Source organism: Lysinibacillus sp. NPDC094403 (assembly GCF_050278745.1).
Lineage (GTDB): Bacteria > Bacillota > Bacilli > Bacillales_A > Planococcaceae > Lysinibacillus.
In genome coordinates, this window is sequence record NZ_JBNNTL010000003.1 from 1 (window position 1) to 115343 (window position 115343).

Annotated in this window: 119 protein-coding genes, 1 tRNA gene, 6 pseudogenes and 1 riboswitch (1 of these 127 running past the window's edge); of the genes and pseudogenes, 44 read left to right on the top strand and 82 right to left on the bottom strand. The window is 36.4% G+C overall.

The window, feature by feature from the left end; translation table 11 throughout:
• Positions 1-320 precede the first annotated feature (320 nt).
• Positions 321-1219 (bottom strand): annotated as a pseudogene (locus ACQKMV_RS07030) (DMT family transporter).
• Between the two features lie 232 nt (positions 1220-1451).
• Here ACQKMV_RS07030 and ACQKMV_RS07035 point away from each other — a divergent pair.
• A complete protein-coding gene (locus tag ACQKMV_RS07035) occupies positions 1452-2168 on the top strand; it encodes an MgtC/SapB family protein (protein ID WP_427426518.1) in 717 nt (238 codons plus the stop codon).
• Positions 2169-2183: 15 nt separating this feature from the next.
• Complete coding sequence (locus ACQKMV_RS07040) at positions 2184-3179, top strand: cation diffusion facilitator family transporter (protein ID WP_427503115.1); 996 nt, start codon at positions 2184-2186, stop codon at positions 3177-3179.
• A 131-nt stretch (positions 3180-3310) separates the two neighbouring features.
• On the opposite strand, the gene ACQKMV_RS07045 is transcribed toward ACQKMV_RS07040, so the two are convergent.
• The 5 genes from ACQKMV_RS07045 to pruA all read right to left on the bottom strand — a co-directional run bounded on the left by ACQKMV_RS07045 (position 3311) and on the right by pruA (position 10194).
• Positions 3311-3973, bottom strand: a complete 663-nt coding sequence (locus ACQKMV_RS07045) for a hypothetical protein (RefSeq protein WP_427503116.1) — start codon at positions 3971-3973, stop codon at positions 3311-3313.
• 320 nt (positions 3974-4293) lie between these two features.
• Positions 4294-5457, bottom strand: coding sequence for an iron-containing alcohol dehydrogenase (locus ACQKMV_RS07050; RefSeq protein WP_427503118.1), 1164 nt, complete (start codon positions 5455-5457; stop codon positions 4294-4296).
• Positions 5458-5867: 410 nt separating this feature from the next.
• On the bottom strand, positions 5868-7112 hold the full coding sequence (locus tag ACQKMV_RS07055) for a Glu/Leu/Phe/Val family dehydrogenase (protein ID WP_427503120.1): 1245 nt from the start codon (positions 7110-7112) through the stop codon (positions 5868-5870).
• Positions 7113-7195: 83 nt separating this feature from the next.
• On the bottom strand, positions 7196-8389 hold the full coding sequence (locus ACQKMV_RS07060) for an ornithine--oxo-acid transaminase (protein WP_427426512.1): 1194 nt from the start codon (positions 8387-8389) through the stop codon (positions 7196-7198).
• 260 nt (positions 8390-8649) lie between these two features.
• Entirely contained in the window at positions 8650-10194 is a 1545-nt protein-coding gene (gene pruA, locus ACQKMV_RS07065; protein ID WP_427426511.1) for an L-glutamate gamma-semialdehyde dehydrogenase, read from the bottom strand.
• Positions 10195-10340: 146 nt separating this feature from the next.
• Here pruA and ACQKMV_RS07070 point away from each other — a divergent pair, with 146 nt between their 5' ends.
• Positions 10341-11648 (top strand): sigma 54-interacting transcriptional regulator, encoded by a 1308-nt coding sequence (locus ACQKMV_RS07070; protein WP_427503121.1) that lies wholly within the window; start codon positions 10341-10343, stop codon positions 11646-11648.
• Between the two features lie 405 nt (positions 11649-12053).
• On the opposite strand, the gene yugI is transcribed toward ACQKMV_RS07070, so the two are convergent.
• The 3 genes from yugI to ACQKMV_RS07085 form a co-directional block, all read right to left on the bottom strand.
• Positions 12054-12431 (bottom strand): S1 domain-containing post-transcriptional regulator GSP13, encoded by a 378-nt coding sequence (gene yugI / locus ACQKMV_RS07075; protein WP_427426509.1) that lies wholly within the window; start codon positions 12429-12431, stop codon positions 12054-12056.
• An 85-nt stretch (positions 12432-12516) separates the two neighbouring features.
• On the bottom strand, positions 12517-14169 hold the full coding sequence (locus ACQKMV_RS07080; RefSeq protein ID WP_427503122.1) for a hypothetical protein: 1653 nt from the start codon (positions 14167-14169) through the stop codon (positions 12517-12519).
• Entirely contained in the window at positions 14162-14710 is a 549-nt protein-coding gene (locus ACQKMV_RS07085) for an RNA polymerase sigma factor (protein ID WP_427503123.1), read from the bottom strand. The genes ACQKMV_RS07080 and ACQKMV_RS07085 overlap by 8 nt, the downstream gene beginning before the upstream one ends.
• Before the next feature lie 257 nt (positions 14711-14967).
• Here ACQKMV_RS07085 and ACQKMV_RS07090 point away from each other — a divergent pair, with 257 nt between their 5' ends.
• Positions 14968-16302 carry a sodium-dependent transporter gene (locus ACQKMV_RS07090; RefSeq protein ID WP_427503124.1) on the top strand — a complete coding sequence of 445 codons (1335 nt, stop codon included), beginning with the start codon at positions 14968-14970 and terminating at the stop codon, positions 16300-16302.
• A 200-nt stretch (positions 16303-16502) separates the two neighbouring features.
• On the opposite strand, the gene ACQKMV_RS07095 is transcribed toward ACQKMV_RS07090, so the two are convergent.
• Complete coding sequence (locus ACQKMV_RS07095) at positions 16503-16763, bottom strand: DUF1871 family protein (RefSeq protein ID WP_082172888.1); 261 nt, start codon at positions 16761-16763, stop codon at positions 16503-16505.
• A 72-nt stretch (positions 16764-16835) separates the two neighbouring features.
• On the opposite strand from ACQKMV_RS07095, the gene ACQKMV_RS07100 reads away from it, so the two are divergent.
• Positions 16836-18008 carry a MalY/PatB family protein gene (locus ACQKMV_RS07100; protein WP_427503125.1) on the top strand — a complete coding sequence of 391 codons (1173 nt, stop codon included), beginning with the start codon at positions 16836-16838 and terminating at the stop codon, positions 18006-18008.
• Positions 18009-18215: 207 nt separating this feature from the next.
• Here the strand turns inward: ACQKMV_RS07100 and ACQKMV_RS07105 are convergent, their stop codons facing one another.
• The 3 genes from ACQKMV_RS07105 to ACQKMV_RS07115 all read right to left on the bottom strand — a co-directional run bounded on the left by ACQKMV_RS07105 (position 18216) and on the right by ACQKMV_RS07115 (position 19273).
• On the bottom strand, positions 18216-18422 hold the full coding sequence (locus ACQKMV_RS07105) for a hypothetical protein (RefSeq protein WP_427426504.1): 207 nt from the start codon (positions 18420-18422) through the stop codon (positions 18216-18218).
• Between the two features lie 22 nt (positions 18423-18444).
• Positions 18445-19032, bottom strand: coding sequence for a peptidylprolyl isomerase (locus ACQKMV_RS07110; protein WP_427426503.1), 588 nt, complete (start codon positions 19030-19032; stop codon positions 18445-18447).
• Positions 19033-19120: 88 nt separating this feature from the next.
• On the bottom strand, positions 19121-19273 hold the full coding sequence (locus ACQKMV_RS07115; protein ID WP_427503126.1) for a hypothetical protein: 153 nt from the start codon (positions 19271-19273) through the stop codon (positions 19121-19123).
• A 137-nt stretch (positions 19274-19410) separates the two neighbouring features.
• Here ACQKMV_RS07115 and ACQKMV_RS07120 point away from each other — a divergent pair, with 137 nt between their 5' ends.
• Positions 19411-20118: a hypothetical protein gene (locus ACQKMV_RS07120; RefSeq protein WP_427503127.1), complete on the top strand. Its 708-nt coding sequence runs from the start codon at positions 19411-19413 to the stop codon at positions 20116-20118.
• Positions 20119-20328: 210 nt separating this feature from the next.
• A complete protein-coding gene (locus ACQKMV_RS07125; protein WP_427503128.1) occupies positions 20329-22179 on the top strand; it encodes a transglycosylase domain-containing protein in 1851 nt (616 codons plus the stop codon).
• Positions 22180-22278: 99 nt separating this feature from the next.
• Here the strand turns inward: ACQKMV_RS07125 and ACQKMV_RS07130 are convergent, their stop codons facing one another.
• On the bottom strand, positions 22279-22842 hold the full coding sequence (locus ACQKMV_RS07130; protein WP_427503129.1) for a DUF5366 family protein: 564 nt from the start codon (positions 22840-22842) through the stop codon (positions 22279-22281).
• A 154-nt stretch (positions 22843-22996) separates the two neighbouring features.
• On the opposite strand from ACQKMV_RS07130, the gene ACQKMV_RS07135 reads away from it, so the two are divergent.
• From ACQKMV_RS07135 to mnhG, 7 genes are read left to right on the top strand one after another with little or no spacing between them, the layout of a single operon-like run.
• On the top strand, positions 22997-25411 hold the full coding sequence (locus tag ACQKMV_RS07135; protein WP_427503130.1) for a Na+/H+ antiporter subunit A: 2415 nt from the start codon (positions 22997-22999) through the stop codon (positions 25409-25411).
• Complete coding sequence (locus ACQKMV_RS07140; protein ID WP_249075124.1) at positions 25398-25820, top strand: Na(+)/H(+) antiporter subunit B; 423 nt, start codon at positions 25398-25400, stop codon at positions 25818-25820. Before ACQKMV_RS07135 ends, ACQKMV_RS07140 begins: the two co-directional genes overlap by 14 nt.
• The gene (locus tag ACQKMV_RS07145) at positions 25820-26161 is read left to right on the top strand and encodes a Na(+)/H(+) antiporter subunit C (protein ID WP_402781018.1); all 342 of its coding nucleotides are present in this window, start codon (positions 25820-25822) and stop codon (positions 26159-26161) included. Before ACQKMV_RS07140 ends, ACQKMV_RS07145 begins: the two co-directional genes overlap by 1 nt.
• Positions 26154-27641 carry a Na+/H+ antiporter subunit D gene (locus tag ACQKMV_RS07150; protein WP_427503132.1) on the top strand — a complete coding sequence of 496 codons (1488 nt, stop codon included), beginning with the start codon at positions 26154-26156 and terminating at the stop codon, positions 27639-27641. The genes ACQKMV_RS07145 and ACQKMV_RS07150 overlap by 8 nt, the downstream gene beginning before the upstream one ends.
• A gap of 4 nt (positions 27642-27645) precedes the next feature.
• Entirely contained in the window at positions 27646-28125 is a 480-nt protein-coding gene (locus tag ACQKMV_RS07155) for a Na+/H+ antiporter subunit E (protein ID WP_427426497.1), read from the top strand.
• Positions 28122-28403 (top strand): Na(+)/H(+) antiporter subunit F1, encoded by a 282-nt coding sequence (locus ACQKMV_RS07160; RefSeq protein WP_427426496.1) that lies wholly within the window; start codon positions 28122-28124, stop codon positions 28401-28403. Before ACQKMV_RS07155 ends, ACQKMV_RS07160 begins: the two co-directional genes overlap by 4 nt.
• A complete protein-coding gene (gene mnhG / locus ACQKMV_RS07165) occupies positions 28387-28755 on the top strand; it encodes a monovalent cation/H(+) antiporter subunit G (RefSeq protein ID WP_427426495.1) in 369 nt (122 codons plus the stop codon). The genes ACQKMV_RS07160 and mnhG overlap by 17 nt, the downstream gene beginning before the upstream one ends.
• A gap of 45 nt (positions 28756-28800) precedes the next feature.
• Here mnhG and ACQKMV_RS07170 read toward each other — a convergent pair whose 3' ends face one another.
• The 6 genes and pseudogenes from ACQKMV_RS07170 to ACQKMV_RS07195 form a co-directional block, all read right to left on the bottom strand.
• Entirely contained in the window at positions 28801-29271 is a 471-nt protein-coding gene (locus ACQKMV_RS07170) for a GNAT family N-acetyltransferase (RefSeq protein ID WP_427503134.1), read from the bottom strand.
• Positions 29272-29446: 175 nt separating this feature from the next.
• A pseudogene (cysC, locus tag ACQKMV_RS07175) lies at positions 29447-30040 on the bottom strand (adenylyl-sulfate kinase).
• Positions 30037-30549 (bottom strand): annotated as a pseudogene (gene sat / locus ACQKMV_RS07180) (sulfate adenylyltransferase); the annotation flags it as partial. The pseudogenes sat and cysC, both read right to left, overlap by 4 nt.
• A gap of 4 nt (positions 30550-30553) precedes the next feature.
• Positions 30554-30637, bottom strand: a pseudogene (locus tag ACQKMV_RS07185) (SAM-dependent methyltransferase); the annotation flags it as partial.
• 288 nt (positions 30638-30925) lie between these two features.
• On the bottom strand, positions 30926-31114 hold the full coding sequence (locus tag ACQKMV_RS07190; RefSeq protein WP_427503135.1) for a uroporphyrin-III methyltransferase: 189 nt from the start codon (positions 31112-31114) through the stop codon (positions 30926-30928).
• 67 nt (positions 31115-31181) lie between these two features.
• A complete protein-coding gene (locus ACQKMV_RS07195) occupies positions 31182-32690 on the bottom strand; it encodes a leucyl aminopeptidase (RefSeq protein WP_427503137.1) in 1509 nt (502 codons plus the stop codon).
• A gap of 112 nt (positions 32691-32802) precedes the next feature.
• Here ACQKMV_RS07195 and ACQKMV_RS07200 point away from each other — a divergent pair, with 112 nt between their 5' ends.
• A complete protein-coding gene (locus tag ACQKMV_RS07200) occupies positions 32803-33285 on the top strand; it encodes a divergent PAP2 family protein (RefSeq protein ID WP_427503138.1) in 483 nt (160 codons plus the stop codon).
• Between the two features lie 314 nt (positions 33286-33599).
• Here ACQKMV_RS07200 and ACQKMV_RS07205 read toward each other — a convergent pair whose 3' ends face one another.
• Positions 33600-33929 (bottom strand): YuiB family protein, encoded by a 330-nt coding sequence (locus ACQKMV_RS07205; RefSeq protein ID WP_427426482.1) that lies wholly within the window; start codon positions 33927-33929, stop codon positions 33600-33602.
• A 448-nt stretch (positions 33930-34377) separates the two neighbouring features.
• Positions 34378-34875 (bottom strand): NUDIX hydrolase, encoded by a 498-nt coding sequence (locus ACQKMV_RS07210; protein WP_427503139.1) that lies wholly within the window; start codon positions 34873-34875, stop codon positions 34378-34380.
• 179 nt (positions 34876-35054) lie between these two features.
• Between ACQKMV_RS07210 and ACQKMV_RS07215 the strand changes: the two genes are divergently transcribed.
• Positions 35055-35606 carry a hypothetical protein gene (locus ACQKMV_RS07215; protein WP_427503140.1) on the top strand — a complete coding sequence of 184 codons (552 nt, stop codon included), beginning with the start codon at positions 35055-35057 and terminating at the stop codon, positions 35604-35606.
• Between the two features lie 365 nt (positions 35607-35971).
• Here the strand turns inward: ACQKMV_RS07215 and ACQKMV_RS07220 are convergent, their stop codons facing one another.
• Positions 35972-36415 (bottom strand): MarR family winged helix-turn-helix transcriptional regulator, encoded by a 444-nt coding sequence (locus ACQKMV_RS07220; RefSeq protein WP_427478713.1) that lies wholly within the window; start codon positions 36413-36415, stop codon positions 35972-35974.
• Positions 36416-36559: 144 nt separating this feature from the next.
• On the opposite strand from ACQKMV_RS07220, the gene ACQKMV_RS07225 reads away from it, so the two are divergent.
• A complete protein-coding gene (locus ACQKMV_RS07225; RefSeq protein WP_427503141.1) occupies positions 36560-37051 on the top strand; it encodes a CarD family transcriptional regulator in 492 nt (163 codons plus the stop codon).
• 354 nt (positions 37052-37405) lie between these two features.
• Here the strand turns inward: ACQKMV_RS07225 and ACQKMV_RS07230 are convergent, their stop codons facing one another.
• Entirely contained in the window at positions 37406-37777 is a 372-nt protein-coding gene (locus ACQKMV_RS07230; protein WP_427426477.1) for a HesB/IscA family protein, read from the bottom strand.
• A gap of 358 nt (positions 37778-38135) precedes the next feature.
• Here ACQKMV_RS07230 and ACQKMV_RS07235 point away from each other — a divergent pair, with 358 nt between their 5' ends.
• Positions 38136-38828: a DUF2225 domain-containing protein gene (locus ACQKMV_RS07235; RefSeq protein WP_427503142.1), complete on the top strand. Its 693-nt coding sequence runs from the start codon at positions 38136-38138 to the stop codon at positions 38826-38828.
• Positions 38829-38877: 49 nt separating this feature from the next.
• Here ACQKMV_RS07235 and ACQKMV_RS07240 read toward each other — a convergent pair whose 3' ends face one another.
• Positions 38878-39114, bottom strand: a complete 237-nt coding sequence (locus ACQKMV_RS07240) for a NifU family protein (RefSeq protein WP_100546189.1) — start codon at positions 39112-39114, stop codon at positions 38878-38880.
• A gap of 83 nt (positions 39115-39197) precedes the next feature.
• Between ACQKMV_RS07240 and ACQKMV_RS07245 the strand changes: the two genes are divergently transcribed.
• Complete coding sequence (locus ACQKMV_RS07245) at positions 39198-39533, top strand: YuzD family protein (protein WP_427426475.1); 336 nt, start codon at positions 39198-39200, stop codon at positions 39531-39533.
• A gap of 55 nt (positions 39534-39588) precedes the next feature.
• Here the strand turns inward: ACQKMV_RS07245 and ACQKMV_RS07250 are convergent, their stop codons facing one another.
• Positions 39589-40653: an NAD(P)/FAD-dependent oxidoreductase gene (locus ACQKMV_RS07250; protein ID WP_427503143.1), complete on the bottom strand. Its 1065-nt coding sequence runs from the start codon at positions 40651-40653 to the stop codon at positions 39589-39591.
• A gap of 372 nt (positions 40654-41025) precedes the next feature.
• Between ACQKMV_RS07250 and ACQKMV_RS07255 the strand changes: the two genes are divergently transcribed.
• Positions 41026-41262, top strand: coding sequence for a YuzB family protein (locus tag ACQKMV_RS07255; RefSeq protein ID WP_427426473.1), 237 nt, complete (start codon positions 41026-41028; stop codon positions 41260-41262).
• 116 nt (positions 41263-41378) lie between these two features.
• On the opposite strand, the gene ACQKMV_RS07260 is transcribed toward ACQKMV_RS07255, so the two are convergent.
• Complete coding sequence (locus ACQKMV_RS07260) at positions 41379-42134, bottom strand: TIGR01457 family HAD-type hydrolase (RefSeq protein ID WP_427503144.1); 756 nt, start codon at positions 42132-42134, stop codon at positions 41379-41381.
• A complete protein-coding gene (locus tag ACQKMV_RS07265) occupies positions 42131-42583 on the bottom strand; it encodes a DUF86 domain-containing protein (protein WP_427426471.1) in 453 nt (150 codons plus the stop codon). Before ACQKMV_RS07265 ends, ACQKMV_RS07260 begins: the two co-directional genes overlap by 4 nt.
• Before the next feature lie 88 nt (positions 42584-42671).
• On the opposite strand from ACQKMV_RS07265, the gene ACQKMV_RS07270 reads away from it, so the two are divergent.
• Positions 42672-42938 carry a DUF3055 domain-containing protein gene (locus ACQKMV_RS07270; RefSeq protein ID WP_427426470.1) on the top strand — a complete coding sequence of 89 codons (267 nt, stop codon included), beginning with the start codon at positions 42672-42674 and terminating at the stop codon, positions 42936-42938.
• Positions 42939-43104: 166 nt separating this feature from the next.
• On the opposite strand, the gene ACQKMV_RS07275 is transcribed toward ACQKMV_RS07270, so the two are convergent.
• The 9 genes from ACQKMV_RS07275 to ACQKMV_RS07315 all read right to left on the bottom strand — a co-directional run bounded on the left by ACQKMV_RS07275 (position 43105) and on the right by ACQKMV_RS07315 (position 50895).
• Positions 43105-43299: a hypothetical protein gene (locus ACQKMV_RS07275; protein ID WP_427426469.1), complete on the bottom strand. Its 195-nt coding sequence runs from the start codon at positions 43297-43299 to the stop codon at positions 43105-43107.
• A 64-nt stretch (positions 43300-43363) separates the two neighbouring features.
• Complete coding sequence (locus ACQKMV_RS07280; RefSeq protein ID WP_427503145.1) at positions 43364-43891, bottom strand: D-glycero-alpha-D-manno-heptose-1,7-bisphosphate 7-phosphatase; 528 nt, start codon at positions 43889-43891, stop codon at positions 43364-43366.
• Between the two features lie 286 nt (positions 43892-44177).
• The gene (locus ACQKMV_RS07285) at positions 44178-44531 is read right to left on the bottom strand and encodes a YutD family protein (protein WP_427503146.1); all 354 of its coding nucleotides are present in this window, start codon (positions 44529-44531) and stop codon (positions 44178-44180) included.
• A gap of 32 nt (positions 44532-44563) precedes the next feature.
• Positions 44564-45487 carry a lipoyl synthase gene (lipA, locus tag ACQKMV_RS07290; RefSeq protein ID WP_427503147.1) on the bottom strand — a complete coding sequence of 308 codons (924 nt, stop codon included), beginning with the start codon at positions 45485-45487 and terminating at the stop codon, positions 44564-44566.
• A 320-nt stretch (positions 45488-45807) separates the two neighbouring features.
• Positions 45808-46596 (bottom strand): sporulation protein YunB, encoded by a 789-nt coding sequence (gene yunB, locus ACQKMV_RS07295; RefSeq protein ID WP_427503148.1) that lies wholly within the window; start codon positions 46594-46596, stop codon positions 45808-45810.
• Between the two features lie 52 nt (positions 46597-46648).
• Positions 46649-47749 (bottom strand): HD-GYP domain-containing protein, encoded by a 1101-nt coding sequence (locus ACQKMV_RS07300; RefSeq protein WP_427503149.1) that lies wholly within the window; start codon positions 47747-47749, stop codon positions 46649-46651.
• Positions 47750-47787: 38 nt separating this feature from the next.
• A complete protein-coding gene (locus ACQKMV_RS07305; RefSeq protein WP_427503151.1) occupies positions 47788-49155 on the bottom strand; it encodes a bifunctional metallophosphatase/5'-nucleotidase in 1368 nt (455 codons plus the stop codon).
• 61 nt (positions 49156-49216) lie between these two features.
• Positions 49217-50038, bottom strand: coding sequence for a sulfite exporter TauE/SafE family protein (locus ACQKMV_RS07310; RefSeq protein WP_427503153.1), 822 nt, complete (start codon positions 50036-50038; stop codon positions 49217-49219).
• Positions 50038-50895: a DUF72 domain-containing protein gene (locus ACQKMV_RS07315; protein ID WP_427503154.1), complete on the bottom strand. Its 858-nt coding sequence runs from the start codon at positions 50893-50895 to the stop codon at positions 50038-50040. The genes ACQKMV_RS07310 and ACQKMV_RS07315 overlap by 1 nt, the downstream gene beginning before the upstream one ends.
• Before the next feature lie 420 nt (positions 50896-51315).
• On the opposite strand from ACQKMV_RS07315, the gene ACQKMV_RS07320 reads away from it, so the two are divergent.
• Positions 51316-52140, top strand: coding sequence for a GNAT family N-acetyltransferase (locus ACQKMV_RS07320; protein WP_427503155.1), 825 nt, complete (start codon positions 51316-51318; stop codon positions 52138-52140).
• Between the two features lie 65 nt (positions 52141-52205).
• On the opposite strand, the pseudogene ACQKMV_RS07325 reads toward ACQKMV_RS07320, so the two are convergent.
• A pseudogene (locus tag ACQKMV_RS07325) lies at positions 52206-52571 on the bottom strand (nitroreductase family protein); the annotation flags it as partial.
• A gap of 190 nt (positions 52572-52761) precedes the next feature.
• Between ACQKMV_RS07325 and ACQKMV_RS07330 the strand changes: the two are divergent.
• A complete protein-coding gene (locus tag ACQKMV_RS07330; protein WP_427503156.1) occupies positions 52762-53229 on the top strand; it encodes a ferritin-like domain-containing protein in 468 nt (155 codons plus the stop codon).
• 525 nt (positions 53230-53754) lie between these two features.
• On the opposite strand, the gene sufB is transcribed toward ACQKMV_RS07330, so the two are convergent.
• The 5 genes from sufB to sufC form a co-directional block, all read right to left on the bottom strand.
• Positions 53755-55152 (bottom strand): Fe-S cluster assembly protein SufB, encoded by a 1398-nt coding sequence (gene sufB / locus ACQKMV_RS07335; RefSeq protein ID WP_031417705.1) that lies wholly within the window; start codon positions 55150-55152, stop codon positions 53755-53757.
• A 103-nt stretch (positions 55153-55255) separates the two neighbouring features.
• Positions 55256-55684: a Fe-S cluster assembly sulfur transfer protein SufU gene (sufU, locus tag ACQKMV_RS07340; protein ID WP_427503157.1), complete on the bottom strand. Its 429-nt coding sequence runs from the start codon at positions 55682-55684 to the stop codon at positions 55256-55258.
• Positions 55674-56903: a cysteine desulfurase gene (locus ACQKMV_RS07345; protein WP_427503158.1), complete on the bottom strand. Its 1230-nt coding sequence runs from the start codon at positions 56901-56903 to the stop codon at positions 55674-55676. The genes sufU and ACQKMV_RS07345 overlap by 11 nt, the downstream gene beginning before the upstream one ends.
• Positions 56903-58210: a Fe-S cluster assembly protein SufD gene (gene sufD / locus ACQKMV_RS07350; RefSeq protein ID WP_427503159.1), complete on the bottom strand. Its 1308-nt coding sequence runs from the start codon at positions 58208-58210 to the stop codon at positions 56903-56905. The genes ACQKMV_RS07345 and sufD overlap by 1 nt, the downstream gene beginning before the upstream one ends.
• 18 nt (positions 58211-58228) lie before the next feature.
• Positions 58229-59008 (bottom strand): Fe-S cluster assembly ATPase SufC, encoded by a 780-nt coding sequence (gene sufC, locus ACQKMV_RS07355; protein WP_024362714.1) that lies wholly within the window; start codon positions 59006-59008, stop codon positions 58229-58231.
• Between the two features lie 832 nt (positions 59009-59840).
• Here sufC and ACQKMV_RS07360 point away from each other — a divergent pair.
• On the top strand, positions 59841-60743 hold the full coding sequence (locus ACQKMV_RS07360; RefSeq protein WP_427503161.1) for a LysR family transcriptional regulator: 903 nt from the start codon (positions 59841-59843) through the stop codon (positions 60741-60743).
• A gap of 208 nt (positions 60744-60951) precedes the next feature.
• A complete protein-coding gene (locus ACQKMV_RS07365; protein WP_427503162.1) occupies positions 60952-61662 on the top strand; it encodes a LytR/AlgR family response regulator transcription factor in 711 nt (236 codons plus the stop codon).
• 195 nt (positions 61663-61857) lie between these two features.
• On the opposite strand, the gene ACQKMV_RS07370 is transcribed toward ACQKMV_RS07365, so the two are convergent.
• Complete coding sequence (locus ACQKMV_RS07370; RefSeq protein ID WP_427503163.1) at positions 61858-62037, bottom strand: ATP-binding cassette domain-containing protein; 180 nt, start codon at positions 62035-62037, stop codon at positions 61858-61860.
• A 730-nt stretch (positions 62038-62767) separates the two neighbouring features.
• Here ACQKMV_RS07370 and ACQKMV_RS07375 point away from each other — a divergent pair.
• On the top strand, positions 62768-62869 hold the full coding sequence (locus ACQKMV_RS07375) for a DUF4368 domain-containing protein (RefSeq protein WP_427503381.1): 102 nt from the start codon (positions 62768-62770) through the stop codon (positions 62867-62869).
• 617 nt (positions 62870-63486) lie between these two features.
• On the opposite strand, the gene ACQKMV_RS07380 is transcribed toward ACQKMV_RS07375, so the two are convergent.
• From ACQKMV_RS07380 to ACQKMV_RS07440, 13 genes are all read right to left on the bottom strand, one after another.
• Positions 63487-64650: a dicarboxylate/amino acid:cation symporter gene (locus ACQKMV_RS07380; RefSeq protein ID WP_427503164.1), complete on the bottom strand. Its 1164-nt coding sequence runs from the start codon at positions 64648-64650 to the stop codon at positions 63487-63489.
• 502 nt (positions 64651-65152) lie between these two features.
• Positions 65153-68329, bottom strand: a complete 3177-nt coding sequence (locus ACQKMV_RS07385) for a hypothetical protein (protein WP_427503165.1) — start codon at positions 68327-68329, stop codon at positions 65153-65155.
• Positions 68326-69750, bottom strand: a complete 1425-nt coding sequence (locus ACQKMV_RS07390) for a glycosyltransferase family 2 protein (RefSeq protein ID WP_427503166.1) — start codon at positions 69748-69750, stop codon at positions 68326-68328. Before ACQKMV_RS07390 ends, ACQKMV_RS07385 begins: the two co-directional genes overlap by 4 nt.
• Complete coding sequence (locus ACQKMV_RS07395; protein WP_427503167.1) at positions 69747-70793, bottom strand: HEAT repeat domain-containing protein; 1047 nt, start codon at positions 70791-70793, stop codon at positions 69747-69749. The genes ACQKMV_RS07390 and ACQKMV_RS07395 overlap by 4 nt, the downstream gene beginning before the upstream one ends.
• Positions 70790-71674 (bottom strand): response regulator, encoded by an 885-nt coding sequence (locus tag ACQKMV_RS07400; RefSeq protein WP_427503169.1) that lies wholly within the window; start codon positions 71672-71674, stop codon positions 70790-70792. Before ACQKMV_RS07400 ends, ACQKMV_RS07395 begins: the two co-directional genes overlap by 4 nt.
• A gap of 287 nt (positions 71675-71961) precedes the next feature.
• Complete coding sequence (locus tag ACQKMV_RS07405; protein WP_427503170.1) at positions 71962-72810, bottom strand: MetQ/NlpA family ABC transporter substrate-binding protein; 849 nt, start codon at positions 72808-72810, stop codon at positions 71962-71964.
• Positions 72811-72924: 114 nt separating this feature from the next.
• Positions 72925-73593 carry a methionine ABC transporter permease gene (locus ACQKMV_RS07410; RefSeq protein ID WP_427503171.1) on the bottom strand — a complete coding sequence of 223 codons (669 nt, stop codon included), beginning with the start codon at positions 73591-73593 and terminating at the stop codon, positions 72925-72927.
• Entirely contained in the window at positions 73583-74611 is a 1029-nt protein-coding gene (locus ACQKMV_RS07415) for a methionine ABC transporter ATP-binding protein (protein ID WP_427503172.1), read from the bottom strand. Before ACQKMV_RS07415 ends, ACQKMV_RS07410 begins: the two co-directional genes overlap by 11 nt.
• A 151-nt stretch (positions 74612-74762) precedes the next feature.
• Positions 74763-74866: riboswitch (SAM riboswitch) on the bottom strand.
• A 63-nt stretch (positions 74867-74929) separates the two neighbouring features.
• Positions 74930-75232 carry a thioredoxin family protein gene (locus ACQKMV_RS07420; RefSeq protein ID WP_427503383.1) on the bottom strand — a complete coding sequence of 101 codons (303 nt, stop codon included), beginning with the start codon at positions 75230-75232 and terminating at the stop codon, positions 74930-74932.
• Positions 75233-75248: 16 nt separating this feature from the next.
• Positions 75249-75590, bottom strand: a complete 342-nt coding sequence (locus tag ACQKMV_RS07425) for a toprim domain-containing protein (protein WP_053484239.1) — start codon at positions 75588-75590, stop codon at positions 75249-75251.
• Between the two features lie 185 nt (positions 75591-75775).
• Positions 75776-76156 (bottom strand): glycine cleavage system protein GcvH, encoded by a 381-nt coding sequence (gene gcvH / locus ACQKMV_RS07430; RefSeq protein ID WP_427503174.1) that lies wholly within the window; start codon positions 76154-76156, stop codon positions 75776-75778.
• An 82-nt stretch (positions 76157-76238) separates the two neighbouring features.
• Positions 76239-76595 (bottom strand): arsenate reductase family protein, encoded by a 357-nt coding sequence (locus ACQKMV_RS07435; RefSeq protein WP_427503176.1) that lies wholly within the window; start codon positions 76593-76595, stop codon positions 76239-76241.
• An 81-nt stretch (positions 76596-76676) separates the two neighbouring features.
• Complete coding sequence (locus tag ACQKMV_RS07440; RefSeq protein ID WP_427503177.1) at positions 76677-76868, bottom strand: hypothetical protein; 192 nt, start codon at positions 76866-76868, stop codon at positions 76677-76679.
• A 236-nt stretch (positions 76869-77104) separates the two neighbouring features.
• On the opposite strand from ACQKMV_RS07440, the gene ACQKMV_RS07445 reads away from it, so the two are divergent.
• Positions 77105-77335 (top strand): hypothetical protein, encoded by a 231-nt coding sequence (locus ACQKMV_RS07445; protein WP_427503178.1) that lies wholly within the window; start codon positions 77105-77107, stop codon positions 77333-77335.
• Between the two features lie 510 nt (positions 77336-77845).
• Here ACQKMV_RS07445 and ACQKMV_RS07450 read toward each other — a convergent pair.
• From ACQKMV_RS07450 to ACQKMV_RS07460, 3 genes are all read right to left on the bottom strand, one after another.
• Positions 77846-79630: an acyl-CoA dehydrogenase family protein gene (locus tag ACQKMV_RS07450; protein ID WP_427503179.1), complete on the bottom strand. Its 1785-nt coding sequence runs from the start codon at positions 79628-79630 to the stop codon at positions 77846-77848.
• A 120-nt stretch (positions 79631-79750) separates the two neighbouring features.
• Complete coding sequence (locus ACQKMV_RS07455) at positions 79751-80923, bottom strand: acetyl-CoA C-acetyltransferase (RefSeq protein ID WP_427503180.1); 1173 nt, start codon at positions 80921-80923, stop codon at positions 79751-79753.
• Positions 80924-80976: 53 nt separating this feature from the next.
• The gene (locus ACQKMV_RS07460) at positions 80977-83361 is read right to left on the bottom strand and encodes a 3-hydroxyacyl-CoA dehydrogenase/enoyl-CoA hydratase family protein (protein WP_427503181.1); all 2385 of its coding nucleotides are present in this window, start codon (positions 83359-83361) and stop codon (positions 80977-80979) included.
• A 364-nt stretch (positions 83362-83725) separates the two neighbouring features.
• Here ACQKMV_RS07460 and ACQKMV_RS07465 point away from each other — a divergent pair, with 364 nt between their 5' ends.
• Positions 83726-84070, top strand: a complete 345-nt coding sequence (locus ACQKMV_RS07465) for a thioredoxin family protein (protein WP_328008647.1) — start codon at positions 83726-83728, stop codon at positions 84068-84070.
• A 302-nt stretch (positions 84071-84372) separates the two neighbouring features.
• Positions 84373-84876, top strand: a complete 504-nt coding sequence (locus ACQKMV_RS07470) for a C39 family peptidase (protein WP_427503182.1) — start codon at positions 84373-84375, stop codon at positions 84874-84876.
• 56 nt (positions 84877-84932) lie between these two features.
• Here the strand turns inward: ACQKMV_RS07470 and spoIIP are convergent, their stop codons facing one another.
• From spoIIP to ACQKMV_RS07490, 4 genes are all read right to left on the bottom strand, one after another.
• The gene (spoIIP, locus tag ACQKMV_RS07475; protein WP_427503183.1) at positions 84933-85844 is read right to left on the bottom strand and encodes a stage II sporulation protein P; all 912 of its coding nucleotides are present in this window, start codon (positions 85842-85844) and stop codon (positions 84933-84935) included.
• Complete coding sequence (locus tag ACQKMV_RS07480) at positions 85834-86373, bottom strand: RNA polymerase sigma factor (protein ID WP_427503184.1); 540 nt, start codon at positions 86371-86373, stop codon at positions 85834-85836. Before ACQKMV_RS07480 ends, spoIIP begins: the two co-directional genes overlap by 11 nt.
• Before the next feature lie 123 nt (positions 86374-86496).
• Positions 86497-87384, bottom strand: a complete 888-nt coding sequence (locus tag ACQKMV_RS07485; protein WP_427503185.1) for a 5'-3' exonuclease — start codon at positions 87382-87384, stop codon at positions 86497-86499.
• Positions 87385-87517: 133 nt separating this feature from the next.
• Positions 87518-88507 (bottom strand): agmatinase family protein, encoded by a 990-nt coding sequence (locus ACQKMV_RS07490; protein WP_427503187.1) that lies wholly within the window; start codon positions 88505-88507, stop codon positions 87518-87520.
• Between the two features lie 554 nt (positions 88508-89061).
• Between ACQKMV_RS07490 and ACQKMV_RS07495 the strand changes: the two genes are divergently transcribed.
• Positions 89062-89469, top strand: a complete 408-nt coding sequence (locus ACQKMV_RS07495; protein ID WP_427503188.1) for a DUF6157 family protein — start codon at positions 89062-89064, stop codon at positions 89467-89469.
• Between the two features lie 212 nt (positions 89470-89681).
• Here the strand turns inward: ACQKMV_RS07495 and ACQKMV_RS07500 are convergent, their stop codons facing one another.
• The 4 genes from ACQKMV_RS07500 to ACQKMV_RS07515 all read right to left on the bottom strand — a co-directional run bounded on the left by ACQKMV_RS07500 (position 89682) and on the right by ACQKMV_RS07515 (position 93783).
• On the bottom strand, positions 89682-90707 hold the full coding sequence (locus ACQKMV_RS07500) for a polysaccharide deacetylase family protein (RefSeq protein WP_427503189.1): 1026 nt from the start codon (positions 90705-90707) through the stop codon (positions 89682-89684).
• Entirely contained in the window at positions 90695-91441 is a 747-nt protein-coding gene (locus ACQKMV_RS07505) for a hypothetical protein (RefSeq protein ID WP_427503190.1), read from the bottom strand. The genes ACQKMV_RS07500 and ACQKMV_RS07505 overlap by 13 nt, the downstream gene beginning before the upstream one ends.
• Entirely contained in the window at positions 91422-93095 is a 1674-nt protein-coding gene (locus ACQKMV_RS07510) for a GNAT family N-acetyltransferase (RefSeq protein ID WP_427503191.1), read from the bottom strand. Before ACQKMV_RS07510 ends, ACQKMV_RS07505 begins: the two co-directional genes overlap by 20 nt.
• A gap of 112 nt (positions 93096-93207) precedes the next feature.
• The gene (locus ACQKMV_RS07515) at positions 93208-93783 is read right to left on the bottom strand and encodes a glycosyltransferase (RefSeq protein ID WP_427503192.1); all 576 of its coding nucleotides are present in this window, start codon (positions 93781-93783) and stop codon (positions 93208-93210) included.
• Between ACQKMV_RS07515 and ACQKMV_RS07520 the strand changes: the two genes are divergently transcribed.
• A complete protein-coding gene (locus ACQKMV_RS07520) occupies positions 93721-94032 on the top strand; it encodes a hypothetical protein (protein WP_427503389.1) in 312 nt (103 codons plus the stop codon). The genes ACQKMV_RS07515 and ACQKMV_RS07520 overlap by 63 nt on opposite strands.
• Positions 94033-94276: 244 nt before the next feature.
• Here ACQKMV_RS07520 and ACQKMV_RS07525 read toward each other — a convergent pair whose 3' ends face one another.
• On the bottom strand, positions 94277-94912 hold the full coding sequence (locus tag ACQKMV_RS07525; protein ID WP_427503193.1) for a sugar transferase: 636 nt from the start codon (positions 94910-94912) through the stop codon (positions 94277-94279).
• Positions 94913-95086: 174 nt separating this feature from the next.
• Positions 95087-95530 carry an SACOL1771 family peroxiredoxin gene (locus tag ACQKMV_RS07530; RefSeq protein WP_427503195.1) on the bottom strand — a complete coding sequence of 148 codons (444 nt, stop codon included), beginning with the start codon at positions 95528-95530 and terminating at the stop codon, positions 95087-95089.
• A gap of 432 nt (positions 95531-95962) precedes the next feature.
• Here ACQKMV_RS07530 and ACQKMV_RS07535 point away from each other — a divergent pair, with 432 nt between their 5' ends.
• Positions 95963-96634: an NUMOD4 domain-containing protein gene (locus ACQKMV_RS07535; RefSeq protein ID WP_427503197.1), complete on the top strand. Its 672-nt coding sequence runs from the start codon at positions 95963-95965 to the stop codon at positions 96632-96634.
• Between the two features lie 150 nt (positions 96635-96784).
• On the opposite strand, the gene ACQKMV_RS07540 is transcribed toward ACQKMV_RS07535, so the two are convergent.
• Positions 96785-98563, bottom strand: a complete 1779-nt coding sequence (locus ACQKMV_RS07540) for an FAD-binding protein (protein WP_427503198.1) — start codon at positions 98561-98563, stop codon at positions 96785-96787.
• 259 nt (positions 98564-98822) lie between these two features.
• Between ACQKMV_RS07540 and ACQKMV_RS07545 the strand changes: the two genes are divergently transcribed.
• Positions 98823-99509 (top strand): ZIP family metal transporter, encoded by a 687-nt coding sequence (locus ACQKMV_RS07545; RefSeq protein ID WP_427503385.1) that lies wholly within the window; start codon positions 98823-98825, stop codon positions 99507-99509.
• Between the two features lie 40 nt (positions 99510-99549).
• Here the strand turns inward: ACQKMV_RS07545 and ACQKMV_RS07550 are convergent, their stop codons facing one another.
• The 3 genes from ACQKMV_RS07550 to ACQKMV_RS07560 form a co-directional block, all read right to left on the bottom strand.
• On the bottom strand, positions 99550-100578 hold the full coding sequence (locus ACQKMV_RS07550; protein WP_427503199.1) for an S-layer homology domain-containing protein: 1029 nt from the start codon (positions 100576-100578) through the stop codon (positions 99550-99552).
• Positions 100579-101149: 571 nt separating this feature from the next.
• Positions 101150-101350 carry a hypothetical protein gene (locus ACQKMV_RS07555; protein ID WP_427503200.1) on the bottom strand — a complete coding sequence of 67 codons (201 nt, stop codon included), beginning with the start codon at positions 101348-101350 and terminating at the stop codon, positions 101150-101152.
• A gap of 3 nt (positions 101351-101353) precedes the next feature.
• Positions 101354-101944 carry a sigma-70 family RNA polymerase sigma factor gene (locus ACQKMV_RS07560; protein ID WP_427503201.1) on the bottom strand — a complete coding sequence of 197 codons (591 nt, stop codon included), beginning with the start codon at positions 101942-101944 and terminating at the stop codon, positions 101354-101356.
• 187 nt (positions 101945-102131) lie between these two features.
• Between ACQKMV_RS07560 and ACQKMV_RS07565 the strand changes: the two genes are divergently transcribed.
• From ACQKMV_RS07565 to ACQKMV_RS07575, 3 genes are all read left to right on the top strand, one after another.
• Positions 102132-102201: transfer RNA gene (locus ACQKMV_RS07565), tRNA-Cys, on the top strand.
• A gap of 19 nt (positions 102202-102220) precedes the next feature.
• On the top strand, positions 102221-102394 hold the full coding sequence (locus ACQKMV_RS07570; protein ID WP_427426731.1) for a YvrJ family protein: 174 nt from the start codon (positions 102221-102223) through the stop codon (positions 102392-102394).
• Positions 102395-102711: 317 nt separating this feature from the next.
• Complete coding sequence (locus ACQKMV_RS07575; protein WP_427503202.1) at positions 102712-102996, top strand: hypothetical protein; 285 nt, start codon at positions 102712-102714, stop codon at positions 102994-102996.
• A gap of 90 nt (positions 102997-103086) precedes the next feature.
• Here the strand turns inward: ACQKMV_RS07575 and ACQKMV_RS07580 are convergent, their stop codons facing one another.
• Positions 103087-103584 (bottom strand): N-acetyltransferase family protein, encoded by a 498-nt coding sequence (locus ACQKMV_RS07580; protein WP_427503204.1) that lies wholly within the window; start codon positions 103582-103584, stop codon positions 103087-103089.
• Positions 103585-103700: 116 nt separating this feature from the next.
• On the opposite strand from ACQKMV_RS07580, the gene ACQKMV_RS07585 reads away from it, so the two are divergent.
• A complete protein-coding gene (locus tag ACQKMV_RS07585; RefSeq protein WP_427503205.1) occupies positions 103701-104273 on the top strand; it encodes a DinB family protein in 573 nt (190 codons plus the stop codon).
• Between the two features lie 639 nt (positions 104274-104912).
• Entirely contained in the window at positions 104913-105248 is a 336-nt protein-coding gene (locus tag ACQKMV_RS07590; protein ID WP_427503206.1) for a CHY zinc finger protein, read from the top strand.
• Positions 105249-105306: 58 nt separating this feature from the next.
• On the opposite strand, the gene ACQKMV_RS07595 is transcribed toward ACQKMV_RS07590, so the two are convergent.
• The gene (locus ACQKMV_RS07595) at positions 105307-106506 is read right to left on the bottom strand and encodes an alpha/beta hydrolase fold domain-containing protein (protein ID WP_427503207.1); all 1200 of its coding nucleotides are present in this window, start codon (positions 106504-106506) and stop codon (positions 105307-105309) included.
• 570 nt (positions 106507-107076) lie between these two features.
• Here ACQKMV_RS07595 and ACQKMV_RS07600 point away from each other — a divergent pair.
• The 3 genes from ACQKMV_RS07600 (at position 107077) to ACQKMV_RS07610 (ending at position 109076) form a co-directional block, all read left to right on the top strand.
• Complete coding sequence (locus tag ACQKMV_RS07600; protein ID WP_427503208.1) at positions 107077-107592, top strand: hypothetical protein; 516 nt, start codon at positions 107077-107079, stop codon at positions 107590-107592.
• Positions 107593-107679: 87 nt separating this feature from the next.
• Complete coding sequence (locus tag ACQKMV_RS07605) at positions 107680-108738, top strand: hypothetical protein (RefSeq protein ID WP_427503209.1); 1059 nt, start codon at positions 107680-107682, stop codon at positions 108736-108738.
• An 80-nt stretch (positions 108739-108818) separates the two neighbouring features.
• On the top strand, positions 108819-109076 hold the full coding sequence (locus ACQKMV_RS07610; RefSeq protein WP_427503210.1) for a hypothetical protein: 258 nt from the start codon (positions 108819-108821) through the stop codon (positions 109074-109076).
• A 35-nt stretch (positions 109077-109111) separates the two neighbouring features.
• On the opposite strand, the pseudogene ACQKMV_RS07615 reads toward ACQKMV_RS07610, so the two are convergent.
• The 4 genes and pseudogenes from ACQKMV_RS07615 to ACQKMV_RS07630 all read right to left on the bottom strand — a co-directional run.
• Positions 109112-109360, bottom strand: a pseudogene (locus ACQKMV_RS07615) (IS3 family transposase); the annotation flags it as partial.
• A 172-nt stretch (positions 109361-109532) separates the two neighbouring features.
• Complete coding sequence (locus ACQKMV_RS07620) at positions 109533-109943, bottom strand: UPF0158 family protein (RefSeq protein ID WP_427503211.1); 411 nt, start codon at positions 109941-109943, stop codon at positions 109533-109535.
• Between the two features lie 196 nt (positions 109944-110139).
• Complete coding sequence (locus tag ACQKMV_RS07625; RefSeq protein ID WP_427503212.1) at positions 110140-110433, bottom strand: hypothetical protein; 294 nt, start codon at positions 110431-110433, stop codon at positions 110140-110142.
• Positions 110434-110576: 143 nt separating this feature from the next.
• Positions 110577-111425: a pyridoxamine kinase gene (locus tag ACQKMV_RS07630; RefSeq protein ID WP_427503213.1), complete on the bottom strand. Its 849-nt coding sequence runs from the start codon at positions 111423-111425 to the stop codon at positions 110577-110579.
• A gap of 190 nt (positions 111426-111615) precedes the next feature.
• On the opposite strand from ACQKMV_RS07630, the gene ACQKMV_RS07635 reads away from it, so the two are divergent.
• The 3 genes from ACQKMV_RS07635 to ACQKMV_RS07645 all read left to right on the top strand — a co-directional run bounded on the left by ACQKMV_RS07635 (position 111616) and on the right by ACQKMV_RS07645 (position 113425).
• Positions 111616-112167, top strand: coding sequence for an ECF transporter S component (locus tag ACQKMV_RS07635; RefSeq protein ID WP_427503214.1), 552 nt, complete (start codon positions 111616-111618; stop codon positions 112165-112167).
• Positions 112168-112443: 276 nt separating this feature from the next.
• The gene (locus ACQKMV_RS07640; protein WP_427503215.1) at positions 112444-112770 is read left to right on the top strand and encodes a hypothetical protein; all 327 of its coding nucleotides are present in this window, start codon (positions 112444-112446) and stop codon (positions 112768-112770) included.
• Positions 112771-112987: 217 nt separating this feature from the next.
• Complete coding sequence (locus ACQKMV_RS07645; protein ID WP_427503217.1) at positions 112988-113425, top strand: cell wall hydrolase; 438 nt, start codon at positions 112988-112990, stop codon at positions 113423-113425.
• A 318-nt stretch (positions 113426-113743) separates the two neighbouring features.
• On the opposite strand, the gene ACQKMV_RS07650 is transcribed toward ACQKMV_RS07645, so the two are convergent.
• Positions 113744-114658, bottom strand: coding sequence for a hypothetical protein (locus ACQKMV_RS07650; protein WP_427503219.1), 915 nt, complete (start codon positions 114656-114658; stop codon positions 113744-113746).
• 552 nt (positions 114659-115210) lie between these two features.
• On the bottom strand, positions 115211-115343 hold the 3' portion of the coding sequence (locus ACQKMV_RS07655; RefSeq protein ID WP_427503220.1) for a DUF7309 domain-containing protein. The gene runs 1334 nt beyond the window's last position; only the last 133 of its 1467 coding nucleotides appear in the window; its start codon lies off the right edge, out of view — the gene reads right to left on this strand; the stop codon is at positions 115211-115213.

Consider the following 115343-nt stretch of genomic DNA (forward strand, 5'->3'; position numbering starts at 1 on the left):
CAGCGTTCGTCCTGAGCCAGGATCAAACTCTCCATAAAAAGAAATTTGATTAGCTCAAATTGTTTTGCTGGCATCATGTTTGATGTCCAAAATTTTGTTTCGTTCACTAACTTGAGGTCAGCTACTAAAAACTTTATTGATTACGTTTTGCTTGTTCAGTTTTCAAGGTTCATTTCGTCGTTGTTTTCAGCGACTTTATTATCATAACTTGTATTCAACAAGAAGTCAACAACTTTTTTAAAATCTTTTTTAAAATCTTTTTTTCAAGTCGTCCTTCTTGTTAAGGACAAGTAATAATATATAATATATCATTTTTAAAATCAAGCTTTTTTCGAAAAAAAATTAAAAATCTTTTTCTCATCGACTACAAACAATAGAATTCCTACTAGAACAATTACTCCACCAATAATTTGTGTGGCTATTAAATACTCTTTAAAAATTAGAAGAGCTAAAATGGCCGCGCCAATTGGTTCAAATAATATCGCAATGGAGACTACATTTGTACTGACGTATTTGATAGACCAATTAAATAAAGTATGACCTAATAAGTTAGGAACTATCGCTAATAAAATAAACCATATCCAGTCCATATTAGAATAAGGGCCGAACGATTCACCATTAATAAGAACGTAGACGAATAACGTAATTGTACTAACAGCATAAACAATCATCGTATAAGTCACAAGAGATAACCTCTTACGTACATCTTGTCCAAATAAAAAGTAAGATGTAACAAGTACGCATGCAACAAGAGCAAGCATGTCTCCATAAAATGCAGTACCGCTAAGTTTAAAATCTCCCCAACTAATTAAAATACTACCAGCAATAGCAATCGCTCCTGCTAATATGGTTTTCAGAGTAATTTTCTCTTTAAAGAAAAAATATGTACCTAAAAATGCAAACAATGGCTGTAGTGCAACCAAAACTGTAGAACTTGCTACCGAAGTGAAATTGAGTGATTCAAACCACAAGATAAAATGGAAGGCTAAAAAACACCTGCAACTGAAGAAAATAGCCAATCACGTATTCTTAATTTCTTTATCTCATTAGTGTACTTCAAAAAAAATAGAGGAGCCATTATTAGTACTGAAAACAACATACGGTAAAATGCAATAACCCCTGCTTCTGCATTTGCTAATTTTACAAATACGGCAGATAAAGATACAGAAATAACTCCAATAAAAATAGGGATGTATGGATGAATTTTCGGTTTCTCCATAAAATCATCCTCCAACCACTTATATATGAGCATAATTACCTCCGGATTGCTTTCGCTTCCAAAACCATTTGTAGCTGACGCTTCACTTTCTCTACAAAAATATCTGCTCAAGAAATTAAAAATACTTATACTTCATTACTATCGTGATGTACAATACAAAAAAGTAATGTACATATAATAATGACACCTTGCATATCTCTTAGCAATACGAAATATCTGAGGAGGGTTGCGTATGGAGACCTTTGAAAATTTGATTACATATGAAGTTGGCATAAAATTAGTAATCGCAGCCACATTAAGTTTAGTAATCGGCATTGAAAGAGAATTAAAAAAGAAGCCTGTAGGATTAAAAACCAGCTTAGTTATCGCTACATTTAGCTGTTTATTAACAATCATTTCGATTGAAACCGCCTACTCAACACCCCCAAGATCAGGCGTTAATATTACAATGGACCCTCTACGCTTGGCTGCCCAAATTGTTAGTGGAATTGGATTTCTGGGAGCAGGTGTTATTTTAAGACGTGGGAATGATAGCATTTCAGGTTTAACAACTGCAGCAATGATTTGGGGAGCAGCCGGGATAGGAATTGCAGTTGGTGCAGGCTTCTATATGGATGCTACATTAGCTGTTATTATCATTGTTTTCGGAATTGAGGTTTTATCGCCGTTTCTAATGAAAATAGGACCAAAAAGGATTCGCATGCGAGAAATATCATTGAAAGTTCAAATTAACAACGATGACAATAGTGAATCCTTTCTACAATTTCTCAAGGAAAACAATATTGTCATCGAGAACATGCGCATTCTAGATATTCCAAATCATGATAACGTTTTTCACGAATTAGATTTACGCCTATCTTTAATTATCTCTGATAACTTATTGTCATTTTATCGTTCATTACGAGCACTACCTTATATAGAAAAAATCGAAATGGAAATTTTAAATTAGTTGGAGGATTCTTTCGTGGCAGAAATATTGAAACTATTAAAAAACGGTAATAAACCTTCTCTGCTGGCAGCGGTTGTCAATGCCTTTTTAGGAATTATTAAAGGTGCTGCCTTCTTCTTTACAGGTAATGTTGCCATGTTTGCAGAAATGATGCACTCTCTAGGAGATGCAGCAAACCAATTATTCGTTTATATCGGCTCGGCGCTTTCAAAAAAAGCACCGACAAAACAATTTCCTGGAGGCTTTGGCCGAATTGTAAATTTAGTTTGTCTTTTTGCAGTTATTATCGTGGCAATTCTTTCTTATGAGACTATAAAAGAAGGCTTGCATCATTTTATGCATCCTGCTGGAGAATCTAAAGGAATGCTCATTGCACTTGGCGTATTATTAATCGGTATTGTTTTAGAAGGGTCAGTTCTTGCGAAGGCTGCCGTTGAAATACTACATGAGGCTGGGCAGGAAAAAACGGGGATAATAACAGCTATTCCTAAAGCCATCCCCTATTTAAATCGTGCAAAACCAGCTACAAAATTAGTATTTATGGAAGACTTAGTTGCTACAGGAGGTAATGTCTTGGCCTTCGCTGCTATTTTAATCGCACATTTTACAGGCTGGACAAGAATAGAAGGACTTGTTTCAATGATTATTGGCTGTATGATGTTCTATGTAGTAGCAAAAGTTTTCCTTGATAATGCACGTGGAGTTATTGGTGAAACTGACGAAGAAATGCTCAATCATATTGCTCACCTTGTTATGGACGATCCAAATATTAAAGATATTGTTCGCTTAGAAGTCGTTAAAGAAGGTGAATTTTTACATGTTGAATTAGTTGCCGAAGCTGATCCCAACCTATCACTCGCTTTTCTAGATGATGTACGCGACCATTTAACAGAGGTCCTTTTAAGTCAGAAGGGCGTATCAAAAGTGGCCATTTTATTTGATGAGGATAATGGGAAACTTGATTGGGTGCATATTGGCGAAAGACCGGTAAACTCAACATTCAAACAATAACATCATTATCCAAAACATTTTTTCTAAATAAGATAAATAGCCAATTGCCATATTTCAGGCAGTTGGCTATTTTTTATACTTGTACTAGATGACTCTGACTTTGTTCTCGTTTAATTGTATCTCTTCATTACTTACAAAATTTGATTTGTAATCTTAAAAGTTAATACCATTTTTAATGCGATAATCTTTTTTACACCGTGCTGTTCAATAACGATTTTTGAAAATTTTAATGTTGCTAATCGATTAGCCAATGCATATTCTTCTGCATTTGTAATCCTTCTTCCGTCTGCATAGCAACCTAAAATGAAATTACCAGCATAAGAATCTTTCAATACATTAGGATGCATAGATTGATAATGGACCTCTGCAATCGAATCATCATTATTCATCATTTGATAAGACATCAAATAATGTTTTAAAGCACCTTTTAAATCAATCGCGATAGCTGTATCTGCTAATATTGTTCGATAATAAACTTGCACTATTTCAGCATCCCCTAAATAAGGTTTCACTTCTACAACGATTTCCCCAGAAGGACGTACAAACACTTGTACACTTGCTTTATTTACACCATCTGTAAAGGTAATATTCGTTTGACCAAATTGTAAGCTTTTCAAAAAAATATTTTGATCAAGTATATATCCCGAGACAATTTGATTATTCTCAACTTGCAGTGATTTCGCTTCAATTCCCAATACTTTTACACCATTTTGTATTTTATAAACATGCTGCTGAAATGACGTCTCTATGCATCGCAATGTGACACCGCGATCTTCAAGCAATTGTTTCAACATTTACTCTCTCTCCATCCTAGTTTATTATTGTCTTTATTTTAATAAACATAGTTGAACAGAATCTGAACAATTCTATAATTAGTTATTTACTTAGATTTTTGTAGATTTGAGAATTCGCACAACAAGTTCCAATAAGAAACATCACCAAAACTAATTAGAAGACGCAAATTTTCACTACGAACCACTCTCTTTCTCGCAAGAAGCTTTGCTTTGAGACGAAGGTAAAATATCCACAACAAAATCTGAACCTACATTTTCCTAATCAACATGCCTAAAAAAATACGAGACTACATCGTGTAGTCTCATATCCATTTTCAATATTAAAGTGAGTTTTGCAAAATTGTACGAACATCTTCTTCCAGTAATTTGTTGAAGTTTCCAAAAGGTCCATTTTGCATAGCATGCTCTACAATTTGGTTAAATTTCGAATCATCGATTTCATAATCTGCAAGGCGATTCGGGGCTCCTATCGAAGTCCAGAACGCCGATAAACGATCAATTCCTTCGTATGCAACCTCTTCTTGTGACTTACCTGTAGCGTCGACACCGAAAACGCGTGTTGCAATGCCTGCAAAACGCTCTGGATTCACAGGTACACTTAGACGCATCCAATGTGGTTGTAATATCGCTAAACCACCTGCGTGCGGAATATCGTAAACTGCAGATACAGCGTGCTCAATATTATGTGACGCCCAATCACCGCGAGAGCCAATTGATAAGAATCCATTTAACCCAATTGTTCCGGCTAATAAAATCGTTTCGCGTAACTTGATATTCTCTAAATCTTCTATTAATTTAGGCGCTGTTGTAATGACTGTCCGTAATACTCCCTCACACATTTCATCTGTAATCGGTGTATTCGTCGTATTATGGAAATATTGTTCAAGTACATGCGACATCATATCAACAATACCGTAAACTGTATGATTTTTTGGTACTGTCACTGTATTTGCTGGATTTAAAATCGAAAATTTCGGGAATACAGCAGGGCTTCCCCAGCTTAATTTTTCTTCTGTCGCAGCGTTTGTAATAACAGAGCCCGAGTTCATTTCAGAACCTGTTGCAGCTAGCGTTAATACCGTCCCAAGCGGTAAAGCGTCCTGCACAAATACTTTACGCTTTACAATATCCCAAGCATCGCCATCATATTTTGCACCAGCGACTATTAACTTAGAACAATCAATGACAGAACCGCCACCAACAGCTAGAACTAGATCAATTCCTTCTTTTTTACAAAGATCAATACCCAGTCTTGCTGTTTCCACACGTGGATTTGGCTCTACACCGCTTAATTCAAATATCGTTTTATCCGCTTCTTGTAATTTCTCGATGACTGCATTGTATACACCATTTTTCTTAATGCTGCCTCCACCATATACAACTAACACCTTTTTACCATACTGCGCTAACTCATTAGATAGCTTTTCTAGTGCTTCTTCACCAAAATGTAACTTCACTGGGTTATAAAATGTAAATGAATCCATTCAATTCGCCCCTTTCTAGTTGGATTTTCTCATATTTCTGTTGATGAAAGCAAAGATTAAACTTTGGACATATGCTCTTCATAAACTATCCATCAGTTCGTCCACCCTATCCATCGCCTCAACAGTTCTATCCGTCTGTTCAGATTTTGTTCAGTTAGCCCATGTATAGTAAAAGCTTATTACATGAAACAAAAGGAATTTTATTTATGCTTATTATTGTGATTATTAGCTGTGTCGTTATTATTGTTGGAAGTTTCATACTTATGTGCATACTGCAAATAAGGAAAGAGCGAAAAGAAAAAAGATGGTGTTAGAGCAACGTCTTGAACATCTTATTCAGACGAATAAAAAAAGAAAAAACGAGTCATCCCATTATTGAAGGAATGACTCGTTTCATATTTAAGTTTTGATTAAACCCATCCACGGAAGCGAGAAGCTTCTGCAGTGCGGCGAACACCTACCATATAAGCTGCTAAACGCATGTTAATGTTACGTGTTGTTGCTGTTGTATAAACGTTTTCAAATGCATCAACCATTTTTTTGTATAGACGTTCTTCAACTTCTTCTTCTGTCCAGTAATAACCTTGGTTATTTTGTACCCATTCGAAGTAAGAAACTGTTACACCACCAGCCGATGCTAATACGTCTGGTACAAGTAAAATGCCACGATCAGTTAAAATTCTAGTTGCTTCAGCAGTTGTCGGACCGTTCGCTGCTTCTACGACGATGTTTGCTTTAACGTTGTTTGCGTTGTCAGCAGTAATTTGGTTCTCGATAGCAGCTGGCACTAGAATATCACAATCAAGTTCTAATAATTCTTTGTTTGAAATTGTATTTTCAAATAATGTTGTTACAGTACCGAAGCTATCACGACGATCTAATAAATAGTCGATATCTAAACCTTCAGGATCATGTAGTGCACCATAAGCATCTGAAATACCGATTACTTTCGCGCCTAAATCATGCATAAATTTCGCAAGGAAGCTACCTGCGTTACCGAAGCCTTGGATAACAACGCGTGCACCTTTAATTTCAATGCCACGTTTTTTCGCTGCTTCTTGAATAACGATTGTTACACCTTGTGCAGTTGCACGGTCACGACCTTGAGAACCACCAAGCACTAGTGGCTTACCTGTGATGAAACCTGGTGAGTTGAATTCGTCCATACGGCTGTATTCATCCATCATCCAAGCCATAATTTGTGCATTCGTAAATACGTCTGGCGCAGGAATATCTTTTGTTGGTCCTACGATTTGACTAACTGCACGTACATATCCACGGCTCAATTTTTCGATTTCATCCATAGACATTTGACGAGGGTCACAGATGACACCGCCTTTACCACCACCGTAAGGTAGATCCACGATACCACATTTCAATGTCATCCACATTGAAAGCGCTTTAACTTCCTCCTCAGATACTGCTGGATGGAAACGTACCCCACCTTTAGTTGGTCCTACTGCATCATTATGTTGTGCACGATAACCAGTAAATACTTTTGTTGTACCATCATCCATTTTCACTGGAATGCGTACTTGTAGCATACGAAGCGGTTCCTTTAATAATTCATACATTGCTTCGTCATAGCCAAGTCTATTTAGAGCCTCTTGAATAACTACTTGAGTTGATGTGAACAGATTTAAGTTTTCAGACATATTAAATCGCCTCTTTGTTTTTTTTAATGATAGTATATCGGCATCATTGTAACATACTTCCGAATTAAAATGTGAACATTTTGTTAAATATTAAATACTTTTTCAATTTGTTCGATTGACCAATCCAAATCTTCTTGTGAAATAACAAGTGGTGGTGCAAATCGAATGACTGTATCATGTGTTTCTTTACATAATAAACCTAATTCTTTAAGCTTTTCACAGTATGGACGTGCTGCCTCTGTTAATTCCATTCCGATAAATAAACCACGCCCACGAACTTCTTTAATTACTGGGTTATTGATTTCTTTTAATTTGCCTTTAAAGTATTCACCAAGTTGGTGTGAACGCTCTGCTAATTTTTCATCTAGTAATACTTTAATTGAAGCAATAGATACAGCACATGCTAAAGGATTACCACCGAACGTTGAACCGTGTGATCCTGGATTGAATACACCTAAGATTTCACGATTTGCAGCTACACAAGAAATCGGGAATACACCACCACCTAAAGCTTTACCTAGGATGTACATATCTGGCTCTACTTCTTCCCAATCACATGCAAACATTTTACCTGTACGCGCTAAACCAGCTTGGATTTCATCTGCAATGAATAAAACATTGTTTTCACGGCATAGCTCGCGAGCTGCTTTTAAGAAGCCTTCAGATGGAATAACGATACCAGCTTCACCTTGGATTGGTTCAATTAAAAACGCTGCTGTGTTTGGAGTAATTGCAGCTTTTAATGCTTCTAGGTTACCGTAATCTACTAACTTAACATTCGGTAACATTGGACCGAAGCCACGACGATATTCTTCGTCAGATGATAAAGATACAGCAAGCATTGTACGACCATGGAAGTTACCATTACATGCAATGATTTCAGCCTTGCCATCCTCTACACCTTTTACATCATATGCCCAACGACGAGCTGCTTTAAATGCAGTTTCTACCGCTTCTGCACCTGTATTCATCGGTAATACCATCTGTTTATTCGTTAATTTACCAACAAGCTCATACCATTCACCAAGGTTTTCGCTATAAAATGCACGAGAAGTTAAAGTTACTTTATCAGCTTGTTCTTTTAACGCAGCGATAATTTTTGGATGACGATGTCCCTGATTCACAGCAGAGTAAGCTGATAGCATATCTAAGTATTTGTTACCTTCTGGATCTTTTACCCAAGCACCTTCAGCCTCTGAAATGACGATTGGTAGCGGGTGATAGTTTGCAGCACCAAAATTTTGAGTTTGTTCAATAACTTGTTCTGTTTTTGTCATGTAATATTCTCTCCTTACTTTCATGATGAAAAATCTATGGAAGACTGTTCTTCTATAAACTAAATAGGAATAATTTTATTCATCAGCATTTTCTGAATATAGAAAAAACAAGAATCTGCTCGCTACTCCTCGGTAAGCCGCCTCGACATTAGCGTCTGCGGTTCTTGCCGGGTTTGCTTTCCCAGGAGGAGTGTCGCAGATTCTCTCTTTTAAAATGATCTACTTATAGCCTTATCATCTAACTAATTATTTTTTAAACATTAAAGCATTTCAGAAGTTGTTTTTGCTTGCATGTGAAGTTGTAGATAGTCAGGGCCACCTGCTTTTGAGTCTGTACCTGACATATTGAAGCCTCCGAATGGTTGGTAACCAACGATTGCACCAGTACAGCCACGGTTAAAGTATAAGTTACCTACATGGAAATCTTCACGTGCTTTTTCTAAGTTCATACGATTATTTGTAATAACCGCACCAGTTAAGCCGTATTCAGTATCATTTGCAATATCAATTGCTTGATCGAAATCTTTAGCTTTTGTAATGGCTACAACTGGTCCAAAGATTTCTTCTTTCATAACTCGTGCAGAAGGAGCTACGTCTGCAAATACTGTTGGTTGGATGAAGTAACCAACTGAATCATCAGCTGTACCACCTGCAACAAGGCGACCTTCACCTTTACCAATTTCAATGTACTCTGTCACTTTATTGAAAGCTGCTTGGTCAATAACTGTTGCCATGAAATTGTTGAAGTCTGATGGGTCACCAACTGTTAACGTGTTTGTTAATTCAACTACACGTTCAACGACTTGGTCATAGACATCTTCAACGATAACAACACGAGAACATGCTGAACATTTTTGACCAGAGAAGCCAAATGCTGATTTTACGATAGATTGTGCTGCAAGCTCAAGATCTGCTTCTTTATCAACTACGATTGTATCTTTACCGCCCATTTCAGCGATAACACGTTTAATCCAAATTTGACCGTCATTTAATACAGATGCACGTTGGTTAATACGTAAGCCTACATCACGAGATCCTGTGAAGCTGATGAAGCGTGTTTTCGGATGATCAACTAAGTAGTCACCTACTTCTGCACCAGAACCTGGTACAAAGTTCACTGCACCTGCTGGAAGACCAGCTTGCTCTAATACTTCGATAAATTTATAAGCAACTACAGGTGTTGTTGAAGCTGGTTTTAATAATACCGTGTTACCTGTTACTAAAGCTGCAACTGTTGTCCCTGCCATAATTGCGAATGGGAAGTTCCATGGTGAAATAACAATCCCAATACCTAATGGAATATAGTCATAACGGTTGTATTCACCTGGACGGCTTTCTACAGGTTGACCTTCTTTAATACGTAACATTTGACGACCATAGTATTCTAAGAAATCGATTGCTTCTGCAGTATCTGCATCAGCTTCAGCCCATGGTTTACCTGCTTCTTTTGTTAAAAGTGCAGAGAATTCATGTTTACGACGACGGATAATTGCCGCTGCTTTGAATAGTACATCAGCACGAATGGCTGGATCTACTTTTTTCCAAGTTTTAAATGTTTCGTCTGCAGCTTGCATCGCTTTTTCAGCTAGTTCTTTGTTCGCTTTTGATACGCGACCAATTACTTCTGTTTTCTTTGCAGGATTATATGAAACGATTTTATCTTCTGTAGTAATACGTTCGCCACCGATAATAAGTGGATAGTCTTGACCTAAATAACTCTCTACTTTATTTAATGCCTCTAAATATGCTTTGTTATTTGCCTCTTGAGTAAAATCTGTGAATGGTTCGTGTTTGTATGAAATCATACTAAATCCTCCCTCGTGAGATGTGTTTTAAGTGTGCAAAAAACGTTGACGCAAAATATTTTTGCGTTTAGAATATTCTTACACTTATTATAATGCAAAATTTTGTTGCATATTTCAAGTAAAAAATTTTTTGAGGTGCACATTTTATGAAAAATTCTGAACCCATACTCCCTTTTTATGAGTTTATTGCAACAAATGTATCTGTTGGTATTCATGCTGTAGACCTTTCCGGCAAAACAATTATTTATAATACAAAGATGAAAGAAATTGAAGGATTTCATATTGATGAATTAGCAGATCGTTCTGTTATTGAAATGTTTTCCTTCCGCCAGCATGAAAGTACTTTAATGCGTGTATTACAAACAGGAAAAAAAGAAATTAATGTAAAACAAACTTATTGGAATAAAAATGGTCATGAAATTACAACTATTAATGATACTTTCCCACTTTATGTCAAAAATAAACTAATTGGAGCTATCGAATTTGCTCGTGACATTACATCACTCGAAAAATTAGTTTATCAGCCCCTTCGTCGATATGGTGAACCTTTAACATTCGATATGATTACAGCTGTTTCCGAATCGATGCAACAAGTTATCGCAAATGCAAAAAAAGCAGCAGCTGTGAAATTACCGGTATTACTAATTGGGGAATCGGGGACAGGAAAGGATTTAGTAGCAGAAGGCATGCACCATGCAGCATCGACTGACCCTGAAGCATTTGTAACTTTAGTGAGTCGTCGTTCTGCTCAATCTGTTTTAGATAAATTACAAGAGCTCTTACAGGATGACAAGTCATATACTTTTTTCTTTGAACGCATTGATTTTTTAAGTCTAGACATTCAAGAGCAACTATTAGAGATATTACAATCTCTTCCACAGTCTAAATACATGCTCATTGGGAGTGTAGGAAGCGATCCCATTACATTAATCGCAGAGAAGAAACTTTCAAAATCGCTGTATTATTTCTTTGCAACAATGGCCATCACCATCCCAAATTTAACAGATCGAAAAGAGGATATTCTTCCGTTTGTAGATGATTACTTTAGCCGCCATCGAGAACGCTTTGCTTCAAATATCGCGGAACTAGCACCTGATGTACGGGATTTATTTTTGCAATATGATTGGCCAGGAAATTTAAAGGAGCTCGAGCTATTACTAGATGAAATTGTGTCGTTTATGACCACTGAATCAACAGTTATCTCAGATTTACTTCCCATGCATTTTCGCTTTAAGGTACAGCAGCAAGACACATCCAATCACGAGCCAGAATTCTTTATGTTCCAGCAACAAAATGATGTTATGCCACTCGATGCTTATTTACGTGAAGCCGAATCATATTATGTGCAAAACGTCTTAAATTTATATGAAGGCAATATTACAAAGGCCGCTAGTGCGCTTGGCATGAGTCGTCAAAACCTACAATATCGAATTCGAAAAATAAAGAATCAATAATTTTCAGCTATAATTGAATACAAAAAAACGAGGATGCCTTCATACTTGAAAGCCTCCTCGTTTTTTCCCCTCATTAACAGGCAGTAATTATCTGTACCGAAATTGAAGCGTCAGGTCGCCTCAAATTTCAGCAAAAGCAAAGAAGTTAGGTAAAATAACTGCCTGTAAATGCCCGATTGGTGAATACTAATAATCAGTGGGGATAAAGAACTCCCCACTGATTAAAGTTTCACTTTACCCCGCATTAACAGGCAGTAATTTATCTGTACCGAAATTAAAGCGTCAGGTCGCCTCAAATTTCAGCAAAAGCAAAGAAGTTAGGTACAATAACTGCCTGCAAAAGCCCGATTGGTGAATACTAATAATCAGTGGGGATAAAGAACCCCCACTGATTAAAGTTTCACTTTATTGTCCTGACTGCTCGATCCAGTCTTGTAATTTATCTTTTAGGGAATTAAAACCATTTGCATCCGATTCATCTACACGGTCCTGCAATGATTTACGTGGTAGTACATCTTTTTTACGCAATGTTGCTGGGCGCTCCTGCAAAGCACGAATCGATAAACTAATTTTTTCGGCATCTTCATCGATTTCAAGTATCTTCACTTCTACCTCTTGCCCAACTGACAAAAATTCACTAACGTCCTTTACAAAGCCGTACGTAATTTCGGAAATATGCACAAGACCTTGTGTATCTTCGTCAAGCGCAACAAATGCACCGTACGGCTGAATACCTGTAACTTTTCCGTTCAACACGTCTCCTAATTCATATTTTTTTACCATAAACTTTGCCCACTTTCTTTTTGTTTGCTACGTATATATCACCATAAATTATAACATACGTGTATTAGCGGGGCAAAAAATCTCTTTATTCGTTAATAGCACTAATTAGGTAATGTTGCTCACCATTTTTATTTACTACAGAGGTTAATTTAAAGGATAATCGCTGTCCAATTTCTCCATGCGCCGCATTTTTTACAGCGGCATTAATAGTAAGTGACGCCCCCTCTATTTCATGAAGAGCTTTAAATTTTTCCATCCCATCAAACTGTACAACTGTATTTATATCTAAATCATCAGTTAATAGTCTTTGAGCTACTTCTCGATCCCCGATTCCATGTGCATATAAAAATAAACTAACGATATTAATTGGATTTAATGTGTCAATAATTGTATCATCCCCCGTCTCTACATACGAATTGTAAAGAGTTTTAGTTTGCTCAATCCAACCATCATTAATTGCTATACTTGTTGTCCCATCCTCCGTCTGCATAAATAAGTCTTCTCGTGCATATAAAATTCCCATCCATATATCGTATGTTGTTAACTGTTCTAGAGTTTTAGATTGTCCAGTTAACTTTATTTCATCTAGTATTAATTGAGCTGTTTTGCTCATTGCCTCACCATATTCGCCATTCGCAATAATCGTTAATAGATTCATGTATTCAGGCTTATATTGCCCAGTTTTTGTACGAATTGGATTAGTGTCAGTCCCTTTAAAAATGGTAAGCCATGCATTTTCAAACTCTCCCTTCAATACGTTAAAATTATCCATGTCTGTAGAATTATCTGCTACAAGTGTTTTTTCATAAAGACGCAGAATAGTTGCCGAATCCTCTATAGAATAGAGTAAATCCCCACCAACAAGTAATGTGCCAGTAGCCAAGTATTTAAAATATCCTAATACACTTGGGTGAAGGCGATCAATGTATTCGGGCGCGTCTTTCCCGAATACAGGATTTGGTCGAAAACTATAACTTTGTCCATTATATTGCAATTCAAAATCTTGCTTTTTAGCCGTAGCAATTAATTTATTTAGGTCTTCTGGGAGACTTTTTGGTTTTTGAGATAATACTTTTTCATACTGAGCAAGCTTATTAGAATAATAGTGTGCGATTTCTTCTACTGAGTAAGAATATTTACTATAAAAGTAATAAGATTCTTTATATGACATTGGATCTGCGTAAGTTTCTATACTCTGTATTCGCTCACGTGGTGTTTGTAGATTATCCAATATATCTGTTTCTACTCCTTTTCTAAAGTCATCATTTGCGTTCTGTAGTCTTAAAATCATCTCTTTTCTTTTAGATAAATCGTACAATTCATTATCTGCAATTTGAACTATTTCACTAAACTCTTTCTCTGGTATGTCGAGCTCTTTACGCATATGCTCACGCTTTTCTTGATATTTTTTTGTAAGGTTTGAAAGCCATTCGTTATATTCTTGTTCTTGTTTCTGTTTTTGGTTTTGTCCAGCAGTTTGATCAAACGTAGACGGATTCATAACATACGACGAAACAAAAACACTTAATAAAAGTACACTTGCAATGCTTGCTATCCAGACAGTTGGCTTTTGCCATCTTGAAGGGGGCTTTTTTGTTGTTACTGTTTCTGGTGATTGTTGTGTTGCATTTTCTGCCTCGATTTGTGCGAAAACGGCTTCTGGATCTAACTGTGGTTCCATACGATCATAGGATTTTTTTAGAAGTTCCATTCGTTTTTCAAATTGTTTATCATCCATTTTCAACACTCCCCTCTTGCAATAACCCCGCTTTGAGCTTTTCCTTTGCACGTAAAAGACGAACTTTGACAGTTGATAACGAAATATTTAATACCTCCGCTATTTCCTCATACTTTAATTCATGAAAGTAAAATAATATGATAGGATAACGATATTTTTCATCAAGTGCTTTAATAGCATTATGTAATAGCCTATCCTCCTCAAAATTAAGGACATGCTTTTCTGCGGAAGATGAGGGCATTTGTTGCTGAGCATTTAGCCTTTCTTCCTTTACCTGCTCTCGTTGTTCTTTGCGATAATAATCACGCGTGGCATTCAATGTGATTTTATAGAGCCATGTCGTAAAACGATCCTGCTTAAATTGATCTAAAAAACGATAGAGCTTCACAAATACCTCCTGTGAAACATCTGCTAAATCATTACTATGAACGCCGCATTGAAAGGCAAATTTTTCAACTGTTCGTTGATGTATTCGGATTAGCTCTATATAGGCGTCTTTGTCTCCTTGCTGAGCTCTTTCGATTAATTCAATTTCTGTCACAGCCATCCCTCCTTTGTGTATGAAACGAAACATCACTCCCAATTGTTACATATTTTACTTATTATTAAAAATCTATGTATTTTTCCGGTAAGATTTGTAACTCCGCCGCTAAGACCCCAAATTTCGCCGGTTGAACCAAATATTTAGTTACTAGAACTACCTCTGCTGTATGTATGAACTAATTTACTGAAATTTGCTTGTGTTATGAGAAAATATTGCGGTAAAATAAAACTTTAGTATAAGGAGGATTTATTTTCGTGTCTTCGAGAGATCAATTTACAACTAAAATTGGGTTTATTTTAGCTGCTGCTGGAAGTGCTATAGGATTAGGAGCTATTTGGAAGTTCCCTTACATGGCGGGTACTAACGGCGGAAGTGTCTTTATTTTACTATTTATCCTATGTACATTTGTCATCGGCTTGCCGGTGTTAATTGCAGAATTTATGATTGGACGCCGTGGGCAAAAGGATGCCGTCACGTCGTTTAAGGAACAAGCACCAGGAAAACCATGGTACTTAATTGGATGGGGTGGCATGATTATTGCCGGTCTAATACTTTCATTCTATAGTGTTGTTGGCGGCTGGATTTTAAGCTATTTGGGTCGCGCTATAACATTCCATCTCAATAGTTCAAATGGTAATTATGCAGATTTGTTTGGTAACATCATTTCAAGCCCATTTGAAGCAGTGCTTGTACAAGGATTATTTATGTTATTAACTGTTGTGATTGTATCAGCAGGTATTCAAGGCGGTATTGAAAAAGCAAGTACTTGGATGATGCCTCTATTATTCATCTTCTTCATCATATTAGTTATACGCTCTTTAACATTGGACGGTGCAATGGAAGGTATCAAATTTATGTTCGTCCCTGATTGGTCCTATTTAAATGCAGAAACATTTTTAAAGGCGCTTGGACAAGCATTCTTCTCGTTAAGTGTTGGGATCGCGGTAATGATCACATATGCTTCCTATCTACCGAAATCAGAAAAGATCGGAAATTCAGCCATCAATGTTGCATCGATGAATATCATTATTTCTTTACTTGCAGGTCTTGTAATTTTCCCAGCAGTGTTTGCACTTGGCTATAAACCTGATCAAGGTCCTGGCCTAGTATTTATTATTTTACCTGCTGTTTTTGAGCAATTACCTCTTGGTGGACTGTTCCTAACGATTTTCTTTGTACTCTTACTCTTTGCAACTGTTACTTCTTCCATTTCCATGTTAGAAATTGTCGTGGCTATCGCAATTGGAGATAAGCCTGAAAAGCGGAAAAAAATCGCTTGGATTGGCGGTATTATTATTTTTATCGTTGGTATTCCGAGTGCACTATCATTCGGCATCCTATCTGATGTAAAAATTTTAGATCGCTCTATTTTCGATTTTGTAGACTTTTTGACAAATAGTATTGGTATGCCAATCGGAGCCTTCCTGATTTCTATCTTTGCAGGTTATTATTATACAAAAGATATTTCTCGTAAGGAGCTTGCCACTTCTAGTCTGATGTTCAATATTTGGTATATTTCAATTCGTTATGTTTCCCCGATCGCTATATTTATCATTTTCATTCAGGGGATTTTACCGTTGTTTAAATAAAAAAAACGAGGTTGTCTAAAATTGAAAGACAACCTCGTTTTCTATAGAAAAGCAAAAGCATCATTGCGACCGGATTCGCTTTCACAGATTGTGAAGTTATTAGCCTGAGTTCCTCTATTTCAGCGGATGTTTTTTGTGCGAAAGCGTAGTGCTAACATAGCGACAGCAACAACAGATGTTTGGATACTCGCTGAAATAAGTTAAATAATACATTTTGCTTCAAATTTTATCGCAATAAGTTTGTATGAAATAGCTACACAATCTTCAAATGGAATCCATTCTTCAAACGAATGCTCATATGTTTCTTGTATAACCTTTGCAAGAGTAGATGGATCATCAATACCTTGCAATGCTGCTACAACATCTGCTGTTTCAGTATCATAATGGTCTGGACCTAAGTGGAATGGATCCCACTCCTCTAGCAGATGTACGGCTGCTTGATTCATTTTTATATTTTCCAAAATACTCACCTATTATCCTTTTATCATACTCGTATGATACCATAGTAAATAAAAAAGAAAAGAGTGATTTGCTTGTCTATTTTCGATCAAACTATTAAACGTCGTTGTACAAACTCTGCAAAATGGGACGCAATGGAAAACGTATATGGGCTACAAGATGCTTCAGACATCCTACCAATGTGGGTAGCTGATATGGATTTTACTGCTCCAATAGCCGTATCAAAAGCGCTACAAGAGCATGCTGAAAAAACTGTTTTCGGCTATAGCTTTGTTAGCGATGAAGCTATACAAGCGATCGTAGACTGGCAGAATGCTCATCATGATTGGCACATTGACAAAGAATCAATTGTTTTCTGTAATGGTGTTGTCGCTGCTTTAGCGGATAGTATCAAGGCACTGACAAATCCAGGAGATAAAGTACTTATTTCCTCACCCGTCTACCCACCATTCTATAACATCCCGAAAAGTAATGCTCGAGAGATTGTTAATTGTCCTTTAGTAGAAAAAGATGGGACATTTGTTTATGACTTTGAAGCCTTTGAGAAAGCACTTGCTCAAAATGTGAAAGCCTACATATTGTGTAATCCACATAATCCAGGGGGCTATGTATGGGATGAAACTACATTAAAGGAAATCGTACGACTATGTGCAAAATATGATGTAGTGATTATTTCCGATGAGATTCATTCTGATTTAATGTTGGATGGCTCAAAACATACACCATTAGCAAAAATCGCTGGTGATGAAGTTAATCGTATTATTACGTGCATGGCACCGACAAAAACATTTAATCTAGCGGGTATTCAAGTTGCTTATATGATTGTGCCGGATAAGGAAAAGCGTATGCTACTAGAAGCCGTTCATATGGCTAGTGGGCAAGGCTCATTAAATACCTTTGCTTCTGTTGCACTTCATGCTGCTTATAATGAGGGTTCTCCATGGTTGGATGAAATGCTTACTTACATTTCAAACAATATGGACTATGTGATTGCTGAATTAGAACAATTAGATGGTATCCATATTACAAAACCTCAGGGCACTTATTTGCTTTGGATTGATTATCGAGAATTAGGACTTGATGAAGAAGAAATCATGAAACGCTTGCTGGAAAATGGCAAGCTAGCATTAGAGCCTGGGACAAAATACGGCGAAGAAGGTAGCGGCTTCCTACGTATGAACGTTGCTTGCTCATTTGATACAGTGAAAGACGGTGTTCAACGCTTTAAGCAAGCACTTCAGCGATAGTAAGTAAATAGTGAAGGATATCTCAAGTTTTTACGAGATATCCTTTTTTGTTTAGAAATATATCTCATAAGAAGATTAAGCATCTAGAGTATGGTGCGAAGACAAATAATACATGAGTTGATTTAGCATAAGATTAATGAGAAATTATGATGCCTCGCAGTCATTAACGGCTGCGAGGCATCTGGCTTCCCATGAAAAGCGGGTTTTTTATAGCTGATTGTTTGTATTATTTTTCTCTGAAAGAATACGTGCTTCGAGTTCCTTTGATTTCATTTCTTGTTTCTTAGAAATCTTACGGAAAACGGTAAATACAACAATACATAAAATAAGCATGATTAAAAATTCAAAAGCTGCTGGAATATAGCCTGATTTATCTTCAGGGAAATATAAAAATTGATACATTAAATGTTCCATGTTTTACACGTCCTTACAATTATTATTCAAAAACTGTAATTGACTCGATTTTCACATCTTCTAATGGTTTATCACGGAAGTCTTTTTCTACTTCTGCAATTTTGTCGATAATGTCCATTCCTTCAACAACATGACCAAATACTGTGTGTTTATGGTCTAACCAAGGAGTACCACCATTTTGAGCATATGCTTCAATAATTTCTTCTGGGAAGCCAGCACCTTGTAATTGGCGAAGCATATCACTTGGAAGGTGCTTCATTTGTACGATAAAGAATTGTGAACCATTAGTGTTTGGACCCGCATTTGCCATTGAAAGGGCACCGCGCAGGTTAAATACATTATCAGAGAACTCATCCTCGAAAGAGTTACCCCAAATTGATTCACCGCCCATACCTGTACCAGTTGGGTCACCACCTTGAATCATAAAGTCTTGGATAACACGGTGGAAAATGATCCCGTCATAGTATCCTGATTTCGCATGGCCTAAGAAGTTTTCAACAGTTTTTGGTGCATGCTCTGGGAATAATTTAATTTTGATGGCACCTAATGTTGTTTTCATTTCTACAAGTACTTCGCCTTCTAGTACTTCTGTTGTTAATTGTGGAAACATTGAAGTCTCTCCTTTAAATGTAAAATTTCAGTTTCAATGAAAATGATAGTACTATCATTTCTGACCTCATTTTAGTCTAACATACTTCTTAACGGTTTTCTTCACCAAAGTATTGACGATTTTTTGCACTTTTAATTTTTTTGCTTATACCGTGGGGTTGATTTCCGTTCTGGCTGGATGCTTTGTTGGTCACGAAGGAGTTATCACAGTACTGTTCTTCGGTTAAGAAATATTCTTTCATAGTAACCCCCTTAGTATATTTTTTATGATTGCTCATATATTACTTTGATTGATCATAAATTGGAAAATATCGGAATAAAAAGATGGAGTGCAAAAGAGGATTATATGAATATTAATAAAAAAAATGGAGGGATTAAAATGAAATTTATACAAAAAATAAGTGTAATCGGACTGTCGGTATGTATGTTGAGTATCGTTTTTTCATCTACCAGCATGGCAACAAAAATCGTTACAGAAGAGCACCTGAATTCAGTCAATAATAAAAATAAACAAGAAGTTCCTGATTACAAAAACGACTCCGCCAAAATATTAGCCCAAGAAACAAAAACGGTACTCATTAAAACAGTAAAAGAAGACAAATCATTATTAGAGCAAAAAACAAAAGACTTTGAAGAAAAAATGAAGATGGAACAAATAGCCTTTATTGAAGAGGGATTGAAAAAAGCAACAACGCTTCAAGATGTAGAAAAAGTAAAAAGTGAAGCAGCCAACTTATTAAAAAAAGAAAAAGAATTGTTTAAAGCGGAAAGTGAAAAATATGTAAAAACAAAGATTGATATGGAAAAAGTGAACTTAGCGATGATTTCAAGTTCATATAAGACGGTTAAAGATGACTTTTTCACCTTTAACAAACACAGATTCTATTACTATGATGTAGATAAAAATGAATTTGTTCCAAACGATAAAGTAAATAAAACAGAAGAAGTAAAAGAATTTGAAAAAAAACATAAAGAAGATACAAAAGTAAAAGATAATCCAATCAACACCTTAATCCTGTTTATTCTCCTTGGATTGTTATGTATAATTCCTCTTTTCATAAGTAAAAGTCAAAAAAACAAAGCGTAAGCTATTTTGATGCTATTAGCCTTCGTTCCTCTATCGCTAATCCTCAACGAGTTTCACATCAACCTATATATGGCATACGATTTAACAAACGTCATCTCCAACTTCATAGCAAAATTATTTGATAAATACAAATAGGTCGGAACGCGTATTTGGAAACTATCCAAATTATGTTATTCTGTTGAGTGACTCATATTTAGAGTGGAGGCACACATGAAAAAGGCTTTTGGTTTTTTTATCATTTTACTATCCTTACCTGTCCTTTGGTGGATTACTACAAACATTAGGACAGAAATAAATGCGGCACAAGTGCATGAGGAGCAAATTGCTAGCGCTATTCATTTACCGGAAGTACAGCCACAGCTTCCAATAACACTTATAGATCGAAACGGCAGTACATTTAGCGAGGAATATGTCGAATGGCGGCAACCTCTAACATTACAGGAAATCCCAAAAATTGCCCAGGAAATTTTCATCTCAAGTGAGGACGCTCATTTTTATGACCATATCGGCTTTGACTTTAGTGCTATCGTCCGTGCAGTTGTTGCTAACTCAAACTCAAATTCAGCTTCTCAAGGTGCTAGCACTATTACACAGCAGCTAGTTCGTATGCGTTATTTATCAGACGAAAAAACATATGAACGAAAATTAACAGAGATTTTTTACTCCTATGAGCTTGAGAAAGAATTTGATAAAGACGAGATTTTAACGATGTATCTAAATGAAGCCTATTTTAGCAATCAAGTTTATGGAATTGGTGGAGCAGCTACATATTATTTTCAAAAACCTCTCAAAGAATTATCTATAGCTGAAATTGCATTTATTGCTGCCATTCCAAATAACCCATCACTGTATAATCCTTTAAAAAACTTTGACAAAACAAAGGCGAGACAGGAACGGTTATTAGATACACTCACAGCGAGTGGCGCTATAACAAAAGAAGAAGCTATTACATATAAAGCCGAAACTATAACATTAAATGTAAAGAATAAAGCTCAAAGCTACCCTATGTACAGCACTTACGTCCTGCAAGAGCTTAGATGGTTAGTTGCAGAAAAAGAAGGCTATTCAGATCGTCTTGCAAACACACAAAGTGAGGAAGAAAAGAAAAAAATCAAAGCGCAGTTAGACAATCGACTCAATACGTTATTCCAAAATGGATTAACGATTTATACCGCGCTTAATCCAGACAAACAAGCACATGATGAGGGAAAAATGACTGCAATTCTAGGCTCAGGTAAATTACAAGCAGCTGGAGCAGTTATTGACAATAAAAACCGTGAAGTGGTTAGTCTTTATGCTGGGAAAAACTATGAAAAGTTTGGTTATCATCGTGCCTTTCAAGGTACTCGTCAGCCAGGCTCTGCTTTTAAGCCACTAGCGGTATATGCTCCTTTCTTTGAAACTACAGCACACACACCTGATTCTATAGTTAGTGGTGGCAGTTATTGTGTCGGTTCATTTTGTCCGCAAAACTATGGAGGCTTTAAATACGGTGATGTACCAATTCGAGTAGCATTTCAATATAGCTACAATACATCGGCTCTCCGTCTCTTTAACACAGTCGGAATTGAAACGGCCTTTAGTTACTTAGATCGCTTTCACTTCCGCTCTATCGTAGCAAAAGACCATAATTATGCTGCCTCTTTGGGAGGATTAACATATGGTGTTACAGCACTTGAGCTAGCAGACGCCTATACAAGCTTTATAGACGGCTCATATGTACTCGCTCATAGCATTCGTAAAGTGACAACAGCTGATGGAACGGAACTTTACAGTTGGAATTCAGAACGCGATCAAATTTGGTCACCAAAAACTGTTAAGTATATGCGTTCGATGCTTGCAGATGTTGTTACTAAAGGTACAGGACAAGGCGTTTATAGTAAAAGTAACTATGTCGGTGCCAAAACGGGAACAACTAACAACTATCGTGACTACTGGCTCGCTGGATTAAATAATGAATACACTGCAGCAGTATGGCTTGGCTATGATAAGCCACAATCTATGGAGAGTTTAGAAGCGTATAAGATTCATCACAAGCTATTTAATGTTTTACTGGAATAAAGTTAAAAGAAGCAGCCCTGAGTGGAATTCATCACTCTAGGCTGCTCTTTTCATTATTAACTATGTAATTTAATAAATGTTTAGTGTAAACCGAGGCATTTAATGAGCAAACGGTAAGCTTGCCAAGATACCATTATACAATTTTAAAACTACATAAACTAATAGCGCTAATAGTATTGTCCACATAAAAAGCTCAAATACTAGTAAGCCAATCGTTCCACCCATCGACATAAATTGACTCATTTTATAGATAAGGTAAATAAAATAGATAAAAACAGTTAAGACAAAAATACCTACTAAAACGTAAATAAATTGAATAGCAAAGGCTGAACATATTGCGCCAACTAATAAAATGACATATCCGCCTCGTGCTTGATTAACTGTCGCACCATCATTATCCTTTGAGAAAAATAACATTCCTAGCTCATGAATAGTTTCCCCTACTAATTTTAATGCTGAAAATAGCATAAAGAAGATCACAGCAAAGACAATTAGCAAAAAAACACGTAGCTCGAAATCGGATAAAAACTCACGCATGCCGGAATAAACACCAATTGCATGAAAAACTTGCAACGATTCACTTACTGCATACATCCCAAATGTCAAACTAAATAATAAAATTGTAATTAATGGTAGATAACCATAAATATAAGGGTTCCTCATAAAAAATTTTTTCCTCTGTTTTTATTGATAACTTCCTATTTATAATATAGCCAAAATTCCTCCACTATCGCAAGCTAAATCCTATGAGTACATATGCACTCATACAAAAAGTACGTTATAATTAACATACTTACCTGCATAAAGGAGGATTTTTTTGTTACAAGTACTTTATATTTTCATTCCAATGCTTGCCGCAATATTTGTGCCATTTCTATATAAAAGCATTAAAAATATTCACACAGGCTGGTTTGTTCTTGCAGTACCTGCTACACTCGCGATTATTTACGCAACTTACATCGCCAAAGTAGCAGATGGTAAAGTATTTCTTCAAGAGCTTCCTTGGATTCCATCGCTTGATATTTCCATCGTATCTTATTTAGACGGACTTAGCTTGCTATTCTCATTACTGATTACTGGAATTGGCTCATTGGTCGTACTTTACTCTATTTTTTATTTAGACAAACATAAAGAAAAATTACATAATTTTTATGTTTACTTATTATTATTTATGACCGCAATGCTAGGAGTAGTACAGTCAGATCATTTAATTACACTATACTTCTTTTGGGAGTTAACATCTATTTCATCATTTTTACTTATCGGCTACTGGTATAACCGTGATGCCTCTCGCTTTGGGGCACTTAAGTCAATGATGATTACAGTCGGTGGCGGCTTAATGATGTTAGGAGGATTTATCCTTCTTTATATAATGGGAGGAACGTATTCGATCCGTGAACTTATTGTAATGGCACCTGATTTAGTACAGAATCCGCTGTTCACTTGGTCGCTCGTTTTAATACTTCTAGGAGCATTTACGAAATCTGCACAATTCCCATTCTACATTTGGCTACCAGATGCAATGGAAGCGCCAACACCAGTTAGTGCATACCTTCACTCTGCAACAATGGTAAAAGCAGGTATTTATTTAGTTGCACGTTTTACACCAATTTTCGCTGTTTCTGAGCTTTGGGTATGGCTCGTTACTGGCGTAGGTATCGTAACGCTATTCTGGGGTTCATTCTTTGCAGTGAAGCAAACAGATTTAAAAGGAATTCTTGCTTTCTCTACAGTCAGTCAACTTGGACTTATTATGTCATTACTCGGCGCTAGTGCCTTAGCATTTCATAGCAACGGAGCAACAGATACTATTAAATTTGCTGCTTTCGCGGCAATCTTCCACCTTATTAACCATGCAACGTTTAAAGGAAGCCTTTTCATGATTGCAGGTATTGTCGATCATGAAACAGGTACACGTGATATTCGTAAACTCGGTGGCTTAATGAGTGTTATGCCGCTTAGCTTTACAGTCGCGGCTATCGGAAGCTTATCAATGGCAGGTCTACCACCATTTAACGGCTTCTTAAGTAAGGAAATGTTTTTAACTGCCATGCTTGCACTACAAAATTTTGAATTTTTCGGCTTTGATACATGGGGAGCTCTCTTCCCGATTATTGCTTGGATTGCTAGTATTTTCACATTTATCTATAGCTTCTATTTTGTTTTCAGAACATTTACTGGTAAATATACACCAGAAAAATTACCTCATAAACCACATGAGGCACCGATCGGCATGCTAATTTCGCCGATGATTTTAGCAGCATTAGTCGTAACAATATTCTTTATTCCGAACCTAGTTGGGGATACTTTTGTAAAGCCAGCAGTACAAGCTATTCAGCCATTCTTATATGATTCACCAAAGGATATTGATATTCATGTGGCAGCTTGGCATGGTGAAATTACACCTGAACTACTCATGACTTTTGGCATAGTAATTGTTGGGGTTCTATTGTTTGTAGCATTACCGAAATGGCAGGGCATTTATCAAAAATTCCCACGAGCGTTAACATTAAATAATGCATACGACAAGATTATGCTCGGTCTTGATGTTGGGTTAAATCGCGTATCACGCCTTTATATGACGGGCTCTATGCGTCACTACCTGCTGTATATGTTTAGTAGCATTGCAGCAATTGTAATAGGTTCTTTATTTGTGAAGAATGCCTTTACTGTCTCCTTCGAAGACACTGCACCTATTCATCTTTACGAAATCATTTTAGTTTTGGTGCTAGTTATTGGAACATCCATTACAATTTTGGCAAAGTCACGTTTAACAGCCATTATAGGTCTTGGTGCTGTGGGCTACACAGTGGCATTATTCTTCGTTATTTTTAATGCTCCTGATTTAGCATTAACACAGCTTGTCATTGAAACGATTTCTGTTGCGCTATTTTTACTAGCGTTCTATCATCTGCCTAAGCTCGGAAAACGAGAAGAGCGCATGAGATTCCAATTAAATCGCGCAATTGTTTCAATTGCAGTCGGTGTTATGGTCACTCTTGTAGCGCTATCTGCACAATCACAAAAATTGATTCCATCTATTTCGAAGTATTACGAGGAAACAGTTCATTCAAAAGCCGGCGGTGGAAACATTGTCAATGTTATCTTAGTAGACTATCGTGGCTTTGATACATTATTTGAAATTACAGTGTTAGCTATTGCTGGGATGGCCATTTTAGCAATGATAAAGCTACGCATGAATAGAAAGGAGAAAACTCATGAAAACAAATGATGTAATTATACAATTTACAGCAAAAATTGTATTCTTCATTATTTTCTTCTTCTCCATTCATATTTTCCTTGCTGGTCATTACACACCAGGAGGGGGCTTCGTTGGGGGACTTTTAACATCGAGTGCTATCGTGCTCTTAGTCCTTGCTTTTGATTTAAATACGGTTCGTAAGGTTTTACCAATAAATTATACGTATTTAACTGCAATTGGCTTACTACTAGCACTTGCAACAGCCGCTTTCCCAATGTTTGTAGGGAAACCGTTTTTTACACATTTCTTTGATTATTTCGATTTACCGCTTCTAGGCAAACAGTCATTACACACGGCTATGCTTTTTGATAGCGGTGTCTATCTGGTTGTTGTCGGCGTTACGATGACCATTATTCAAACGATTGGGGAGGATGAATAATGGAAATAATTATGGCGTTTGTCATTGGCTTTTTGTTTATGGCAGCGATTTATTTAATCTTATCTAAAAGCTTATTGCGCATTATTATCGGGACAGGGCTTTTAAGTCATGGAGCCCATCTTCTCATTTTAACGATGGGCGGGCTCGGTGGAGAAGCACCACCTGTATTAAAAGAAGGGGCAAAAACTTTTGCAGACCCATTACCACAGGCGCTTATTTTAACAGCCATTGTTATTAGCTTTGGGGTAACAGCTTTCTTCCTTGTACTTGCTTACCGTTCTTATCAGGAGCTCGAGACAGATGATATAAGCTTAATGAGAGGAAGTGATGAGGATGAATAACTTCCTTCTACTGCCAATTATCATTCCGTTTTTCTTCGGCATGATTTTAATGTTTGGGCAAAAAAATTTAAAATACCAGCGTTCATTCGCATTACTTGGTATAGGGCTCGCACTTATATCGGCCATTTCACTGCTTATAAAAGTGAAAAATGATGGTATTCAAAAGGTGACGTTCGGTGATTGGCCTGTGCCGTATGGCATTACGATGGTTTCTGATATGGTGTCCGCACTGCTTGTCACAACAACGTTGCTTATCACCCTCTTTGTTGTTTGGTATGGCTTCGGTTCTATCACAAAGGAGCGTGAACGCTTCTTCTATTATCCTGGCATCATGTTTATTTTAACTGGGGTTAACGGTGCATTTACGACAGGCGATATTTTTAACCTTTTCGTGTTCTTCGAGGTATTGTTAATGGCCTCTTATTTGCTCATCGTTCTTGGGGGCGAAAAAGGACAGCTTAAAGGTTCCATTAAATATATTTTAATTAATGTTATATCATCTGCATTATTTGTTATTACAGTCGCCTTCCTTTATTCGGTAGTAGGTACATTAAACATGGCAGATATTGCAGTAAAAATTGCTGACATCAATCAACCAGGAATTGTTACTGTTATAGCTGTTCTATTTTTAATGGTATTTGGGTTAAAAGCGGCTATTTTCCCGTTATACTTCTGGCTTCCAACTTCTTATGCGGCAGCACCTATACCAGTGCTAACGCTATTTGGTGCACTACTAACAAAGGTTGGCATTTACGCAATTACTCGAACATATACACTGTTCTTTGTTCATGATTTATCGTATACACATGATTTACTAATGGCATTAGCAGTTGCAACAATTATTGCTGGCTGTATTGGTGCACTTGCCTACCATGATGTTAAGCTCATCATTATATATAATATTGTCATTGCTGTAGGTGTTATTTTATTCGGCGTATCTCAAATGAATGAAATCGCCCTAAAAGGTGCAATGTTCTATTTAATTCATGACATGCTTATTAAAGCAGCGCTCTTTATGTTGATCGGTATAATCATCTACATTACTGGCACATCTGATTTACGAAAAATGGGCGGTCTCATGAAGAAATATCCTGCTCTTGGTTGGTTCTATTTAATTGCAGCATTTGGTTTAGCAGGGATTCCCCCACTTAGTGGCTTCGTTGGAAAGCTCTTGATTGTACAGGGAGGTTTTGAAGCAGGTAGTAAATGGAGCAGTATTTTTATTTTAGCTTCGTCACTTCTCGTTTTATTGTCTGTTATTCGTATTTTCCTTTATGCCTTTTGGGGTGAAGAAAAAGAAACAACGGGTACTGTCGATAAAAAAGTCTACTATACACTATTTGTGCCTACTGTTCTTCTAGTGCTCATTACTGTAGCGTATGGTGTAGGCTCTGAATGGATTACTCCATTTATGGACGATGCGGCAAAACTATTAAGTGATCCATCTATTTATATAGATGCTGTAATGAAGGGGGATTAGAAATATGGCATTTCAAATTGTTTTAAATTTTGTACTTGCCTTTGTTTGGATGTTCCTTTCTTCTAATTACACAGCAACAGGCTTTATCGTTGGGTTCATTCTCGGTATTATATTGCTCATTATTATGCGTAGATTTTTTGCTAGCCGTCTTTACGTCTACCGTATATGGGCAATCATTAAACTGACTTTTCTCTTTTTAAAGGAGTTAGTGTTAGCGAATATACAAGTCCTTCAAGTGGTCTTAAAGCCTAAGTTGGATATGCAGCCTGCATTCTTTGCCTATCCGACTGTTTTAACACAAGAATGGGAAATTACTTTATTATCAAGTCTCATTACGTTAACACCTGGTACTATAGTAGTGCATGTATCAGATGATGCAAAAACTTTGTATGTACACGCTATTGATATTAGTGATGTCGATGAAGCAATTACAGCAATTCGAGATTCATTTGAAAAAGCGATTTTGGAGGTGAGTAAATCATGACAACGTTTATTATTACTTCGATTGTAGTGATTTGCTTATCAATGATTGCAGTCATTTATCGAATGGTTAAAGGACCTTCTGCATCCGACCGTGTGGTAGCATTGGATTCATTGGGTGTATCAGTAATCTCGCTAATTGGACTGTTTTCCGTATTGGTTGAAACAAGCTTCTTCCTGGAGATTATATTATTGTTAGCGATTTTATCGTTTATCGGTACTGTTGCTTTCTCTAAATTTATAGAGAAAGGAGATATCCTTAAACGTGACAATTCTCGCTAATAGTTTAGTTATCTTTTTCATTTCTGTAGGGGTGCTTTTTATTGTCGTGACAGCCATTGGTCTTGTCCGTTTACCTGATTTGTACACACGTGCTCACGCTGCTTCAAAAAGTGCAACACTCGGTGTTATGTGTGTACTCATTGGTGTATTCTTTTACTTTTGGCTTATTGAAGATCACTTTAATCCCCGTATTTTGCTTGGTATATTGTTCCTGTTCATTACAGGTCCTGTTGGAGGGCATATTATGACTCGCTCTTCATACATCGCTGGCGTAAAACCTTGGAAAGGTACAGTACACGATGAGCTTGAACCTGAAATTGATCGGATGAAGAAGGAACAAGGCATTAAATAACTTTTCAAAAAGAGTGGCCAATGAATAAACTTCATTGGCCACTTTTTAATTGTTTGATAGCATAAAAAATTCTTTTTCTAAACCAATGCCTTCCCAAAAGTTTAATGCTAAGTCATTTTCTAAATCTACATAAACATTTACTACTGAAGTACCATGCTCATCATTAAACCAAGTCACTAAATCAGCTACTAAACGTTTAGCAACCTTCTGTCTTCTGTATACTGGTACTACATAAACTTCGTCTATTTGACCATAGTTCATATCGTAAATAAAATCCCTTTTAATCGAAGCCATTCCAAAACCAATCATTTCATTATTTTCATTCGTTGCTATATAAATGGCCCCATATTTTGATTGAATATATTGTTCTAACTGTTCTTGAATTCCCTTCCTTTCACTCTCCTCTAATTCACAATCTGCCGTTTCTATGGCATTTTCATTCCAAAGTTCCAATATTTCATTTAATAATTTCTGGTTTACTACATCCTCGGTTAATAGTTGAATATGTATACTCATTTCTTTCATCTCCTATAACGTTTGATGATTTAATCATCTCAAAATATTTAGTAACTTTCTATAAAAATAGATTAATTTTCCATCAAAAAAACTGCCTCCTCGAAAGTAAGCAGATTCTTTATGAAAGCAAATTTATTAAATATATGCTCATCACGATAACGTGTGGTTGATAAGCCTAAATATATCCTTTTGAAGTTAATATGTCTGTGAGCTGATCTACGCATTCTTCGATAGAATGGAGTTCTGTGTCTAAAATAATTTCCGGATTTTCCGGTTCTTCACAGGGTGCACTAATCCCTGTAAAGTTTGGAATTTCCGCATTACGAGCTTTTTTATAAAGACCTTTTGGATCACGCTTTTCACACGTTTCAACGGAACACTTCACATAGACCTCTAAAAATTCTCCAGCTTCCACAAGCTCACGGACAACTTGACGATCTTCTCGGTAAGGTGAAATAAAGGCCGTCAAAACAATTTGACCACTTTCCACGAAAAGCTTAGAAACCTCTCCAATACGCCGTATATTTTCCTAACTGCTTGCTTCGTCGAATCCTAAATCCTTATTTAAGCCATGCCGAACATTATCACCATCTAAGACAAATGCTTGATTGCCGCGTTCAAAAAGTCGACGTGCGAAGGCATTCGCTACAGAAGATTTTCCTGATGCTGATAAACCGGTGAACCATAATATAAAGCTTTGATGTTTGTTTTGTTTACGACGCTCCCTTTTCGTAATGGACGCTTCATGCCAAACGATGTTTGAACTCACTTTAAAACCTCCTTACGCATTCCTTTAATCAGAACGTCCACAACTTCTTTACGACTAAATGTACTTGGAGGCACTTCACCATTACGTAACATTTCACGAACCTTAGTACCCGATAAAATGACATGCGCCGAGCTATCATGTGGACAAGTTTTTGTCGTAGCCGTTCCCTCACATTTGTTGCAATAGAAGCTATGCTCAAATTTTAACGGAACAATCCCTAATTCATCTTCAGAAAATTGTTCAAAGATTTTTTGTGCATCATACGTGCCATAGTAATCACCAACACCCGCATGGTCACGCCCAACGATAAAGTGCGTACAGCCATAGTTTTTTCGTACAAGTGCATGGAAAATGGCTTCCTTTGGTCCTGCATAACGCATTGCGACTGGAAACACACCTAATTGCACGCGATTTTCAGGATAATAGTTTTTTAGTAAAACTTCGTAACTTTGCATGCGAATAGTGGTAGAAACATCGTCTGATTTCGTTTCCCCAACAAGCGGGTTTAATAATCGCACATTCTATACACCGTAATCCTTTTACTGTGATTAGATCAACATCGCCAGGCCCAGCACCCACTATAAAAACTTTCCCCATTTGATTTCACTCCCTTTCGTCTTTCCCTATAGATACAAAAAGGACTCAAATTATCCATAGGCAGAACAATGCCTGTGAATAATAAGAGCCTCTAGTTTGCTAGTCAGCTACGTATTTAATTATTAGTAATACAATAAGAATAATAAATAATTTAGTATATTCTGTCAACACTTTATTTAATGCCTCGAATGTGATATTTATTTAATTTAACTAAAGAAAAAACCAGGTGTCGTTATTATTGCCGACAACTGGTTTTATATTTTCATTGAAATCTATGTCTTATTTGAATTAATATGGTCTAAAATGGTGTCTAAATGGTGGACCAGGTCGGTAAAATGGCGGAAATGGACGATAGAACGGCGGATAAAATGGATATGGGCTAAACTGTGATCCAAGAAAACTTCCTAAAAATCCACCCAAAAATGGTCCACCGATTGGCCAAAAACCTCCTCCTGGATAACCTCCGAAGAATGTCATAAGCTTCCTCCCTTTTTTACTCTATCGTATGTAGGAGGATGCATATATCACATGTCTATCGCCTATTCTACTTTTCTTCTCCTAAACGTTGCACAAAGTTTGCTAGTGTACGTACCATTACACCTGTACCACCTTTTGGGCCTAAGTCATGTATAGCAATAGCATCTGACGTTCCTGCAATATCTAAGTGAATCCATGGTGTATCACCAACAAACTCACCAACAAAGCCTCCTCCAAAAATCATGTGTCCATCACGACCAGGAGAGTTATTTAAATCAGCGACATCTGATTTACGAATTCGTTTTTTATCACTTTCTGTTAAAGGCATCCGCCATACAAATTCATCAGTCTCCTGTGTAGCTTCCATAAAAGCAGCAAAGAATTCATCGTCATTAGAAAGTGCTCCTGTTTTATCCATACCAAGTGCTGTAATCACTCCACCTGTTAACGTTGCAACATCAATCAGGGAAGTAGCTCCTTGTTGTTTAGCATATGTAGTAGCGTCTGCTAATACTAAACGTCCTTCGGCATCGGTATTTAAAATTTCTACCGTCTTACCACTATATGTCGTAATGACATCATCCGGTTTAAATGCTATTTCAGATACCATATTATCAGTGGAACCAATAACCGCTACGACATTTTTATTAGGACGTAATTCACCGATGATTTTCATGGCACCTAGCACTGCGGCCGCACCGCCCATATCGCCTTTCATGCCTACCATTGAATCTTTTGGCTTTAAGGAATAGCCACCAGTATCATACGTAACACCTTTACCGACAAGGCCAATTGGATCGGCAAAATCTTCAGTCGCTTTATATTTTAATGTTATTAAACGAGGTTCTTCATGGGAGCCTTGATTGACACATAAAATACCACCCATACCGAGCTCCTCTAGTTGTGCTTTATCTAAAATTTCAACTTCAAAATCGTACTCGACTGCAAGGGACTCTGCATAATTAGCTAAGTCTGTCGCTGTCAGTAAGTTTGGTGGTAAATTAATTAAGCTACGTGCTTCATTTACTGCATCTGCATAAATAGCGCCAACTTCAAAGCTTGCCACCACTTCATCTAAATCATCAGCAGTAGTCACAAGATGAACAGTGTCAACACGTTTCTCTACTTCATTTGATGTTGTTTTATAATGAGGAATTGAATAATAACCAAGACCTGTTCCTTCTCCAGCTAAAAATGCAACATCTGTTACAGTAATCGACTCTGTCGTAAACGATTCAAGCCAAATTGAATATTCTTTAACTTTTAAGGATTTTAGTTCCTTGCCAAGCAATCCAAATGCTGCACGAACATCGCTTTCTGTTAGGTTTTTACGCTCATCTAAACCAACAAATAAAATGCGTTTAAGATTAGCATGGTCCTTCAAGAATGGTAATTTCGTAATTTTTTTTAGCTCGGTAGATACATCCCCAGCACTAATCCAAGCATCAATGGATTCTCCATAAAATGATGAAAAGCTTGCCCAATCTTGCATTTGCTCACGATGTTTAGTGACTCCTACTACTAACACCTCAGTAGAAATCGTTTCAAATGTTTTTGCTTCTTTTACAATATGCATGTATATTCCTCCATTCAATATTTATTATACCTAAATTTCAGAAAACGCGTAATATTTGGCTTTTAGAAAATAATGAATGTTATAATAAAAACAATTATTAGTGAAGGTTGTGATGATTATGAGTTTACTTCAAAATACCCCTTTACTCGTTGCCCTTTTTTCAGTTCTCTTTGCGCAGTTTATAAAAATTCCCATTCATTTTTTAATGACAAGAAAGATTAACTGGGGATTATTTACTTCCACCGGGGGTATGCCTAGTTCACACTCCGCTTCCGTAACAGGACTAACAACCTCTATTGCCTATGAAACAGGATTAGATTCCCCAATTTTTGCTGTAGCCGCTATGTTTTCATTTATCGTCATGTACGATGCAAGTGGTGTACGCTTTCAAGCAGGTCAGCATGCAGCTGTATTAAATCAACTACGTAAAGACTTTCAAACGTTGCTTCATGATTTAAAAAAATGGCCACAAATGGATGGACAGGAGAAAATGGGAGAGCTAAAAACATTGCTAGGCCATAAACGAAGCGAAGTATTTTTTGGGGCATTAACTGGAATTTTTATCGCCATCATCATATACCAATTTATTTTGTGAGAAATAGACACATCCTCATATCGAGGATGTGTTTTTTTATTTATCGGAACACTTTTGAGATTTATCGGAAACATTTCACGTTTTATCGGAAACTTTTGTGATTTTATCGGAAGCTTTTCACGATTTATCGGAAACATTCAAAAAAAAAATCAGCGGATGTTAGAACACCCGCTGAAAGAAGATCAATTATGCCTCGGCATAATTGCGTCCGGAATCGGCTTTGTGCTAGCACAAAGAACTCCTTTCCGATTCCGTGACATCCGCCGGAGGCTTTAACTTCTTTCAGCGGATGACTAAACATCAGCTGAAAGAAGTTAAAACATTCGATATCCACTTTTACGTAAATAAATCATGACAATTCCCGCAACAATTGAACCGGCAAAGCCACCAGATAGGATTGCAATATCTACAAATTGTAGTGCTTGCAACTTATCTAAAAGTGCTGGAAATGCGTAACCTGGTTTGAAAATATAATCTAAAAAGCTTACATCATCGACAATAAAAATAACAACAATTGGATACACTATCGCCATTAACCATGTCATTCGCAAAAGCATATTCAATAAAAATCCAATACCAAAGAACATGACGAAAAATAACAAAATTGAAATAATTAACTGTACTAATGAAACTGGACCATCCATGTATGTATAACCTCCGTTTTCCTCTCATTAGTTTACATGATTACTACAACGCTTTCAATGTACATATCCTTGATTTCGCTTGTTCGTCATATTTTGGGATCTTCACCATAACGTGTGGTTGATTTCCGTTCCAACTGCGCTTTCCTGGAGTCGCCCAGTCGGAACGAAGATCAACTTATCTATGGCATAAATTTTAACAAATGTCATCCACAACTCTTAGTGATGAGCCAATAAAAAACTATTGAAAACTAGTATTCGACTAATTTTCAATAGTTTTTCGCTGTTCGAAATATGCTAATGGGATAAAGCAATTCCTTAACCCCTTGATCCTGAAATAGCATTCCCCGAAAGAGACGCCACCTTGACATTAAAAAGGCAAACACAATGATTAGCCCTACTCGCTCTAACATAAACAAAAATAGTTCCATCATAGGTCTCCTCTATCACTTTATTTCTTAAAGAACAATTTATAAGAGGAATAACCAAAGACATCTCCTGGATTAATACCTTCAATGCCCTTTAATTGGTGCTTTTCAAATTGGTTGGATGCCATTTCCTTTAACATAACTGATGTCATTTCATCCTGTGCGAGCTCCTTTGGATACATCCATTTCGCTTCTAATAATTCATTTTCCTGAATGCAAATCTTCTGCTGCTCATCTTTCATCCGACAATAAAATATCGCCATATTATCACTAATGTCACCACGAATCACACCCGTTCGAAAACCAATTAAGCCTGATACGTAGCAATCAATACCCGTTTCTTCTTGTAATTCGCGAACAACAGCTTCATCTACTGTTTCGCCAGCATTGACAAAACCAGCTGGCAATGACCACCTTCCCTTTAATCCGCTATAAGCCTTTTTGACAACTAGCCATTGACCTAGCTCATTGACAGTAACCCCCGCAACACCTAACCAAACTTTTCCTCTATCTTTTTTCATAATCTTCACCTCTATATCACTATTATAACGGCCAATTTTCCATATATAGAAGTATTAATTCAGAATTTTATGGTTACATCTTACTTTCAAACATAAAGTAAGCATGTGTGCTAATTTTAGAAATATGTTACACTTATCAAAATACAGAATATTCACTTTTTGAAAAATGAGGAGATTTCATGTTAAATGTATTATCACCTCGTGCAAAACTTTTTATTTTTGCGATAGTGTTGCTTTTATTATCACCTATCATTGTTTTCATGTTGCCATTTACGATTTCCCAAACGTTTTATTTTAGTAAAGATAATATCGTACTGATCACTCCAACATACAACTTCACTATGCTTTTCCTAGCAATTGCGCTAATTATTTTAACGTTAGTCTTACTTGGGTTCAAAAGAAATAAATACACCTATTTGATTACGCTTTTAGTAATAGTAAGCAGTCTAGTTTTAGGCTATTTTTCTGTTTTAAATTATACCGCTATACCGAATACACAAATTGTTTTCAAAGATTTTCATCATCAAACTACACATGAATGGCAGGATATTAAGGAAGTCATTTATGAGTATGAAATAGGTACAGTAGGCACTTATTATTTCCAAACGAAAAATAACGAAAAGTTTGTTATTGAAGAAAACGGACAATTTAATGGGGAGAAGAAAAGTGCCATTTACAATTTAGCAAATGACAATGGCGCTTCATTTATAGAACGCGAGAAGGTAAAGTAACGATTATCAATTATGCCTCAGCATAATTGCGTCCGGAATCGGCTTTGTGCTTAGGTCTGCAGATGTTTTTTCGCGAAAGCGTGCGGCAGCAGGATGCAGGTCAGTTAGCCTGAGTTCCTCTTTTCAGCAAATATCTTTTGTACCGAAAGCTTTGCGACAGGTACAAATGTCTTTTGTACCGAAAGCGTAGCGACAGGTACGGGTGTTTGAACACCCGCTGAAAGAAGTTAAAAAGAAGCCACTTTCGAGTAGAACGAAAGTGGCTTGTAAAATTTTTCTATGCATCTACCTGTTAAAATAGTTGCCTAACCTTATTATGTTGCAAGCTGTGTTCCAAACATTTCCCATACTTAAACTACGAATACTTACGCTTCCAGCTGCTCCATATCCCAATTAAGTTTTAATATATTTTTTAATCTAATGACCTGATCTTCTCCAATTGTATTGACCAGTTGTTTTTCTATTTCTGCTTTACAATATTGATTTTTTTCAAAGCATTCTTCACCAAATTCAGTCATACGAATAGCTTTATGTTTTTTACTATGTTCGACACCCATAACTGTCACCAACCCTTTAACTTCCAAACTCTTTATTATTTTATGGGTTGCTTGTCTTGAAAATTTAACATTTTTAGCTACATCTGAAATCGTAAGTTGTTTTTTATAAACGATCCCCAAAATATACCATTCCGAATTTGAAATATAAATATCGTTATGCTTATTCCACTTCTCTTCCGCAAGTCTTCGAAGTAGTTCGTGACGTTCGCTCAACAAATCAATGACATCTCGATTCTGCAATTCGTCCTTCAACTATTTCACCTTCATTTCATTTTTTTCGTTATTAATATACAAAAAACAGCAGCAATCGTCAACTAAGTTGACAAAAACCTTCTAATTGCTTACAATTAATTTAGTCAACCTAGTTGACAATATAGTTTGTTGGAGGGGATATACATGTACAACGTTGGCGATGTAGTCATTTACTCATCACATGGACTTTGTTCTATTGAAGATATTTGTGAACAAACCTTTAACGACATTACTAAATCTTATTACGTTTTACAACCACTTAATGAACCACAATTAGTCATTCGTACCCCTATTGACAATTCCAAAAAACAGCTTAGAGATATTATTAATAAAGAAGAAGCCCTAAGTATTTTACATTCATTCACATCCCCTGGTGTGGAATGGATTGAACAAAATACGCATCGAATGAGATTTCATTTAGAAATCATTAAATCAGGCAATCGCCAAAAACAAGCAAATCTTTTAAACACATTGTTACGAAAAAAGTTCGAGTATAGCGCTACTGAAAAAAAATTCCCTAACCAAGAAGAGAAATTACTGCAATCTTTACAAGATACCATTTTTTCAGAGTTCTCCGTAGCTCTTAATAAATCATCAGATGAAATTTACGAGTATGTATTAACACAGCTACACTAACTGTGATTTGTTAGTATTAATAAGAGGCTGGGACAAAACTAGCTGATATTCAAGAAAAAAGGGAAATCGATGCTTTCGATTTCCCTTTTTTCTTGTTTGACTAAGTCATTCTATTTTCTTTACCCTATTTCGGTTTCTACCTTTGATTTTCCAAGGACAGAAAACCGAGTGAAACGCAAATTAGCCTTCAGGAATCCAAGGTCATAAAAAAGCTCCTTTCATTCATCATGTTTTGCAACATTACAAATCAAAGAAGCTCGTTATTCACAACCCTTTTTAGCCTAAATTAGGGTCGTTGTTATACATTTTTGGGATTGTGTATATATCATTTTTAACTGTGATTTATTCCTCTTATCAATCACAAATCTCAGGCGTACCTTCACGTTTTGCCGTTTTGAAAGACGTGCCGCAGCCGCATGATGCGATGGCATTTGGATTATCAATTGTGAAGCCGCCGCCCATTAACGATTGCTTATAGTCAATTTTTGTCCCCATTAAAATTGGCGCATCTTCACGGGAAACAAGGATTGTTAAACCATGCTGTACATCTTCAAAATCATCTTCTTTTTTCTCTTTATCAAAATGCATACCGTATGATAGGCCACTGCATCCGCCACCATTAACAACTACACGTAAAAACGAACCTCGCTCTTCATTGTGCTCCATCATTTCATTAATATGAAAGACAGCCGCTTCAGTAACTTCAATTACTTGCTTACTTGTCATCCCAATCACCTTCCTCTTATTTATTATCATATCAATTTTGACTATTGTATGACAAACATTCAGCTCCGACATGATTTTAGTTCATTCCCAATATTTAAGGATGACATTTGTTAAAACATATGCAATTTAGTTGATTGGGTGGCGACAAGGCTACTTCCGGGGCTTACCCGATCACTTTTCGGGGACGCCCACAAGAAAGCGCCTAGTCGGAACGGAAATCAACCATACATTATTATGACAATCCTGATTTTTAGAAAAAAATTCTAATATTTTTCACATTTTTAGTATTTTTTATCCATGTTTTAAAAATTTACATTGGTATAATAGTTATAATAAGTCGATGAAAGAGGTATAGAATATGGAGATTTCACCTTATTACGAAAAAAAAATTCAATGTCTTAATTGCAAAAAAGAATTTCCAACATTAAAAGTACGCTCTAAATTCATTAAAGTAGATCATACAGAAACAGATTTTCATCCTATTTATGCAGACGGTGTAAATGCCCTTTATTATAATGTATTTGTTTGTGAGCATTGCGGATTTTCATTTACAGAAGACTTTTCGAAATATTTTGCCCCTGGCACGCAAGATGAAATTCGCACGCAAATTACTGAAAAATGGGTTCACCATGATTTTAAGGGAGAACGTACTGTATTCCAAGCAATACAAGCTTATAAATTAGCGTTCCTTTGCGGTACGATTAAAAAAGAAAAATTTGTCGCTATAGCTGGGCTTTCATTGCGCCTTGCATGGCTATACCGTTCACTAAAAAACGAAGGCCAAGAGCAACGTTTTATGACAATGGCCCGAGATTACTATATGGATTCTTATTCAAATGAGGATTACAGCTCAACTCAAATGTCAGATGTACGAATTATGTATATGATTGCTGAACTTTCAAGACGTATCGGTGATTTAGAAAATGCTACACGCTTCTTTTCAAAGGTCATTGAAAAGCAAAGTATTGGTGGAGAAGCGAAGATCATTGATATGGCTAAGGAACAATGGGCTATTATTCGAGAAGAAAAGGAACACGCTCGCCATGTTTAAGAAAAAAAGTTCTAGCTTGATTTAATCAGCTAGAACTTTTTTAGTCGTTTTAGAATACTTGCTCTACTTCAATAACACCTGGTACTTCTTCTAATAATGCGCGTTCGATACCAGCTTTAAGTGTAATTGTTGAACTTGGGCAACTACCGCATGCACCTAATAAACGTAATTTTACAATGCCGTCTTCTACATCTACTAATTCACAGTCTCCACCGTCACGTAGTAAGAATGGGCGTAATTTATCTAATACCTCTTGAACTTGGTCGTTAATTGTTGCTTCTGCCATTTGTCTCGACTCCTTCCCTTATAATGATTATAATGTTAGCAACAGAAAAAATCCAATATTGAATCACGAGGAGTGGAAATGAAATGGGACAAACGAAACCAATGATTGAAATTTACGGAACAGCGGTAATCTGCGCGAGCTGTGTCAATGCACCATCTTCAAAGGATACATATGAGTGGCTACAAGCAGCCATAGATCGAAAATATCCAAACCAAGGATATGATATTCGCTATATCGATATTGAAGGACCAATTGAGAATGAGCGTGATCAAGATTATGCTACACGCATTCAAGAAGATGAATTTTTTTATCCACTTGTCCTAATAAATGATGAAGTAGTAGGCGAAGGATATGTGCAATTAAAGCCTGTATTTACTGCACTTGAAAAGCTAGGTTTTGAACCTGACGAAACTGTATAAAAAGTAAGGGATTGTTTCGAATAAATTTCGAAGCAATCCCTTTTTATAAGACATATTAATCATTTTGGCGTTTGTAGTACCATAATAATCCTGATTTCATCAAGCGTGCGATTCGTCCTGTTACCGTTGTATCTGCTAAATACACAAAGCCTTGTTTTTTACCAAGAGCTCCCATGAAACCTTTTAATTTAATATCAGGCATTTTCTCAGGTAAGTTTTCGCCTTTCCAACGCATGCGAAGTACTTTTACGATTTGTTCTGCTTGTTCCTCTGCTAACTGAGCAGTTGGAGGTAATTCTGAAGCTGCACAGTCACCTACAATATATACATGCTCATCATCAAGAAGATTGAAATATTGTGTTACAAGCGGACGACCTTGTTTATCTTTCTCCACTTCCAAATCACGAACAATTTTGACTGGCTGTACACCAGCCGTCCATACTACAGAATCGAGTGCAATTTCTTCTTCGTGATTGTAAATTTTACCTTGGTCAATTTTTGTAATATTTGAATTGGCAATAACTTCAACATTATTTTTTACGAACCAGTCTTTTACATATTTACTCAGCTTTTCTGGGAAGTCCTTTAGAATACGTGGCCCACGGTCGAATAGCTTTATTTTTAAATCTGATCGGCTTTCACGTAGCTCACTTGCAAGCTCAATACCACTTAAGCCAGCTCCTACTATTCCAACTGTAGAGCCTGCTGGTAAACCACAAAGTGCTTGGAATGTTGAACGTGATTTCGCCATTGTCTGAATGCTATATGTGTACTCCTCTGCACCTGGTACACCATGATATTTATCCTCACAGCCAAGACCAACTACTAAATCATCATATTCAATACGTTGTCCATCCTCTAAAATGACTACCTTTTCCGCACGATCAATTTCAACGACTTCTCCATATACAGCCGATAAACGTTCATGCTCCGGGAAGCATACACGAATTTCTTTATCTGTTGCAGTCCCTGCTGCTAAAGCGTAAAATTCTGTTTTTAAACTATGGAAAGGGGCTCTGTCTACTAGCACAACTTCTGTGTCTAATGGAAAGTTTGGTAATAATCGAAGCATGACACGCATATTGCCGTAGCCGCCACCTAAAAGAACTAATTTTCCCATAATAGTCTCCTTTTATATCTCTTATATTAATTGTTCACAAAGTATCCACAAATGAGTATAACCGATTGTGAGAAGTTTCACAATATCATAATGCAATTTTGTGAAAGATTTCACAAAACGAATGATAACTTGCTTTTTTCGAACAATTTTTGATTCATTTGTACTGTGACAAATTGTCGATATTGCTCAAAATCCTTTTAAATATTGTTTCCTTTTCTTCACTTTTGTATAGATCGTTTAACACTGTAGCATGTCATCATTTAGTATGCGCCCAACTTTAACAATTAAATATCTGCTTTTATCTCACGGCCAACCCAAATCATTGACGAATGTTTTAAAAGCTAGTAGCATTACTTTGGTGAGGTGACACGTATGAATCCAATGGTTGAATTTTGTATAAGTAATTTAGCAAATGGCTCTCAAAAAACTTATGAAGTACTAGACCGCGATCCAAACATCGACGTTATGGAATATGGCTGCCTTAGCTACTGTACAAAATGTTCAGAATCATTTTATGCAGTAGTCAATGGTGAATTAGTTGAGGCGAATTCTCCTGAAGAGTTGACGAATGCCATTTATCAATATATCGAAGAAAATCCGTTATGGTAATGAAGGTGTAATACCTCATTCGTAATGATGAAACGTTTACTAATACTAAATTTGAACATATAAAAAGGATGTTATGCCAAAAAAATCGACATAAGCATCCTTTTTTTATGTTTGAACTATTCAATTAAAGCTTCCACCACATAGGTAGGTTGCTGTTCCTTCTCAAGTACAATCTTTGTTGGTGTAACACCTGTATTTACATGGATTGTGTCACAGCCAAAGCGAATCCCACACATAATATCTGTGTCGTAATTATCGCCAATCATCACCATTTCTTCTTTCGTAAAGCCATGCTCTGTCGCTATGACTTCAAGCATTGCAGGTGACGGTTTACCGATATAGATTGGCTCAACGTCTGCAACCTCACCCACTAAACGGGCAAATGACCCATTGCCAGGGAGAAATCCATATTCTGTTGGGAATTTAATATCTTGATTCGTTGCTATAAACGTCGCACCATTTTGCACAGCAATCGTCGCCTTCGCAAGTGCCATATAATCTAGATTTCGATCAATCCCCATAACAAATACCTCTGGCTCATCCTCGGTAGGTTCAATGCCTTCATTCAATAACGCTTTACGAATACCATCAGAACCCAACATAGCTACTTTTTTGCCAGAGAAATTTAAGGCTACATATTTCGCCGTAACTAACGCACTAGAATAAATATGTTCTAACGGTGCATTCACACCTATAGCGCTTAAAGCTTCCTGCAGCTGTTCTCTTGTCTTAGAAGAATTGTTTGTTACGTAAAATGGCTCGATTCCTGCTTGTTGTAACCCATGAATAAACGTAATAGCAGAAGGAATGCCTTCCTTTCCACGATACACTGTACCATCTAAATCAAAGCAATATGCCTTGTAAGTTTTCATTGATGATCCTCTGGCAAAAATGCTGAAACAGGGCCGAGTTCATTTGTTAAATAACTATTCACAGCTGGTGAGAATTGCTTTAATACCGGTAAACTCGCTGTTAACACATTTACAACTTCCTGAATATCTACATCTATAAATTCACGAACAAGCATTTTACGTAAGCCAACTACTGCTTTTAATGATGCTTCCATCTCAATAGATACGACTTTTTCATCGATTAAAATATCGATAATATCCTCATAGCTTCCTGGATCACGCATAATGAAACCGTCAATCATTAAATTTCCTACATCCATCATTGACTCCATCACATTGTGACCAATTCGCTCGATTGCTAATTTTTTAATATCATTTTCTAGCCAGTTATCTTCTGACTCCAACATAGCTAATAGTCCATCTAAGTACTGTAAGTTTTTTGTGATTTTATTACGATCTACAAAATACACAAGGAAAGCCCCCATTCAAATCTTTAAAAGTTGATAGTCATTTCTCTTCTATAGTACCATATCTATAGGACTGGAAGGAGATTAAAAGATGGAACGTTTTTTTTTATATGATGATGTAGAAGATACAAAAACACGCTTTGTTAGTTTTGCTGGGGAAAAGTTACGATATGATTTAGCCATTTTGCAATCAGGTCGTTTCTTCGGGAAAGTGCTTGTCATGGATATCCAATTTGGACGCTTTGCTATAATTGGTCCAGATGATATAGAAGAGCCTGGCTATCTTGAACACGTGTACAATCGTACAGAGGAAGAGACAGTCGAGCTACGAGAATATTTACGTGAATTATTAAATTAACACTCTTCAAAGATTGGGTGTTTTCATAGCAATTAAGCATTTAATACAAAAAAATTCCGCTTTTCTACAGACAAAGGAATATACTTTGCGCACTGTGCAACAGAAGGATGGCGGAATTTTTTTGTAAGTATCTTAAATCTAAATCGAGGAGCATTGTATTGTGCCCCTACTTTTCATTATTTATTTTAGCAGGATTATCCTTATTGCGAGGCTTGTCTTTGTTTTCATTATTGTTTTGTTTTTTGGCTTGTTGATTTTGCCCAATTACTGCTAAGTCATCAACACTAATATCAAAGCCAAATCCATATTCTTCTCGATCTAACCCTTTTTTATTTTCTTTAGTCAAATTAATCACCTCCAATAAATAAATTATCCTTTTTTACATGATTTATACGCTTTGTCTTTCCACCTCAACAATACTAGCATTATGCTGTGGCATCTTTAATAATCCAATCAGCAGCACTAATTAAATCTTGGAAAACTGCATCTGCCAGCGGATCTTTCGCACCTAAAAATACTCCCTTAGTTCCTGCTCGTTTGCCTGCTATTATATCTGTATCCGTATCTCCCACCATATAGGATTTTGCTAAGTCTATATTATATTTTTCACCAAGATCAACGATTAATTTACTTTTTGGCTTACGACAGGCACATCCCGATTTTGGTTTATGAGGACAATATACGACTTCGTGAATAGTGGCCCCTTCCTTCTTCAATTCTTTTACCATATGCTCATGTATTTTTTGTAGCTGCGTTTCTTTCATAAACCCCAATCCAACACCGCCTTGATTGGTTACTACAAAAATATAGTCAAAGTATTTATTCAATTTTTTTATAGCTTTCGGAACATACGGCAGGAAATAAAAATCCTTTGGTTTATTTACAAATTTAACGCGATCCGTTAATACTTCATTGATGACCCCATCACGGTCCAAAAATACAGCTTTTTTCATCTAAACAACACACACCTTTAATATAAAATAAGTAGGTTGGTATAAAAGCCAAAAATGCAGGCTCCTCACCATAGCGTGAGGTTGATTTCCGTTCCGGCTGGGCGCTTTCCTGGAGTCGCCCAGCCTCCACTCCAATCAACTTAACTTATATATTGCATATACCCGCTTTGGTGAAAAGTTAAAAATAAAGCAATTTTTGCATTCACTTTTTATTATTACCAAATTAAAAAAACCTATTACTGCAAAGTAAAAACCTGATGCAAATTTCGCATCAGGTTTTAAAAGTTTATTCTGCAATTTGTTCATGCTCAACAATCTTTGTCACTTCATGATCTTCACTTACTACAGCTTCTGGCTGTTGAGTAGATTTACCCGTTTTGTGCAAGACGAAATATGCACATCCAAAATTACAATATTCGTATAAGTAATCTTGTAGTGTACTAATCTTCGTATCGAAAGTGGCTTTCTGATTTTTATCGTCAAAAAAGCCTTTTAAGCGTAATTGACTATAGCCCCAGTCGCCCACAATATAATCATATCTAGCTAAAATATCTGAGTATCGTTCCTTGAACACTTCTTCTTGAAAAGCCTCTTTGTAATCTTCAATAAGCTCGTATTCATATCCTTCAATATTGATCAAAGTGGCACCGCCTTCTATTTCAACATTTGTTTTTACTGTTCTGCTTGTAATTGACGTTCTTTTGTTGCTTCGTTAACTTGTTCATCAGCGTGATAGCTACTACGTACAAGTGGGCCTGCTTCACAATGCTTAAATCCTTTTTCCATTGCGATTTTACGCAGTTTACCAAACTCTATTGGTGAATAATATTTTTTAACAGGCAAATGCTTTTTCGTTGGCTGTAAATATTGACCAATTGTCATAATATCTACGTCGTTTGCTCGTAAATCGTCCATTACTTCTAAAATTTCTTCTTCCGTTTCACCTAAGCCTATCATTAAAGATGACTTTGTAGGGATGTCTGGCTGCATTTCTTTTGCCAAACGAAGAAACTCTAATGAACGCTCATATTTTGCGCGAGCACGTACTCTTGGCGTTAAGCGACGCACGGTTTCAATATTATGATTTAAAATATCTGGCTTCGCATCCATTAAAATTTGAAGGTTCTCTTTCAAACCACCTAAATCGGACGGTAACACTTCAATCGATGTAAACGGACTTTTACGACGAATCGCACGCACTGTTTCAGCTAATACTTGCGCACCGCCATCCTTTAAGTCATCACGCGCTACCATTGTAATAACAACGTGCTTCAAGTTCATAATAGCTACAGAATCTGCTACGCGTTCTGGCTCAGCTAAGTCTAATTCATTTGGTAAACCTGTTTTAACAGCACAGAAACGGCAAGCACGCGTACAAACAGATCCAAGAATCATCATCGTTGCTGTACGTCGTTCACCCCAACATTCATGAATATTAGGACAACGTGCTTCTTCACATACTGTATGCAGATTTTTTTCTCGCATGAGCTTCTTTAGCCCTTTATATTCATCATTTGTGTTTAGTTTAATTTTTAGCCAATCTGGTTTTCTTAAATATTCTTCTTTTTCTTTGCTTGTAGGTTTACAAGATGTCATACGGATATCGCCCCTATCAAATATGTGCAGTTTTTATATTACTATCTTCACTGATGTCAATGTAACATAATAAATGAACTCCAACAACTATCATAATCAATTTCACCCCAGCAAAATGCGTCCGGAATCGGCTTTGTACTTAGGCCTGCAGATGTTTTTTGTGCGAAAGCGTAGTGCAACGAAGCGACAGCAACAGATAAATTGCCATAGGACGTGGCGTGCTTAGACTGAGTTCCTCTATTTCAGCGGGTGTTTGGAAACCTGTACCTGTCGCTACGCTTTCGGTACAAAAGACATTCGCTGAAAGAAGGCAAACATTTCTACTTTTTAGGAGGGACAGGTATTTGAATTGAAGGTGCCTCTTCACTACCATTTGAATAAACGTTTGGAACTGCCCCCCTTACTAAGCCCATCGCCACCGGAATATCCTGGGTAACTGTTGTAGTTTTACTAGCAAAAGGGACAATAATTTGCACATTTACTTCTATATGAATCCCTACCGACATATATGCGCTATTTATACCAAATTCCTCTATTGAAGAAGTAACTTCACTATGCACATTGCCAATGACATGAAAGCGTATCGGAATTTTAGGTCCTAAGTTCCCAATTAAAGGGATATTAGCTGCCTGACTCAATGGCATATAAAAAACTACCCCATTACCTTCATTAATTTTGTTATAATCATATTCAACATTATCAACATTTGGTAAATGAGACAACTCCCCTTTCTCTGCCTGCTCTAAATATAATTTTACTTGATTGACCGTTTCTGTTCGAACTCGATTAATCGTTTCTGTATTAATTTTCAAATCAGCATGGTTGCCAGGGGATACTTCTACCAGAACATCATTAACATCCATAACGCTTGAAGTGCGAGAATCAATCGCTTTACTCACAACGGAGGAAGCAATCTTACCCGTTTGTATTTCAGCATAATCTAAGTAGGTCGGCATTAGCTTCGCATTTAAATAATAAATAAATAAAATAACACCGATAATAATGCAGACAACTAATATGGTTAATCGATTCAAACGACTTCCCTTTTTTCTATAGTTACCATGATTACTATATGATCGTAATTTCATCCTTTTTCGAGGGAAAAACAAAAAATCTCCTCCTGTTCCATAACCTATGAACAGGAGGAGATTTTTATTCGATTTACGATGGTACAACATAATCCGCTTCAACGTTTTCAATTGTTACGGTTGGGTAGTCCACTAAATTAATTTCATATGTAGCTGTTAATATTTGATTTTGCTCCTCAAAAATACGAATCCATGGTAATGCTGCATTCGATGTATTTTGTCTAGATACAATACCTCGACGTCCATCCGACAATTTTAAAATAACACCGTTAGGATAATGTACGACAGAATTTTTCAATGCTTTTACAATACGTGCATCGTATATAGTTCCACAGCCTGCTTCTACAATTGCTAGGCCCTGAGAAGGTAACATTTTTTCACGATATACACGACTTGTAGTTACCGCATCAAAGACGTCCGCTACACCAATAATTTTTGCAAACGGATGGATTTCAAAATCAACTAAGCCCCGTGGATAGCCACTCCCATCAATCCGTTCATGATGTTGGAAGGCACAATGTGCAACAATCAATGATATGGAATGTAAATTACGTAACAAATCAAAACCATATCGAGTATGCTGCTTCATTGTTTCAAATTCCTCACTCGTTAGGCGTCCAGGTTTTGTCAGGATCTCTTTTGGTACCATAATCTTCCCTATGTCATGTAACAAAGCGCCAATCCCAATCAAGCGTAAATCCTCTGCCGAGTATCCAAGCTCTTTAGCAATCGCTATCGAATAAAGGGTGACTTGAAAGGAGTGTTGATATAAATATTCATCAAATAAATACGCATCTGTAAGTATTGTTAGAATTTCATCATTACCACTAACTGCCGACAGCAACTCATCTACAATTGAGACAATTGCTTTTGATTGTTGGTCAAGCACATAAGATGCATTTACTGGATTTAAACCATTGATTGATTGGAAAGAATCTTTAATGGTTGAAATTGCTTTATTTCGAATAACAGGTGGAACAGTTTCCTTTACCTCAATGCCTTCAGAAATTTCATCGTCTATATATAAATAATGTGTATTTAATTCTTGAAGTCTTTGTATGATACGTTCATTAATGACAACATTTTTCTTTAAAAGAGGATGTCCCGCCTCATTCCAAATGGTTCTTGCTAATACCATTCCTTCTTTTAATACATCGATTGAAATTAATCGCATGACCTTTTCCCCATTCCATTCTAAAAGCGTTTTATCTACTATTGCTTAAAGAATCTTTGCCCATAATCTATCATAATGTTTCGTAAAAACTCTGGTAGAATATATTTTTTCTTAGCATATTTAAAGCTCGGGTAAAAATAACCGAACGTAAACAAATCAAGCGTTACTAATTTATAAATTCGATCGTTATCTGCAAGCTTCCCATTGATAAATAATTGGCGATCTTCATTCATTGAAAAGCCATAAGTCAGCATCTTTCCAAAGATAACGCCTCTAAACCCTAATCCTTTTAGCTCAATATAGGGCCATTCTTCATTTTTAGATTGCTGAAAAATTTCTTTCATTTCAACAACTGATAATTCAATCGTACATAAATTTATAGGATGTGGGAAAATTCTATGCAAATCTAGTGCAGTCACTGTTCCCTTAGGTAAACCATCTAAAAAAATACCCGCGTTAAATAACGCACAATCCGCTCCACTTTTCTCTAAAATGGCCCGCGCAAACAAATCGGATAATTGTGAGTAATGGAACCATTCCTTATTGTACGATTTTTTCGTAGTGAATACTGGAATATCAAGTAATCGTTCACCTTCTTTTTCTAAAGACTGAACGATTTCATATTCATTTTTAACTGTAGGCAAATCATTATTATGAATTAAAGTATCCTTTTTTTCAACAATTTTCCTCAATTTTTTATCATATTCTACCACAAGATGTCCAATATATTGCCCAAATTTCCCCCCACCCGTTAATAAAACGCCATTAATTAGCTTTCCATTTGGAAGAACATGATGTGTATGTGAGCCGAATATAACATCTATTTCTGGGCATTCCTCAGCTAAAAGTTCATCTTCTGTTATCCCCAAATGTGACAAACAAACAACAATATCTACTTCTTTACGAAGTTGATATGCTAAGCGAACGAGTGTACTTCGCGCCTCATCTATATCCCAGTTTAATTCCTTATAATAAATTTCAAACATAGCGGTTGCAGCAATAACTGCAATCTTTGTGCCATAAGCAGTTGTTAATACAACATACGGCTTCATCCACGCTGGATTTGTTCCTTGTGTGACATTCACATTAGCAACTACTACTTCAAAAGCTGCTTCATCATATAAATGGTACAGCTCCTCATGGGACAATGTTATACCTTCATTATTACCAATTGTCACTACGTCGTAGCCTGCTTCATTCAATAACCTCACATTGCCCTTGCCGACAGTTGCTTCTGTATAAATATTTGAACGATCTAAATGATCACCTACATCAAATAAATAGCTTGTTTCTCCCATGGTTGTAAGCTTAGTACGTATTTCTTTCACATAGCTTTGCATTCGTGGCCAATACTTAAAATGACTGTGCAAATCATTCGTGTGAAAAATATGAATTTTTTCCAGCAATTAAGCCACCTCTTCTTTAAAATAGCTTCTATGTCTGTAGTAGACTTGCTTTAAATCAATATTACAATAAACCATCGATAATGGAACGAATTCCTAATAATAATAAAATAACTCGAAGTGCTACTACAAGAGTATCTGATTTAATTCTTTTATTTAATGCTGCCCCTAGCTTTGCTCCAATATAAGCACCTGGAATAACAGGAATCGTATAAAGCCACGGCACATGTCCTAAATAAATATGACTCGCTGAATTAACAATTGACGATAAAAATACCATGAACATCGATGTTGCCACTGCAACGTGTGGTGGGAATAAAAATAAAATAATCATGGCAGGTACAATCATCGAGCCTCCACCGATACCAAATAATCCAGAGGCAAAGCCAATAGCAAAGGTTAATACAATGGCAAACCAAATTGGATACCCATATACAAAGGTATTTCCTTCTTTATCTTCGAATTCCAGTTTCATACCGTTTTTTACAAACCATTCTACAGGTTTCAAACGATCACGTACAAGTAATATCGTCGCCAAAATGATTAATAAAATACCAAAATACAAATTAAATGATGGTAAATCTAGCCCCTTATTAACCCACGCGCCCAGCATTGTTCCAGGAATACTTCCTATAAAAAATATCCAACCACTCTTATAATCAACTGTTTTAGATTTCATATAGCTTAACGTAGAGGCAAGTCCAGTAAAAATCATCATGACAACAGATAAGCCAACCACTTTTTGAGGAGTGATATCTGGAATCATCCCTAAATTTAACCCAATGTATAATGTTGCCGGGACTAAGATGACTCCTCCACCTAGCCCAACCAACGCGCCAATTAACCCAGATAATAATGCAATAATAACTAAAACAAAAAATTCCATTATAGTTCTCCTTCAAACATATTTAATTGTTTAGGCGCTAACCCTACATCTCTAATCGCTAAAATTCCTTGTAACTCCTTTGCATTTTTCGCAGCATGAAGTCCTGAATTATTATTAAATAATACATACAGGTTCTGTACTTCTGGTTGGAGATGTTTTATATGCTGTCCAAGCTGCTGCAATTCTTCATTATTATAATCATATAAAAAGCGAACCTTCCGCCAGTTTTCGGCATTACCAGTATTGCGCCACCCATGAATGTTACGTCCATGAATACGAACAAGTGCCTTAGCCGCAGTAACAGTAGGATAAAATGGTACAGAACCTACGCCAGCCTGTGGTTCATCACAAATTGTATGAATGAATTGATGTTCTCTTAAAAAATCCATTGTTTGCTGCACTACATTGTCCGCATACCATGTTCGATTGCGAAACTCGATAGCTACATCAAAGCCCTTGAGCTGTTGTCTAATATACAATAAATATTGTACATTCTTAGCCTGACAATCAAACCACGGTGGAAATTGAGCTAGTACCATTGCAAGCTTCCCATAACGTTTAAATTCATTGGCACATTCGATAAAGGCATTAAACATGTCATTCTTCGATTCATACGGTATGTCACCACGTAAATGACCAGTCATTCCTTGATAGGCCTTCACAACAAAACGAAAATTTTCGGGTGTATCCTCACACCATTTCCGTACATTCTCTTTAGAAGGTATCGCATAAAAAGAAGTATCTACTTCAACCGTTAAAAAATGACCTGTATAATCGAATAATTTGTCCTTTGAGGCAGTCACTTCACTATAAAGCGAAGGATGATCACCCCAACCAGTTAATCCAACTCGAATCATGTGACTCCCTCCTCTATTTACAATATCATAGCACACACTTTCTAACTAAATATGAACGTAACGTAAAAAACATAGCTCATAAATAAGGTTAATAAGATGGATATTACCATCATTTACCTATATGATAAATTAGAGGAATATCACCTTAACAAGGTGTTGATTTCCTTTCCGGCTGGGCGCTTTTATCGCTGCCGCTTCGCTTTCGCGCAGAAAACATTTGTTGCTGTCGCTTCGCTTTCGCTACAGATAAAACATTTGTTGCTGTCGCTTCGCTTTCGCGTAGAGCAGAGCTTCCTGGGGGCGTCCAGCCTTCACTCCAATCAACTTATCCACATAATATACATTTTAATAAATATATTTCTGAACTTTCGGGGATGAGTCAAAATATAAGAAATTTAACGTGAAAGGATAATGATGAAAATGATTACTGAACTTCAACAAAATGAATTTTACAGGTGTAAAGAGCTGTTGAATGAGCAAGGTCAATTAGAAGTGCAAGCTGTCGTAGTGGGAGTGAATCCTGGACGAATATTTGTTGACCAAATCGATACACCTCAATCAGCACTTATTTGGTTAGGTAACAACGATGGATTTTTCTTTATAGGAAACGAAGATAATGAACAATTTAATAATCAAATCAATGATTTTATTGATCAGGTAATTGTAGCAGAAGCGAAAAAAGTGGGGTTACATTACTTTGAAGGCATTGGTAATCATCAAAAGTGGAATCAAACGATTGAAAAAATATTTAAACATCGTGAACTTGGTAGTTGGAAGCAAAGAGTATATCAACTTCATAAAGAAAACTATAAAGCAAATAATGAGCCAGATATTAAAGAAGGCTATACTGTTTTAAAAATAGATAAAGCTCTGTTTAATGATAACACCATTAAAAACCACGAATTTTTACAGTCTAAAATATTATCGTTTTGGTCTTCACCTGAGTGTTTCTTGAATAAAGGGATTGGGTACTGTGTCGTTTACGATAATCACATTGTTAGTCTTTGTTTTTCAGGCTTTGTTGTAGAAAATGTCCACTGCATTGACATTGAAACATTAGAAGCTCACCAAGGAAATAAATTAGCCCAAAAGTTAGCTCACTATTTTGTAAAAGATTGTTTAGCGCAAGGTTCGACCCCATATTGGGATTGTATGGATTCCAACAAGCCTTCCATCGCTGTAGCAGAAAATATAGGGTTTACCAATGTTTTTAACTATGTAGGATACGAATTTTCATTTAACTAATATGTTAGAAACCCCGTTAAGTGAATCGTGTCACTTAACGGGGCATAATTGTAGTTAGGCTTTAATTAATAAAACTTCACTACCTCTTCAAAAGGTAAAGAAGTTTTTTCTCCTGCTTGTTCATTCGGTTCACCAAATGGCATTTGAGCTACTAGGCTCCATTCTGCAGGGATACTCCAAGTTTGTTTAACTTCCTCAATAATTGGATTATAGTGCTGAAGAGATGCGCCAATTCCTTCAGTAGTTAAAGACATCCATGTTGCGTATCGTAACATTGCATGTCCTTGATGTGGCCAGAATGGGAATTGCTCTTTATAAGAAGGTGCATTTTCTTGCATTTGTTTAATTGTTGCTTGGTTTTCAAAGAATAAGATGGTTCCTACTCCATCTTTAAAGCCTTGTAAACGCTCTTCTGTTGCCGCAAAATTCTCCCTGGCACATCACCTTACTTATTAAACGACGTTAATAATAGCTTCTTTTAAAATAGATTTTTACAAATAACTTCATTTTATACACATATCGATTTTGCCGAGGCATAATTGATTTTTAAAAATGACTTTGCACAATTACCTATACACAACGCATAAGATAAGTTGATGGTTTAACAAAAGGAGGACAATCATGTATTCAAATCAATACTATTATCATTATGCTCCACAGTATAATGATAATTATCATATGCTAAACGATGCTCAACTTGTAAATGATATTCAGAAGGCAATCAATGGTGAGTATAGTGCTATTGTTTGTTATGAAAAGTTAGCCAAAATGGCGCCTACTGAGGATGAAAAGAATAGAATACTTGAGATACAAAAGGATGAAAAACGTCATCTCGAGGAAATTAGCAAAATTTATACAACTTTAACAGGAAGAAAGCCGTCTTATCAAATAATCGAGGAATGCCCGGATTACTTTAGGGAAGGAATCGAATTTGCCTTTAAAGATGAACAAGAAACCGTTGATTTTTATTTAGATATAGCAGATAAAGCAAATGATCCAATAATTAAAGAAAGTTTTCGACGTGCAGCAGCGGACGAGCAAAATCACGCTGTATGGTTTTTATTTTTTTTTCAAAAAGCCCCAATATAACACATATAAATAAGCAAACTCAACATTACGGTCATCAAGATACATTACAGCCTTCTACATTTACGTCCCCTCAAATATTCGGTGAAAACTTAACTCAATCAATTTTTGATCATTTTCTAGGAAACTTTAATTTTATTAATAATACATTGGGGCATATAAATGCTTTATTACCATTTTTCGAGCGTAATTGGGTACCGTTGCCTAATGGTGAATCACAGTTATTCGCAACGAACTTAGAAAACAATAAACTAGCATATATGGCTAGGAGTCAGATGGAAAAGGACAATTTTTCTATGTATGAATCGTTTATAGCATTTAATATTCCTATCGATAATTCCCCAACCGTTTTTTCTCAATTTTATAACGACCCTTCGAACCATCAAAACAATATTAAGTACCTACCTTGAAGATTAAAAATAGGAGACGAACTTCAAAAGTTCGTCTCCTATCTGAATCGGCATGTTTTCGGCACATTAGAATTTATTGTTCTTCTAAAACCTTTATATACCAAGCATTATAGGCGTATTATCCAATACTGCCCTCCATCTCAAACTTGATAAGACGGTTCATTTCAACTGCGTATTCCATTGGTAATTCTTTTGTGAATGGCTCGATGAAGCCCATTACGATCATTTCTGTCGCTTCTTCTTCAGAAATACCACGAGACATTAAGTAGAACAATTGTTCCTCTGATACTTTTGAAACTTTCGCTTCATGCTCTAAAGAAACATTATCATTTAAGATTTCGTTGTATGGAATTGTATCTGAAGTAGATTGGTTGTCCATGATTAACGTATCACATTCGATGTTAGCACGTGCACCACTTGCTTTAGGACCGAAACGAACTTGACCCATATACGTTACTTTACCACCTTGTTTTGCAATCGATTTAGAAACGATTGTTGAAGATGTGTTTGGTGCCATATGAATCATTTTCGCACCTGCGTGTTGGTGTTGCCCTTTACCTGCTAATGCGATTGATAATGTCATACCACGAGCGCCTTCACCTTTAAGGATACAAGCTGGGTACTTCATTGTTAATTTAGAACCGATGTTACCGTCGATCCATTCCATTGTACCGTTTTCTTCAACAACTGTACGTTTTGTTACTAGGTTGTAAACGTTGTTTGCCCAGTTTTGAATCGTTGTATAACGGCAGTATGCATCTTTACGTACAACAATTTCTACTACTGCTGAGTGTAAAGAGTTTGTAGTGTAAACAGGAGCTGTACAACCTTCAACGTAGTGTACGTGAGCGCCTTCATCTACAATAATTAACGTACGTTCGAATTGACCCATGTTTTCAGAGTTAATACGGAAGTAAGCTTGTAATGGCGTTTCCACTTTTACACCTGGTGGTACATAGATGAATGATCCACCTGACCAAACAGCTGAGTTTAATGCAGCGAATTTGTTGTCAGTGTAAGGAATAACCTTGCCCCAGTATTGTTTGAAAATATCTTCGTTTTCACGTAAAGCTGAGTCAGTATCTTTGAACACAATACCAAGGTCTTCAAGGTCTTGTTTCATGTTGTGATAAACAACCTCAGATTCGTACTGAGCAGATACACCTGCAAGGTATTTTTGCTCTGCTTCTGGAATACCTAATTTATCAAAAGTAGCTTTGATTTCATCAGGTACTTCATCCCAAGATTTTTGTGTAGCTTCTGATGGTTTTACGTAATACGTAATTTCATCAAAATCTAAATCTCCTAGGTCGCCACCCCATTGCGGCATTGGTTTTGTATAGAAAGTTTCAAGTGCTTTTAAGCGGTATTCAAGCATCCACTCTGGCTCTTGTTTCATATTAGAAATTTCACGGACGATTTCTTCAGTTAAACCACGTTTTGAACGGAAAATTGATACGTCCTTGTCATGGAATCCGTATTTGTAATCGCCAATATCAGGCATTTTTTTAGCCATCTTTTCTCCTCCGTTCATGTATTATTGTTATTTTGTTTTAAGCTCGGGTATCCTACTTCGAGTGAAAGCACATATAGTGACTTTCACTCAAAGTTAGAATTTATTAATTCTTTACGGCTTTTTCCATCGCTTTCCAAGCTAATGTCGCACATTTAATACGTGCAGGGAATTGAGAAACACCTTGTAGTGCCTCAACATCCTCAAGGTCATATTTCTCGCTATATTCTTCGCCCATCATCATTTTAGAGAAAATTTCAGCAAGCTCTAAAGCTTCCTCAACTTTTTTCCCTTTAATGATCTGCGTCATCATGGAAGCAGAAGACATGGAAATTGAACAGCCTTCACCGTCAAACTTCGCATCTTCTACAATACCATCAGTCACCTTTAGCGTTAAGTGAATACGATCTCCACAAGTCGGATTGTTCATATCGATCGTAACAGCATCTTCTTCAATAGATCCTTTATTACGAGGATTTTTATAATGATCCATTATGACTGAACGATATAGTTGATCTAAATTATTAAAAGACATCGCCAAAATACTCCTTCGCAGAACGTAACCCAGCAACTAGGCGATCAATATCTTCTTCCGTGTTATACAGATAGAAGCTTGCACGCGCTGTCGCTACTTGTTGAAGACATTTCATTAGTGGCTGTGCGCAATGATGTCCTGCACGAACAGCAATACCGTTCATATCAAGAACTGTTGCCACATCATGTGGATGTACATCGTCTAGGTTAAACGTTACAAGGCCACAACGCTTCATTGGGTCACGTGGGCCGAAAATTTTAAGTCCGTCAATCGTTTCAAGCTGATCCATTGCGTAGCCTGCAAGCTTATGCTCATGCTCCGCAATGTTATCTAGCCCAATTTCAGTTAAGAAATCAATAGCAGCTCCTAAACCTATTGCACCTGCAATAATAGGAGTTCCACCTTCAAATTTCCACGGTAATTCTTTCCACGTTGACTCATAAAGTCCAACAAAGTCAATCATTTCGCCACCAAATTCAATTGGCTCCATCTTTTCAAGGTGTTCTTTTTTACCATATAGTACACCTATTCCAGTTGGTCCGCACATCTTATGTCCTGAGAACCCTAAGAAATCTACATCCAAATCTTGTACATCAATTTTCATATGTGGTGCTGCTTGTGCACCATCCGCTACCATTACAGCACCGTTAGCATGCGCGATTTGAGCGATTTCTTTAATTGGGTTAATCGTTCCAAGGACGTTTGACGCCATTGACACCGACACAATCTTTGTTTTAGGTGTAATTGTCGCACGAACCTTTTCTAGATTAAGTGTGCCATCTGCTTCAAGCTCAATATATTTCAGCGTTGCATTTTTTTCCTTTGCTAGCTGTTGCCAAGGAATAATATTAGAGTGGTGCTCCATGTGGGTAATGACAATTTCATCACCTTCAGCAACATTTGCACGACCATAACTTCCAGCTACTGTATTTAAAGCAGTAGTAGTACCGCGAGTAAAAATAATTTCTTGTGTTGATGTAGCATTGATAAAATTACGAACCTTTTCACGTGCACCCTCATACTTGTCAGTAGCACGATTACCTAATGTATGCACACCACGGTGGACATTAGAATTATCGAATTCATAATAATGCTTCATAGCTTCAATCACTTGAATAGGCTTTTGAGAAGTTGCTGCGCTATCAAGGTAAACGAGCTTATGACCGTTTACTTCCTGATTTAAAATTGGGAAATAGCTTTTAATGTCTTTATTCATCATTAGCGAACTTTCCTTTCAATAACCTCCGTCAGTTGCTTTTGAACGCCTTCGATTGGTAATTGCGTAACAACTGGCGCAAGGAATCCATGGATAACAAGGCGCTCTGCTTCTGCTTTCGAGATACCACGACTCATTAAGTAGTAAAGTTGTAGTGGATCAACTCGACCGACAGATGCTGCGTGTCCTGCTGTTACATCGTCTTCATCGATTAATAGAATTGGGTTTGCATCGCCACGAGCTTTTTCAGAAAGCATTAACACACGTGATTCTTGTTGTGCATCCGCTTTTGTCGCACCGTGTTCGATGTAGCCAATACCGTTAAAGATTGATTGTGCTGCATCTTTCATTACACCATGCTTTAAGATATGACCATTTGAGTTCTTACCCCAGTGACGAACTTCAGTAGTAAAGTTAAGTTTTTGTTCACCGCGACCAACAACTACTGTTTTCGTATCAGCATGAGAACCGTCACCAATAAGATGTGTAATGTTTTCAGAAATAGTATCTGAGTCATTCATTAAGCCAAGAGCCCAATCTACTTTCGCATCACGAGCTAGTCGTGCACGGCGATTTACATAAGTAGTATATCCTTTCGCAAGCACATCAACCGCACCGTAAGTAACTTGTGCATTGTCTTGAACTACTACTTCTGCAATAATATTTGCTTGACCTTTTGCTTCTTCAACTGTTGAAATATATGTTTCAACATATGTTACAGCTGAATTTGCTTCAGCTACAACTAACACGTGGTTATATAATGAAGCTTCTGCGTTATCATTTAAAAATACTACTTGAAGCGGCTGTTCGATAATTACATTTTTCGGTACGTATACGAACACACCACCGTTAACAAGTGCCGCATGAAGTGCTGTTAATTTATGCTCATCAACTTTTACAGCTTCTGTCATAAAGTACTTTTTAACAAGGTCGCCATGTTCACGAACCGCTGTTAAAATATCTGTAAAAATAACACCTTTATCAGCTAGTTCTTGTGATGTTTTAATGAAAGCTGGAGTGTTATTGCGTTGAATATAAAGGTTTTCTTGTGCCTCAAAATCAATTAAACCTTTTACTTCTTCTGGTAATGCATCAAGTGAAGCAAATCCTTCACTGTCAACTGTGTGAGTTGGGAAATTTACAAAATCCCATTTTGTAATATTTGTTCTGTCTGGTTTTGGCAAATCTAAACCAGTTACTTTGTCTAGTGCTGCCGCGCGAAGTTCTGTAAACCAAGCCGGTTCTCCATTTGCTTCTGAGAACGAGCGCACGTCCTGTACTGTTACAGGCAAGTTAAGTTCCACTGTCATGCTAGTTCGTCCTCCTTCTTATGCTTCTTGTTCTTCAGTTTCTTCTTCGATACCTAATTCTTTTTTAATCCAGTCATAGCCTTCAGCTTCTAAACGTTGTGCTAATTCTTCGCCACCTGATTTAACAACGCGACCTTGCATCATTACGTGTACATGGTCTGGTGTAATGTAGTTAAGTAGGCGTTGATAGTGAGTGATCATTAAGCAGCCGAATCCTTCTCCACGCATTGCATTGATTCCTTTTGAAACAACTTTAAGCGCGTCAATATCAAGACCAGAGTCAATTTCATCTAAAATTGCGAAAGTAGGTTTAATCATCATTAATTGAAGAATTTCGTTACGTTTTTTCTCACCGCCAGAGAAACCTTCATTTAAATAACGTTGTGCCATATCTTCGTGCATTTCAAGGAATTCCATGTTTTTATCTAATTCACGGATAAATTTCATTAGAGAAATTTCATCGCCTTCTTCACGGCGTGCATTAATAGCTGAGCGTAAGAAGTCAGCATTTGTTACACCAGCGATTTCAGAAGGATATTGCATTGCTAGGAACAAACCTGCTTGAGCACGCTCGTCCACTTCCATTTCAAGTACATTTTCGCCATCAAGTTCTACTGTACCAGAAGTTACTTCATATTTAGGGTGACCCATGATTGCAGAAGCTAATGTTGACTTACCAGTTCCGTTTGGTCCCATGATTGCATGAATTTCATTTGTATTGATTGTAAGGTTTACGCCTTTTAAAATCTCTTTCCCGTCGATTTCAACGTGAAGATCTTTAATAACTAAAGTTGACATGAAAATACCTCCATAGTGTGTTCAGTGAATGGTGTACCATTCCTTAATTATCATCATTCTAATCTTAACTGAAAATCGTTCTCTATGCAAACCATTTCAATCACTTTCACTTTTCTCTGAAACAATCCTTAAAAACAAAGACTTTGTAAGCATTTTCAGATTATTGTTAATCATTAATGACAATGAGAATCAACTTTCCTCATTTTCAATGAAATAAATCTAATTGAGAATCGATTTCATCTAGCTACATAGTGGAAACCCCGCAGAAAACGCTAAATGTAGCGGTTTTGTGACAGAATTGCATAAATAACAATATCAATACTATAACCTTTTTTATTAGAATGGAATCAATTAAAGGAAAGAATATTGTAGATAAGATTTTATAGGAATTGTATTTTGCTTATTACCAAAATTCTAGGATGTTATTAGTTAATTAAAACCTATGCCATTCATATAGGTTGATTGGAGTGGAGGCTGGGCGACTCCTTGGGGATCAGCAATAGAGGAACGAAGGCTAAGAGCATCACATCCTGTGATAACGCCTTCGTGACCAACATCGGTGCTGCTGCCGCTACGTTAACACTACGCTTTCGCGCAAAAAACATCTGTTGGCCCAAGCGGCTCATCGGACGCCCCCAGGAAGCTCTGCTCTGTGCGAAAGCGAAGCGTCAGCAACTAAGCGCCAAGCCGGAACGGAAATCAACCCCACGTTATGATGATTAGTCTTAATTGATTTAGACATCTATTTTATTTACAATCATTTTTCATCTTAAATAGTATATAATTGAGGAATAATCAATCGTATTTTTCGATTAATAGAGGTGAATATCTAGTGGAGTTACGTCAATTACGTTATTTTGTTGAAGTTGCTGAGCGTGAACACATTTCAGAAGCTGCCGAGCATCTTCATGTTGCTCAATCTGCAATAAGCCGACAAATTGCTAATTTAGAAGATGAATTAGGCACACCACTTTTTGAACGTGTAGGACGAAATGTTAAATTGACACCAATAGGAAAAACATTTCTCGAGCACACAATTACTGCTTTAAAAGCCATTGATTTTGCTGCAAAGCAAGTTGAAGAATATTTAGATCCTGCTAAAGGTACGATAAAAATCGGTTTTCCAACGAGCTTGGCTAGCTATGTATTGCCAACTGTTATTTCAGCTTTTAAGCGTGAATATCCAGATTTGCAGTTCCAGCTCCGTCAAGGCTCCTATCGTTTTTTAATTGATGCAGTCAAAAATCGCGAATTAAATTTAGCATTTTTAGGTCCTCTTCCACCGAAGGATGAAGCGATTCAATCAACAATTTTGTTTACTGAAAATATCGCCGCTTTACTACCAGCAAAACATCCATTAGCCAAAAAGGAAAGTATTCAACTTGCTGATTTACGTAACGATTTATTTGTGTTATTCCCAGATGGATACATATTACATAAAGTAGCTATGGATGCCTGCCGAGCTGCCGGCTTCTCGCCAAACGTCATCTCCGAGGGTGAGGACTTAGATGCACTAAAAGGTCTTGTAGCTGCAGGCATCGGAGTCAGCTTATTACCAGAAAGCTCCCTGTATGATTCAGCTGCCCGCTTCACCGTAAAGGTACCGATTAAAGCACCTGCGATTCCAAGAACAGTCGGTATTATTTCACCTGTAAATCGCGAAATTGCACCATCAGAAAAAATATTTTTAGACTTCGTTACAAATTTCTTTTCACGTCTTTCTCAATTCCAATAAAAAAAATCGCCGTAGCTGGCGGTTTTTTTTTGCCTTATGTGGTTCTATCCGTCGCTCTGATGATTCTTTCCTTTATTATCAAAGATCATTAGTAATTTGGAAACATTTGAAAAATGGACAGCATATGTGCAAAAAGAACAGAGTTCGAACACGACTTATGTTGTTTAAAAATTCAGAAAACTATACAATAGTAATTGGAGGGATACTTATGATTAAGACAGCTATATGTGATGACATACCCCAAATGGCGGATGCAGTAGAAGAATTGTTAATACAATACAATCAAGAATTATTTGAATCCAACGTTTTCTATTATCCTGAAAAGCTAATCAGACATATGAAAAAAATTGAATTTGATTTATTTATTTTAGATATTGAATTTCCTAATACTACAGGTATTGATCTTGCTGAAATAATTCGCCAAAACAATTTAAATGTTCCTATCATATTTTTAACTAATTACAGAGAATATATGGAGGACGTCTTTAAGGTACAAACCTTTGATTACATAATCAAACCTGTAACTAAAGAGAACTTATTTCCTGTTTTAGATAGAGTAATGAGATACCTAGATGTAAAAGAAGAGAGGTTCGTTTTTTCCTATAACAAAATATCTTATAGCCTCAAAATAAATGAGCTTGTTTATTTCGAGAAAAGTCGTCGCCAAGTTATTATTCATACGTTAAATGAAGATTATGTCTCTAATATGTCTACCACTACAATTCTATCTAAACTTAATGACTGTTTTGTTCAAGTACATGCATCTTTTATAGTTAATGTGAAATATATCAAAGAAATCGGTAACAATTTCCTGATATTAAAAAAAGATAACAATAATTCTATTGAAATACCAATGAGTAGAAAATATAAAGATACCGCTCGAGATAAAATACTAATGAAATTAAGGGACATAGTATGATAATCATATTTATTCGACTACTAAGCTTTGTAACTTATATCTTCTTACTTAACTTTTTTTTTTCAAGCTGGTCATCGCCTCAGAAATTATTTAGTAAACTAAATTCGTTAGTTCTACTTCTTTTCCTGACTGTAGTAAGTTCCTTCATTCAAATTATTTTTAATAGATAATCGCTCGACCTCAAAATTCTGGCTTTTAAGGTCGAGCGAATACACCAATTATTTGATTTAAGAATGTTGTTTTACCAGCACCATTGTGACCTGTTAGAGCTACAACTTCACCCGCAGAAAAACAAGTAGATATATTTTCGTTTGCTTGTACATCGCCTTTTCGATAGCTTTTACTAATTGAGTGGATGCATAAATTATTTTTCATTTCTTCACCCCTCTATTTTCTTAAAATTTAGTGCACTATGTTAATTACACTATGCACAAAGGGAATAAACCATAGAAAAACTAATATGAAAGTAACGAAGTATCCTATTAAGCGAATTTTACTTAGAAAGGGACCCTGGCTGTTTGAAGCCTTTGAACTCATAGATACCAAAAATTGTCTCGCTCTGTCACTAAAATGGCAAAAGCACATAAACGAAATTTTGAAAGAAGTTAAATAAAAACCAAAGGCAAGGTTATTAGATAACCTAGCTTTTGGTTTTCGTCTATCATTAAACGATAATCCACCATGCTGTAGCATCAACCTTTACCGCTTTGCTTACTTTAACATTTTTCATAGCTATCCCTCCCTTCGTATTAAATTACACTTCTTTGCTTAATAGGTTAGGGCGTTTGATCACATATAGGATTTAAATATCATTAGCATTCTTTTAGACTAAAAATTAAAAGATTTTACTTGCTATCGTTGTATTCATAATAGTATTAAATTCCAAAAAATTGGTAAGCTGTAACAATTGACAATCTAGATGTAATAATTAACCTCGTATATGACTCATAAATCAAAAATATGGTCAAATTCTTTCGCGCCCAATCGGAAACAAGAAATAGAAGTTATTTTTACTTTTTTATAAATGCAGTGTAGTCTTAACTAAATATCTTCTTGGATTATACTAATATTGCTAAATCAAGTGCTTCTTTATGGAATCTTTTCGATGAAGCCAGTGAACAGCAATTTCAAACAACTAACATCAAAGTTAATACATAAAATGATTGAGAAAATTATTGTTCATGAACGAGATACAAGCACACAATGAGATGCATAGTTTTGATCTTGGAGGATTAATCATCAAAGAAGATGATTAATCTAACAGGAAAAAAATAAGAAAAACAAAAAAGCAATATGACCACAAATGAGATCAATATTGCTTATTCGTAAATATTTCCTTGTGAAAAGTTACCTAAATGACTTTGGCGTTTTTATTCGTAGCTTTGATGATTCTTTCCGTCGCTTTGATTTCCATCCGTCACTTCGGCTCTTCTTTCCGTCGCTCTGATGATTCTTTCCGTCGCTTCGGCACTTCTTTCCGTCGCTCTGATTTCCATCCGTCACTTTGGCTCTTCTTTCCGTCGCTCTCGCATTTCTATCCATCGCTTTGATGATTCTTTCCGTCGCTTCGGCACTTCTTTCCGTCGCTCTAATTTCCATCCGTCACTTTGGCTCTTCTTTCCGTCGCTTCGGCACTTCTTTCCGTCGCTCTAATTTCCATCCGTCACTTTGGCTCTTCTTTCCGTCGCTCTCGCATTTCTATCCAAGATTTTGATGGTTCTATCCACGACTTTGGCTTCTCTATCCACGATTTTGGCTTCTCTATCCACGACTTTGGCTTCTCTACCCACGATTGCCACGGTTCTATCCATCACTCTGCTTTTCTTAACTAGTTTTTTTATTGAAACGATCAACAATCATAGATAATGCTCCATCTCCAGTTACATTTGTAGCTGTGCCAAAACTATCTTGCGCTAGATACAATGCGATCATCAGTGCAACCATTGTTTCATCGAAGCCGAGCATTGTTTTCAGTAAACCAATTGCTGCCATGACAGCCCCCCCAGGAACACCTGGTGCGGCAACCATCGTAATACCTAGCATAAATATAAAGCCTATATATTGTGCGAAACTTATATCCATTCCGTTCATCATCATAACACCTAAGGAACAAGTTACTAATGTAATCGTACTACCCGATAAATGAATAGTGGCAAACAGTGGAACTGTGAAATTCGTAACTTTGTCAGAAGCTCCTGTTTTTTGTGCTTGTCGTAACGTAACAGGGATTGTAGCTGCTGAGGATTGTGTGCCCAAAGCTGTAAAATATGCAGGGAGCATAGTTCGAAGTAACATGAGTGGATTTTTCTTATTTAAAATTCCCGCTGTAGTATATTGCACTAGCAATATTACCCAATGCATCACGATTATTAATGCAAACACAATTGCGAAGACAGATAAGATTTTTGCTACTTGTCCACCAAATGTCATGTTCAAAAAGATACCGAAAATATGAAATGGTAAAAGTGGAATAATAACAAATGAAATTAATTTTTCAATGATAACATTAAACTCTTCAAAACCACGTTTCAAAACATCACTTTGAATGGCAGTCATACCAATTCCTACAATAAATGCAAAAATTAATGCTGCCATAACACCCATTAATGGAGGCATTTCAACTTTAAAGAATGCCTGTGCTAAAAATTCCTCAGGGTTTTTCATGCTTTCCATAGCACCGTTTGAAATGAAATTAGGCAATACATTTCGCGCTACAAAAAAGGCGAGTATACCTGCAATGATTGTTGAGAAATAGGCAAAGAATGTTGCCAAACCTAATAATTTTCCTGAGCCTTTTCCAAGCTGAGCAATGCCCGGAGCAATAAATGCAATAATAATAAGTGGTACAACAAAATTTAAAAAATTACCGAATAAGCCATTAAATGTTGCAAATATACGTACAAATGGCTCTGGCATAAAGCTTCCGAGTATTACCGCTAGTAAAATAGCGACAATAATTTTTGCCAATAGACCAAATTTAAACTTCACTATATTGTCCTCCTTAAAAACACAACTGTATTTCTAGAATGTAATATTAGTAATTTAACATAAACAGTTAAGAGAATATACAGCTTACAAAATAGACGGAATTGTAAAATATTTTTATATTTTCTAATAAGAAGAATCAAAAAAACTTAGAATAGGCAACATTTCACCTATCCTAAGCTCCATTTAACTTCTTTCAGCAAAAGTTCCCCACCTCTATAGTTGATGAGATGAATGTGGATTTAAGCTACTTTACAACGGTTGTCCAAACACCAGCTGAAATAAAGGAACTCAGTCTAAGTACGCCACGTCCTGTGGCAATGACTGAGTGACCAACATCGTGTTGGCCTAAAGCCTCCGGCGGATGTCACGGAATCGGAAAGGAGTTCTTAAAGGATGTTAACCTAAAATCATCGCATCCATGCGATAACGGTTAACTGACCTGCATCCAGCAGGCCTAAGCACAAAGCCGATTCCGGACGCAATTATGCCGAGGCATAATTGATTAATCTTTAAATAATTTTTGTAAAATATAATATGATTGTTTTAAACGCTCTTCATACTTAGGAGTTTGCCATTTTTCCCAAGAATAAGCTGAGAGAGCAGGTAAGACATGGCCGTCGGTCTCTGGTAGAGATTTTACAACCTTGCCATCCTTATCTACAAAGACAGCACCAATATAAATATTATCGACTTTAGTCGAAACTTCCTTCCCATCCTTATATAGATCTCCCATAAACTCACGTTGACTTGGATCTTTTGCTTGGATCAGTAGCCAAGGAATTCGTAGCTCAATAACATTATCATTCGTCCATGTATAGTCTACTAATGAATTATAATCTTTTGCTTTTGGGTTGGCATTCCCTTGAAGCAGCTTCCCTGTTTCATAAGCACTAAAGTCGGTAGTAATGTTTTGCTCTGGTAAGAATAGTTGTTTATTTAACACATAGTATATCGGTGCAAACTTACCACTATTTTTTGTCGGAACTGCCATACGAGGCGGAATCATATTTAAATTATGACCGTAAAAATAATCATAGAAATCATAGTATTCATCTATGACAACTCGTGAGTCTCCACTTTTATTTAATTCAACAATAAAATCTACACCATTTGAAAACGTCATATCTTTTATTGATGTTGCCGAAGTATTCCCTTGATTTGGTACTACGTCAAGTAAAATACGAGGGGAGGCTTTTTCTAAAACATCGCTTTTTAATTTGAAATACAAATATTTTTCATCGTAATCGACAGCAAAATCTGTTGAAGCTGAAGGTGAGGTATTGTACATTTGTGTACCTTTCCACTCCTTTGTATTGCCGTCTACTTTTACTTTAAATCTATCAAAGCTTAATACGCCAAATTGTTGTTCATTCGTTTGTGCATTGGACCAAAATGGTCGACGATTTGGATCATCGTAATCCATCGTATTCCACGTTCGCTTAAACCACTCGTCCTGCCATGTAAAGATAAGACCTCCTAGCAAGCCTTCATGCATAATATCTTCATATAAATGTTGAAGTGTTTCACCTTGCTGCTGTTCGGACATATGCCCCTGATTCCAGCCGTAAACATTTTCATGTGTCATACCACGCGCTGCTGGAATTCCAAATTCCGCAATAAGAACAGGCATGCGATGAGCTTGATGTAAATCTTTTAAATAACCTGCATAACTATTTTTATTGCCCCGGAAATCTTTATAATTTAAATATTTTTGGTCGAAGTTAAAGAAGTCAGGGTAATATGGATAAACATGATAGGAAGCAAATTGTCCTGGTGCCTGCATTTCACCTTTCGTATAGATGACATTTGGATTGACTCCTACTAAATCTTCATCCTCAGAAGGTTCAGATGGATGATCTAGTAAGTCGGTTGTTACCCAGTTTGTGAAGCTCATTGGACGGAGCCAATTGTATTTATCCTTCTCATAAACAGTAATAAGATCCATTTGCTCTGCTAACCAATGCTCAAATGGTGCAGCATTTTTCGTTTCAAAATACTTGCCATTGTATTCGCCTATATTAGCGTGCTTTTCGTTCGTACCGACAACCATATGCGGATACCATTCTATTCCAAGCACCCAGCCAATAACATATTTTGAAACATCAACATCATATAATCCTGAGGCATGTCCTGCTACAGGCTTCACATAAGTATTACCGTGGATAACGTCTACCATGCGCTTCATTTCTACTTGGAAATCCTTTAAGGTAGCTTCATCATAGGCATCCAGTGAATCAGCCAAGCCTTCCTCATTAATCCATACACCATGCAATACATACAGTGGTTTATCTGGATTTTCTTCATTATATTTAGCAAGTGCCCGATAAAAACCTGGTGGGTGTAATGTATATACACGAATCGTATTGGCATTCATCTCAGCAATTTGACGGAACCATCGATAGTACTCTTCTTCCGTAATAGCGGCCTCACCAGGGAATGCTCCAGGTTTACCCATACCGATATTAACGCCCTTAAAGACTAGTGGCTCCCACTTTCCATCACGTAAGACTTCAAATGATTCACCTTGAATACGTGCATTATAATTTAATTTTTCATGATTAACGTTTTCTTTAACCTCTTTTTGCTCAAACGTTTCAAAAATTTTATGCATGACTGGTATATAAATCGACCAGTAGAATGAACTATCTGCATACTTCTCAGCATATTTATAAATGGTCGGTAATCCCTTTATTTTGTAAAGAGACGGAACACGTGACATATCGTTGAAGTCTCCAGCAAAATAATAGCTTGTAGTGTTGCGTTTATCCTGTGAAACGATCGCCGCAAATTGCTGAGGAATATCGTTGTCCTCTAATAGTTTTGCCCCATCTTTTGTTAAGTCCCATTTATAATTAGCGAGTGCATCCTCCGCATATTTAGGCGTGATAATATCAAACCAATAGCCATATTCCGCACTAGCAGAAGTATTAAAGAATTTTTTCCCTTGTTCAGTAAATTGCACCTGAATACCTTCTGTTTTTACATGCTTGTCCATTTCTAACACAATGAGCTTTTCTGTAATTTCATTAAATAGAAGAAAACCGCCGCCCTTATATGGCCATTTATCACCATGTTCATCTATGACCCATTGTGGAATTTCTGAGTTTTTATGATAGTCAAGCTCATCAAAATAACGCCCAATCCATCCAGACCATGAAATCCCTAAATAATCCTGTAGTTCTTTTCTAACTGCTTCTGATGTTGGTGACGCAAATGAATTGTATTCAGCTATTAGCATACTTTTCTTATTGCTTGCTAAACGGCCTACTATAGACTGCCATTCATCCATTTCTAAGCCGCCGACAATTTTTTCTGAGCGTTTACCTAGACGCTTTTCCTCATTTAAATCATCCTTATAAACACCATACGTATCTGCCAAATAAATAACATCATAATTACTATAGTCAGTCGGAAACTTTTTTTCTGACACTTTTTTCGTTTGATCATTGGGAATCGTACCAAAGTAATTTTTTTGTACATCATATGGATGATGATCGATTGTGTATTTATAGTGGTTTAAAAACCAGTTCACACCTAAATGCTCTCGATAGGTTTCATTCGGAACCGTTTTATCTAGGATCGCGACGTTCAGCGGTTTTTCAGCGCTCAAATACCACCATGCAATAGGTGTGATAATGAGAATTAAAATGGCTATAACCCCTATATATATTCGCTTCATACACTTTTCTCCTTTTCAGCGATGCCGACACGCTTCATATTACCCCAATCGCTTTTTCTTAGCACAAACCGAACTAATCCCTCACAGCGCCATAAAAGAGTGAGTGGTCGATACCAAAAAATTTCAGTAAATGCTAAAAGTATCATTCGAAATAACTCTCTTTTTCTAGGATAAGTATTCATGGCCCATGCCTCGAATAATATAGATGCTATTGAAAAAATAACTCCATAAATAACAAAGAGCAGCAACAGCATTACCGCTGCTTCATAATAGATTTTCCCTAAGAAAAATGCTACAACGATATAAATATAACCACCTAGCTCAACAATTGGTCCTAGGCATTCCACAAGCCAAAAATAGGGAAATGCAATAAACCCTATCAAGCCATATTTCGGATTCAATGTCATCGTTTTATGCTTCCAAAGGCTTTCAAACAATCCTTGATGCCAACGTCTACGTTGATTTCGTAATACCCCTAATGTCTGAGGTGCTTCAGTCCAACACACAGGATCTGGTACAAATTCAATACGTTTATTTTCTTTTTTCTTTCTAATCAAACGATGAATATTCACGACAAGCTCCATGTCTTCTCCAATAATATTCGTCGAGTAACCGCCCGCTTCCACAGCCCACTCTTTCGAAAAGACACTAAATGCTCCCGAAATAATAAGCACAAGATTGTATTTACTTAAAGCTATTCGCCCCATTAAAAAAGCTCGCAAATATTCTATTATTTGCATAATTACTAAATAATTATTTGGTAAGTGCGTTTCATAAACGGAACCAAGCTGCATTTTCGCTCCATTGGCAATTCGAATATTCCCTCCAGCCGCAATCACTTCACCATCAGATAAAATAATCGGCTTCATCACACGAAGCAATGATTTTTCATCTAAGATTGAATCACCATCAATAGAACAAAAATAAGGATATTGTGAAACATTAATACCTACATTTAATGCATCTGCCTTACCACCATTTTCTTTATCTACTAAAATACAATTCTTGTAGATTTCAGATTCATAAATTTGTTTCACTTGTTTTGTGGGGATATTTGTACGAACAATTTTATCAACGGGCTTCATTCGGAAATGCTCGATTACGGTTTGCAGTGTAGAGTCAGTAGAACCATCGTTAATAATGATAATTTCCGTTTGCGGATATCGTAAATTCAACAATGAATAGACTGTATCTACAACCCCAATCTCTTCATTGTAAGCAGGGACTAATAAGGATACTGGTTTTGAGTAGAAGGCATCAATATGTGCATCATCATACTCCGAGGGATCTAATTTATAGCGTTTTCGCAAAGTGAGCATGGCAATCACAAACATTGTGCAATATGAAACAATAACAAATAACATATAGAACAGAATAACGCCGCCAAAGAACCACATACAATAATCTAAAAATATTTTCATTTGTTCCCCTGCTTTCTGACTACTGTTTCCTGTGCCATTTCAATTGCATATTGGTCGTTTGAGGACTCCATAAATTGCTGTAATTTTGCAATTCCTTCTTTATTTTCTGCAATTGTTTTAGCTGCCTGTGAGCGTACCCACCAATTTTCATCTTGAAGAAGCTGTTCTAAATAAGTATAGGAATAGTTGAGTGGCACATGCTTAAAGATTTTCGCAACCATTAATCTTACTTCCCACATATCTGATGTTACAAATGAAACATACGGATCGATTTCATCAATTACACCAATTTCATAAAGACCCTTTAATGCTCTTATTTGTATTTCTGGAATCTCATGTTTTAATAGCTGTTTTAACCGATCAATATATTGCATATTTCTTTTTACAGCTGCAGTATCAATTACAGCAAATTGGATATTCTTTGTCCAGCTATCGAAGTCTTCAAATAATCGAATAAATACGTCATCCTCTAACAATACAAATAATCTTCTATATTCGCTTTCAGAGTAATTGACGCTCGATTCTTTAATTTTTCCGATAAACAATTCTGGTTGGAAGAGAGAATATATTTTTAACAGCTGAAAATATTCCTCCTCCGAAATTTTGGTTTTCTCGAATTGTTGACAAGTTCCTAATAATGCCTCTATTTGTAAATCAGCAATACGATATAAAGCATTCATCCTAATACTCCATCGTTTACTTGATAAATCCTTTTCATAAAACTCTTTTAAATAGAGATTAGAAAACTCTTTGATTTTATGTTCAACTTTTTCATCCAATATATTTTTCAAATAAGATGAAAAGATTATTTCTATAGCTGCTACTTGAGCTTTTCCACGGGGTACAAGGACCATAGAGAAATTTTCATCATTGATTAAATAGTTGTACCAGTTTTGTGAATAGTTTTGTAAAAAAGTATCACGCGTTGCTGCATAACGAATCTCCTGCTGGCGCTGAAAAAGTAGATAGATCATAAATAAAAATAGAACTACTAATAAAACAACAATGACGGTTAAAAGAAAAGAAATCGATAGCTGCATCATAGCCAAAACCTCGCAAAAGTTCGCCTAATTTTTGCTTCTAACAAACGTAAATTAAAAGGTTTTACAATATATTCATCGACGCCACCTTCATAAGCATTAAGTGTCGCCCCTTCTGAGTTTCGTTCTGACATCATATAAATGATGAATTTTTTCTCATTCGGCATTTCTCTCAAAATGTGCAAAATTTCTAAGCCATTTTTACGTGGTAAAATATCATTCATCACAACTAAATGCATATGGCCTGTTTTATAGCTATCGGACTGCAAAAAACTATAGCCATCTTCATAGGTAGCAACATCTAAAGTAAAATGAGGAATGTCTAAGTGATTAATTGTTGTTTCTAATACTTTTCTAAAGATTGCATTTTGTTCAATAATACTTACCTTTACTTGCTCAGTTGGTTGTACACAATAATCTGTAACCTGTTCTATTGACCAAGTCGGCTGTTCACCATTCGCTAGTTTTTGCTTATTTTTGTCTAACAAAGTTTCAAAGGTAACGCTATTATTTCTAATTTCAGTAATGGAGGCTTTTAAAGCTATTTGCCGAAATTCCCTTTCTTGCTTAAGAATCGCAAAAATCCGTTTTAAAAACGCCTTTACCTCTACTTCACTACTTTGCAGAAAAAATATTCCCCAATGCACGCCATCTGCTAATTGGAAAAGTAAATCTGTTTTTCGTATTTTTGATTTTAGAAATGCTGAAATTTGATGATTCACATGATCACGTTCTATACCAGTGCCTTGTGAGGAATTAGCTAATTTAAAAAAGACTGCTGTCATTGTTAAACGAGAGCGAATAACACTCTCACGCAAAATCTCAAAATAGCCCTTCACCTCATGCTCCTGCATGAGTTCTTCTGCAATGATTAATTTATTCATTAGTATTCACTCCAGTTGATGTAAGAAGTATTTCATTCTCCCTCATTATTTTTCTATTATTCTCTTGAATTATAAACACAACAACTATAGTAATAAAGATGGCTTAACAATTTCTATACAAAATTTATGGTAATTCGATTACTTTTAAAATATATTATATTTTTGTTATAAACCACAACAGAAGAAGCACTTTGTTAAAAAACTTTTTTCTGATAAAAGACTTCTTTTTAGGCAAGAAAAAAAGTATGTAAGCTTTATAACTTACATACCCTTTTCGATAATTTTAATTATTTAACTGGTACAACTGAGCCTTTCCATTCATCAAGAATGAAATCTTGGATCTCTTTAGATTTTAATACTTCTACTAATTTTTTAATTTCTGGTTTTGATTCATCACCAGCACGAACAGCGATAATGTTTACATAAGGAGATTCTTTATCTTCTAGAGAAATTGCATCTTTCAATGGATTTAGTCCGTTGTCGATTGCGTAGTTAGAATTGATAAGAACTGCATCACCTTCATTATTTTCATACATTTGTACAAGCATTTCAGGCGCTGTATTTGCATCGAATTTGAAGTTTTTAGGATTTTCTTTAACATCTTTAAGTTCAGCAGATGTTTTATCTACTCCATCCTTAAGTTTAATTAAACCCTTAGCTTCTAATAATGAAAGCATACGCCCGTGATCTGCAACAGAGTTAGAAAGTAAAATTGTTGCACCCTCTGGTAAATCCTCAAGAGATTTATATTTTTTAGAGTAGATACCGATTGGTTCAATATGAATACCACCAGCGTTTACAAAATCATAACCCTTTTCTTTAATTTCTTTCTCTAAATAAGGGATGTGTTGGAAGTAGTTTGCATCAAGATCGCCAGATTCTAAATCTTGGTTTGGTAATACATAATCTTGATATTTTTCAATTTTAAGATCGATACCTTCTTTAGCTAAAATTGGTTTTGCTTTTTCCAGAATAACCGCATGAGGTGTATTCGAAGCACCTACTGTTAACGTTACTTTTTCTTTACTATCATTAGATGATGAGCCTGAGCTTGTATCTTCTTTTTTACCAGCACCACAAGCGGCTAAAGCTAGTACTAATACTGATAAAAATAATCCTGCTAATAACTTCTTCATTTTATTACTCTCCCTTTTTTCTTATTTACATATGTTAGCGGTATAAAACCGAGATAACCTCTTAGATGTTCGTAACTGGATACTCTTTTTGTCACAATTTTTATTAGCGCTTCTTTAGCGTTTATCTGTTTTGATCGTAATCATGTCGCCAATCCATTGAATAACAAATACAACTATTAAGATTAATATAGTCGACATTAAAGTTACATCTGTGCGATTACGTTGGAAACCATCTAAGAATGCTAAGTTTCCTAGACCACCTGCACCGATAATACCTGCCATCGCAGTATAGCCAACAAGTGCTACAGCCGTTACAGTAATACCAGAAATAAGCGCTGGTAACGATTCTGGAATTAATACTTTCCAAATAATCGTTGACGTTTTGGCACCCATTGAACGAGCTGCTTCAATAACACCTTTATCAATTTCACGTAAAGCAATTAATACCATTCGTGCATAGAATGGTGCAGCTCCAATAATTAGTGCTGGTAAAGCCGCATCTGCGCCACGAATTGTGCCAAGTAAAAATTTCGTAAATGGAATTAACAAGATAATCAAAACGATAAATGGAATCGAACGGAAAATGTTAACGATTGAGCCTGTTAAAAAGTTCACAATTTTATTGGCCCATAGTTGGTTGGGACTTGATAAAAACAATAAGATTCCAATCATTAATCCAAGTATAAATGTGATAACCGTAGAAATTGTTGTCATGTACAATGTTTCATACGTAGCGTCCCACATTTTTTCCCAGTCGACATTCGGAAAAAGACTAGTTAGCATTTGCAATCACCTCCGTTTGTACTTCGACTGTATTTAAGTAGCTAAGTGCAGCAGTAACATTGGCCTCCGAGCCATCAATTTGCACAATAAGTGTACCGTACGCGCCATTTTTCGTTTGCGAAATATTACCATGTACAATACTTACTTCTACATCAAACTGTTTCACAAGATGCGAAATGACAGGCTGCTCTGTTTTTTCTCCTACAAAGATTAGCTTAACAAGTTGTCCATTAGGATAATTTGCTTTAATTTGTGCCACGGTTTCCTGTGTTTCCTTCGTATCTGTAATTTGAGAAACGAATTTTTTCGTAATGGCAGCTTGTGGAGCTTGGAATACTTGTAATACTTCACCACGTTCTACAATTTCTCCAGCTTCCATAACCGCTACACGATGACAAATTTTGCGAATAACGTGCATTTCATGTGTGATTAACACAATCGTTAGACCTAATCGTTCGTTAATATCGACAAGTAGATCAAGGATAGCATCTGTTGTCTCCGGATCGAGTGCAGATGTTGCCTCATCACATAACAGTACCTCTGGGTTATTAGCAAGCGCACGAGCTATACCTACACGTTGCTTTTGCCCCCCTGATAGTTGTGATGGATACGCCTTAGCGCGTCCATCTAGACCAACAAGTGTTATCAATTCTTTCACACGTGCTTCACGTTGTGCCTTTGGAACACCTGCTATCTCTAGTGGGAAAGCGATGTTTTCCGCAACGGTTCTAGACCAAAGTAAATTGAAATGTTGGAAAATCATACTGACCTTTTGTCTAGCATCTCTGAGCTTTTGCCCCTTTATGGATGAAAATTCTTGATTGTTAACTGTCACCCTACCAGATGTAGGCTTTTCTAAACCGTTTAACAATCGAATCATTGTACTTTTACCAGCGCCACTATAGCCGATAATGCCAAAAATTTCACCTTTATTAATAGAAAGGTTGACGTCTTTAACTGCAGTTAATTCGCCATTCGTAGTTTTGTATTTCTTCGTAATATTTTGAAGATTAATCATAGCGAATTCTCCTTTTCTTATATCAATTATGCCTCGCATAATTGCGGCCAACGTGATGTTGGTCACTCAGTCGTGTGTTGATAGAAGTTAAAAAAACCCCTTCACTTATAGACAAGTAGAAGGGGTCACGTAACTTATACGCTAAACCGTTCTCTCATCTTTCAAAGATAAATCTTTGGGTGATTTGGCACCTTTTCACATTGTGATGGTTGCTGGGCTTCATAGGGCACTTCCCTCCGCCGCTCTTTATAAGAGTTCGATATATTTATTGTTTTTTAATATATTTGTTACTTTACCACGCGATTAATATTCAGTCAATTAGTTTTTTAACAATTCGTATAAATATGGTACGGATTGAAAGGCATAAACTTTTTCTGTTACTTTTCCGCCTTCACATACGAGTAAACATGGTACACTTTCGATTTTATTATCATAAGCTATTTGCTCGAAAAAATTAATATTCGCTTTACCTACTTGTAGCTGTGGTAGCAATTGCTCAACAACCGTCATCATTTTCGATGCAACTGCACACGTTCCACACATTGGCGTATATAAATAAAAGGCAGCCTTTTCACCTGACTGGACAACCGCGTCCCACTGCTCTTTTGACCATTCTTCCATCATTTTTCACGCAACCTTACAAAATATATTCATTATGGATTGAGAAGTGTGCACGAAGCAATATCGCTGCTAACACCTTCTTCGGAGTTGTCTCAACTTCCTTATATGTTGGCATCGTACGTAAATGCTCAGCCTCTGGATAATGTCTGTCCATTAATGCTCGTAGTTTATCACCCGATGTATCTGCATCAAAAAACGTATAAAGCTCACAACCCTCGTATGGATCAAGTAGCTCTTCTAATTGATGCACACCAATTGTACCATTCGTACAAAGTATTTTAACATCTTCATTTAAAATAGGTTCAATTTGAAGCTTATCCGATCGGCCTTCGACAATTAAGCATTTTCCCTCGACCATCACGCCACCCCCATTTAGACATATCCCTTATAATTCATTATATCAATAAACTTGATCGTTGATACAGTTAGACACCTATTGATAAAGGAATATACTTGCATTCTCCTCACTGTTATAGTAGCGGGATGAATGAAGATAATAAAAAACGTCGGTAGTTTCCGACGTTTTTCTAATTCAGGCTTGTCTTATTCTGCAATCATTTCTTCGTATTGCTCAGCTGTCATAAGTTTTTCAACTTCTGATGCATCAGCAGGCTCTACAACGATCATCCAAGCTTTTTCATATGGTGATTCATTAACGAATTCTGGGCTATCTTCTAAATCTGCATTTACTTCAACTACTGTACCTGAGATTGGTGCGTATAATTCAGAAACTGTTTTTACAGATTCAACGCTACCGAATGGATCATCAGTTTTGATTTCGTCGCCAACTTGTGGAAGTTCAACGAAAACGATATCTCCAAGTTCAGCTTGTGCGAAGTGAGAAATACCGATACGTACTTTACCATCTTCTAATTTTACCCATTCATGCTCTTCAGAGTAACGTAAGTCTTTTGGTGTGCTCATGCAATAAACCCCTCCATAAAATATGTAGTATATTCACTTTCAGTTTGCCATACTTCTCCTATAAAAACAAGGATAAATAGGGTTATTTCCAAGCTTGCTCAAAATCTGATTCTTTAAACCCTAAAGTTACTTTTTTCCCGTCTGTTACAATTGGACGTTTAATCAGCATACCATCTGAAGCAAGCAATTCAAGCTGCTCCTCTTCAGTCATATCAGCAAGCTTATCCTTCAAGCCAAGCTCACGATATTTCATACCAGAAGTATTAAAGAATTTCTTTAACGGTTGTCCACTAGCTTGCCATAGGTTTGATAATTCGTCCTTTGTAGGCGGTTGTTCGACAATGTGTACCTCTTCGTATGAAATCTTATTGTCATTTAGCCATTTTTGAGCTTTTTTACAAGTAGTACATTTTGGATAATGAATAAATTGAATCGTCATTTATAGGCTCCTCTACTATCATTATTAGGACACTACATTTTCAGTGTCTCCCTCATTTTCTGTAGTATACCATCATAACCGTTACGAGCCAAAATGAAACTCATTATGCCAAAGCGTGGGGTTGATTTCCGTTCCAGCTGGGCGCTTTGTCGCTGACGCTTCGCTTTCGCGCAGAGCAAAACTTCCTGTGAGCGAGCGTCGAGCCGCTTCCTCCGCTAAAGGAACGAAGGCTAAGTGCGTCACGTCCTGTGACAATGCCTTCGTGACCAACATCGTGTTGGCCTCAGGGTCTCGCCTGTCTCGCTTTCCCAAGGGAGTCGAGTAGCCTTCCACTCCAATCAGCAATAGTGTAGAACTTTTATAAAATTTATGCATTTTAAAAGTGAACGTAATGATTGCTCTTCTATAATAGTTACGACGATTGTGCTTTCACATAAGTAAATTATTATAAAATGGCAGAAAATATATACTAAGTGAAGTAATTGATTGGAGTGGAGGCTGGGCGACTCATGATGCTATCGGCGGTTCTCGAAAATTTATCAGCGATTATCATGTTGTTATCAGCGATTCTCGGCAATTTATCAGCGATTTTCTTGATGTTATCAGCGATTCTCAGCATTTTATCAGCGATTTTCTTGATGTTATCAGCGATTGGCATTTTGGAGTGGTCCGCTTTCGCGCTGATAAACATGTTGTTGCTGTCAATCCGCTTTCGCACAGACGAAACTCTTTTGCTATAAAACGACAGTCAGAGGATTCACACACAGTTTTGTGTATGAATCCTTTTTTGCTCTTTGGAAGGTGGATGTCGATAAAATTCAGAAGTTAGGTGATAAAACGTGAAAGTTGGTCGATAAATTTCAAAAGTTGGTAGATAAAACGTAAAAGTGTTCCGATAAAACTCAAAAGTTGAATGATATTTTTGTTAAAACATATGTCATGTGAATCAGTTGATTGGAGTGGAGGCTGGGCGACTCCTTGGATCACAGTGTCACAGATGAGACCCTGGAGCGAGCATCGCGAGTGAAGCGGCTCATCGGACGCCCCCAGGAAGCTTTGCTCTGTGCGAAAGCGTAGTGTTAACGTAGCGGCAGCAACAAATGTTTTCTGTAGCGAAAGCAAAGCGACAGCTACAAAGCGCCCAGCCGGAACGGAAATCAACCCCTCGTTTGGCCGAAGAACTTTACTTTTATTCCCAACAAAAAACCTAGCTATCTCATCTATGCGGATAGCCAGGTTAGTCTGCTCTATTAAACTACAAATTTTTCTGCTTCAATTAATTTAACAGAAGCTTCGCGTTTCTTCGCGATTAAATTGTATGGGTTGTTGCGAGTTAATTTACGTAGTGCAGACAATGTCATGCGTGCTGCGTCGCCGTCTGCTGAAGCAAGAATCGTATCTTTTGCTTCTTTTTCAATTTCTGCAAATGCTTCTTGGCAGAAGATCTGAGTGTAAAGTAATTTTTGATGAGCTTTTTCAGCACCATCACGAGCAATCGCTTTTTCTGTACGTAATACTGCTGATTCCATTGCGAATAGTTGGTTTGCGATATTTGCAATATTCACCAATACTTCTTGCTCTTGATCAAGCTTTGCACCGTAGCGTTGTGCTGCTAAACCTGCTGCTAATACAGCAATTTTCTTCGCATTTTTCACAAGATATTTTTCCTGTGCTAGCGGCTCTGTGCCTATATCTTCAGGCATTAGCATAAGAAGCTCTTGTTGTAAATTTTGAGCAACTTGTAGTAATGGCAATTCACCTTTTAATGCCTTTTTCATAAATGTACCTGGTACAATCATGCGGTTAATTTCATTTGTCCCTTCAAAAATACGATTAATACGAGAATCACGGTAAATACGTTCTACTTCGTATTCAGCCATAAAGCCGTAACCACCGTGTAATTGAACCGCTTCATCTGCAATGTAATCTAAAGTCTCAGAACCAAATACTTTAGCAATAGAACATTCAATAGCATACTCAGCAATTGCACTAGCAATAACTTTTCCTTGCTTTTGCTCTTCTGGGCTTAGCTGACTTAAACGGTCTTCAAATAAACCTACTGTACGATAGTTTAATGACTCAGACGCATATAATTGTGAAGCCATTGTCGATAATTTTTCTTTTGTTAGATTAAAATCAGACAGCTTCGTTTTAAACTGCTGACGTTGGTTTGTATATTGAATGGCTAGTTCTAATGCACGCTTCGAGCCACCAATTGTTCCAACCCCTAATTTATAGCGGCCGATATTTAAAATATTAAAAGCAATAACGTGTCCGCGACCTATTTCACCTAAAAGGTTTTCTACAGGTACTTCTGCATCTTCAAGGATTAATGTACGTGTCGATGAAGATTTGATACCCATTTTTTTCTCTTCTGCGCCAACTGAAACGCCATTGAAGGCACGTTCTACGATAAATGCTGAGAATTTATCGCCATCAATTTTTGCATAAACAACAAATACATCTGCAAAGCCTGCATTTGTAATCCATTGCTTTTCACCATTTAAAATATAATGTGTCCCTGCATCATTTAACTTTGCAGTTGTTTTTGCACCTAATGCATCAGAACCTGATCCTGGCTCAGTTAATGCGTAAGCAGCAATTAATTCACCTGACGCAAGCTTTGGTAAATACTTTTGCTTTTGCTCTTCATTTCCGAAAAGTACGATTGGTAAAGAGCCAATACCTACGTGTGCACCATGCGTAATAGAGAATCCACCAGCAACTGACATTTTTTCTGCGATTAAAGCAGAAGAAACCTTGTCTAATCCTAGACCCTCATATTCTTCAGGTACATCTGCACTTAGTAAGCCGAGCTCACCAGCACTTTTTAGAAGACGAACCGAATGCTCAAATTCATGGTGTTCTAAATTTTCTACGACTGGTAACACTTCATTGGCTACATACTCTTCAGTTGTTTTAGCAATCATTTTATGCTCATCTGTGAAATCTTCTGGTGTAAATACACGATCTAATTCCACATCTTCAATAATAAATCCGCCGCCTTTAATGAAATCCGTTGTTTTTTCTGTCATTCTAAATTCCTCCCTATGCATCTATTATTAATGGCTTTATTCCCCAATATATAGAAAAGCTTGAAGCACTGTGTTCGGAGGCAACCGGAAACGCTACACTCCAAGCTGATCTAGCAAAAATCATAGAATTTCAAATACTCCTGCAGCACCCATACCGCCACCAATACACATTGTCACGACACCATATTTCTTACCTTGGCGCTTCAATTCATGAATAAGCTTTAATGTTAAAATGGCTCCAGTTGCACCTAGTGGGTGACCAACGGCAATTGCTCCACCATTGACATTTACTTTATTTTGGTCAATGCCTAAATGACGTACGACCTGTAAGGATTGTGACGCAAATGCTTCGTTAATTTCCCATAAATCAATGTCATCAATTGCTAACCCTGCAATTTCAAGTGCTTTAGGTACTGCCACGATTGGTCCAATACCCATCACCTCAGGAGGTACACCACCAACTGCAAAGCCTAAAAACTTCGCCATTGGAGTAAGGCCTTGCTTTTCCGCTTCTTCACGATCCATCACAAGTACTGCCGCTGCACCATCAGAAGTTTGAGAAGCATTCCCCGCTGTAACACTACCCTTTACGTGGAAGGCAGGACGAAGCTTCGCTAAACCTTCTACAGATGTACCTGGACGTACACCTTCATCCATGCTAAAAGTGAATTTTTTCACCTGTGGTTTGTTGTTGTCATCTACATAATGCTGCTCCACTTCGATTGGTACGATTTCATCATTAAATTTACCTTCTTTAATAGCTTTTTCAGCAAGCTCATGTGAACGCACAGCAAATGCATCCTGATCTTCTCTACTTACATTGTATTGACGTGCCACTTCCTCAGCTGTGTGCCCCATCCCCATATAATATTGGGGAGCGGTTTCTGCTAAAGTCGGATTTAAGCGAGGTGTATTACCTACCATTGGCACCATACTCATTGACTCTACTCCACCAGCAAGAATCGCCTTAGAATGTCCTAGCATAATACGCTCTGCTGCATAAGCAATTGCCTGTAAACCTGATGAACAGAATCTATTAATTGTTAGCGCTGGTGTTGTATCTGGTAACCCGGCAAGCGCTCCAATACTACGTGCTACGTTCATGCCCTGCTCAGCTTCAGGCATTGCACACCCTAAAATCAAATCGTCAATCGGACCTTCATAGCCCGCTCTTTTCAATGTTTCTTTGACAACTACCGCTCCAAAATCATCTGGTCTAACGGTTGCTAAAGAACCCTTCTTCGCTTTTCCAATCGGAGTTCGTGCTCCTGCTACAATAACGGCTTCACGCATCGTATTAATCCCCCTTTGTTTCATGTGCAAGTATGGTTAATTCAGTCTTATAGTTAGTTACGTAGTGGTTTCCCTTTTAAAAGCATGTGTTGCATTCTTTGTTGAGATAACGGATCTGCAACTAAGCTTAGGAACGCCTCTCGCTCAAGGTTTAATAGGTATTGTTCATCTACTAATGTGCCATATGGAACTTTACCACCAGCAATGACATACGCTAATTTTTTAGCAATTTTTAAATCGTGTTCACTAATATAGCCTGATTCAAACATTCCTTGCGCACCAATTAGTAGCGTACCGTAGCCTGATGCACCGACTACAGGAACTTTCGTAGGTACAGGTGGTTGATAGCCTGCCTCATAAAGCGCTAGTGCAGCTTGTTTTGCATCATATAGTTGGTGATCTGAGTTAACAGAAATCCCGTCAGCAAAATTTAAGAAGTTATTTTCACGTGCTTCTTCACCAGAAGTCGAAACTTTTGCCATTGCAACTGTTTCAAATACTTTATTAGCAATATGTTGATAGTCTACCTCTACGCCATTTGGTAATCCTTTGATGAATTTTTGGTAAAGTGCCTTATTACCGCCACCGCCAGGAATTAACCCTACGCCGACTTCTACTAAGCCCATATACGTTTCCATTGTTGCTTGAATATGTGCAGCTGGTAAGCAAACCTCTGCTCCTCCACCAAGTGTCATAGCAAAAGGTGCTGCCACAACAGGCTTGCGAGAGTATTTAATCTTTTGCGTCGCATCTTGGAATGCTTTAATAACGAAATCTAGCTCAAAAATATTATCATCCTGTGCTTCTACTAAAATCATTCCTAGATTAGCACCCACACAGAAGTTTTTCCCTTGATTACCGATGACTAAGCCTTTATAGTTAGCTTCTACTTCATCGATTGCAAAGTTAATCATTTGAATAATATCTAAGCCAATTGCATTTGATTGGGAATGGAACTCAAGTAATGCAATTCCATCACCTAAATCTATTAAGCTAGCACCCGCATTTGATTTGATAACACCGTGTTTTTTCTTATAGCGTTTTAAGTTAATTTCCTTTTCATTAGCTGGTACTTTTACGTATTCAGAGCCATTATAATACGCTAGGTCGCCGTCAATTTCCGAATAGAAAGTTTCAAAGCCGCTTGCTAACATATCTTTAACAAATGCTGGCACCTCACGACCCTCAGCCTCCATTTTAGCTACTGACTCTTTGACGCCAATTGCATCCCATATTTCAAATGGCCCTTGCTGCCAACCGAAGCCCCATTTCATAGCATTGTCAATCGCAACAATATCATCAGCAATTTCACCGTGTAGCTGTGCAGAGTAAATTAGCGTTGGAGCGAAGATACCCCATAGTAACTCTCCTGTACGATCCTTCGCATATGTTAGTGCTTTTACTTTATTTGCTAACCCACGAGTTTGTTTTGCCATTTCAATAGAAGGTGTTTTTAATTTTTTTGCTGGGCTATATTCTAGTGTGTCTGGATCAATTTCAAGGATCTCTTTACCTTGCTTCAAGAAGAACCCTTGACCTGATTTTGCTCCTAGCCAGCCGTTTGTAACCATTTTCTGTAGGAATTCTGGTACTGCAAATACTTGCTGCTCGTCACCAGTTGTTTGATCATAGACGTTTTTCGCTACATGGATAAATGTATCTAAACCGACAACATCCAACGTTCGAAATGTTGCAGATTTTGGACGACCGATTAGTGGACCAGTTACAGAATCCACCTCACCAACTGAATAGCTACCCTTCATCATTTCTTGTAAAGTAATTAGTAAGCCGTACGTTCCGATACGGTTGGCAATGAAGTTCGGTGTATCCTTAGCAAGTACGACACCTTTTCCAAGCACATCTTCGCCAAATGTTTTCATAAAGCTTACAACTTCTGGCGCTGTTGTGTTTGCCGGAATGACTTCGAGTAATTTTAAATAGCGTGGTGGGTTGAAGAAGTGAGTGCCAAGGAAATGCTTTTTAAAATCTTCTGAACGCCCTTCTGCCATTGCATCGATACTTATGCCAGATGTGTTTGAACTAATAATTGTTCCAGGCTTACGAACAGCATCAACTTTTTCATATAGGTTTTGTTTAATCGCTAAATTTTCTACGACAACTTCAATAATCCAATCTACATCTTTTAATTTCTCTAAATCGTCCTCAAAGTTACCAACCGTTAGTAGTGATAAATTTTTCTTAGAAGTAAGTGGTGCTGGCTTTTGCTTTAATAACTTTTGAAGAGCTCCATTAACGATACGATTTCTTACAGCAGGATGCTCTAAGGAAAGACCTTTCGCTTCTTCCTCTTTTGTTAGTTCCTTCGGTGCAATGTCTAATAATATTGTTGGAATACCGATGTTTGCTAAATGTGCTGCAATTCCAGAGCCCATTACCCCAGAACCTAGAACAGCCGCTTTTTTAATGTTGTAAGTCACAAGCAATTCCCCCTTATTCTCCCATTGAATGAATAGCCATTCATTTTTTGGCCAAAAAAATATCAAGTTTGCCTTAGTGTATTTTTGTCCAGATAATTTTAGGCGTAATCTGTGACATACGACTGAGGCTTACCTTCATTCAGCTACCATTTTGATTTAGAGGTAAATATCTTCTGCTGAATAAAGATAAAACTACTTTTTCTGTTATTAGTTTAGATTATTTTGTATGATTTAGCAATCTTTTTTCACCAATTATTTTTGCAATATACAACTTTTTTTGTTTTTTACGAGCGAAAATAAGACAATAAGTAGATAGCGACAATTCCAAACAGAAAACTTTCAGGTTAAGGGAAAAATGTGTAGAATGGAAAGCAAGGAGAGTGAAATACTAATGAAAACAATTACAACTGCTGAACAATTTAATGAACTGATCTCAGGTGATCAAAAAGTTCTAGTGAAATTTTACGCTGGATGGTGCCCAGATTGCACACGCATCAATATGTTCATCGATCCAATTATCGAAGAGTACAACCAATATGACTGGTATGAACTTAACCGCGATGAGCTTCCAGAAATCGCTGACAAATATGATGTAATGGGTATTCCAAGCCTACTAATTTTCCAAAACGGTGAAAAATTAGCACACTTACATAGTGCAAATGCTAAAACACCTCAGCAAGTTACAGAGTTTTTATCTGCACAACAATAATTAACTGGGCTAAAAACAATATAATTAATGTAGAAGAGCTACTGCTCTGTGGCGAAAGCGAAGCGCAAGCCACAAATGTTTTATGTGCGAAAGCGAAGCGTCAGCAACAAGTTACAGAATTCTTATCTGCTCAACAATAATTAACTAGACTAAAATAGCAAAGTTAATGTAGAAGAGCTACTAATCTGTGGCGAAAGCGAAGCGTCAGCAACAAGTAACGGAATTCTTATCAACACAACAATAATGGAAAAATGAGCTGCATTTCTTTTTGAAATGCGGCTCTTTTTAGAAAGGAGATTATGATGCGCCAGCCATTGTCGTTACTTGGAAAGTCTCAATATGATGTATCCATTTCACCAAAATACCGTAATTCAGCTTGTGGTCCTACAACTGTCCACGTAGTCTTAAATTATCTAGAAGATCAAGCTCCTTCGGTAAATGAGCTTTATAAACTTCTCGGTGGCACAAAAATCGGGTTATTTAAATGGCGTCTAATTCTCAATCTTCGCCGGCTTCGTCCAACATGGGAAATTCGCGATTGTACTTTAAAGGAAGCTATGCAAGAAATCGATGCAGGCCGTCCTGTCGCAATACGCTTTGACCGATATTTCAGCCTAAATTGGCGCGATAAAAAATCTGCCTTCGCCTATCATTGGGTACCTCTCATTGGCTATGAAATACGAAATGATGAGCTGTGGTTAATGTTCCATGATAATGGCCGCCCTAATCGTGAAAGTAAAATTCGAACGGCTCCTTTTAAAGATAATGAAAAAGTATTGAGCTTCGTAAAAATTACACCGAACTAAACGAGAGCGTGTCTGCAATGTTTAAACACGCTCTTTTTTCATCAATAATTCAAGGCTTATTTACTGTTCTCAATAATAACTTTTAGAACTTCTGCAAAAACATCCATTGTTCTATACGTTTCTTTCAAGGTATTTTCGATACCTCCAACTTCTAATAATACTGAATTATCATGGAGATCCTGATTATAGGTATTTGGAGGATTGCCCTCTTTTTCTATTACACCTATTGATAGTCCCGGATATAATTCTTCTAGTTGTTCATGAAGCTGAGTGGCAAATGTTTTATTTGTTTCAAAGTTTCCACTCGTTTTTGATACGACAAATTTAATTCTTGCGTAATCCTGTCCGTTAATTTCAATTGTGGAATCTCGTCTTTTTATAGAATCTCGATGTATATCAAAAACCATGCGAATACTGTCATTTTCAGCTAAAACTTTTTGTAAATTTTCTCGTGACACTTTATATGAATCCGGAAAATGTAAACCTCTTCTTTCTAGGATTCCGGCTATATCAGTCTCATCATGTATTGAATTAATTTGCATTTCCTTTAATGCTCTACTTAACTCTTTACCTACCAATGTTACATTTTTAGTATCATTATATGGCGGCTGCTCTCTATACGCCTGCTGTTCAGGAAGCCCCGGGGAAAATGATTCCCTGTTATGTGATTGATAAATATATACCACAGGTTTCTTTTCTTCCATTGCATAAGACAATGACGCTCCTCCATCACTTTGGGCTACCTCTGTAACTGTGCCACTTCCATTTAAGGAGATTAACCATGAAAAAATAAATGCACAAACTAAAACACCACTTGTTATCACAGAGAATTTTGTGAAGATTCTTTTTTTACCCATGCTTCGAGCTCGTTGTCGAAGAGTATTCTCAGTTGTAGAAACAAACTCCTTTCTAGGATGTTGAGGGTACATTTCTTTCAGCATATCAAATAAGTCTTTTTCATTTTGCATTTGTCAAAACCCCCTCTATTTCAATATTCAGTTTTCTTTTAAGCTCTTTTAGGGCTCTGTGATAATCAACTTTTACTTTCGCCGCACTACATTGAAGAATTTCCGAAGTCTCGTTTATGGAAAATTCATTAATACCTCGAAGAATGACTACCGCTCTGTATTTAGGTTTTAATTTAGCAATAGCTTCATGAATAAATTGTTTTAATTCTGTTACCTCAAATTCCTCATCAGGCTTCTTTTCATTCGATGATAAGTGATTAAAAAAACCGTCCTTAAATAGTGAGGCAAACTTTTTCTTTCTGTAGTGATCTATTGCCACATGTTTTGCGATTGAAAAAATCCATGTTTTTAAATGATAGTTACCATTAAAATTCGATAAACCTTTTAATACACGAATGAATACTTCTTGGGTCAAATCCTCAGCATCATTTTGACTTCCCGTAAAACAAACAAGAAATCTATAAACGTCTAAGTAATACAAATTGTAGATTTCAACTACTCTTGATTCTAGGTTATTTGAATCAATCAAGCTTTCCCCTCCTTTTACTTATTTGCTTATAATTCGTTTGAGAGTAGGAAAAGGTTACAAAAATTTATATAAAAAAGCAGAGCATATTTCTATACTCTGCGTTGATGATCATGATGTTTGTTTTTAAATAAATGAATATAGTGAGCGTGCCTGCTTAGCGATTAATGTGTAGCCACGCTCTTCTATTTCTTTGAATGTTTGAGGTTCGTAATTAGGTAATACTAAGCTTGCTAATTCTGCCTCGATTGGTACGTTCGTTTGAATTGTTGCAAGCTCGTGTGACAATTTTAGCATGTCTACATTCTCTTTAATTTTCGTACGTTGACCTGGCTTTAATTCATCTATTGATGTAAGAACATTTTCGATAGAACCATATGTTTGAATTAACGTAAGTGCCTGCTTTGGTCCAATCCCCTTTACGCCTGGATAACCGTCACTCGTATCCCCCATAAAAGCCTTAACCTGTGCAAATTGCATAGGTTCGATGCCGTATTCCTCTTGGAAGCGTGTATGCGTATAAACGTCATACTCTGTGTAGCCTTTTTTCGTAAAAGCAATTTCCGCTGATGGTCTTAAAAGCTGCAGTAAATCCTTGTCTCCACTAATTACCGTAATGTCAGCCTCATCCTGAAATTTTGTAATCATTGAGCCAATTAAATCATCTGCCTCCATCCCTTTAACACCGAAATTTTGCCAGCCGATTTGTTGAGATAAATTTTTCGCCATATCAAATTGTGGTAGCATTTCCTCAGGTGGTGATGGACGATTAGCTTTATAGCCATCAAATAATTCGTTGCGGAATGTATGTGCACCCATATCCCAACAAACAGCAAGATGGGTCGGCTTCATAATAGATTGTGCCGTTAATACATGACGCACAAATCCTTGGGCACCATTAGAAGGTGTACCATCCGCAAGGCGAATATAATGCCCCATCGCAGCCGAAGCAAAAAATGAACGGAATAATAGCGCCATGCCATCAATAATTAATAATTTTGGTTTTGTTGTCATGATAAATAATCCTCTCTATAACAATACAATGATGTATTCATTTATAATATATTAAGCATTGTTCTATTATAGCAAACTATCATCAAACTTCATTGTAAATATCTACAAGCCATTATTCCGTCTCATTTAATAACTATCTAATCATGGTGTTACCTTTCTTTGAAATACGATTGCGGGCATCCAGTCGAATACCTGTTAACCATTGCAAAAATGCTGTTACACCCATCTTTACTGTTTCCGGGCGTAGGTCAGCCTCCTTTGGATCAGCGTAGACAAAGTCAATATGACGGACCCCTTCATTTTCTCCAATGAGCTTTAGGATATCAAATAATTCAAAGGCCGTTAATCCACCTGGCGTTGCAGCAGGTACATCTGGGGCGAATGTGATATCAAGTGCATCCAAATCTACAGATACATAAATACGATCCACCTCATACATCAGCTGACGAAGCATTTCGCGAATTGTTAATTGTATGCCATCACGACGCATTTGTTTTAACGTAATCATATGTATTCCTTGTTCTTTCGCGTAGTGAATCATTTCTGGTGAATTAAAAAAGCCGTGTAACCCGACATTATAAACATGTTTCCCCTCTACAACGCCTGCTGCAATGAGCTTCTGTATTGGAGAATCCATGGCTAAACCAATTTCCTCCTGATTGCGGGCATCCAAATGCGTATCAATTTGAATAATCCCTATTCGATCCTTTGGAAAAGCATTCTTTATCCCTCTTAGAGAGCAAGCTGTAATCGCATGATCTCCACCTATTAGACACGTGAAACTTTTAGAATATGCAGTGCTTAAGTTTTCTGCCGCAGCTTCTATAGCTGACTCTGAAAGCATTCTATCGGTTTCGTGGATGGCCACATCGCCTACATCAACGACTGCCAACGTGCGTAAATCTACTTGCTCATCTAAATTATAGGATTGAAAGCCTGGCCAAGCCTTTCGAAATGCCGTTGGATACAATGCTTTTTGGGAGGGTTTACTAGCATACGATAATAAAGCACCGTACAAAATAATATCTACATCACTCGGAACGGGATTTTCTTTTTGCTTAATCCATTGATGCATAGCCGAACCATTTTCTTGCTTATACTGCCATTCTGGTTGAATAAACATGTTAACCTACCACCTTCATGTTATTTTTTCTACAACTACCCTACCATAGTATTGATTCCTATTCTGACTGGACGTTTTCCTGGGGGCGTCCGATGAGCCAAATTGAAGTCAATTGCCTTGTGTTAATTTATCGTCCCCTCAAAAATACCTAGAGAAATATCTTCAACATTAATAGTACCATTAGTACATACAATTTCGTCAAAGTTTGGTATTTCCCCTCTAAATTTCTGAAAAATTCTCCATATGTGGATTTGAGAGAAAGATGTACCGGAAAGTTATACGTTCATAACAAAATTGCACCGTTTTACCTCGGCTATATTAGTTTTTATGGAAATAACAGGATAAAAGATGTCGATTGTAGAAATAATTAACATGTCACAAAAATTATGGAGGTTCAAAATGAACAAATTCAGTTTGTTTGGGAATTTTACGATATAAGAGGGCAAACGTGGCATGGAGTGAATCAACACCCTAAAAACAATGGGTGATAAGTACATTTCATCGAATTTTTATTAAGCTAACGAAAGTAAATGGTTACAGGAAGGATTAATTTAATGAGTTATAAAAATACTTTTATTATAATTTCAGAGGATTCGGAAGTTAATTCCGCTATTACACCTCTCCCAAGAAATAACAAACCTACTATAGCTTCGATCGAATATGACTTAATCAGTAATAACCCTTACAAATATACTCAGGAAGAAGTACAATTTCAAACTTATTTGATTAAAAACCAAATTAAATTAGATCCATTAGATGAAGTAAGAAAACATTTTCTCCAAAAACCTAAAGCGTGTTTTAGAGCTTCTCCATTGGTAAAGAAATATGGGTGGGGAATACACTACGATGATGAAGGAAAACTTGCAATATATGATGTTAATAGTGAAGTGTATGAGCAATTTCTCAATTCGGAAAATATCACTTTATTAAAAGGTATGCGTTCTAAACGGAGCGGAAAATAACGAGCGAAATAACGACTCTTTTATCTGCCTTGAGATCTTATGCCTCAGCTTAATTGTATCCGAACTCGAAACCTCAATATGTAAAAGAAGAATCTATTTTGATTAAACTTTATTACAAGCAAAACCATTCTCCATTTACCCCAATAAAAAAGTAGCGAACTAGGTAATTTTCTAGTTTGCTACTTTTTGGGGCTTCTTCACCCCACTGATTATTAATCTTCACCAATCGGGCTTTTGCGGGATAAACTCTGGCAAAGCTCTGCGACCTCATGCATCGTATAGCTTTGAAAGTTATACTGATCACGCAATTCCTGATAATATTGTAAAAGTTCCTCAAGCATAGCTAAATTTTTTTCATTGTTCTTACCAAAATTATGAGGGTGCCACCATAAATGATAAAAAGCTTTAGACATTGCAGCTGCATGCATTCCCTCTTTAATACGTTTGATCTTTAAGCCTTCAAAAAATCGTAATGGGCTACAATAGGGCCTTAAAAATGCACTTGAACGAATGTTAATAAAGGAATCCTTTTGCATCTCTTCTAGCGTTACTAGATGATTTCCTGTTATATTCACATAGCTATCCAGCCATTTTTTTGCACCTAATAGTCGACCTTTTTCCGTAAATTTTTGAGGATCGTACAACGGATGTTTTTCATTACCTCGATAGCATACATATCCCACTTCCTGACATGCTGGGAAATATGCTTCATTCACTTGATTAAGTGGAAATACAATCGATTTCATCGGTGCGATATTTTCTTCACAAATCATTGCATTAGCGTGTAGATCTGCACGAAAATTTGCTTCAGTTTGTCCATTTTCTAAACAGTAATAATGTGAAAATGTATGACTTCCTATTTCTTGATGTGGCGTACGTTTAATCTTTTCAATTAAGGATTTGCCGAAATGTAAGAGGTCCTCCTGCTCATTTCCTCCTACTTTTGCAAGTTGTGTATGTGCAGCATAGCGCATGTTTTTATATTTTACTGGGATACCTCGTAAGTAATGAGACATCTCTTCTTTTGTTTCTGCAAACAATAAACCAACTGTTGCCCAAGTCGCATGAATGCCATACTGTTCAAACAACGCTAGTATTTTAGGCAATGCCTCGCGTACGCCATATAAATTTTTATTGTATTGTCCGTACTTAAATACATCGTGGACACCCCAATTTAGCTCAAAATCTAATGATATGACCAGACCTCCACGATTTACTTCAATTACTACTTCCTCCATTTTTGCACGCCCAGTAACAGTGCACGTATTTTTGATTGGGTAATGTAGCCGGAATATACATCGACGACTTGTCCACCGAAACCTAACTTAAACGACCGAACATTTTGGTCATTTGTCAGCTTCCCCATATCATATAAAACAAAGCCTTGCTCCTTTAAATGCAATAAATTGTGCCATAGTAAGAAACGATTTGCATAACGAACTGGTCTTCTTAAATGATCTGGCATCAATTGTGAATGACAAGTCGCTACATAATAGGACATCGCTTTTTTTGCGTATACAATATCGAGTCTATAGCATAGTGTTTGTCCACAAATACTTCGAATCTCAGACAACCATAGCGCTCCTTTATTTTTTAAGAGCGTAATAGCTTCCATTTGAGACTTACTAATTTGCTCGAGTTTTTTCCTTTTTGCAAAATTATTATAAAACTGTTGGAAGGCTCGTAAATTTTCATCTGATGGTTCTTTATAAATAAAAACTTGATAGGACTCTTTTTGCGCACGACGAAGTATTTTTCTATTACTTTCTGAAAGAGCAAGATACAATGATAACTCACTATCTGTAAGGTGAATATGAACCGTTTCACTTTTCATAAGCTTACGGCTCGGTACAAGTGAATGTGTATATCCAACAACCTTCATTGATTTTCTAACATTGGCTGGTTTTTCTACAAAATAAAAATGCTGCATTGCGATATTCCATCGCTTACTTTTAATGGACAGAATGAACATCGCCCCCACTCTCTGTGTATTTTTCTACATGATTTCGCTCATAACGAGCACATTTAAAATGTTTCATTCGAGAAATACGTTTATAGCCTAGCTGCAATAATCGTTTACGCTTTCGCCATTGCCAAAAGCTTGCAGTAACCCAAAGTGTTTGTGCAGGTTTCATTTTTTGGAAAAAGGCTGTAATAATATCGATATTTTTATAAACATCATAGGTTAAAAAATATGTCTGCTTTGGCAATACTTCAACAATTTGCAATTCATCTACACGCCAATTCACAGCATGTAATGCAAACGCAACCTTATTCGTTTCAGCAAAGGAATCTTTATAAATGGTGTATCCCTTATAAAGTAGAGAAATAATATCTTCCTCATCGAGTTGCATCGCTTCCTGTATCGACAACTCTTCAAACAAATCTCCTACAGGTCGTTGCGGTGTAACATTATCTGATGGGGATAATTCATACAAATCCACTTGCTTAAAACGAATAAATTTTTCTACGAATAGTTGTCCATATTCTAGCCAATCTTTTACTTTTCCATACTTTACTAAGTAACGTAATTGACCTAGAGTATTGCGTTTCCATTCCACGACACGATGATTGCCTTTTAATAATTCCTTGAGTCGTTCTTTCAACGTATAACAACTCGCCAATAGCTTTGCTCGTTTTGTGCCACTGCTTACGAGCATACGTCTTGTAAAATCAATATTAGAGCGCCAATCGAACTTATCTGGCTCGTAGCCAATACTCATATCGAACAAGCGATAGTTTTCAGAATGGGTTCGCTTAATAGTTTCCTGATTCACTAATCTGCCAGGCCCAAATATATTAAATGTCGGCTCATGTGCAAGTGCATAAGTTACATAACGTCCACGGCAGCAAATTCCGTAGGTGAAGGCAATCCATTGGTCTTCAAAAACAAGTGCGTCTATCTCAACTTGCAATGCCTCCTCTTTAAGAAGCGTTAACCGTTCGAAAAAATCCTTTTTCTTACCTTTCGTAAAATCACTTGTATCTATTTTTTTAGCCCATCGTCGATCAAATAATCTAAACATTTGCCAAAGCTCGTCCTGCGAAGGGGTTTTCCTCGTTAATGAGCCTAATTTTCGTAGCTTTCGTTCTCTTCTATCCACATCATGCATTTTTCTTCGCTGATTGAAATAGCTATAGTAATCTATATCGTGAAAGGCAAGATACGGTGTCACTACACGAAAAATACTCGGGCGTAACTGCCTTTCAACAAAATATTGCTCAATGACCTTTGTAGAGTCTTTGCTTTCCAATAATCCATGAAACGAAAATAGTAGATGTTTATGCTTTTCGATGAGCTGATCAAAAACAAAGGTTGTAGCGGGCAGCAACCTTTCTTTTTTTGCTACAACACCTGAATAATTCGCAATATTTTCTCCCGTAAAGGCATAAATTCGTACTCCCCATCGAAGTCGGACTAAGAAAGGGAAAAAGGCGATGATAATACCATTTTCTTCAACAGCATAGAGCTCCACACTCTCTCTTCGCCCAACAACTTGCCACCAGTTATAAAACCAAGCAAATTCTATAAAAGGATTATCATTGACCTCTGCTGCTAAAATTCCATCCCAAATATCCTTGTACCACATAAGCTCATCATCTGTTCGAATGCGAATTAATTGCAAATTAATCACCTTTCTTTGCCGACTTTGATACAGCCTGTTCGTAGACAAATAGAGTTTTCTGATACATTGGTAGAAACGAAATGTTCCTTAAAAAGCGACGTTCCATTAACAATTATTTAAGCTTTTTCATTAGTTCGTCTTTATCATTTCGGTTAATTAAAAAATCAGAAACTAACTCATTGATGTCACTTACATTCGTGGCGATAATCGGAAGCCCTGCTCGCATTGCTTCAATAATTGGGATCGGTAAGCCTTCCCAATCTAATAGCAAAACAAGTAATTGACTTTCCTCAAGTGAAGATGTGACATCTAATTGATTGCCCAAAAATGAGACACGATCCGTTAAGCCTTTATCGGTAATGAGTTTTTCTAAACTAGGACGAAGTGAACCATCACCTATCAATTGAAGGCGCCAAGGTGTATCAGAAAGCTCCGCTAAAGCCTCTAGCAATAAATCCTGTCTTTTTGACACTTCAAAACGAGCAACCATCATAATTAATGGATGCTCTTCATTCTCTTTGATATGTGCTACTAGCTTCAGCAGCAGATGTTTTTTGCGCGAAAGCGAAGCGGCAGCAGCAAGATGTTTTTTGTGCGAAAGCGCAGCGACAGCAGCAGATGTTTTTTGTGCGAAAGCGCAGCGACAGCAGCAGATGTTTTTTGCGCGAAAGCGAAGCGGCAGCAGCAAGATGTTTTTTGTGCGAAAGCGCAGCGACAGCAGCAGATGTTTTTTGCGCGAAAGCGCAGTGCTAACGAAGCGTCAGCAGCAGATGTTGGTCACTCAGTCGTTGCCGCTCTTAGACTGAGCTCCTCTATTTCAGCGGGTGTTTGGACACCCTCTGAAAAGCAACTTAAAACCGCATTCATCTCACCACCTATAGAGGTGAGAGACTTCTGTAACTACCGTTGCACTTTCGCTACAAAAGACATTTGCTGAAAGAAGTTAAAAACGGCTCTTAATTGTCAAAAGGTTTGTAAATCCCTTTTAGGTTGCTCGCTGCAAGGCCGAGATACTGATAACATCAATTTTTTTCTTGAAAACACGGCCTGTTACAATGGTTAACTCATGAGCATCTTGCTTTAATTTTACGGCGAGTGCCTTCACATGTTTTTGCGCTCCTCCAATCTTATCCAAACGTGTAATAAGCTGAACGATTTTCAGACCTAACACTCTTTAATTTTTAATAAGCACCTGTTCTCACTAACACTACGTAAAGTGTTTTGATGATAATTTTAAGATCTATCCAAAAGGAATAATTATCGACGTATTCTAGGTCATATGAAATTTTTTGCCCGTGAGAAATATTAGAGCGACCGTTAATTTGAGCAAGTCCTGTTAATCCCGGCTTTACTTCTAAACGTCGTGCCTGTAAATTGTTATAAGCATTTGTGATGGTTGGAACTTCTGGTCGTGGTCCAACAATACTCATATCTCCCTTTAAGACATTAATGAGCTGTGGAATTTCATCAATACTTAACTTCCGAAGAACGGCCCCAACCTTCGTGATTCGTGCATCCTGTTCAGTTTTAAAATAATAATCATCAGGAATTCCGTCTGCACACATAGTAGGCATATTCACTGGAACTGCCTGTATGGTCATTGTCCGTAGCTTCCAAATAACAAAGCGCTGATGTTCCTGACCAGTACGGATTTGTTTAAAGAAAACAGGGCGGCCTGTGCTAATAAGTAAAATGAGGAATACTACCAGCATAAAAGGAATGGTTATGAAAAGTAATAGGAATGCCCCCGCAATATCCAAAATTCTCTTTCCGTACTGACTATAAAATGTAATAGTCTGAGCTGTCTGCTCGTGCAATACATCATCCTTTGCATTTTTTTAGCACTTAACTTTATATATTCATTTGGTACATTTATAGAACTACTTTTGAAAAAGCAATTTTCTAACAAAATGAAAAAAGAGTTATTTCAAAATCATTTTTGAATAACTCCTAACATTAATATATTCAGTCATTAATTGAGATGTTCCTTTTTACCCTTGTATAATTTGCACGTCGCATACAATTTGAACATTTCCTTTTAAAGCCTTACTAATCATACATGTTTGTTCCGCCTTCTCAGCTAATCGATGAATTCTCTTTTGTTCTCGCTCAGATAAATTTTGTACAACAATCCTTGGCTTATGTACGATTTTCTCATATGTAAAAACACCATTCGTAACATCAACAAAACCTTCAGCTTGCATGGACAAATCCAACAAAGCAATCTTCGAATTTTCAAGTAGCGTAGCCAGTGTAATTAAATAGCAGGTTGCTGCCGCTCCAAGCAGCATTTCATCAGGATTTGTCCCAATCCCTGGTCCATTCATTTCTCGAGGAATTGAAATTTTCGTATTTAGATTGTCCGCTACAATATTCCCCGTCCCATTTCTTCCCTCCGACCAATTTAAATTCATCCTAAATAAATGTTGAACCATAATTAAATCCTCCTTTTTATTTTGTAGTTATGAGTTAGAACGGTTGCCCGGTTACCGGTGCAGTTCTACTCTCTACCCGATTAGTTTTCAGGGGTACCCGAGCAGTCCTTCACCCTACCCGAGCAGTTTTCGGGGGGACCCGAGCAACTGTACACTCTACCCGATTACTCCTCAGTCGGAACGAAAATCAACCCACGTTATGACGATGAAGTATTTACCATGAAAAACAATTAGTACTTACAAAATTAAATAATACTTTAATCTTACCATTTTGAAATTTAAGAGATTGATTGTTTATCAGTTATACAACACCTTTCTTCCCATGGCATAAAGTATTATCATCGTAATAATGTAACATCCAATATTTAAGAAAAACAGGAAAACTGATTTTATGGTAAAATAGAAAAAACAATTCTTTAGGAGATTTTAAAAATGATTTTAACAAAGCAACAAGCAGTACAAGCACTTAAAAAGAACAAATTTATCGGTTTTACTATTAAAACAGGAAATATCATTATGAAAAAGATGAATAAAACCGATTATAATATTTTTGTATTTGAAGAAGGCAAAGATAAACCAGTGCGTTATGTAGGTTCTATTATGAACGTGATGGCTACAATGAGCGACAAAGCTTCAAATAAGGATTTTGTTATTGTGGAGCAGCTTCCAACTCAAAATAAAGAAGAGGCTACATCTGTAGAAAAAGATGAAGTTAAAGAAGTAACTAAGCCTGTAGAGAAAGAAGAAATTAAAGAAGCTGTTAAGCCTGTAGAAAAAAATGAGGTCAAAGAATCTAAGAAAGAAAAAGCAGTTGACTTCGATGAAGAAAGACGTGCCATTTCGGGTTATGAAGGCATATATGATGTTACATCGAGCGGTCGAATCATTACAGTTCGTGAAAATCGCCCATTAGCACGATGCAACGATGAATATGGTTTCCATATTGTTCGATTAACAAAAGAAGGTACTGCTTCAAGTCACAATGTGTTTGAAATTTGGAAACAGGCATACCCTGAGCTTGAACAAACTAATTTTAAAGGTGCCTTAAAAGCGAAATATGGAACAGGCTGCAAGCTAAGTGATAAACCAGGTATACACTTTTAATCATAAAGAATCCTCAGCGTCGTTGCATTGACGCTGGGGATTTTTTTAATAAATTTTTCACTTGTGATTGAAGATATCAATGTTACGAGCTTGTCATTATTATTTCGTTGACCTTCAACCCTATCTCGCAAAACCATTTGAAAATACTCTCTATACCTTTAGCAAGTTCGATTTTTCCTTATTAACTGCATTTGCCATATGCGTTGTTGCAATATAGCTTAATGTCATACCAGGCCCTAATGTTGCACCTGGTCCTGGATATGTTTCGCCCATTATAGAAGCTGAGCAATTCCCCGATGCATACAACCCTTCAATTGCCGAACCATCTGCCTTTACAACGCGGGCATGCTCATCCACCACTAAGCCACCCTTAGTCCCGATATCTCCTGGATATAAACGAAGTGCATAAAATGGAGCATTATTAAACTCTGCTAGGTTCGGATTTTTCAAGGTAGGATCTCCATAATAATTATCATAGGCACTATCTCCTCGAAGGAAATCTTCATCATGTCCATTATGAGCAAAGGCATTAAAGCGCTCTACAGTTTCCACTAAATTTTCTGGGGGAACATTCATATGCCCTGCAAGCTCCTCAATTGTTTGTGCACTTTTCACTATACCTTTATCAAACCAACTTTTTGGGAACACTTGTCCTGGGAACAACCCTGTGAAAATATAGCGACTTTTTGCCTTTGCATCGATCAATATCCAAGAAGGTATAGCATTATTAGTTTTTTGGTGGTGAATATACATTTTGTCTACAAATTCATGATAAGGTGCCGCTTCATTTAAATAACGTTTCCCAGCACCATCCACAACCATCATATTTGGAACTCCACGGTCTGCAACTAGGAAGAAAGGATGCCCTTGTGGATCAATAACGGAAGGTGCTCCCCATACTTTATCCATTAAATCTAATGTCGCCCCTATTTTCACACTAGGCTCGATAACATCTCCTGTTTGTCCTTTAGGTGTAGAAGTCCATTTTGCGTTTGTTGGTGCCGGTAAATAGTTTTCTCGATATGCTTGATTATGAGAAAAACCACCTGAAGAAAGGACTACCCCTCGCTTCGCCTCGATCCGCATCTCCTGCCCATCTCGTTCAACCATAATACCAGTCACCCGATTATTTTCAACGATAAAATCTTTAAATGCAGTGGAGATCCACAGCTCTCCATTCGCTTCTGCAAGTGACAAGCGTAATCGAGCAATTAGCGCTTCCCCTAATGCAACAGGCTGACTTCCTGTAATTTTCGACTTCACCAAACGCATGCCTAATTTTAAGGCAGTTGTTTTTCCCTTTGTCGTACGCCTAACCATATTTACCTTATGAAATTCATAGCTATTCATCGTAAAGCCTTTAGAAGACAATGTAGAACGACGCATCGTATCTGCTAATGACCCCATTTTCTTAATATCAAAAATAACTGGCTCAATCGATCGCCCTTGAGGTAAGCCACCTGGTTTTTCAGGATAATAATCTGAATAACCTTTAGCATATTGGAAACGCATATGCCTAGTATGATTATTTAAAAACCTTAACATTTCGGGCCCCCGTTTAATATAAGCTTCCTTCAAGGCCTCTGGTACACGATCACCAATGGTTGAATCTAAGTATAAACGCGCTAGATTATGTGTATCAGGAACACCCTCACCCTTAATCACATGATTATTTGGAATCCATAGTGCTCCACCAGACAAGGCAGATGCCCCACCATAATGCTCTGTCTTTTCAATGACTAATGATTTCATACCCTGTAGCTTTGCTGTCAGACCTGCCGTTAACCCCGCTGCCCCAGAACCTACTACTACCACATCATAACTCGCATCCCATTTCATACTTACATCCTCACTTTCATTAGTAGTCACTAAATCAATGAATCTCGTATTACTACTAAAAAGTATAGAATCGAAACAATATTCAGTCAATTTAATCCTACCATAATTTGTGATTGATGCTTTCTAGGGAGCGTCTCCTCTTTCACATGTGCACTAAAGCATTCACACAGATTTCAATAATCCCCCCTAAAAATAGATTTATCGATAAAATAACCTTTTACTCTTTAGGATTGCATACAATGGATCTTTTTCTAAAACTTACGATTATCATATTCGTTTCTATTTAGCATATATTTTTTAAAACGGCTTTAAGTATATATAGGGTGGAGGAATTTTGCAGTTGAGTGCGATGATACTTGGTGGATTTCTTTTTTTAAGTGCTAGCATCGGAGGAGCCCTAGCTTGGGTATTCTCTAAGCTATTCCAGCATACAACTCATGGATTATCATTACTATGCGGTGGATTTTTAGTTGGCTTACTTGTAGTAGACGTCATTCCTTCTTCTTTTCAAATGTACAAATCATTTGGCCTTTTACTTGGAATTTTGATGGGCTATTTAATGTTTGAAATACTTAATAGTTTATTTCACACTTCCCATACACAAAATCCTTCTGTATCACTACTCGCTATCGCTATAATTATCCACACTATTCCAATGAGCCTTACTGTCGGACAGTTACTAGGAAGCTCCGCATTAAGTATTGCAATAACAGCTTCCATTATTCTACATCATCTACCAGAAGGCTTTGCACTTTCAACAGCATTATTATCACAAGGAGAAAGGTTATGGAGACTCTTTATTTATTTTATAGCATTTTCGATTTTTTTTAGTATTTTTATACAGATCGGTCAATATTGGGCGTTATCTAATAAAGCACAAGGAGTACTAATGGGCATATCGATTGGCTTAATCGCAACCGCCAGTATTTCAGAATTTATTTTGCATCATATTCGTTCCGTATCACGAAAAACCTTATTAATATATATTTTATTAGGTTATTTATTAAGTCACATATTTCATATCCTTATCGAGTAAAAAAGCAATCCACCAGATATTGTGGATTGCTTCTTTTTAATTACTCATCGGCACCAACTAACATTAATGTTAGTGTTAGGATTTTAGAGAACTGTGCACGTGTAAGATTACCTTTTGGATTAAATTGACCGTTTGCTCCATCAATAACACCTAATTGCTTTAATAATCCGATAGATTCAACAGTTTCCTGACGCATTTGGTTTTTGTCTGTAAATGGGTTATTTTTGCTAACTTTACTTACATCAAAATCCATTGATTCTAAGTATCTTGCTGTTACAAATGCCATTTCCTCACGTGTAGCAGGTTTATACGGCTCAAAATTATCACCATCAAAAATATCGATTAAGCCATACTCTTCTAAAATCGCTACTTCCTTTGCACCTGGGAAATTAGCTAAATCTTTATATGTAGCAGGACCTTCATAATCTTTATTCACATCTAATCCAGTAGCACGGAAAATCATAGAAACTAATTGTCCACGTGTTACTTGTCCATTTGGATTAAATGTTGTTGCAGATGTTCCATTTATAATGTCTAATTGGAACAATAATTGGATATAGCCCTCAGCCCAATGTCCAATAGTATCCGTGAAGTAACCGCCTGATTTTAAGTCAATATTGCCTTCCTGAATTGCTCCTACAAAAGCATTTAAATTTGCATTATCTAAAGCTTGCCATTTCCCTTGAGCATAAACTTCTGCCTTAAATGCATTTCCAGATGGAGTAAATTTCATTTGAATAGAGTCACCGAAAAGCTCTTTAAATTCTTTTTGTTCCTGTGCACTCATTTTATTAACTTTCAATAGTGCTTGTAACGATATCTTTAATGTAATATTATTTTTTGTCGTTACTAATGTCATATCTTTATCTTCATAGTCTAATTTAGAGATTACTAGTGTTTTATAAAGATCCTGGTAAGTCATTGATTGCGCTTGTTTAGTCGCTGCAACTGCCTGTTTTGGATGGATAAAGCTAGCAACATCTACATTTTCTTGAGCATTTGCTTGTAACCCAAAACCTCCTGTAAAACATGCAATACTAAGTGCGCCAGCTAAAAATGTCTTTTTCATTCTTCTTGCCCCTTTCAATTCATAGATTTAGTGTACTAAAATAATCGTTAGTAAATCTATAAAAATATGGGAATTATTCAAAATTATAAGAAAGTCCTATTTTCTATCATATGAAAAAATTACTAAATTTCCATGTAAATTCAGAAAAAATAGTATATCTGTTCTTTCTTTTAGTAGGTATAAAGTAGATAGTAGCGGACACCAAATAGGAATCACTGGTCGAAATTTCAATCAAAAATCCAAACCCAAGCTTCGCAAAACCTGATTTCTTAAAAGGCTGATCAATCAACAATACGATATACATAGTATCGTTGCTATGTGCATCGTTTTTTTTTGAGGTGTCGACATCGGGTAGCAATTTGAAGTGATCGGGTGGTTACTCAATCTAATCAGGTTGGCCGCAAAAGTGATCTGGTAGTGCCTCAACCTGCTCTGGGTATACTGCGAAAGTGATCCGGTGGCTACTCGATACGCTCGGGTTTACTAAGAATATGATCAGCTATTAACTCGACTGATCAGGTTTGCCAAGAACTTTATTAGGTTTCCAGCTCGAGTCATTTAGGCATACAGTTCACGAGAAAAAATCCCAAAAACTAGGTGCGTCCTGAAACTTTACTGTTGCAAGCTTTTCTATAATTTTCAATTTAATTTCTTGTTCCAAGTCTTCCCTTTCTTGATATTCTGTATTGTGTAAACAATGTTTAATTTTAGGTATGAAATTCTCTATAATTGTTAGGATCTCTTCGTTATGTTGGTTTTCTAAATGCTCCATAGGTTATTCCCCCTTTTTTCTGAGTGTATAATTGAGTTTATTTAAAGCATTCCTGTGAAGGTTTGATATATTCTGTGGGCTTGTTTGTAATGTTTGACCTATTTCTTTTATAGAAAGCTCTTTTACATAGATCATTTCTAAAATTTGGAGCTGTCTAACCGTTAGTTTTTGTAAGGCCTTTAAAAGCTGTTCATTCTCTATATTGTCTAATAGACCTTCCCCAACTATATTATCAAGTTCCTTTTCTTTGCTTACATCTTCTATTTGCTCTATTGCAGTCGTGCCACCATATTTTGATAAGCCATTATCTAATATTAATAATGTGCGATTTTGCTGCCTTCTTCTTTTTTTATCAAAATCTAAGCTGAAGAAATAAATTAAATTACTGACGTATTTGGTCTTCCTAACATTTATATAGTGAGATTGAAAAGACTCATCCACGAGTTTCTTATTAATATCAGTTGGATATAAGATAGCTTTTTGCACCAAATGAAGATTTTCTGAATCCGACAAAAAGCTTTTTATAATTGGATTGCTAACTTGCTCATTATTTCTATAGAAGAATTCCTCTATCTTCTGATTATCTTTCTCCATTTAATAATCCCTCCTACATATCCGCCTTCTTTCTATATAAAGTGAATGTAGTCTCTATATTATAAACCAAAAACAGAACAAATGTTCTTATCAAGAATAAAAAAGTCATCAAAAAATAACGTTTTTTTACAGGAAGGTTGTTTTTATTAATTCAGAACTCTCTTTACATATTACAGTTTAAATTTTAGTGATATAACCAAGCGGTAAGGCAAGGGGCTGCAACACCTGGATCCTCGGCTCGAATCCGAGTATCACCGAAGGAGAGTGATTTACATTATGATATCGGAAAATGTTCCAATGTGGATTAGCTTAATAGGAAATTTTGGGTTCCCAATTGCCATAACAGTCTATCTGTTCATTCGATTTGAGAGGAAAATAGATAAATTAGAAGCTGTCATCATGGAGTTATCTGAAATTATAAAATCTCTTAATTACAAAAAAGGAGGATGATCCATATGGAAATTGAAAAGCTAATGGCTTGTTACGGTAAAGCGAAAGAAATTCAATCATTCTATACAAATGTTTAACTAATGACAATCTTTCTTCTAATTTATTGAAGGAATATTGTCAGATTAAAGCTAACGGAATTTGATTTAATTACATGTAAGCCCACCAAGGTTGGAAATGATTTTATTCGATTGAAATAAACAGCGTTAGGTCCCTCCCACATTTACTAAAATAATCAAAACCATGAGTTAGAAATTCTTTATCACATTATTTTTTCCAAGCATACTATACAACAATAAAAGGAGCGATTGGAGGCAATTATGATTAGCAACAATAAAATTGCAACGACTAATACTGTGCTGGCAATTTTACTTGTTCTTGGTATCACCTATAATTATTTTTACAATCAAACACCCATTCAAATTGAACGCTTAGGTAATTTAGGGTTATGGCTAGCATTCCCATTATCGATAATCAATATAGTACTAAGTTTGAAGCTACTTAAAAATAAAACGGGTAACGCTAGTAGCTACGTCACTTTTATGATTGCTGTAATTATTTTAATCATTGCCTTATTTTCACTATTCCATTGGGGCTCGTCATAAAAATACAAAACTCCAAAGGCTAAAAAGCTATTTGGAGTTTTATTAATCAATTATGACTCGGGATAATTCCGTGACATCCACTGAAATAGGTTAAAGAAATAAAACCATATAATCCTCATCAAAATATTGCTGACCTATTTTTAATGCTCTCTTCTCCGTTCCAAAAACCTCAAACCCTAAAGAAGAATACAGTCCTTTTGCTGAAGCATTCGTTGACACAACCGTTAAAGTAAGCTGTTCAACTCCCTTTAACTCCCTCGCTTTGTTAATTGTTTCAATCATTAAATGCTTACCAATGCCCAGCCCTCGCTTTTTCGTAGAAACATAAACAGCAAAAATATTTGCTTTATGCTTTAACTTAACCTTACTTTCCTGCACTAACGTCGCAACGCCCACTAATTCTTCATGATCAAATACCCCTAACGTATAAGAACCCTGGAATTCAAATCTGTCGGCAAACTGCTTAATCGGATAATCCTTCTCCTCCTCAAAGCTAGAACCAAATGCCTCCGGATTATTTTGTAGCCCTTCTAATCTTAAATTCCGATAGGCTTCAGCATCTTCAGTTGTTAAAAGTCTACTATTCATTCTTACCCCTCCTACGATACTTTTCATTTTTATCGACAATTACCAATAGTGTTTTATGTACTTTCACAAGATAGTTCCCTAAAATGGAAATAACAGCATAAAGGAGGATGAAAAATATGAAATCTAACAGTATGGCACATCATTTTCATACATTACAGGAGCAGCGAACTCACTACATACCTCACATTCATTCACTCTCGCAGGAACAACTATGGCATCGTGAGAAAGAAGGAAAATGGTCGATCGGTGAACATTTCTATCACCTTTATCTAATCCTAAAAATGCTTAAAACAGCAACAAAGTTTTCCTTACTACTGACCCCTTACGCGAAAATGCGAAGAAACAAACCATTCGCTACTGAAATACATGATGTTTACGAGGAATATAAAAACAAAAAAGGAAGAGGCATGAGAGCTCCAGGAATATTAGTGCCCCCTTCCAAAATACGTTTTACGCTGAGTAGCGACGAAATAGAACAATTACTAGTGAATGAAACGAGCGCTATTCAAGAATTAGTGAAAAATATTGAGGAGGGGATTGCCGGTCATATTGTCTTTCCAGATCCTCTTGCTCACTATCCTAACCTTATTCAATCTATCCAGCTACTTGCCATCCACGAAAAGCATCATTTTAGAATAATGGCAGAGCAATATAATAGATTAATTGCATCTAGCGACGTTTTAATATAAGCGTTATTGAAAATTGGAGGTTTTCTTTTTGTCGCTTGTTCAAATAAAGAAAAAACAATGCAAAAGTTAATTTAGAACATACCGCCAAGCTTAGACGTTGTAGCTTTCGATGAAATTAAAAATGCATTCTCGATTATTAGCTATACATAAACTTTAATGATAAAAATGTACTCTTTTTTTCAAAGGTGATGACGGTAAAGAAAAGCTAAATGCTGTCCCCCCTAACGCTAATCTTTAGTGGACCTGTGAGTGATTGATTTATATTTGTGTAGATGAATTAGGTTATAACTTACTAAACTAAGAAAAGAAAGGGCTGGGAGAAAAATGGATAAAGATATTCTAATTCCAATTGCAATAGGTTTTTTTGCTAATGTAATTGTGTTCTTGATAAGTATGTTAATCGTTAAAAATAAAAGAAAAGCTGCCAAAATAACACTTATTTTTTTGGGGATCAGTGTTCTCATGTCGTTTATTATAGGTGGTTGGGGTGGAATGGGTTTATTCGTAATAAGCTTCGGAATGTTATTAATGTCTATATGCTTGCATTTATATATTTACATTGAACGTTTCTTAAGAACTTACACTTCATAGTTCAATAAATATTTAAGTAGATTTCATGTATGAAAAGAGGTTTAAAATATGAACATTCTAGGAAATGTTATTGATGATCAAGGAAGATGTAAACACTATTCTAATAAGCAAGATACTATTTCAATTAAATTTAAATGTTGTGGAGAGTATTATCCTTGCTATAAATGTCATGAGGAAAATTCAAATCATCAAATTCAGTCATGGAAGAAAGAAGACTTTGATGAAAAAGCAATATTTTGTGGCGTATGTAAAAAGGAATTAACTATTCATGAATATATGAATAGCACAAACTGTAAGCATTGTAATACTCTTTTCAATCCAAATTGCAGTAAGCATTTTCATATTTACTTTGAGACGGATAATAATCATACATGTACTTTCTAAATAGAAAAGCCTTTGAAGGGATAATGCCTTCAAAGGTTCTCCTATTACGTAATGATTATTAATTATATTTTTGAAGAAATGCTTTTACTTTCTCCTTGGCAAATTGTGTGCTCAAACTACCTGGATTTGCATCAAAGCCATGATCGACCTTTGGAAGAAGATAAAGTTCATGTGCTACACCATTCTTAGTTAGTTTCTCATCCAATACGGTCGCCTGCTCTACAGGAACAATACGGTCACTCGTTCCTAAAAACGTAATTGTTGGTGGCGTATTTTTCTGGATATAGCTTGATGGGGAAAGCATTTTATAACGCTCATGGTATTCAGATGGTGAACCTCCAATGTAGTTATTCATAACATCTTGGACATAATTCTTACTTGGATTATTCTTGTAAAAGTCAGTCATTTCTGACGGTCCATACATGTTAATCACCGCCTTGATCGGCACATCCGGAACATCCGTTGATGGTGGTAATAGCTTATCTCCCATACTATATGCAGCCAGCATAGCTAGATTTCCCCCAGCAGACTCTCCCATTAAAATGATTCTGTTCGGATCAATCTTATACGTATCTGCATTTTGCAAAATCCAACCTAACGCCGATTTAACATCCCCTACTTCATCTTTCCAACTTGCTTCAGGAGGCATACGGTATTGGACATCAAAAACAGTATACCCTTGATCATTCATCCACTGATTCCAGTCTTGAACTTGGCCTTTATCTCCACTTACCCAACCACCCCCATGCACTTGAACAATGACAGGTGTTAAAACATCTTCTGATTTTTTCTTTGCTGGCCACACATCGAGTTTTAATTCAATGCTGTCCGTAGTTTTCCCATACACCACATCTACACTAGTCTTTGTTGAGATATCTTGTTTATAGAAAAAATGTGGGCTAAGAGAAACCGATACATTCTCGCTTTTAGCATAGCTTTTCATATTACTAATTGGCTGCACAATTAAAAAGATTAATAACAATAAAGTAGGAATTAGAACTGTAAGAGCAATGAAGGTTTTCTTCCAAAAAGAAAGAGCTAATAAAACTATTATTATTAATGTTGTAACTACTAGAAGAATCGGAAATATAGAAGCCCCCCATGCAAGCAAACTCATTATTTTATCCATATTACTTGGATTAAAAATATAGTATGCCACTATAATGATAATAAAACATACAACCAAAGAGAGGATTGTGAGTAGCCACTGAAGAAAACCTTTAGGTCGCCAATTTAAATTTGCTTTTGTCTGATTCATCTTTAAAAATCCCCCTACTAGACCATATTTTCATAATGCTTTACATACTAAGATTTCTAGTAAGAATTTTTAAATCCATACTTTAATCTAAATGATATGCCACATTGCTAATAAAAACTTTAGGAATAACAATCTCCCTTGTTCAAAGACTCCGTTGTGGTCACCTACAATCTGCAGGTTTAAAGCACCTTATTCTGTATGTAACATGTGTGAATGTCAGAGTTGTAGCTGATTGCTCTTCAATCTTCAGAATTTGTAGAAAAACCTACAAAAAATGATTTTGAAACTTTATAGCTGATGGTTTTGTACTAACATAAGCAAAAAAAGAAAAGCAAGAAAGTAGTGATGAAAACAAAAAAAATCTAAGAAAAGCCCTCTGTTAAATTGGCAGTAAAGCATCATCCCCTTTTTAATCTAATTTGAACATCACTTTAAAACATTAAGGAATGAATTAAGTCAAGTTATCTGAATTATCAATTTTCGTTAATAAAATAGCAAAAGTTGATTTTAAAACTTTTATAGCAAGTGGTATGGTATTCACATCACAAAAAAGAAAAGAGGCGAATTTATATGACAATCAAAAAATTGTTAACACCATTCTTAATTGCAGGTTTTGTTTTATCAGCTGGAAGTAACTCTTTTGCTGAAGCAAATGAATCGAATGATGAAGTAGATTGGGATAAGGCTTGGGAATCTTTCGAAACTGAAAACTATCCTAGTGAAATAACTTTCCCCGGTGGTGAGTCTTTAACTAGAGCTAACGAAGCTTTAAGATATACAAATGGAAGTACTAAAATTTCATATGCGAAAGGAAAAGTTAAGAGCACTGGGATATCTCAAGACGGTGGTATTTTCGATGTAATATCTGCACAAACATCTATAAGAACTGCGGGTTTAAGTTATATTCAAGGGAACTATGCTTCAACTACGGTATGGAAAGTATTCCCTTCTAAAGCTACTTCTACAATTGAGACTACTGATTTATCAGGTACTAATGTATGGGAAGCCCTAACACGCCATACAGTTAATAGATATTCATCAAATATAACTTTTACAGGATATACTTCTGATTCTGCGAAATACTAAAAAACTTAATATTAATTATTTTCTACTATAAAAGAGATTTAATCGCTATTTGGATTAAATCTTTTTTCTTAATAAAGGAGCGAATAGATGAAAAATAAATATTTATTTGTTTTTATACCAACGTTAACTCTTTTAATAGGAATACTGGTTTACTTAAAGACAGAAAATATACAACAAACAGAGACAAAAGTAAAAGTATTTGAAGAAGTGTCTAATGATTCTCCCGATGTGAAAATTAATAATGATTATCCTTTTTTTAACTCTGCTCCAGATATAGATTCATATTATACTCAAGTTTTAGGATTCCTTCCTAATGAAGATAATTTAGAATCTATAAAGGTGAAGGATGTCTCCTATCCTTATATAAAGTTAAATAAGAATCAACGTCATATTTTGGGTACAATTGTGTTCGAAAATAAAACAAAAGAAAATATGAATGTTCAGAGTTTTTTTATGCAAGGTAATAAAGTAGCGAAAGTTAAAATGAATAACTCTAATGAATGGGCTTATTCTATTTTATATGATGTACAACCAGAGTCCTCAGTAGAAATTAATATTAACATTGAATGGGATAAAGATGGGATGAATGAGTTAATATTTTTCCCACTCGAACATTCAGGAATAGAGGGTTTATATAGCGGTCAAGCATCATCTATTCAACGTTATTTCGTTACGGAAAATGATACTATAGTAAATAATGATACTTATAATCAAGCTTTTGACTTAGATTTGAAAAACACAGAAAATATAAATGTTTCTCCTATTCCTAAATGGATAGGAAAAAACAAACAAGAACTTAAATATTTAATAGATGATGGTACGTTAGTTACTAAAGCTCCTATTGAAGGAATGAAATTAGAACCAATTCCCTATAATACTTATGTAGATATAGTCAAAATAGATGAAAAAGGAAAATCTTCTATATTAATAGAGCAAGTAAATGTGAAAAAAAACAAACCAACATATATTTATTTTGATGCCCAACAATTGAAAGAACTACGTACATCAAAAGTCAAAAATTATTTACTTATCTTGAATAATAGGGAAAAAGAATTACTTTCAGATGCGAAAGCTGTTGATCTAGGATTAAAACCTTTCCCAACCTCATTTCAAGCAGTTATAGAATTTTACAAAGAGAGTAATTAATCGAATAATTATGTTTTGCGTTTATTAATGTTTAAATTCGTCTAAATAATCATTGATTATAAATCTAAAGGAGTTAGAAAATGAAGATATTAAAAGTAATAATCTTTTTTATCATAATTGTAATATCTCTTGTGATTTCAGAACGTGGAATCATATATTATTTGATGTCAACTCCAAAACCTGGACCGATAAATCCATATCCGTTATCTGAAGTGTTACCATTTGTACGCCATGGTATTGCGGCGATTATTGTGCTAATAGCGCTTTGGATTACTAATAAAATAATGCATTTTTTCTCTCATAAAAACAAAATTAATAAAAAATCCTTCATAGCCTAAAGTGTACCCTTTGTAAAGGACATTTTGAAAAAAAGCTAGGCAACCTTTTGAAGCTGCTGTCTGTATTTTGCAGGCGGCAGCTTTTTCAAGTTCCATTGCCCTCGATAATGGTTGTAATACATCATATAACTTTTCACTTCTCGTTTTACTTCTTCTAATGAATCGCATGCTTTCAGATTGGTTTCATCTTTAAAATGACCAAAGAAGGATTCTTGAGGGGCGTTATCCCAACAGTTTCCTCGACGTGACATAGATTGCCCTAGTCCTATTTCCTTCACAAGTTGATACGCTTTTAAAATGATTTCTCTTTTTTCTCATTATAAACAAAAGTACCCTATAGGATAGACTTCTTTCAAAGTGTCTATCTTATAGGGTACACTTTAGCCTTGTATGAAGCGGCAATAGATTTTTCTCTAACGTTTTATGCAGTTTAAAATTTTTAAGTTACTTTATTAATTAGCTAACTTCAATTTTGCAAAACTCTTCTAGCCACTCTGTCATTTTTCTCTTAGCATAATTCTGTTCAAATTCGTACCAATGATTTTCAATGTCTAGTTCATTAATTTTTTCCTTAAAAAATCGAAAAGGCTTGTTTCCGTTAAGTACATTGATTAAATGAATCGAAATCGAATCTGGTTGCTTTTTAGAAAAGCTGACCATGACATCATACATTTCAGACGATGAAACGCTTGGAATCATCGCTAAATCCGCAGCCACCTCTTCATCATCCCAATCAATCTCAGGCTCGCCAGTTAAAGCCTCGGGCGCATCCAAAAGAACTTCACCCGTTCGACGGTTTAACACATACGACATTTCATTATCATTTCCATATAAAAATGCATCCACAAGTTCATCTAGTAGTTTCAATTTCCTCACCTCATATAAGTGCTACACGCACAATTCACACTTAATATTACAAAAAATGCCCGCAACATCATTCGTGGCTAAGGGCTGTTCACTATTTCATTAAACAAATTATTAAAGTACATGATTTAGAGGTATAGAATGCTTAAGTTCAGCCGCAAACTGCATAAAAAAGAGCCGAAAAGATTCGATTCTTCATTTATTCAAACATTCCTATACTAAGATCCCTACAAAATGATTCTATAGCGTCACGCTCTTCTTTTGGCAATCCTTCGTACTCAACCAGATATTGTGCTGAAAAGTCTTCTAGCTCCATATAACTGACTTCTCTTGTCAGGACGATTCCTTTGACCTCATTAGCCAACTGGTTTGCAGCTACAATATCCGTAAACGCAAAGGCCTGTTCTTCGTCATCTGTAAATGTTAGAAGGTCAATTTCCCCCTGGTAATAGCGCTCATCTACTTGCACTACGTAATATCTAATTGAATCCATTATACACCTCCCCAAGTCATGATTTTCATTATTTCCTGTTCACAAAAAATCCATCCCTAGTTGTGTAGAAGGCGTGCTGTACAGCCGGTGCCCTTCAATAAAGGGATGAATACCCTAAAAATATTATAAAACGTCTAAGATTTCTAAAGTAGCATTCGTAAAAACTTTTCAAAGTTCACGCCTGCTTCGCGCGGAATTTGCTCCTTTGACGTAGCTTCAATTGATGCGGCTAAAAACGCCTCTGCAAGCTTCATCGATTCAACTAAATCCTGACCGCGCATCATGCCACCCATAATGACTGATGCAAACAAATCTCCTGTGCCTGAATAGCTCTCGCCGTTGTATTCTCGAATGCTAGAAAATGAACGATGTGCATCGACATACATATTGCCTACATAGCGCTTGTTCTCGTCTGCTGGCGGCGGATTTAATCCGGTAATAATGACGTTCGCACCTGTCTCCTGCTGCAGTTGATGACCCGCTTCCTCTAACGCCTTTATATAATCTGAATCGTCTTGGTAGCTCTGTAACTTCTCGTATGACAAACCTGTAAGCAAGCAGCATTCTGTAATATTTGGTGTAATAATGTCCGCACTCTTCACTAGCTCTTTCATACGATCAAGCAACTCGCCTGTATACATTTTATAAACCTCGCCCAAATCACCCATGACCGGATCGACGAGTAGCGTCGTTTTACTCGAGTGAAACACATTTAAAAATCGAAAGATGTTATCGATTTGCTCCTTTCCTGTCACAAAACCTGTATGTATGCCATCAAAGGTCGCACCAAGTTTGCTCCACTCATCCACAAAATGATCCATCTTTGATGTTAAATCCTCACAATAAAAACTCGAATACCCTGTTTGCGCCGTTAAAATTGCAGTTGGTAATGGCACCGCCTGAACACCCATCACTGACAGCACAGGCATCGCAGCCGTTAACGAACACTTGCCAAAGGATGACATATCCTGAATCACAGCAACTTTTTTCATCATACTCTCCACCTAACTAATCCTGCATATATTCTCTTCATCGTATCATAATTACAAAGATGCGAAAATGTGCACACTTATAAAAAACAAACTGACCTTTAATATTTTTATCAAATTGGCACTTTTACGATAGTCAGTCCTTTGCTAAAGTTAAAATTATCGAAAAATTCATCATAGTGAGGATATGCAGATGCAAAATATACAAGGTCAATCCTATACAAAACCACGCACGAAAACATTTGATTTAGTCATTACATCAATTCTTGCAGCGCTTGTTTTCGTCGCGACAATGTTCATCAATATTAGGCTACCATTCGGGCAAGGTGGACTTATTCACTTAGGGACAGCCATGCTTTTGATCACGTCAATTTTATTTGGTCCTAAAAAAGGGGCACTTGCAGGAGCAATCGGAATGGGCTTATTCGATATCGTAGGTGGCTGGTTAATTTGGGCGCCAACCACAATAATCTCCCGCGCATTACAAGGTGCCATCGTTGGTAAAATCGCTTGGTCTAAAGGACATAAAGGCGACGACGTTAGATTAAACATATTAGCGGCAGTTGTTTCAATGCCCGTGATGATTGGGGTCTACTATATCGGGCAAGCGATTATGTTCAAAAGCTGGGTTGCCCCTATGGCATCAATTCCTGGAGACGTAATCCAAAACGTTGTCGGTTTAATTATCGCGATTCCAGTATGTATCGTAATGAAAAAAACACCGTACTTCAAAAAGAATTTTTAACTTGGGTGTCCAAACATCCGCTGAAACAAGTTAAAGCCTTCGGACGCAATTATGTCGAGGTATAATTGATTACTACAAAACAAACACGCCATCTTACTGTTTCGCTAACAGCATAGATAGCGTGTTTTTTGATTGTGTTACATAAAAAATTTTTAGTGGCAAGAATGTAGGATTTTTTCCATACCATATCTTAGGAAGAACAATGCAAAGGTTAAAAATTTTTAATTGATAAAATTTACAAATTTATATACCCTATAATCAAAGGGGCGGTATAGTATGAACGGAGATGCTATCGTTTGGATCGTTTTATTACTATCTATTGTAATTTGTGATTATTTAGCAACATATTTATACAAAACTAAGAAGATCCCTTTATGGGTTTCTGCAATCGGGATGGCACTTTTAATTCCGATAATAGTCGGTAGCTTTGTATATTTAGGGGTCAGTTATGCTAAAGCCTTTGAACCAGATAACACAAGAGAAGGAATTGCTTTTGCAGGAGGATTTATGGTGGTGATCCTTGCATTAAATACAATCATTATGTTCGTTATAGGAGTTATTTTAAATATTTGTACCTTTTTTAAAAATAAACAAAGAATATAAAAAATCATGTGTTATAAAGCACATGATTTTTTTATTACACATTACTACTTGTGGCATTTTCGATATAGAAAACGACTAATAAACCTGCCCTACTTCCACGAAAGAATTTGAAATGACTTTTCAACCTTTTCTTATAGATCATCACTTTTTCCGAATGAATAATTTTAGTTTTCAAGAATGAAGGCTTTTTTTCATACTATATGTTGGAGGTGAAAAAATGCCAAGAGTAAAATATATAGATGCTGACGTTGGCTTGGTGGCAAGGATGATGAGAGCGGAAGCGGAAGGTGAAGGAAACCAAGGAATGCTATATGTTGGCAATGTCATTGTGAATCGTCTTGTAGCAGACTGTTTAGATTTTAAAGATTTACGAACAATTAATGATGTTATTTATCAAGTACAGGGAGGAAATTATTCTTTTGAAGCTGTTCAAAAAGGGAATATGTTTTACCAAAGAGCGCGAGCTAATGAATTAAGATTAGCAAAAATGACGCTGGATTATTGGAGAGATCATCCAGCGAAATACGCGCTTTGGTATTTCAATCCATACGCACCATGTCCTCCAACATGGTACGGTCAACCTTTTACTGGTCAATTTAAAAATCATTGCTTCTATGAACCAGCACCTGATACATGTGATAGTGTTTATTCATGATAGGCAGCCACTTTGCTTTTTGATGTTGCGAATACAATATTTTATTCGCAGGTACCTATAGCAAAAATATTCATTCTCCGTAGATAACAGTTATCGGTTGGGAAAATCTCAAAACCCTAAAACACCTTTTTTCAAATGTTATTTTGATATTCTGCTACCCTATAAAACAAAGAGGGAACTTCCTGTATAACAGGTGTTCCCTTAAAAGCAGATGCTAGACCAAACTGCTTCGCATATTTATATAATTACTTAACTCATGCGTTTTTATAAAGATTAGAGTTGACAGGAAATTTGCCGTATACAAAAGTTAAAAGATAGTTAATCTTGAAAACTTGTTAAAACGCCATCATCAAAATAAAGATATTGACCATTTCCATAAACCCATTGTTCATGAGTCCCGTATTGTGTTACTGTTCTATTAACATCAACAGGTTCACCCCATAGTGATGCTTTTACTTCATCGTATGTCATTCCAAGTGTAGGATTCTTACCTCTAGCACTTTCAATTCTCTCTTTTCTTTCTTTTTCTCCAATAGCTATTCTTTCCATATTGGCTAAATTTTCTCGATACTCACTTTCTATATATTTCCAATCATCCATAGTTATAGGTCCGAACGTTAATGGATTCTTATATGAGGTATTCGTTACACCTGCTACAATTTCATCTCTCATTCTTCCTTCGTAGTTAGGATCAACAGCAAGCGCTAAAGCTCCTGACGCTTTGTAAGAATTCTGGTCTGTTTGTAAATATAGAGCATAATTATACATGGCAGAAAATTCATCATCTTCTTTTAGTAATTTTTCATTCTCATACATTTCCTTAATCTTTTGAAAATCATTACTTCTAACCGCTTGTTCCATTTCATCCAATTTTATTTTTTCACCTTGCCCCACAAATTTTTCCATCTTACTCCAATTATCACGACTGACAATTAATCTCATTCTGTTATATCTTGAGCCTAAAAATTCAGTATTTTTTTCTTTTATTAATTGGTCTACAAATTTTGTACCGACCGTCGCTTTCATTTTATCAGTTTCTGATTCTGGTAAATGTAAAGTTTCCATTTTAACTAAAAGGTCTTCATATTTCTTTTCTTTCAAAAGTGTTTCTAATGCTTGAATTTCTGATTCAGCACTGATTTCAGTATTTTCTTTAACATCTTCTTTACTATTACAACCTGATAGCAGTAAACTCAATCCTAAACCTATTACTAAATGCTTAACCTTAATCATCATCAACTACCCCTTTATTTGTACTGCATTAAAATTTCTTTTTTGCTCCTCTTCTGTACGAATCCATTGGAAAAATCCAAATTGTCATGATAAATCCCGAAAATGTAAATCAATAACAAAAAAACTCAAATTAATATTTATTTTATATTTTTAAACAATTCTAATCAATACTATTGATAAAATTATCCTATGACTAAATCACTAAATAGAAAACATATATTCCACAAGTGAATCAGTATTCAATGAGGCTGGGACATAAGTATATTTTCAAAGCAAAAAAAAATTTCACATCAGAAAAGCGCGAGAAATCAACATTTATAAACTTGATTTCTCGCGCTTATTAAAGTTTTGACCAGTTATGTCCCAGCCTCAACATTAAATATCTGTATCTTTTTCATTTTCTTTTTTCACCTGATTGCTCATCATGACCTAGGAATAAGTGTGAATCTAAAAATTAATTTAGATGAATCGACTGCTGAGCGAAGACGACAACTATAAAAACCACACATTTAGCTGTGCTAAAGTTACAGAAATGTGTGGTCTGGTTATACACTATTCTTCAAATAAATCCATTGGAACGGTTTCCATAAAATCTTTCACTTCTCGAATACCAGGGAGTTCACTTTCTACAAGTTCAATCCCTACAATTTTAGCTAGTGGTTGAAGCATTGGTCTTAACTCTTTA

What these genes read in the sequence shown, in the direction of transcription:
- ACQKMV_RS07035 (WP_427426518.1), top strand. Translation starts at nt 1,452, where the DNA reads ATGGAGACCTTTGAAAATTTGATTACATATGAAGTTGGCATAAAATTA.
- ACQKMV_RS07045 (WP_427503116.1), bottom strand. Translation starts at nt 3,973, where the DNA reads ATGTTGAAACAATTGCTTGAAGATCGCGGTGTCACATTGCGATGCATA.
- ACQKMV_RS07050 (WP_427503118.1), bottom strand. Translation starts at nt 5,457, where the DNA reads ATGGATTCATTTACATTTTATAACCCAGTGAAGTTACATTTTGGTGAA.
- ACQKMV_RS07055 (WP_427503120.1), bottom strand. Translation starts at nt 7,112, where the DNA reads ATGTCTGAAAACTTAAATCTGTTCACATCAACTCAAGTAGTTATTCAA.
- ACQKMV_RS07060 (WP_427426512.1), bottom strand. Translation starts at nt 8,389, where the DNA reads ATGACAAAAACAGAACAAGTTATTGAACAAACTCAAAATTTTGGTGCT.
- pruA (WP_427426511.1), bottom strand. Translation starts at nt 10,194, where the DNA reads ATGATTTCATACAAACACGAACCATTCACAGATTTTACTCAAGAGGCA.
- ACQKMV_RS07070 (WP_427503121.1), top strand. Translation starts at nt 10,341, where the DNA reads ATGAAAAATTCTGAACCCATACTCCCTTTTTATGAGTTTATTGCAACA.
- yugI (WP_427426509.1), bottom strand. Translation starts at nt 12,431, where the DNA reads ATGGTAAAAAAATATGAATTAGGAGACGTGTTGAACGGAAAAGTTACA.
- ACQKMV_RS07080 (WP_427503122.1), bottom strand. Translation starts at nt 14,169, where the DNA reads ATGGATGATAAACAATTTGAAAAACGAATGGAACTTCTAAAAAAATCC.
- ACQKMV_RS07105 (WP_427426504.1), bottom strand. Translation starts at nt 18,422, where the DNA reads ATGGAACATTTAATGTATCAATTTTTATATTTCCCTGAAGATAAATCA.
- ACQKMV_RS07110 (WP_427426503.1), bottom strand. Translation starts at nt 19,032, where the DNA reads ATGTTTCCACAATTAACAACAGAAGTACTAGAAGGCGAAGTACTTGTA.
- ACQKMV_RS07115 (WP_427503126.1), bottom strand. Translation starts at nt 19,273, where the DNA reads ATGAAAGAATATTTCTTAACCGAAGAACAGTACTGTGATAACTCCTTC.
- ACQKMV_RS07120 (WP_427503127.1), top strand. Translation starts at nt 19,411, where the DNA reads ATGAAATTTATACAAAAAATAAGTGTAATCGGACTGTCGGTATGTATG.
- ACQKMV_RS07125 (WP_427503128.1), top strand. Translation starts at nt 20,329, where the DNA reads ATGAAAAAGGCTTTTGGTTTTTTTATCATTTTACTATCCTTACCTGTC.
- ACQKMV_RS07130 (WP_427503129.1), bottom strand. Translation starts at nt 22,842, where the DNA reads ATGAGGAACCCTTATATTTATGGTTATCTACCATTAATTACAATTTTA.
- ACQKMV_RS07140 (WP_249075124.1), top strand. Translation starts at nt 25,398, where the DNA reads ATGAAAACAAATGATGTAATTATACAATTTACAGCAAAAATTGTATTC.
- ACQKMV_RS07145 (WP_402781018.1), top strand. Translation starts at nt 25,820, where the DNA reads ATGGAAATAATTATGGCGTTTGTCATTGGCTTTTTGTTTATGGCAGCG.
- ACQKMV_RS07150 (WP_427503132.1), top strand. Translation starts at nt 26,154, where the DNA reads ATGAATAACTTCCTTCTACTGCCAATTATCATTCCGTTTTTCTTCGGC.
- ACQKMV_RS07155 (WP_427426497.1), top strand. Translation starts at nt 27,646, where the DNA reads ATGGCATTTCAAATTGTTTTAAATTTTGTACTTGCCTTTGTTTGGATG.
- ACQKMV_RS07160 (WP_427426496.1), top strand. Translation starts at nt 28,122, where the DNA reads ATGACAACGTTTATTATTACTTCGATTGTAGTGATTTGCTTATCAATG.
- ACQKMV_RS07170 (WP_427503134.1), bottom strand. Translation starts at nt 29,271, where the DNA reads ATGAGTATACATATTCAACTATTAACCGAGGATGTAGTAAACCAGAAA.
- ACQKMV_RS07190 (WP_427503135.1), bottom strand. Translation starts at nt 31,114, where the DNA reads ATGACATTCTTCGGAGGTTATCCAGGAGGAGGTTTTTGGCCAATCGGT.
- ACQKMV_RS07195 (WP_427503137.1), bottom strand. Translation starts at nt 32,690, where the DNA reads ATGCATATTGTAAAAGAAGCAAAAACATTTGAAACGATTTCTACTGAG.
- ACQKMV_RS07200 (WP_427503138.1), top strand. Translation starts at nt 32,803, where the DNA reads ATGATTATGAGTTTACTTCAAAATACCCCTTTACTCGTTGCCCTTTTT.
- ACQKMV_RS07205 (WP_427426482.1), bottom strand. Translation starts at nt 33,929, where the DNA reads ATGGATGGTCCAGTTTCATTAGTACAGTTAATTATTTCAATTTTGTTA.
- ACQKMV_RS07210 (WP_427503139.1), bottom strand. Translation starts at nt 34,875, where the DNA reads ATGAAAAAAGATAGAGGAAAAGTTTGGTTAGGTGTTGCGGGGGTTACT.
- ACQKMV_RS07215 (WP_427503140.1), top strand. Translation starts at nt 35,055, where the DNA reads ATGTTAAATGTATTATCACCTCGTGCAAAACTTTTTATTTTTGCGATA.
- ACQKMV_RS07225 (WP_427503141.1), top strand. Translation starts at nt 36,560, where the DNA reads ATGTACAACGTTGGCGATGTAGTCATTTACTCATCACATGGACTTTGT.
- ACQKMV_RS07230 (WP_427426477.1), bottom strand. Translation starts at nt 37,777, where the DNA reads ATGACAAGTAAGCAAGTAATTGAAGTTACTGAAGCGGCTGTCTTTCAT.
- ACQKMV_RS07235 (WP_427503142.1), top strand. Translation starts at nt 38,136, where the DNA reads ATGGAGATTTCACCTTATTACGAAAAAAAAATTCAATGTCTTAATTGC.
- ACQKMV_RS07240 (WP_100546189.1), bottom strand. Translation starts at nt 39,114, where the DNA reads ATGGCAGAAGCAACAATTAACGACCAAGTTCAAGAGGTATTAGATAAA.
- ACQKMV_RS07245 (WP_427426475.1), top strand. Translation starts at nt 39,198, where the DNA reads ATGGGACAAACGAAACCAATGATTGAAATTTACGGAACAGCGGTAATC.
- ACQKMV_RS07250 (WP_427503143.1), bottom strand. Translation starts at nt 40,653, where the DNA reads ATGGGAAAATTAGTTCTTTTAGGTGGCGGCTACGGCAATATGCGTGTC.
- ACQKMV_RS07255 (WP_427426473.1), top strand. Translation starts at nt 41,026, where the DNA reads ATGAATCCAATGGTTGAATTTTGTATAAGTAATTTAGCAAATGGCTCT.
- ACQKMV_RS07260 (WP_427503144.1), bottom strand. Translation starts at nt 42,134, where the DNA reads ATGAAAACTTACAAGGCATATTGCTTTGATTTAGATGGTACAGTGTAT.
- ACQKMV_RS07270 (WP_427426470.1), top strand. Translation starts at nt 42,672, where the DNA reads ATGGAACGTTTTTTTTTATATGATGATGTAGAAGATACAAAAACACGC.
- ACQKMV_RS07280 (WP_427503145.1), bottom strand. Translation starts at nt 43,891, where the DNA reads ATGAAAAAAGCTGTATTTTTGGACCGTGATGGGGTCATCAATGAAGTA.
- lipA (WP_427503147.1), bottom strand. Translation starts at nt 45,487, where the DNA reads ATGACATCTTGTAAACCTACAAGCAAAGAAAAAGAAGAATATTTAAGA.
- ACQKMV_RS07300 (WP_427503149.1), bottom strand. Translation starts at nt 47,749, where the DNA reads ATGCGATTAATTTCAATCGATGTATTAAAAGAAGGAATGGTATTAGCA.
- ACQKMV_RS07310 (WP_427503153.1), bottom strand. Translation starts at nt 50,038, where the DNA reads ATGGAATTTTTTGTTTTAGTTATTATTGCATTATTATCTGGGTTAATT.
- ACQKMV_RS07315 (WP_427503154.1), bottom strand. Translation starts at nt 50,895, where the DNA reads ATGATTCGAGTTGGATTAACTGGTTGGGGTGATCATCCTTCGCTTTAT.
- ACQKMV_RS07320 (WP_427503155.1), top strand. Translation starts at nt 51,316, where the DNA reads ATGATTACTGAACTTCAACAAAATGAATTTTACAGGTGTAAAGAGCTG.
- ACQKMV_RS07330 (WP_427503156.1), top strand. Translation starts at nt 52,762, where the DNA reads ATGTATTCAAATCAATACTATTATCATTATGCTCCACAGTATAATGAT.
- sufB (WP_031417705.1), bottom strand. Translation starts at nt 55,152, where the DNA reads ATGGCTAAAAAAATGCCTGATATTGGCGATTACAAATACGGATTCCAT.
- sufU (WP_427503157.1), bottom strand. Translation starts at nt 55,684, where the DNA reads ATGTCTTTTAATAATTTAGATCAACTATATCGTTCAGTCATAATGGAT.
- ACQKMV_RS07345 (WP_427503158.1), bottom strand. Translation starts at nt 56,903, where the DNA reads ATGATGAATAAAGACATTAAAAGCTATTTCCCAATTTTAAATCAGGAA.
- sufD (WP_427503159.1), bottom strand. Translation starts at nt 58,210, where the DNA reads ATGACAGTGGAACTTAACTTGCCTGTAACAGTACAGGACGTGCGCTCG.
- sufC (WP_024362714.1), bottom strand. Translation starts at nt 59,008, where the DNA reads ATGTCAACTTTAGTTATTAAAGATCTTCACGTTGAAATCGACGGGAAA.
- ACQKMV_RS07365 (WP_427503162.1), top strand. Translation starts at nt 60,952, where the DNA reads ATGATTAAGACAGCTATATGTGATGACATACCCCAAATGGCGGATGCA.
- ACQKMV_RS07370 (WP_427503163.1), bottom strand. Translation starts at nt 62,037, where the DNA reads ATGAAAAATAATTTATGCATCCACTCAATTAGTAAAAGCTATCGAAAA.
- ACQKMV_RS07375 (WP_427503381.1), top strand. Translation starts at nt 62,768, where the DNA reads ATGAAGCCAGTGAACAGCAATTTCAAACAACTAACATCAAAGTTAATA.
- ACQKMV_RS07385 (WP_427503165.1), bottom strand. Translation starts at nt 68,329, where the DNA reads ATGAAGCGAATATATATAGGGGTTATAGCCATTTTAATTCTCATTATC.
- ACQKMV_RS07390 (WP_427503166.1), bottom strand. Translation starts at nt 69,750, where the DNA reads ATGAAAATATTTTTAGATTATTGTATGTGGTTCTTTGGCGGCGTTATT.
- ACQKMV_RS07395 (WP_427503167.1), bottom strand. Translation starts at nt 70,793, where the DNA reads ATGATGCAGCTATCGATTTCTTTTCTTTTAACCGTCATTGTTGTTTTA.
- ACQKMV_RS07400 (WP_427503169.1), bottom strand. Translation starts at nt 71,674, where the DNA reads ATGAATAAATTAATCATTGCAGAAGAACTCATGCAGGAGCATGAGGTG.
- ACQKMV_RS07405 (WP_427503170.1), bottom strand. Translation starts at nt 72,810, where the DNA reads ATGAAGAAGTTATTAGCAGGATTATTTTTATCAGTATTAGTACTAGCT.
- ACQKMV_RS07410 (WP_427503171.1), bottom strand. Translation starts at nt 73,593, where the DNA reads ATGCTAACTAGTCTTTTTCCGAATGTCGACTGGGAAAAAATGTGGGAC.
- ACQKMV_RS07415 (WP_427503172.1), bottom strand. Translation starts at nt 74,611, where the DNA reads ATGATTAATCTTCAAAATATTACGAAGAAATACAAAACTACGAATGGC.
- ACQKMV_RS07420 (WP_427503383.1), bottom strand. Translation starts at nt 75,232, where the DNA reads ATGGAAGAATGGTCAAAAGAGCAGTGGGACGCGGTTGTCCAGTCAGGT.
- ACQKMV_RS07425 (WP_053484239.1), bottom strand. Translation starts at nt 75,590, where the DNA reads ATGGTCGAGGGAAAATGCTTAATTGTCGAAGGCCGATCGGATAAGCTT.
- gcvH (WP_427503174.1), bottom strand. Translation starts at nt 76,156, where the DNA reads ATGAGCACACCAAAAGACTTACGTTACTCTGAAGAGCATGAATGGGTA.
- ACQKMV_RS07435 (WP_427503176.1), bottom strand. Translation starts at nt 76,595, where the DNA reads ATGACGATTCAATTTATTCATTATCCAAAATGTACTACTTGTAAAAAA.
- ACQKMV_RS07440 (WP_427503177.1), bottom strand. Translation starts at nt 76,868, where the DNA reads ATGTTGGTCACGAAGGCATTGTCACAGGACGTGACGCACTTAGCCTTC.
- ACQKMV_RS07445 (WP_427503178.1), top strand. Translation starts at nt 77,105, where the DNA reads ATGATGCTATCGGCGGTTCTCGAAAATTTATCAGCGATTATCATGTTG.
- ACQKMV_RS07450 (WP_427503179.1), bottom strand. Translation starts at nt 79,630, where the DNA reads ATGACAGAAAAAACAACGGATTTCATTAAAGGCGGCGGATTTATTATT.
- ACQKMV_RS07455 (WP_427503180.1), bottom strand. Translation starts at nt 80,923, where the DNA reads ATGCGTGAAGCCGTTATTGTAGCAGGAGCACGAACTCCGATTGGAAAA.
- ACQKMV_RS07465 (WP_328008647.1), top strand. Translation starts at nt 83,726, where the DNA reads ATGGAAAGCAAGGAGAGTGAAATACTAATGAAAACAATTACAACTGCT.
- ACQKMV_RS07470 (WP_427503182.1), top strand. Translation starts at nt 84,373, where the DNA reads ATGCGCCAGCCATTGTCGTTACTTGGAAAGTCTCAATATGATGTATCC.
- spoIIP (WP_427503183.1), bottom strand. Translation starts at nt 85,844, where the DNA reads ATGCAAAATGAAAAAGACTTATTTGATATGCTGAAAGAAATGTACCCT.
- ACQKMV_RS07485 (WP_427503185.1), bottom strand. Translation starts at nt 87,384, where the DNA reads ATGACAACAAAACCAAAATTATTAATTATTGATGGCATGGCGCTATTA.
- ACQKMV_RS07490 (WP_427503187.1), bottom strand. Translation starts at nt 88,507, where the DNA reads ATGTTTATTCAACCAGAATGGCAGTATAAGCAAGAAAATGGTTCGGCT.
- ACQKMV_RS07495 (WP_427503188.1), top strand. Translation starts at nt 89,062, where the DNA reads ATGAGTTATAAAAATACTTTTATTATAATTTCAGAGGATTCGGAAGTT.
- ACQKMV_RS07500 (WP_427503189.1), bottom strand. Translation starts at nt 90,707, where the DNA reads ATGGAGGAAGTAGTAATTGAAGTAAATCGTGGAGGTCTGGTCATATCA.
- ACQKMV_RS07505 (WP_427503190.1), bottom strand. Translation starts at nt 91,441, where the DNA reads ATGTTCATTCTGTCCATTAAAAGTAAGCGATGGAATATCGCAATGCAG.
- ACQKMV_RS07530 (WP_427503195.1), bottom strand. Translation starts at nt 95,530, where the DNA reads ATGGTTCAACATTTATTTAGGATGAATTTAAATTGGTCGGAGGGAAGA.
- ACQKMV_RS07535 (WP_427503197.1), top strand. Translation starts at nt 95,963, where the DNA reads ATGATTTTAACAAAGCAACAAGCAGTACAAGCACTTAAAAAGAACAAA.
- ACQKMV_RS07545 (WP_427503385.1), top strand. Translation starts at nt 98,823, where the DNA reads ATGATACTTGGTGGATTTCTTTTTTTAAGTGCTAGCATCGGAGGAGCC.
- ACQKMV_RS07550 (WP_427503199.1), bottom strand. Translation starts at nt 100,578, where the DNA reads ATGAAAAAGACATTTTTAGCTGGCGCACTTAGTATTGCATGTTTTACA.
- ACQKMV_RS07555 (WP_427503200.1), bottom strand. Translation starts at nt 101,350, where the DNA reads ATGGAGCATTTAGAAAACCAACATAACGAAGAGATCCTAACAATTATA.
- ACQKMV_RS07560 (WP_427503201.1), bottom strand. Translation starts at nt 101,944, where the DNA reads ATGGAGAAAGATAATCAGAAGATAGAGGAATTCTTCTATAGAAATAAT.
- ACQKMV_RS07570 (WP_427426731.1), top strand. Translation starts at nt 102,221, where the DNA reads ATGATATCGGAAAATGTTCCAATGTGGATTAGCTTAATAGGAAATTTT.
- ACQKMV_RS07575 (WP_427503202.1), top strand. Translation starts at nt 102,712, where the DNA reads ATGATTAGCAACAATAAAATTGCAACGACTAATACTGTGCTGGCAATT.
- ACQKMV_RS07580 (WP_427503204.1), bottom strand. Translation starts at nt 103,584, where the DNA reads ATGAATAGTAGACTTTTAACAACTGAAGATGCTGAAGCCTATCGGAAT.
- ACQKMV_RS07585 (WP_427503205.1), top strand. Translation starts at nt 103,701, where the DNA reads ATGAAATCTAACAGTATGGCACATCATTTTCATACATTACAGGAGCAG.
- ACQKMV_RS07590 (WP_427503206.1), top strand. Translation starts at nt 104,913, where the DNA reads ATGAACATTCTAGGAAATGTTATTGATGATCAAGGAAGATGTAAACAC.
- ACQKMV_RS07595 (WP_427503207.1), bottom strand. Translation starts at nt 106,506, where the DNA reads ATGAATCAGACAAAAGCAAATTTAAATTGGCGACCTAAAGGTTTTCTT.
- ACQKMV_RS07600 (WP_427503208.1), top strand. Translation starts at nt 107,077, where the DNA reads ATGACAATCAAAAAATTGTTAACACCATTCTTAATTGCAGGTTTTGTT.
- ACQKMV_RS07605 (WP_427503209.1), top strand. Translation starts at nt 107,680, where the DNA reads ATGAAAAATAAATATTTATTTGTTTTTATACCAACGTTAACTCTTTTA.
- ACQKMV_RS07610 (WP_427503210.1), top strand. Translation starts at nt 108,819, where the DNA reads ATGAAGATATTAAAAGTAATAATCTTTTTTATCATAATTGTAATATCT.
- ACQKMV_RS07625 (WP_427503212.1), bottom strand. Translation starts at nt 110,433, where the DNA reads ATGGATTCAATTAGATATTACGTAGTGCAAGTAGATGAGCGCTATTAC.
- ACQKMV_RS07630 (WP_427503213.1), bottom strand. Translation starts at nt 111,425, where the DNA reads ATGAAAAAAGTTGCTGTGATTCAGGATATGTCATCCTTTGGCAAGTGT.
- ACQKMV_RS07635 (WP_427503214.1), top strand. Translation starts at nt 111,616, where the DNA reads ATGCAAAATATACAAGGTCAATCCTATACAAAACCACGCACGAAAACA.
- ACQKMV_RS07640 (WP_427503215.1), top strand. Translation starts at nt 112,444, where the DNA reads ATGAACGGAGATGCTATCGTTTGGATCGTTTTATTACTATCTATTGTA.
- ACQKMV_RS07645 (WP_427503217.1), top strand. Translation starts at nt 112,988, where the DNA reads ATGCCAAGAGTAAAATATATAGATGCTGACGTTGGCTTGGTGGCAAGG.
- ACQKMV_RS07650 (WP_427503219.1), bottom strand. Translation starts at nt 114,658, where the DNA reads ATGATTAAGGTTAAGCATTTAGTAATAGGTTTAGGATTGAGTTTACTG.